The organism is Streptomyces sp. NPDC046859 (assembly GCF_040645135.1).
GTDB lineage: Bacteria > Actinomycetota > Actinomycetes > Streptomycetales > Streptomycetaceae > Streptomyces.
Map to the genome: position 1 here is coordinate 112,754 of NZ_JBEYXR010000015.1, position 86,712 is coordinate 199,465.

At 73.6% G+C, this 86,712-nt stretch carries 80 protein-coding genes and 1 pseudogene (1 of these 81 running past the window's edge); 45 read left to right on the forward strand and 36 right to left on the reverse strand.

From position 1 onward, the window contains the following. A protein-coding gene (locus ABZ899_RS22720; RefSeq protein ID WP_361349011.1) for an SRPBCC family protein crosses the window boundary here: on the reverse strand, positions 1-317 show its 5' portion. The gene continues 133 nt to the left of window position 1, outside the view; 317 of the gene's 450 nt are visible here — the first part of the coding sequence; the start codon lies at positions 315-317; its stop codon lies beyond the left edge, outside the window. 256 nt (positions 318-573) lie between these two features. Between ABZ899_RS22720 and crcB (ABZ899_RS22725) the strand changes: the two genes are divergently transcribed. From crcB (ABZ899_RS22725) to ABZ899_RS22750, 6 genes are read left to right on the forward strand one after another with little or no spacing between them, the layout of a single operon-like run. Next, positions 574-1,035 carry a fluoride efflux transporter CrcB gene (gene crcB / locus ABZ899_RS22725; protein WP_361349013.1) on the forward strand — a complete coding sequence of 154 codons (462 nt, stop codon included), beginning with the start codon at positions 574-576 and terminating at the stop codon, positions 1,033-1,035. Next, positions 1,032-1,397, forward strand: a complete 366-nt coding sequence (locus ABZ899_RS22730) for a DUF190 domain-containing protein (RefSeq protein WP_361349016.1) — start codon at positions 1,032-1,034, stop codon at positions 1,395-1,397. Before crcB (ABZ899_RS22725) ends, ABZ899_RS22730 begins: the two co-directional genes overlap by 4 nt. After that, entirely contained in the window at positions 1,394-1,768 is a 375-nt protein-coding gene (gene crcB / locus ABZ899_RS22735) for a fluoride efflux transporter CrcB (protein ID WP_361349019.1), read from the forward strand. The genes ABZ899_RS22730 and crcB (ABZ899_RS22735) overlap by 4 nt, the downstream gene beginning before the upstream one ends. 57 nt (positions 1,769-1,825) lie before the next feature. Beyond that, positions 1,826-2,581 (forward strand): FadR/GntR family transcriptional regulator, encoded by a 756-nt coding sequence (locus ABZ899_RS22740; RefSeq protein ID WP_361349021.1) that lies wholly within the window; start codon positions 1,826-1,828, stop codon positions 2,579-2,581. Positions 2,582-2,631: 50 nt separating this feature from the next. Then, positions 2,632-3,648: an asparaginase gene (locus ABZ899_RS22745; RefSeq protein ID WP_361349249.1), complete on the forward strand. Its 1,017-nt coding sequence runs from the start codon at positions 2,632-2,634 to the stop codon at positions 3,646-3,648. Positions 3,649-3,703: 55 nt separating this feature from the next. Then, positions 3,704-4,636: a glutaminase gene (locus tag ABZ899_RS22750; protein WP_361349023.1), complete on the forward strand. Its 933-nt coding sequence runs from the start codon at positions 3,704-3,706 to the stop codon at positions 4,634-4,636. 10 nt (positions 4,637-4,646) lie between these two features. Here ABZ899_RS22750 and ABZ899_RS22755 read toward each other — a convergent pair whose 3' ends face one another. The 3 genes from ABZ899_RS22755 to ABZ899_RS22765 form a co-directional block, all read right to left on the reverse strand. Next, positions 4,647-5,804, reverse strand: a complete 1,158-nt coding sequence (locus ABZ899_RS22755; RefSeq protein ID WP_361349026.1) for a serine hydrolase — start codon at positions 5,802-5,804, stop codon at positions 4,647-4,649. A gap of 93 nt (positions 5,805-5,897) precedes the next feature. Further along, positions 5,898-7,034 carry a transcription termination factor Rho gene (rho, locus tag ABZ899_RS22760; RefSeq protein ID WP_361349029.1) on the reverse strand — a complete coding sequence of 379 codons (1,137 nt, stop codon included), beginning with the start codon at positions 7,032-7,034 and terminating at the stop codon, positions 5,898-5,900. 406 nt (positions 7,035-7,440) lie between these two features. Next, on the reverse strand, positions 7,441-7,839 hold the full coding sequence (locus tag ABZ899_RS22765) for a nuclear transport factor 2 family protein (protein WP_361349032.1): 399 nt from the start codon (positions 7,837-7,839) through the stop codon (positions 7,441-7,443). Between the two features lie 71 nt (positions 7,840-7,910). Here ABZ899_RS22765 and ABZ899_RS22770 point away from each other — a divergent pair, with 71 nt between their 5' ends. The 3 genes from ABZ899_RS22770 (at position 7,911) to ABZ899_RS22780 (ending at position 10,091) form a co-directional block, all read left to right on the forward strand. Next, positions 7,911-8,468, forward strand: coding sequence for a PadR family transcriptional regulator (locus ABZ899_RS22770; protein WP_361349035.1), 558 nt, complete (start codon positions 7,911-7,913; stop codon positions 8,466-8,468). A 5-nt stretch (positions 8,469-8,473) separates the two neighbouring features. Next, positions 8,474-9,217 (forward strand): class I SAM-dependent methyltransferase, encoded by a 744-nt coding sequence (locus tag ABZ899_RS22775; RefSeq protein WP_361349038.1) that lies wholly within the window; start codon positions 8,474-8,476, stop codon positions 9,215-9,217. Positions 9,218-9,302: 85 nt separating this feature from the next. Further along, on the forward strand, positions 9,303-10,091 hold the full coding sequence (locus ABZ899_RS22780; RefSeq protein WP_361349041.1) for a thioesterase family protein: 789 nt from the start codon (positions 9,303-9,305) through the stop codon (positions 10,089-10,091). Here the strand turns inward: ABZ899_RS22780 and ABZ899_RS22785 are convergent. From ABZ899_RS22785 to ABZ899_RS22810, 6 genes are all read right to left on the reverse strand, one after another. Continuing rightward, positions 10,061-10,804: a GntR family transcriptional regulator gene (locus tag ABZ899_RS22785; protein ID WP_361349044.1), complete on the reverse strand. Its 744-nt coding sequence runs from the start codon at positions 10,802-10,804 to the stop codon at positions 10,061-10,063. The two genes, ABZ899_RS22780 and ABZ899_RS22785, sit on opposite strands and share 31 nt — an antisense overlap. Positions 10,805-10,935: 131 nt before the next feature. Further along, positions 10,936-12,096 (reverse strand): serine hydrolase domain-containing protein, encoded by a 1,161-nt coding sequence (locus tag ABZ899_RS22790; RefSeq protein ID WP_361349047.1) that lies wholly within the window; start codon positions 12,094-12,096, stop codon positions 10,936-10,938. A 127-nt stretch (positions 12,097-12,223) separates the two neighbouring features. Continuing rightward, positions 12,224-13,192, reverse strand: a complete 969-nt coding sequence (locus ABZ899_RS22795) for an acetylxylan esterase (RefSeq protein WP_361349050.1) — start codon at positions 13,190-13,192, stop codon at positions 12,224-12,226. 100 nt (positions 13,193-13,292) lie between these two features. Beyond that, a complete protein-coding gene (locus ABZ899_RS22800; RefSeq protein ID WP_361349052.1) occupies positions 13,293-13,877 on the reverse strand; it encodes a hypothetical protein in 585 nt (194 codons plus the stop codon). A gap of 96 nt (positions 13,878-13,973) precedes the next feature. Beyond that, on the reverse strand, positions 13,974-14,747 hold the full coding sequence (locus ABZ899_RS22805; protein WP_361349055.1) for a ferredoxin reductase: 774 nt from the start codon (positions 14,745-14,747) through the stop codon (positions 13,974-13,976). Continuing rightward, the gene (locus tag ABZ899_RS22810; protein WP_361349058.1) at positions 14,740-15,345 is read right to left on the reverse strand and encodes a sulfite oxidase-like oxidoreductase; all 606 of its coding nucleotides are present in this window, start codon (positions 15,343-15,345) and stop codon (positions 14,740-14,742) included. Before ABZ899_RS22810 ends, ABZ899_RS22805 begins: the two co-directional genes overlap by 8 nt. A gap of 384 nt (positions 15,346-15,729) precedes the next feature. Between ABZ899_RS22810 and ABZ899_RS22815 the strand changes: the two genes are divergently transcribed. After that, positions 15,730-16,554 carry a putative protein N(5)-glutamine methyltransferase gene (locus tag ABZ899_RS22815; RefSeq protein WP_361349061.1) on the forward strand — a complete coding sequence of 275 codons (825 nt, stop codon included), beginning with the start codon at positions 15,730-15,732 and terminating at the stop codon, positions 16,552-16,554. A 4-nt stretch (positions 16,555-16,558) separates the two neighbouring features. On the opposite strand, the gene ABZ899_RS22820 is transcribed toward ABZ899_RS22815, so the two are convergent. Beyond that, positions 16,559-18,619, reverse strand: a complete 2,061-nt coding sequence (locus tag ABZ899_RS22820) for a SpoIIE family protein phosphatase (RefSeq protein WP_361349064.1) — start codon at positions 18,617-18,619, stop codon at positions 16,559-16,561. 290 nt (positions 18,620-18,909) lie between these two features. On the opposite strand from ABZ899_RS22820, the gene ABZ899_RS22825 reads away from it, so the two are divergent. The 4 genes from ABZ899_RS22825 (at position 18,910) to ABZ899_RS22840 (ending at position 23,087) form a co-directional block, all read left to right on the forward strand. Then, the gene (locus ABZ899_RS22825; protein ID WP_361349067.1) at positions 18,910-19,782 is read left to right on the forward strand and encodes a hypothetical protein; all 873 of its coding nucleotides are present in this window, start codon (positions 18,910-18,912) and stop codon (positions 19,780-19,782) included. Positions 19,783-19,913: 131 nt separating this feature from the next. Beyond that, positions 19,914-20,294, forward strand: coding sequence for a hypothetical protein (locus ABZ899_RS22830; protein WP_361349070.1), 381 nt, complete (start codon positions 19,914-19,916; stop codon positions 20,292-20,294). Positions 20,295-20,488: 194 nt separating this feature from the next. Next, complete coding sequence (locus ABZ899_RS22835; RefSeq protein ID WP_361349073.1) at positions 20,489-22,504, forward strand: NADPH-dependent 2,4-dienoyl-CoA reductase; 2,016 nt, start codon at positions 20,489-20,491, stop codon at positions 22,502-22,504. A gap of 31 nt (positions 22,505-22,535) precedes the next feature. Beyond that, positions 22,536-23,087, forward strand: coding sequence for a PadR family transcriptional regulator (locus ABZ899_RS22840; protein ID WP_361349076.1), 552 nt, complete (start codon positions 22,536-22,538; stop codon positions 23,085-23,087). A gap of 31 nt (positions 23,088-23,118) precedes the next feature. On the opposite strand, the gene ABZ899_RS22845 is transcribed toward ABZ899_RS22840, so the two are convergent. Next, entirely contained in the window at positions 23,119-23,685 is a 567-nt protein-coding gene (locus tag ABZ899_RS22845; RefSeq protein WP_361349078.1) for a hypothetical protein, read from the reverse strand. Between the two features lie 197 nt (positions 23,686-23,882). Then, the gene (locus ABZ899_RS22850; RefSeq protein WP_361349081.1) at positions 23,883-24,857 is read right to left on the reverse strand and encodes a fibronectin type III domain-containing protein; all 975 of its coding nucleotides are present in this window, start codon (positions 24,855-24,857) and stop codon (positions 23,883-23,885) included. A gap of 458 nt (positions 24,858-25,315) precedes the next feature. On the opposite strand from ABZ899_RS22850, the gene ABZ899_RS22855 reads away from it, so the two are divergent. Continuing rightward, complete coding sequence (locus ABZ899_RS22855; RefSeq protein ID WP_361349084.1) at positions 25,316-26,011, forward strand: glycoside hydrolase family 75 protein; 696 nt, start codon at positions 25,316-25,318, stop codon at positions 26,009-26,011. Positions 26,012-26,067: 56 nt separating this feature from the next. Here the strand turns inward: ABZ899_RS22855 and ABZ899_RS22860 are convergent, their stop codons facing one another. The 6 genes from ABZ899_RS22860 to ABZ899_RS22885 form a co-directional block, all read right to left on the reverse strand. Beyond that, a complete protein-coding gene (locus tag ABZ899_RS22860) occupies positions 26,068-26,487 on the reverse strand; it encodes a PTS fructose transporter subunit IIA (protein ID WP_361349087.1) in 420 nt (139 codons plus the stop codon). Further along, positions 26,480-27,079 (reverse strand): dihydroxyacetone kinase subunit DhaL, encoded by a 600-nt coding sequence (gene dhaL / locus ABZ899_RS22865; protein WP_361349090.1) that lies wholly within the window; start codon positions 27,077-27,079, stop codon positions 26,480-26,482. Before dhaL ends, ABZ899_RS22860 begins: the two co-directional genes overlap by 8 nt. 46 nt (positions 27,080-27,125) lie before the next feature. Next, a complete protein-coding gene (gene dhaK, locus ABZ899_RS22870) occupies positions 27,126-28,118 on the reverse strand; it encodes a dihydroxyacetone kinase subunit DhaK (protein WP_361349093.1) in 993 nt (330 codons plus the stop codon). A 207-nt stretch (positions 28,119-28,325) separates the two neighbouring features. Further along, positions 28,326-28,922, reverse strand: coding sequence for an HD domain-containing protein (locus tag ABZ899_RS22875; protein ID WP_361349096.1), 597 nt, complete (start codon positions 28,920-28,922; stop codon positions 28,326-28,328). Between the two features lie 85 nt (positions 28,923-29,007). Continuing rightward, positions 29,008-29,466 carry a MarR family transcriptional regulator gene (locus tag ABZ899_RS22880; protein WP_361349099.1) on the reverse strand — a complete coding sequence of 153 codons (459 nt, stop codon included), beginning with the start codon at positions 29,464-29,466 and terminating at the stop codon, positions 29,008-29,010. A 69-nt stretch (positions 29,467-29,535) separates the two neighbouring features. Then, entirely contained in the window at positions 29,536-30,228 is a 693-nt protein-coding gene (locus ABZ899_RS22885) for a type 1 glutamine amidotransferase domain-containing protein (RefSeq protein ID WP_361349102.1), read from the reverse strand. 417 nt (positions 30,229-30,645) lie between these two features. On the opposite strand from ABZ899_RS22885, the gene ABZ899_RS22890 reads away from it, so the two are divergent. The 6 genes from ABZ899_RS22890 (at position 30,646) to ABZ899_RS22915 (ending at position 38,624) form a co-directional block, all read left to right on the forward strand. Continuing rightward, entirely contained in the window at positions 30,646-31,695 is a 1,050-nt protein-coding gene (locus ABZ899_RS22890) for an LLM class flavin-dependent oxidoreductase (RefSeq protein WP_361349105.1), read from the forward strand. 25 nt (positions 31,696-31,720) lie between these two features. Then, positions 31,721-33,331 (forward strand): SDR family oxidoreductase, encoded by a 1,611-nt coding sequence (locus ABZ899_RS22895; RefSeq protein WP_361349107.1) that lies wholly within the window; start codon positions 31,721-31,723, stop codon positions 33,329-33,331. Positions 33,332-33,521: 190 nt separating this feature from the next. Next, on the forward strand, positions 33,522-34,241 hold the full coding sequence (locus tag ABZ899_RS22900; protein WP_361349110.1) for an SDR family oxidoreductase: 720 nt from the start codon (positions 33,522-33,524) through the stop codon (positions 34,239-34,241). A gap of 244 nt (positions 34,242-34,485) precedes the next feature. Further along, entirely contained in the window at positions 34,486-35,247 is a 762-nt protein-coding gene (locus tag ABZ899_RS22905) for an HAD-IA family hydrolase (protein WP_361349113.1), read from the forward strand. Continuing rightward, positions 35,244-37,640, forward strand: a complete 2,397-nt coding sequence (locus ABZ899_RS22910; RefSeq protein WP_361349116.1) for a glycosyl hydrolase family 65 protein — start codon at positions 35,244-35,246, stop codon at positions 37,638-37,640. Before ABZ899_RS22905 ends, ABZ899_RS22910 begins: the two co-directional genes overlap by 4 nt. A gap of 90 nt (positions 37,641-37,730) precedes the next feature. Then, a complete protein-coding gene (locus ABZ899_RS22915) occupies positions 37,731-38,624 on the forward strand; it encodes a universal stress protein (RefSeq protein WP_361349119.1) in 894 nt (297 codons plus the stop codon). Between the two features lie 10 nt (positions 38,625-38,634). Here the strand turns inward: ABZ899_RS22915 and ppk2 are convergent, their stop codons facing one another. Both ppk2 and ABZ899_RS22925 read right to left on the reverse strand, forming a co-directional pair. After that, on the reverse strand, positions 38,635-39,438 hold the full coding sequence (gene ppk2, locus ABZ899_RS22920) for a polyphosphate kinase 2 (protein ID WP_361349121.1): 804 nt from the start codon (positions 39,436-39,438) through the stop codon (positions 38,635-38,637). Positions 39,439-39,605: 167 nt separating this feature from the next. Continuing rightward, positions 39,606-39,962 (reverse strand): DUF6479 family protein, encoded by a 357-nt coding sequence (locus tag ABZ899_RS22925; protein ID WP_361349124.1) that lies wholly within the window; start codon positions 39,960-39,962, stop codon positions 39,606-39,608. A 94-nt stretch (positions 39,963-40,056) separates the two neighbouring features. Here ABZ899_RS22925 and ABZ899_RS22930 point away from each other — a divergent pair, with 94 nt between their 5' ends. The 5 genes from ABZ899_RS22930 to ABZ899_RS22950 all read left to right on the forward strand — a co-directional run bounded on the left by ABZ899_RS22930 (position 40,057) and on the right by ABZ899_RS22950 (position 46,537). After that, positions 40,057-40,437 (forward strand): ferredoxin, encoded by a 381-nt coding sequence (locus ABZ899_RS22930; RefSeq protein ID WP_361349127.1) that lies wholly within the window; start codon positions 40,057-40,059, stop codon positions 40,435-40,437. 105 nt (positions 40,438-40,542) lie between these two features. Next, positions 40,543-41,718 carry an acyl-CoA dehydrogenase family protein gene (locus ABZ899_RS22935; protein WP_361349130.1) on the forward strand — a complete coding sequence of 392 codons (1,176 nt, stop codon included), beginning with the start codon at positions 40,543-40,545 and terminating at the stop codon, positions 41,716-41,718. A 71-nt stretch (positions 41,719-41,789) separates the two neighbouring features. Further along, positions 41,790-42,632, forward strand: coding sequence for an oxygenase MpaB family protein (locus ABZ899_RS22940; RefSeq protein WP_361349133.1), 843 nt, complete (start codon positions 41,790-41,792; stop codon positions 42,630-42,632). Positions 42,633-42,687: 55 nt separating this feature from the next. Next, on the forward strand, positions 42,688-44,907 hold the full coding sequence (locus ABZ899_RS22945; protein WP_361349136.1) for a serine/threonine-protein kinase: 2,220 nt from the start codon (positions 42,688-42,690) through the stop codon (positions 44,905-44,907). Positions 44,908-44,959: 52 nt separating this feature from the next. Continuing rightward, positions 44,960-46,537 (forward strand): NAD(P)/FAD-dependent oxidoreductase, encoded by a 1,578-nt coding sequence (locus ABZ899_RS22950; RefSeq protein WP_361349138.1) that lies wholly within the window; start codon positions 44,960-44,962, stop codon positions 46,535-46,537. A 10-nt stretch (positions 46,538-46,547) separates the two neighbouring features. On the opposite strand, the gene ABZ899_RS22955 is transcribed toward ABZ899_RS22950, so the two are convergent. Beyond that, the gene (locus ABZ899_RS22955) at positions 46,548-48,293 is read right to left on the reverse strand and encodes a serine hydrolase (protein WP_361349141.1); all 1,746 of its coding nucleotides are present in this window, start codon (positions 48,291-48,293) and stop codon (positions 46,548-46,550) included. Positions 48,294-48,490: 197 nt separating this feature from the next. On the opposite strand from ABZ899_RS22955, the gene ABZ899_RS22960 reads away from it, so the two are divergent. Together ABZ899_RS22960 and ABZ899_RS22965 are read left to right on the forward strand one after the other, a co-directional pair. After that, a complete protein-coding gene (locus ABZ899_RS22960) occupies positions 48,491-49,600 on the forward strand; it encodes a nitronate monooxygenase family protein (RefSeq protein ID WP_361349144.1) in 1,110 nt (369 codons plus the stop codon). Next, positions 49,597-51,174 (forward strand): acyl-CoA synthetase, encoded by a 1,578-nt coding sequence (locus ABZ899_RS22965; RefSeq protein ID WP_361349147.1) that lies wholly within the window; start codon positions 49,597-49,599, stop codon positions 51,172-51,174. The genes ABZ899_RS22960 and ABZ899_RS22965 overlap by 4 nt, the downstream gene beginning before the upstream one ends. A 55-nt stretch (positions 51,175-51,229) precedes the next feature. Here ABZ899_RS22965 and ABZ899_RS22970 read toward each other — a convergent pair whose 3' ends face one another. Further along, positions 51,230-53,644, reverse strand: a complete 2,415-nt coding sequence (locus tag ABZ899_RS22970) for a penicillin acylase family protein (protein WP_361349150.1) — start codon at positions 53,642-53,644, stop codon at positions 51,230-51,232. Between the two features lie 114 nt (positions 53,645-53,758). Between ABZ899_RS22970 and ABZ899_RS22975 the strand changes: the two genes are divergently transcribed. Further along, on the forward strand, positions 53,759-55,264 hold the full coding sequence (locus ABZ899_RS22975) for an acyl-CoA synthetase (RefSeq protein ID WP_361349153.1): 1,506 nt from the start codon (positions 53,759-53,761) through the stop codon (positions 55,262-55,264). A 5-nt stretch (positions 55,265-55,269) separates the two neighbouring features. On the opposite strand, the gene paaK is transcribed toward ABZ899_RS22975, so the two are convergent. Beyond that, positions 55,270-56,565 carry a phenylacetate--CoA ligase PaaK gene (paaK, locus tag ABZ899_RS22980; RefSeq protein ID WP_361349156.1) on the reverse strand — a complete coding sequence of 432 codons (1,296 nt, stop codon included), beginning with the start codon at positions 56,563-56,565 and terminating at the stop codon, positions 55,270-55,272. Between the two features lie 195 nt (positions 56,566-56,760). Between paaK and ABZ899_RS22985 the strand changes: the two genes are divergently transcribed. Beyond that, complete coding sequence (locus ABZ899_RS22985; protein ID WP_361349159.1) at positions 56,761-57,648, forward strand: alpha/beta hydrolase; 888 nt, start codon at positions 56,761-56,763, stop codon at positions 57,646-57,648. On the opposite strand, the gene ABZ899_RS22990 is transcribed toward ABZ899_RS22985, so the two are convergent. Beyond that, positions 57,645-59,465: a sulfatase gene (locus ABZ899_RS22990; RefSeq protein ID WP_361349162.1), complete on the reverse strand. Its 1,821-nt coding sequence runs from the start codon at positions 59,463-59,465 to the stop codon at positions 57,645-57,647. The genes ABZ899_RS22985 and ABZ899_RS22990 overlap by 4 nt on opposite strands. A 127-nt stretch (positions 59,466-59,592) precedes the next feature. Further along, complete coding sequence (locus tag ABZ899_RS22995; RefSeq protein ID WP_361349165.1) at positions 59,593-61,239, reverse strand: acyl-CoA synthetase; 1,647 nt, start codon at positions 61,237-61,239, stop codon at positions 59,593-59,595. A gap of 177 nt (positions 61,240-61,416) precedes the next feature. On the opposite strand from ABZ899_RS22995, the gene ABZ899_RS23000 reads away from it, so the two are divergent. The 7 genes from ABZ899_RS23000 (at position 61,417) to ABZ899_RS23030 (ending at position 67,396) form a co-directional block, all read left to right on the forward strand. Then, positions 61,417-62,217: a crotonase/enoyl-CoA hydratase family protein gene (locus ABZ899_RS23000; RefSeq protein ID WP_361349170.1), complete on the forward strand. Its 801-nt coding sequence runs from the start codon at positions 61,417-61,419 to the stop codon at positions 62,215-62,217. A gap of 13 nt (positions 62,218-62,230) precedes the next feature. Next, on the forward strand, positions 62,231-63,172 hold the full coding sequence (locus ABZ899_RS23005; RefSeq protein ID WP_361349173.1) for an OB-fold domain-containing protein: 942 nt from the start codon (positions 62,231-62,233) through the stop codon (positions 63,170-63,172). Further along, positions 63,169-64,218 (forward strand): thiolase domain-containing protein, encoded by a 1,050-nt coding sequence (locus ABZ899_RS23010; RefSeq protein ID WP_361349176.1) that lies wholly within the window; start codon positions 63,169-63,171, stop codon positions 64,216-64,218. Before ABZ899_RS23005 ends, ABZ899_RS23010 begins: the two co-directional genes overlap by 4 nt. Next, on the forward strand, positions 64,215-65,381 hold the full coding sequence (locus tag ABZ899_RS23015) for a thiolase domain-containing protein (RefSeq protein ID WP_361349179.1): 1,167 nt from the start codon (positions 64,215-64,217) through the stop codon (positions 65,379-65,381). The genes ABZ899_RS23010 and ABZ899_RS23015 overlap by 4 nt, the downstream gene beginning before the upstream one ends. Positions 65,382-65,500: 119 nt before the next feature. Then, positions 65,501-65,746 carry a DUF397 domain-containing protein gene (locus ABZ899_RS23020; protein ID WP_361349182.1) on the forward strand — a complete coding sequence of 82 codons (246 nt, stop codon included), beginning with the start codon at positions 65,501-65,503 and terminating at the stop codon, positions 65,744-65,746. A gap of 148 nt (positions 65,747-65,894) precedes the next feature. Beyond that, the gene (locus ABZ899_RS23025) at positions 65,895-66,800 is read left to right on the forward strand and encodes a universal stress protein (protein WP_361349185.1); all 906 of its coding nucleotides are present in this window, start codon (positions 65,895-65,897) and stop codon (positions 66,798-66,800) included. Positions 66,801-66,898: 98 nt separating this feature from the next. Continuing rightward, positions 66,899-67,396, forward strand: a complete 498-nt coding sequence (locus ABZ899_RS23030; protein WP_361349188.1) for a hypothetical protein — start codon at positions 66,899-66,901, stop codon at positions 67,394-67,396. Between the two features lie 19 nt (positions 67,397-67,415). Here the strand turns inward: ABZ899_RS23030 and ABZ899_RS23035 are convergent, their stop codons facing one another. Together ABZ899_RS23035 and ABZ899_RS23040 are read right to left on the reverse strand one after the other, a co-directional pair. Next, the gene (locus ABZ899_RS23035; protein ID WP_361349191.1) at positions 67,416-69,338 is read right to left on the reverse strand and encodes an N-acetylmuramoyl-L-alanine amidase; all 1,923 of its coding nucleotides are present in this window, start codon (positions 69,336-69,338) and stop codon (positions 67,416-67,418) included. A gap of 250 nt (positions 69,339-69,588) precedes the next feature. Beyond that, the gene (locus ABZ899_RS23040; RefSeq protein ID WP_361349193.1) at positions 69,589-70,731 is read right to left on the reverse strand and encodes an aminoglycoside phosphotransferase family protein; all 1,143 of its coding nucleotides are present in this window, start codon (positions 70,729-70,731) and stop codon (positions 69,589-69,591) included. Positions 70,732-70,964: 233 nt separating this feature from the next. Between ABZ899_RS23040 and ABZ899_RS23045 the strand changes: the two genes are divergently transcribed. Further along, positions 70,965-72,464: a hypothetical protein gene (locus ABZ899_RS23045; RefSeq protein WP_361349196.1), complete on the forward strand. Its 1,500-nt coding sequence runs from the start codon at positions 70,965-70,967 to the stop codon at positions 72,462-72,464. 40 nt (positions 72,465-72,504) lie between these two features. Here the strand turns inward: ABZ899_RS23045 and ABZ899_RS23050 are convergent, their stop codons facing one another. Beyond that, positions 72,505-73,896: a SpoIIE family protein phosphatase gene (locus ABZ899_RS23050; protein ID WP_361349198.1), complete on the reverse strand. Its 1,392-nt coding sequence runs from the start codon at positions 73,894-73,896 to the stop codon at positions 72,505-72,507. 426 nt (positions 73,897-74,322) lie between these two features. Between ABZ899_RS23050 and ABZ899_RS23055 the strand changes: the two genes are divergently transcribed. After that, positions 74,323-74,736, forward strand: a complete 414-nt coding sequence (locus tag ABZ899_RS23055; RefSeq protein ID WP_361349201.1) for an SsgA family sporulation/cell division regulator — start codon at positions 74,323-74,325, stop codon at positions 74,734-74,736. 132 nt (positions 74,737-74,868) lie between these two features. Here the strand turns inward: ABZ899_RS23055 and ABZ899_RS23060 are convergent, their stop codons facing one another. Continuing rightward, positions 74,869-76,452: an alpha/beta hydrolase gene (locus tag ABZ899_RS23060; protein ID WP_361349204.1), complete on the reverse strand. Its 1,584-nt coding sequence runs from the start codon at positions 76,450-76,452 to the stop codon at positions 74,869-74,871. Positions 76,453-76,721: 269 nt separating this feature from the next. On the opposite strand from ABZ899_RS23060, the gene ABZ899_RS23065 reads away from it, so the two are divergent. Then, positions 76,722-77,408: a chaplin gene (locus tag ABZ899_RS23065; RefSeq protein WP_361349207.1), complete on the forward strand. Its 687-nt coding sequence runs from the start codon at positions 76,722-76,724 to the stop codon at positions 77,406-77,408. Positions 77,409-77,604: 196 nt separating this feature from the next. Here ABZ899_RS23065 and ABZ899_RS23070 read toward each other — a convergent pair whose 3' ends face one another. Then, entirely contained in the window at positions 77,605-78,159 is a 555-nt protein-coding gene (locus ABZ899_RS23070) for a nucleoside deaminase (RefSeq protein ID WP_361349210.1), read from the reverse strand. Between the two features lie 141 nt (positions 78,160-78,300). Between ABZ899_RS23070 and ABZ899_RS23075 the strand changes: the two genes are divergently transcribed. Further along, on the forward strand, positions 78,301-79,080 hold the full coding sequence (locus ABZ899_RS23075; RefSeq protein ID WP_361349212.1) for a GNAT family N-acetyltransferase: 780 nt from the start codon (positions 78,301-78,303) through the stop codon (positions 79,078-79,080). Positions 79,081-79,167: 87 nt separating this feature from the next. Here the strand turns inward: ABZ899_RS23075 and ABZ899_RS23080 are convergent, their stop codons facing one another. From ABZ899_RS23080 to ABZ899_RS23095, 4 genes are all read right to left on the reverse strand, one after another. Next, positions 79,168-79,431 (reverse strand): GlsB/YeaQ/YmgE family stress response membrane protein, encoded by a 264-nt coding sequence (locus ABZ899_RS23080; protein ID WP_361349215.1) that lies wholly within the window; start codon positions 79,429-79,431, stop codon positions 79,168-79,170. 171 nt (positions 79,432-79,602) lie between these two features. After that, positions 79,603-80,043 carry an SPW repeat protein gene (locus ABZ899_RS23085; RefSeq protein WP_361349218.1) on the reverse strand — a complete coding sequence of 147 codons (441 nt, stop codon included), beginning with the start codon at positions 80,041-80,043 and terminating at the stop codon, positions 79,603-79,605. 127 nt (positions 80,044-80,170) lie between these two features. Next, positions 80,171-81,541, reverse strand: coding sequence for a deoxyribodipyrimidine photo-lyase (locus ABZ899_RS23090; RefSeq protein WP_361349220.1), 1,371 nt, complete (start codon positions 81,539-81,541; stop codon positions 80,171-80,173). 70 nt (positions 81,542-81,611) lie between these two features. Beyond that, on the reverse strand, positions 81,612-83,138 hold the full coding sequence (locus ABZ899_RS23095) for an SDR family oxidoreductase (RefSeq protein WP_361349223.1): 1,527 nt from the start codon (positions 83,136-83,138) through the stop codon (positions 81,612-81,614). A gap of 260 nt (positions 83,139-83,398) precedes the next feature. Between ABZ899_RS23095 and ABZ899_RS23100 the strand changes: the two genes are divergently transcribed. Next, positions 83,399-83,566, forward strand: coding sequence for a hypothetical protein (locus tag ABZ899_RS23100; protein ID WP_361349226.1), 168 nt, complete (start codon positions 83,399-83,401; stop codon positions 83,564-83,566). A gap of 36 nt (positions 83,567-83,602) precedes the next feature. Here ABZ899_RS23100 and ABZ899_RS23105 read toward each other — a convergent pair whose 3' ends face one another. Further along, entirely contained in the window at positions 83,603-84,643 is a 1,041-nt protein-coding gene (locus ABZ899_RS23105; RefSeq protein WP_361349228.1) for an acyl-CoA dehydrogenase family protein, read from the reverse strand. 99 nt (positions 84,644-84,742) lie between these two features. Here ABZ899_RS23105 and ABZ899_RS23110 point away from each other — a divergent pair, with 99 nt between their 5' ends. The 3 genes and pseudogenes from ABZ899_RS23110 to ABZ899_RS23120 all read left to right on the forward strand — a co-directional run. Beyond that, positions 84,743-85,099 carry a YciI family protein gene (locus tag ABZ899_RS23110; protein WP_361349231.1) on the forward strand — a complete coding sequence of 119 codons (357 nt, stop codon included), beginning with the start codon at positions 84,743-84,745 and terminating at the stop codon, positions 85,097-85,099. Further along, the gene (locus ABZ899_RS23115) at positions 85,096-86,292 is read left to right on the forward strand and encodes an RNA polymerase sigma factor (protein ID WP_361349233.1); all 1,197 of its coding nucleotides are present in this window, start codon (positions 85,096-85,098) and stop codon (positions 86,290-86,292) included. Before ABZ899_RS23110 ends, ABZ899_RS23115 begins: the two co-directional genes overlap by 4 nt. Positions 86,293-86,554: 262 nt before the next feature. Then, a pseudogene (locus tag ABZ899_RS23120) lies at positions 86,555-86,712 on the forward strand (chitinase); the annotation flags it as partial.

Sequence of the window (86,712 nt, forward strand, 5' to 3'; positions counted from 1 at the left end):
CAGTCGAGGACGAAGAGGGTGTGCTCGCCCCAGGGGATCAGGCGCATGGCGATGCGGGCAGCGCCGAAGGGTTCGGCCCGCGCCTCCAGTTCGAGCCGCCGCCCGGGATCGCAGATCCGGACCACCACGGTGTCGTCCAGCGTCACGGGACCGGCTCCGACACGTACGCGCAGCCGGGCGTCCACGTCCGGCCAGTGCGGGTCCACGGTGAGCACCCGCTGGGTCCCCGTGACCCACTCCCCGTAGCGTCGGCCGTCGGCCAGCAGGCTCCAGACCTCGGACGGTGAACTGAGGATCAGACGGCGGGTGCGGGCCATGCCGACCACGCTCCTTCCCCCGTACCGGCTCGTCGGGCCACTCGACCGTAACCGGCCGGCGCGCGGCGGGCATCCGCGGCGCAGGGCGGGCGAGACGGGCGACGGGCGGGGCCGATACCCTGGTGTCCGGCCGCGATCACGCTCGCGGCGCGGCGGTGGGGCCCGCCGTACCCGAACCGCGGCAGTGCGCCGCCAACGGTCCCTACTTGCGTCCGCGCGGCCCGCTGCCGGGCCCAGGCGAGTAGGAGACAGACGGATGACCACCCAGGACACCGATCCCCTGCGCGCCCCCGCGCGGACCACCCGGCCGCCGGCCTGGCGGGCCCAGGCGCCGGTCGTCGCGGTCGTCGCGCTCGGCGGTGCCCTCGGTGCCACCGCCCGCTACGCGGCCGTCCTGGAGTGGCCCACCGAGCCGGGCGCGTTCCCGTGGGCGACGTTCTGGGTCAACGTCACCGGCTGCGCCCTGATCGGCGTGTTCATGGTGCTCATCACCGAGAGATGGCCGGCCCACCGTCTGCTCCGCCCCTTCTTCGGCACGGGCGTGCTCGGCGGCTTCACCACCTTCTCCACCTACGCCGTGGACATCCGCACCCTCGTCGACGACGGGCACCCGCGCACCGCGCTGGCCTACCTCGCCGCGACCCTGGCCGCGGCGCTCACCGCCGTCTGGCTCGCGTCGGCGGTCACCCGCCAAGCCCTGAGGAGGAGGCCGTCATGACCGGACCGACCGGTCGCGCCGTGCGCCTGACCGTTCTCGTCGGTGAGCACGACACCTGCCACCACCGCCCGCTGTACTCGGAGATCGTGCACCGGGCCCACCGGGCAGGTCTCGCCGGCGCCAGCGTCTTCCGCGGCATCGAGGGGTTCGGCGCCTCCTCGATGATCCACACCTCACGGCTGCTGTCCCTCAGCGAGGACATGCCGGTGGCCGTCGTGATCGTCGACGCCGAGGAGCGCGTCCGCGCCTTCCTGCCGCAGCTCGACGAACTCGTCACCGAGGGGCTCGTCACCCTCGACGACTGCGAGGTCGTCCGGTACACCGGCCGCACCGCGCCCGGGGAAGGGGGAACCCCGGCGTGAACTGGCTCCTGGTGATCGCGGGCGCCGCCGTCGGCGCGCCCCTGCGGTATCTCACCGACCGCGCGGTGCAGTCCCGGCACGACTCGGTGTTCCCGTGGGGCACCTTCACCGTCAACGTCGCCGGCTGTCTCGTCCTCGGCCTGCTCACCGGCGCCGTCGCCGCCGGCGCCGCCGACTCCCACGTCCGGCTGCTCCTCGGCACGGGCCTGTGCGGCGCCCTCACCACGTACTCGACCTTCTCCTACGAGACCCTGCGGCTCACCGAGACGGGAGCGGGGCGCTACGCGATCGCGAACGTGGCCGGCAGCCTGGTCGCGGGACTCGGCGCCGTCCTCCTGGGTGTCACGATCGCCGAGGCGGTGTGGGCGTAGAACGCCCGGGCGAGGGCCGCTTGACAGGACCGGGCACTCGAACGGACCATCGGGTCCGTGAACCTGTCAGACAGTCGGACAGCCGGACAGCCGCCGCGCCGCGTCAGCGCCATGGAAGCCGTCCTGGCGCACCTGCGCGACGCCATCGAACGCGGCGACTACGCCGTGGGCGACAAGCTGCCCTCCGAGGCGGAGCTGTGCCGCACCCTGGAGATCAGCCGGCCCGTGCTGCGGGAGGCCCTGCGGGCCCTGCAGACCATGGGGCTGACCGTCTCCAAGACCGGCAAGGGCACCTTCGTCGTCGCCGGCAGCGTCGAGGAGCCCGTGTTCGGCGACTACACGGCCGGCGACCTGATGGAGGTGCGCCGGCACGTCGAGGTCCCGGTCGCCGGGTACGCGGCGCGGCGCCGCACCCCGGAGAACCTCGACCATCTCGCCCACCTGCTGGACCGGATGGAGCGGGAGACGGACACCACCGCGTGGGTCGCGATGGACACCCTCTTCCACCTCGGCGTCGCCGAGGCCGCTCAGAACCCCGTCTTCCGCCGGGTCATCGAGGAGATCCGCGACGCGCTGGCCCGCCAGTCGGCCTTCCTCAACGAGCTGGGCGGCCGCCGCGAGCAGTCCGACCGCGAGCACCGCGCGATCCTCCGCGCCCTGACCGACGGCAGCGAAGGCGACGCCACCGACGCCATGACCCACCACCTCGACCGCGTCGGGACCACCCTCACCGACATCGTGCGCCGCGGGCGCCCCGACGGCGCCACCCCTGCCGCCGGGCACCGGACCCCGAACCCCAGGCCCGGCGCGTGATCCCCACGACCGCCGGCCGCCCCTCACCGACCCACGACCCCCAGGCAGTGATGTACACCAGCACCATGGCGGACGCACCCCTTGTCCGCGCGCCCCTCCACGCCCCCGTCGCCCACCTCATACGCAGCGGCGTCATCGAAGGCACCCACCACGGCTCCGTCGTCGTCCTCGGCCCCGACGGCGCCGTACGGTTCCAGCTCGGCGACATCGAGGCCGCCTTCTACCCGCGCTCGGCGATCAAGCCGGTCCAGGCCGTCGCCATGGTGCGCGCCGGGCTCCCGCTCGACGGAGCGCTGCTGTCGCTCGCCGCGGCCAGCCACTCCGGCGAGGAACGCCACCTCGCCGGCACCCGGCGCATCCTCGAACTCGCCGGACTCACCGAGGACGACCTGCGCAACGTCCCGGACCTGCCGTACGACCCGGTCGTGCGGGACACCTGGGTGCGCGAGGGCCGTCCACCGTCGCGGCTCGCCCAGAACTGCTCCGGCAAGCACGCGGCCATGCTGTACACCTGCCGGCTCAACGGCTGGTCCCTGGACGACTACCTCGACCCCGCCCACCCCCTCCAGCAGGCGATCGCCGAGATCGTCGAGGACCTCACCGGGCAGTGCGTCGCCCGGGTGAGCGTCGACGGGTGCGGCGCGCCGCTGTTCTCCGTGTCGCTGCACGGGCTGGCGCGTGCCGCCGCCCGGATCACCACGGCCGCGCCCGGCACCCCCGAGGCGCGCGTCGCCGACGCCATGCGCACCCACGCCGAGATGGCCTCCGGCTCGGGCCGGGACGTCGCGGCGCTGATGCGGGCGGTGCCCGGACTGCTCGCCAAGGACGGTTTCGAGGGCGTGCAGGTCGCCGCCCTCCCGGACGGGCGGGCCGTCGCCGTGAAGATCGCCGACGGGGCGGACCGGGCGCGTGTCCCGGTCGCCGCGGCGGCGCTCGCGTGGGCCGGTGTCGACCCCGCGTCGCTCACCGAGTTCCGGGGTGCGGCCCTGCTGGGCGGCGGCCGCGAGGTCGGCCGGGTGCGGCCCGTCCAAGCGCTGGAGCCGGCGCCGGTCCAGGCCTCCGCCTGAGAGCCGGGCCCGGCCGCGGGACACGCGGGGCCCTTCGGAGAGGCATGATGTGATCATGGCAGCGTCGACGTCGTCCCTGACCTTCCAGCCGGTCCTGGAGCGCATCGCCGAGGAGACCGAGCGGACCCCCGGCCGGGGCCGGCCCGCCGACTACATCCCGGCGCTCGCGGCCCGCGACCCCCGCAGTTTCGGTATGGCGGTCGCCGAGCTCGACGGCACCGTGTACGGCGTGGGGGAGTGGCGCGAGCCGTTCTCCACGCAGTCCATCACGAAGGTGTTCACCCTCGCGCTGGACCTGGCCCGCGAGGGCGACGCGCTGTGGGAGCACGTGGGCCGCGAGCCCTCCGGCAACCCCTTCAACTCGCTGGTGCAGCTGGAGTACGAGCACGGCATCCCGCGCAATCCGTTCATCAACGCCGGCGCCCTCGTCGTCACCGACCGGCTGCACACCCGTACCGGCGACGCGGCGGGTGAGCTGCTGTCCCTCCTGCGCGCCGAGAGCGGCAACGCCGGCCTGGACTTCGACCACGACGTGGCCGCCTCCGAGACCGCGCACGGCGACCGCAACGCCGCCCTGGCCCACCTGATGGCGTCCTACGGCAACATCGACAACCCCGTGCCCGTCCTGCTGGACGAGTACTTCCGGCAGTGCTCCGTCATGGCGTCCTGCGCGGACCTCGCCCTGGCGACCATGTTCCTGGCGCGGCACGGACTCCGGGCCGACGGCTCCCGGCTGCTCAGCCGCAGCCAGGCCAAGCAGATCAACGCGATCATGCTGACCTGCGGCACGTACGACGCCGCGGGCGACTTCGCCTACCGGGTGGGCCTGCCCGGCAAGAGCGGGGTGGGCGGCGGCATCATCGCCGTCGTCCCCGGCCGCTGCACGCTGTGCGTGTGGAGTCCCGGACTGGACGAGCGCGGCAACTCGGTGGCCGGTGTGGCGGCCCTCGACCGGTTCACCACGCTCACCGGGGTGTCGGTCTTCTGACACCTCCCGGTCACTGGGTCCGGCCCCGTGTCGCGAGCGACACGGCACCCGCTCCCATCCCGGCCGCGCCGGCGATCGCACACGCCTGCGCCCAGCCCGCCGTCCCCTTCCCGGGCGCCGCGGCGGCCACCGCGGGCTCCGTGCTGGGCCCCGGTCCGGGCCGGGCCCGGCGGCCGTCGAGCGACCCGACCGGTTCGACGTGCCCGGACGCCCCGAATCCCCAGTCGAGCAGGGCGGCCGCCTCCTCGTACACGGGGTGCCCGCCGCTCGCCCGGGGAGCGAGCACCGTCACCACGAGGGTGCGCCCGCCGCGGCGGGCGGCGGCGACGAGGGTGTTGCCCGCCTCGGTGGTGTAGCCGTTCTTGACGCCGATCGCCCCGGGGTAGCGGGCCACGCCGTCCGCGCCGGTCAGCAGCCGGTTGGTGTTGCGGATCCCGTACGGCCGGCCGCCCTCGCCGGGGAACAGGGCTTCCGCCGTGCCGCAGTACCGCGCGAAGTCGGCATTGCGCAGCCCCGCCCGGCCGAACACCGCCAGGTCGTACGCCGACGACACCTGGCCGGGGGTGTCGTAGCCGTCCGGCGACAGCACCCGGGTGTCGAGGGCGCCCAGGGCGCGCGCCTTCTCCTGCATCCGGGCCGCCGTCTCCCGCCAGCCGCCGTTGAGCGAGGCCAGCACCCGGACGGCGTCGTTGCCCGAGCTGAGGAACACCCCGCGCCACAGGTCGGCGACGCGGTACGTGCGGCCCTCCGCGACGCCGACCAGGCTGCTGCCGGGACCGATGCCCGCGAGCTCCTGGGGGTGCACGGTGTGCGGGACGCCGGCGGGAAGCGTGGGCAGCACCGTGAGGGCGAACAGGGTCTTGAGGGTGCTGGCGGGCGGCAGCGGGCGGTGCGCGTCGTGGGCGGCGAGGACCTCGCCGGAGCCGGCGTCGGCCACCAGCCAGGAGCGCGCGGAGAGCCGGGGCAGCGAGGGCGCGTCCGCGTGCGGCCGCACCTGGGTGCCGGACCGGTACAGCAGCGCGGGCGGCGGGGTCGCGCGGGGGCCGCGCGGCGGGTCGGGGTCGTGCCCGGTGAGCGCGGACGCGGAGGCGGGCGCCAGCGCCAGCAGACCGGCGGCGCCGAGGGCGCAGGCTGACACAAGGGCCCGGGCAGTAAATCCGATCGTCATACTGCCAACGTAGGAATGCGGGGCCGTCACGGGGCGCTGGCCGGGCCGGACGGGCCGCTCCGGCACCCGGACGGGCGATGCCCGGCAGGCGTGTCAGCCGCTCGGCAGCGTCGGCTGGATCCGCCGCAGGAACGCGGCGTTGTCCGGGGTCTCCCGCATCCGCTCCAGCAGGGTCTCGGTGCCGCTGAGGCCGTCCCGGCTGCGCAGCGCCCGGCGCAGGCCGCGTACCGCGGTCAACTCGGCCGGGGACAGCAGGAGTTCCTCACGGCGGGTGCCGGACGGGTCGATCTCCACGGCGGGGAACACCCGCCGGGAGGCGAGCTCCCGGCTGAGCCGCAGCTCCATGTTGCCGGTGCTCTTGAGCTCCTCGAAGAAGTAGTCGTCGGCCCGGGACCCCGTCTCCACGAGGGCCGTGGCGAGGATGGTGAGCGAGCCGCCCTCCTCGGCGAGCCGCGCGGCGCCGAAGAACCGCTTCGGACCCTGCAGCGCCGCCGCGTCGACACCGCCGCTCAGGGTGCGCCCGCCGGACGCGGCCGCGTTGTTGTGCGCCCGGCACAGCCGGGTCAGCGAGTCGAACAGCACGACGACGTCCTCACCGGCCTCCACGAGCCGCTTGGCCCGCTCGATGACCAGCTCGGCCAGCGCGATGTGCTGCCTCGGCGCCCGGTCGAAGGTCGAGGCGTACACCTCGCCGCGCACGGAGCGCCGCATGTCGGTGACCTCCTCGGGGCGCTCGTCCAGGAGGACGACCATCAGCCGGCACTCCGGGTGGTTGCCGGCGACGGCCGCCGCGATCTGCTGGAGCAGCACGGTCTTGCCCGTCTTGGGCGGGGCCACGATCAGTCCGCGCTGCCCCTTGCCGACGGGGGCCATGAGGTCGGCGACCCGCCCGGCCGGGCCGGACGCCGGGTGCTCCAGACGGATGCGCTCGCGCGGGTGCAACGGGGTGAGGTCGGCGAAGCGGGGCCGGTCGCCACCGGGGGCGCGCCCGTTGACGCGGACGACGCCGGTGAGGGTGCGGCGCTCGCCGTGTTCGCCGTCGACGAGGTCGCCCTTGCGCAGTCCGTACCGGCGGATCAGCGCGGGGGAGACCTGCGGGTCGGCGGGCGAGGGGAGCAGGCTCGTGGCCCGCAGATGCCCCTTTCCGCTCGCGTCGACGTCGAGCACGCCGGTGACGGCGTGGACGGCGGTCCGCTGTGCGGCCGGGGCGTGTTCGAGTGTGGTGGTCATGGTGAGGGTCCTTTCGGACGGACGGCAGGAGTCATACGTGCGGGAAGGGATGCCGCGGAGACGGGGAAGGCGTGGAACGGGCCTTCGCGTGCGGCGGAGAACAGCACCTCGACGAACGGTGCGGAACCGCTGGTCACACGAGGTGGAAGGAGAAAGCCGCCGGTACGCCGACCGGCGGACTCGGGAGAGGGAAAGGCACCGGCGCCCACGACAGGGCGTACACAAGTGCTGACCCCACGATACCACGCGTGTTCGGCGCGTGGCGAGGAGTCCGTGAAGCGGGGTGATCCGCGGCTCGCGGGAGCCGCCGTCCATGCCGTCCGGGAGAGCGGTGCCGGCCGCATGGGGACTGCGCGGTCGGGCCGCCGGGGTCGGCCCCCTCCGCAAGGGGCCGACCGGTGAACCCCTACGCGGACCGTGCCTCGGCCTCCGCCAGGATCTGCCCGAACTGGGCTCCCATGGCCTCGGCCAGCGCCTGGGCCCCGGACAGCGGGCGCACCATGACCATGAAGTCGTCGATCAGCCCGTTCTCGTCCACCGACAGGAAGTCGCAGCCGGTGATCTCCTTGTCGCCGACCCGCGCGGTGAAGACCAGCGCGTGGTCGCGGCCCCCCTCGTCGTGGATCTCCCGCACGTACCGGAAGTCCTCGAAGACCCGGACGACACCGCGCAGGATCGCCGCCGTGATCGCCTTGCCGGTGTAGGGCTTGAACACCACCGGGCTGGTGAAGACGACGTCCTCCGCCAGCAGGGCCTCGATGGCGTCGCCGTCGCCCGCCTCGACCGCCGCACGGAACGCGTGCATCCGGATCACCTCATAGTCAATTAGTTGAGTAGGTGCGGATGACAATAATCACCCGCTGTTACGGTGTCCACATGTCCCTCAAGTACGCCGTGCTCGCCGCCCTGCTGGAGGGCGAGGCCTCGGGCTACGAGCTGTCCAAGATCTTCGACATCTCGTTCGCGAACTTCTGGCCCGCGACCCCGCAGCAGCTCTACCGCGAACTGGAACGCCTCGCCCAGGACGGCCTCGTCGAGGCCCGCTTCGTACGGCAGGAGCGGCGGCCGAACAAGCGGATGTTCACCCTCACCGCCGCCGGCCGCGACGAACTGCGCGTCTTCGCCGCGGAACCGCCCCGGCGGCCCACCGCCATCCGCGACGAGCTGCTGATCAAGGTGCAGGCCATGGACGACCCCGAGACCGCCCGCGCGCTGGTCGAGGAGCGGCGGAGTTGGGCACGCGGCAAGCTCGACCGCTACGAACGCGTCCGCGAACGGCTCCTGGACGGGCGGACCGAGGAGGCGTACCTGCGGGAGTCGGAGCGCATCGGGCCGTATCTGACGCTGCTGGCCGGTATCTCCTTCGAGGAGGAGAACCTGCGCTGGTGCGACCGCGTCCTCGCGGTCCTCGGACGACGCGTCGCGGCGGGGTGAGGCCGATGTTCAGCCCCGAGGGCCCCAGCCTGCGCGAACTCACCGTCCAGGCCCTGTCGTCGGTCGAGCACGGCTACGACCTGCTCGCCCCCAAGTTCGACCACACGCCCTTCAGGACACCGGACTCGGTGCTGACCGCCGTCACCGGGGCGCTCGCCCGCGGCGGCCCCTGCGACGACGGACTCGACCTGTGCTGCGGCACGGGCGCGGGACTGGCCGTCCTGAGCGAGCTGTGCCGGCGCAGCGTCACCGGCGTCGACTTCAGCGCGGGCATGCTCGAGGTGGCCCGGAAGCGGGGCGGGGCGGCCCGGAACGCGGGTGCCGGGCCACGGGTGCGCTGGGTGCGCGCGGACGCCCGGGCCCTTCCGTTCACGGCCGCCTTCGACCTGGTGGTGAGCTTCGGGGCGTTCGGGCACTTCCTGCCGGGGGAACTGCCGGGCCTCTTCCGTCAGGTCCACTCCGTCCTGCGGCCGGGCGGCCGCTTCGCCTTCCCGATCGCGGCGCCGCCGCGCCCCACGTCCCCCGCCTACTGGGCGCTGCTCGGCTTCGACGCGGTGATGCGGGTGCGCAACGCCGTCCGGCGGCCGCCGTTCGTCATGTACTACCGGACCTTCCGGCCGGCGGAGGTGCGCACGGGCCTCGAGGGCGCGGGGTTCGAGGTGACCTGGCAGCCGCTGCCCGAGTTCGGGACGCGGCGGGACGGCAGCCCTCGGGTGCGGATGGTGCTGGCGCGCCGGCCGCTCGGGTGAGCGGCCCTGACGTGGCGAGTTGGACTTCCGGACGGAATGGCGCCTTAGGGTTTGTTTTTCCAACCCACCCGGTTATCGTGACCGGGTGAGCACCACGACCGATACCGAGACCCGCGTCGACCCTGCCTGGTACTCCTGGGAGGGGGCGCACGGCGGCCATGTCGCCGCCCTCGCGCTGACCGCCGTCCGCGACCGCTTCCCCGGCGGTGCGCATCCGGTCCGCACGCTGACCACCCACTACCTCGCCCCCGTGGACGACGGTCCCCTCCACTTCTCCGGCACCGCCCCGGCCACTTCCGGCCGGCGCACGGCGACGTGTGTCTTCACCGGCCACCAGAACGGCCGCCCGGTCGTCCTCGGGTCCGCGCTCTTCGGCGCCCGGCGCCAGGGGGTGCCGCACGAGGCGCACCCGGCACCCCGCGTGCCCGGACCCGACGACTCCCCGCTGCTGCGTCTTCCGGCCGAACTGTCACCGTTCTCAAAGGAGTTGGAGATACGTCCCGCGACCGCGGACCGCCCGCTCGCCGGCGGGGAGCGGGCCGAACTCACGTCGTGGATCCGCTTCCTGGACGGCCGGCCGCTCGACGCGGCTTCGGTCGTCACCCTCACCGACGTCCTGCCGCCCGCGCTCTACGCCGTCTGGGACGCCCCGCGTCCCGTTCCCACCGCCGAACTCACCGTCCACCTCACCGACGCCCTCGACGAGGGCGCCCCCGGCGGCTGGGCGCTGGTGAGGATCCGCACCGAGCACTCGGGCGGCGGCTGGGCCGTCGACGACAGTGTTGTCTGGGCCGCCGACGGCCGGCTGCTCGCGCTGGCGCGGCAGGCGAGGGTCGTGCGCCCTCAGCCCGCCGCGGGGACCGTGAACTCGTAGACGAGGGCGTCCTGATGGGCGTCCACCACCAGATCGGTGATCTCCAGCGGGCGCCCGAACTGGTCGTGCGAGCGCCGGGTGACCCGGACCGAGGAGCCGCCCGGGAGCCGGGTGATGGCGTCCCGGTGGTGCAGCGTCAGGCCCGCCCTGCGCATCCAGTCGTAGGCGCGCCGCAGTTGGGCCGCGCCGGAACCGTCCGCGCGGTCCCGGTAGCGGGCCAGTTCCACCACGTCCGCGAGCGCCACCGCCGAGAACGTCGTCACCGCCGTACGCCGGGCCCGTCCGTCGGCGCCGGTGGACTCGTAGCGGTGCACCAGGGTCGGCCGGTGCCGATCGATCCCCAGCGCCTCGGCGTGTTCCGGCGAGGGCGGCTCCCAGACGACCGCGGACCGGTCCACGGCACCGGGACCCGCGGCCCGGGCGCCGATCGGGAACGCCACCGACGTCGGCGCCTCGACCGGCAGCCCGGGCAGGCTGGCATGGCTGCCGCGCCGGTCGGTGGCGACCAGACCGCTGCGGCGCAGCACCTCCAGTGCCTGCCGAACGGTCTCCCTGCTGACTCCGAAATGCCCGGCGAGCTGCCGTTCCCCCGGCAGCCGTTCACCGGGCGGGATGGTGCCGTCGCGCAGCTCGCCCAGCAGCTGGGTGGCGATCCGCCAGTACAGCGGCTGCGCGGTGGTGAGGGGGCGTTCGTGCGGGGTGGTGCGGACCATGCCGCGCCTCCTGATCGGTGACGTGTGGTAGCCGTGCGGGCTCCTTGCGTCACCAGATCCAAGCATTGGTCTAAACCATGAGGGAAGGGTGGGCCCCCACTTCGGCCGAAACCGCGTGCTCGCCCCCTGACTCACAGTGCGGTGCAGACGGCGTCGACCAGAGCCATCTTGCGGGGGTCGTCGGCGATATGGGGCCCCATCCGGTTCATCACGTACCCCAGGGACACCCCGGCCTCCGGGTCGGCCAGACCGCAGGAACCGCCGAAGCCGTCATGTCCGAAAGCCCGTGGGTTCGGCCCGTACGAGCCCTTCGGGCCACTGAGCCACAACCCGAGCCCGATCTCCGTCTCCTGCCCCAGTCCGGCCCCCAGCACCAGGTCGCGGCACCTGCCCTGCCCCTCCCGCACCCGCTCGGCCGCCTCGGGGGAAAGGATCCGCCGGCCGCCGTACGAGCCGCCGCCCGCGAAGATCCCGTACAGCGCGGCGACCGCCCGCGCGGTGCCGTGCCCGTTCGCGGCGGGGATCTCGGCCGCCCGCCAGGCGGGCGTGTTGGCCTGGTCCGCGCCCACCGCCGGATTGGCCAGCGCGGCCAGCGCCGCGGGCTCCAACGCTGCGGCGGACCGTCCGCTCACCGGGCCGGCCGGGGGCTGGACCAGCTCGGCCGCGCGGCCGGACTCCTTCTCCGGCAGGCCGATCGTGAAGTCCACGCCGAGCGGCCCGGTCACCTCGCGCTCCAGGAACGCCGCGGGCCGCAGCCCCGACACCCGCCGCACGACCTCCCCGACCAGGAAGCCGTAGGTGAGCGCGTGGTAGCCGGACCGCGTCCCCGGCGTCCACCAGGGTTCCGTCGCCGCGAGCCGCCGGGTCGTCTCCTCCCAGTCGTACAGCTGCCGGAGCGAGTGCGGCTCGCGCAGCCCGCACAGGCCGGCCCGGTGCGCCAGCAGGTGCCGTACCAGGACCCCTTCCTTGCCCGCGGCCGCGAACTCCGGCCAGTAGGCGGCCACCGGCGCGTCCAGGTCGAGCAGTCCCCGGTCGGCCAGGATGTGCGCGCACAGCGCCGTCGGACCCTTGGTCGTCGACCAGACGTTGACCAGCGTGTCGCGCTCCCAGGGGCGGCTGCGCGCCCCGTCCGCCCAGCCGCCCCACAGGTCCACGACCGTCTCACCGCCGACCGTCACGGCGACGGCGGCCCCCAGCTCGCCCCGCTCCCGGAAGTTCGCCTCGAACGCCGTGCGCACCGCCTCGAACCGCGGATCGCAGTGCCCGTGCACCCGCGCCGGAAGGTCCGTCATGAGCCGCCCACCCCTCGTCGTCCACCGGAGGTACGGGGCCACGCCGGTGCGGCCCCGGCCTTGAACGTACCGACTGGTCGGACTGTGCGGAAGGGGGCCCGGTACGGTGTGCCGCGGCGGGAGGCCGTCAGACGCGGGAGCGCAGCCAGTCCAGCTTGACCGCCTCGTGGTAGGGGCCGCCGCCCTCGTGGTCGTTGAAGTCGTAGACCTCGATGGCCTTCTCGTCGTGCGCCCAGGCGTTGAACGCCGCGAAGACCGTCGACGGGGGGCAGATCTGGTCCTCCAGCGCCGCCGAGAACAGGGCGGGTGCCCGGCCGCGCGCGGCGAAGTGGACGCCGTCGAAGTACGACAGGGTGCGCAGGACCTCGGCCGTGCGTCCCCGGTGCGTCTTGAGGTAGAGGCCGATCTCCCGGTAGGGGTGACGGTCCGTCAACGTCGTCGCGCGCGGGAAGTCGCACAGGAACGGCACGTCCGGCGCCACCGCCACGAGGTCGGGTACCAGCCCGCCGACCGCGATCGCGATGCCGCCGCCCTGGCTCGCGCCCGACACGGCCGTCCGGGCGGCGTCGGAGAGCGGATGGGCGCGGGCCGCCTCCACGGCACGGACCGCGTCGGTGAACACCCGGCGGTAGTAGTAGTTCTCGGGCGCGTCGACGCCCCGCGTCATATGGCCCGGGAACGCGGGCCCGGCGCCCACCGGGTCCGGGGTGTCGCCGCCCCCGCCCCAGGTGCTGCCCTGCCCTCGGGTGTCCATCGTGAAGTGCGCCCGCCCCGTGGACGCCCACAGCAGGCTCTCGTGCGGCAGCCCGCGTCCACCGCCGTACCCGACGAACTCCACCACCAGCGGCAGCGGTTCGACCGCCCCCGCGGGCAGCCGCAGCCAGCCCTTGACGGGGTGCCCGCCGAACCCGGCGAACGTCACGTCGTACACCCGCACCGTGGTCAGGCCCGTGTCGACCGGTTCGTAGCGGACGTCCAGATCGTGTTCGCGCGCCTCGTCCAGCGTCCTGGACCAGAAGGAGTCGAAGTCCTCGGGCTCGGCGGACGCGGCGCGGTACGTGCGCAGTTCGTCGAGCGGGAGGTCGAACAGGGCCATGGAGACCACCTTGTGCGAGGGGGGAGCGCGGACACCGCACGCTACGTCGGGGATCGGCGCGCCGACCAGGGCCCGTCCATGGGCGACGGCGGGACGTGGCTCAGACGTTGCGGCCCGTCCACGCCGGTTCCGTGGCGGCCCACGCCCGGTCCCACTCGGCCAGCCGGCGGCGCATCGCCGTGTGCCGGACGAGGCCGTGGCCGAGGACGACGACGGCGGCGGCGGCGCCCGTCGCGCACACACCCATCGTCACCGCGTGCTGCCGGACCGCGGAGTCGTCCGGCGGCGGCCGCACGCTCCGGTCGGCGGAGTCCAGCCACACAGGGACCGTCTCACCGGGCCGCGTGCCCGTGGGGACGCGCACGGCCGCCGTCCGGGGACCCGTCTCCGGCTCCATCCAGCGGACCGTCACCTTCGCCGACGGCTGCCGCCCGGTCTGCGGCGTGTGCAGCGCGCCCGACACCGTGCGGACGACCATCGCCCGCACCTGCCGTCGGTCGGCCCGCTGCTTCTCGGCCGCGGCCTGGGCGTCACCGTGCGCCCACCAGCCCGCGGCCACCCCCACCAGGGGTGCGACCACGAACAGCAGGAGGCCCACCCCGAGCAAGGTCCACGTCTCGACGACATCCGACCGGCGCCGCAGCTCGTTGGGCCGCAGGCGCCAGCCACGCACCCGACTTCGCATGCCGTCCAGGTACCCCGAACACCGGCCCCTGCTCCTCGGGGCGGAGTGTCTTCCGTCCCACCCCGGGGGAGTCGGCGCCCCGGACCGGTGCCCGCGTCAGCCGAAGCGCTCGATCCGGATGCGCTCGACCGGCTGGCCCGCGGCCACCAGCAGCCGCGACGCGTGCTCGGCGAAGCCGTTGGAGCCGCACACATAGGCCTCCCACCCACCGGGAGGCCGCTCGGCCAGGAGCGGCGCCACATGTGCCGCGGACATACGTCCCACGGGCACACCGGCCGGCGCGCCGCGAGTGAACACCGCCGTCGTCTCGGAACCGTACTCCGACGCGTAGATGAGCTCCTCGGGGCTGCGGGCCGAGACCAGCAGCCGCAACGGCACGTCCGAGCCCCGCGCGCGGCGGTGCCGCACCATCGCCATCAGCGGGACGACGCCGGACCCCGCGCCGAGCAGCAGCGCGGGCCGGTCGCCCGGCCACGCGAAGAACCCGCTGACCGGGCCGCGCACCTCGATCGTGTCGCCCGGTCGGGCCACCGTGTGGAACCAGCCGGACACCTCACCGCCCTCGACATGGTCCAGCGTCAGCTCGATGTGGCCGGTGTCGTCGGGCGCGGACGCGATCGAGTAGTGGCGCTGCGCCACATAGCCGTCCTGCGCCCTGAGCCGCACCATCAGGTGCTGGCCCGGCAGATGCCCCGGCCAGGCGGGCACGGCCAGCCGGAACGTGGCCACACGCGGCGTCTCGGGGCGGACCGCGGTGATCGTCGCGGTCTGCCACACGGACGCCGCCCGGTCGTCCACGGCGATACGGCCGGGCACGGCGAAACGGGTCGGGGGAGTGGAGGACGAGGGCGTCCCGAGGATCTCAGTCACCGGAGTACCGCTGCTCCTCCCAGGGGTTGCCGCGCGGGTGGTAGCCGTTGCCCTCCCAGAAACCCGGCTCGTCGTGGTCGAGCAGGCGCAGACCCGCGATCCACTTCGCGCTCTTCCAGAAGTACAGATGGGGCACGATCAGCCGCGCCGGTCCGCCGTGCTCGGGGGCGAGCGGTCGCCCGTCGTACTCCCAGGCGATCCAGGCCCGCCCGCCGGTGACGTCGGCGAGCGGGAGGTTGGCGGTGTACCCGGTGTGCGCGTAGGCGACCACATGGGTGGCGGACCCGTGGGGCCGGACCACATCCAGGAAGGCGTCGAGCGAGACACCGCCGAACCGCACGCCGAACTTGGACCAGCTCGTCACACAGTGGATGTCGCCCTCGTACACGGAGTCCGGCAGGGCGTGCGCCTGCTCCCACGTCCAGGTGCGGGGCCGCTCCACCAGGCCGTCGACGCGGAACGTCCACTCCTCGGGCGTCAGCTCGGGGGTGACCTCCGCGGACAGGACGGGCCAGTCGTCCCCGGCGTCGTACTGGCCGGGCGGCAGGGCGGCGTTCGGGACGCGCGGGCGTCCGGTGAAGCCTCGGGTGACATGCATGGGGGTGGGGCCTCCAGGCCGCCATGGGCGACGGCCCGCTGGTCGAACGGGATCGGCAGGTGCGCGTACCACCGTACGACGTCCCGGCGGCGGACCCGCGCGCGGGAGGTCGGCCGCTCACGGGCCGGGACGCCGGGCGGCGGCCACGAACGGCCGTCCCGCCGCCACCGGCCCCGGCTCGGCCCCCGCGGGAATCCCGGGGAACGGCCCGGACCGTTGCGGTAGGGTGCCGTCCAGCCGGGAGAGCCCCGGCCCTGGAGACCGGGAGGTGGGCCCCATCACCGCTGTGTCAGCTCGGGTGCTCGTCCCTCGGATCGACGCGGGCCACCGCCGGTAGGCGACCGCCAGAGCACCCTTCGGCTTCCCGAAAGGCTCTCGGCTTCCATGCCCCCTGCGTCCCCGTCGCCCTCCTCTCCCGCACCCCTCACCCACGACGCCGTCGTCAGCGCCCTGCGCGCCGCCGGCTGTGTGTTCGCCGAGGACGAGGCCCGGCTCCTGCTGTCCGCCGCCGACGGCCCCGGCGAGCTGGCCGCCCTGGTGGACCGGCGCGTGAGCGGCCTTCCCCTGGAACTCGTCCTCGGATGGGCCGAGTTCGCCGGCCTGCGGATCACCGTCGCACCCGGCGTCTTCGTCCCGCGGCGGCGGACCGAGTTCCTCGTACGGCAGGCCCTCGCCCACGTCCCCGACGCCCGGGTGGTCGTCGACCTGTGCTGCGGCTCGGGCGCGGTCGGCGCCGCCCTGGCCGCCGCGCTCGACGGGGCCGAACTCCACGCCGGCGACATCGATCCGGTCGCCGTGCGCTGCGCCCGCCGCAACGTGGCGCCCTTCGGGGGCCGCGTGCACGAGGGCGACCTGTTCGAGGCGCTGCCCGCCGGACTGCGCGGCCGGGTCGGCATCCTCGCGGCGAACGTGCCGTACGTCCCGACCGACGAGGTGGCGCTGCTGCCCGCGGAGGCGCGTGAGCACGAGCCGCTGGTCGCGCTGGACGGCGGTCCGGACGGCCTGGACGTGCTGCGCCGGGTCGCCGCCGAGGCACCGCGGTGGCTGGCGCCGGACGGCTGCCTGCTGATCGAGACCGGCGAGCGGCAGACGCCGGTGGCCCTGGAGACCTTCGCGGCCAGTGGACTGTCGGCCCGCCTGCTGGTCTCCGACGAGCTCTCCGCCCATGTCGTGGTCGGCCGGGTGCGCGGCGGACCCGCCACGACCTGAGGGGTCACGGGGTGGTGAGCACCCGGGCGATCAGCAGCGCCACGTCGTCGGAGTTCTCGGGCTGGTGGAGCTTGCGCAGGAGGAGGTCGCAGCACTCCTGCAGCGGGCGCTCCGGGTCGTCCAGCAGGGCGAGGAGCGCGTCGAGGCGTTCGTCCAGCGGGTGCTGGCGGGTCTCCACCAGGCCGTCGGTGTAGAGGACCAGTTGGTCGCCGGGCTCGAGGTCGACCGTCGTCGTGGAGAAGGCGACGCCGCCCACGCCGAGCGGCGCGCCTGTCGGCAGTTCCAGCAGCTCGGGAGGGCGCCCGGGGCGGACGCGGACGGGGGGCAGGTGCCCGGCGTTGGCGATGCGGCACTGCCGCAGCTCCGGGTCGTGGACGGCGTACACGCACGTCGCGATGGAGTGGTCGAGGCCGTCGGTGATCTTGTCGAGGTGCTCCAGGAGCCGGGTCGGTTCCAGGTCGAGGGAGGCCAGGGTGTGCGTCGCGGTGCGCAGCCGGCCCATGGTGGCGGCGGCCTCGATGCCGCTGCCCATGACGTCGCCGACGACGAGCGCGGTCTTGGCGCCGTCCAGCGGAATGACGTCGAACCAGTCGCCGCCGACCTCGGCGCCCGCGCCGGCCGGCTGGTAGCGGGAGGCGACCTCCAGGCCACCGGTGACCGGCGGGTGGCTGGGCAGCATGCTGCGCTGGAGGGTCAGGGCGGTGTCGCGGGCGTTCTGGTACCAGCGCGCGTTGTCGATCTGGATCGCCGCACGGGCGGCCAGCTCCCGGGCGAGCAGCAGGTCGTCCTCGCTGAACGGCAGCGGGTTGCGGACGCGCTTGAGGTCGAGGGCGCCGAGGACCTCGCCGCGCGCGATCAGCGGAACCGCCAGATAGGAGTGCAGCCCCGCCCGGCCGAGCTGACCGGCGGCCTCGGCGGAGCGGGCGATGCGCGGCAGGTCCTCCTCCCGGACGTGCGCCACCATCACCGGCTCGCCCGTGCGCACGCACTGGGTGACGAGGCGGTCCGGTCCGTAGCGGGCGATGCGCCCGGGGGGATCGGCGGCCTGGAGCGCGTCGGTGCCGGGTACCGAGCGGACGGCCAGGGCGCGGATCACCGCCGCCTCGGCGGGGCCGAGGGTGCTGCGCCTGCCCTGCACGACGGCGTCCAGCAGGTCCACCGCCGCCACGTCGGCGAGTTCCGGCACGGCGACGTCCGCGAGTTCGCTGGCGGTGCGGTCCAGCTCCAGGGTCGTACCGATACGGGTGGAGGCGTCGGCGATGAGCGCGAGCCGGCGCCGCGCCGTCTCCGCCGCGACCGCGGCCCGGTGCTGCTCGGTGATGTCCACCGCCATGCCGGCCACTCCGAGCACCGTCCCGGTGGTGTCCTCCAGCCGGTACAGCGAGACCGACCAGAAGTGGTCCGCATCGGGGTCGGCCTGGGTACGGCCCACGACACGCCGGTTGACGACCGGCTCACCGGTCCGCAGCACCGCGCTCAGCGCCGCCTCCGCGACCCGGGCCGCCTCGGCGTCCGGCATCAGCTCGTGCGGCATGCGGCCGAGGTGCGCCTCGGGGGGCAGGCCGTTGAGCTCGGCGAGCGCCGGGTTGACGGAGACGTAGCGCAGCTCGGTGTCGAGGACGGCCAGGCCGACCGGCGCCTGGGCGATGGTGCGGGTGGACAGCGCCACGTCCCGCTCCATCTGGCGGACGGTCGACTGGTCGGCGCACAGGCCGAGGGCGTAGACGTCGCCCTGGTCGTCCAGGAGCCGCATGTTGCGGAACTCCACCAGGCGGGTGCTGCCGTCCTTGCGGCGGACGGGGAAGGCGCCCGCCCAGCCCTCGCCGGTCTCCATCACGTCGGCGAAGAGCTTGACGACCAGGTCCAGGTGCTGTTCGTGGACCATGATCCGGGCGGCGTACTCGCCGAGTGCCTCGTGCGCCGGATAGCCGAAGAGCTCCTCGGCCTGGGGGCTCCAGAGCACGATGCGGCCCTCGGCGTCCAGGACGACGGAAGCCACCCCGAGTACGTCGAGGAGTCCGCTCGGACGCACCGGTCCCCGCACCGGTTCGGCGTCCCCGGCCATGGGACGTTCGCCTGGAGCCATCCCACGCACCGCCTTCGCCCGTCGTCGCGGCACGTCGTTCCCCCCGTGCCGACTCCCCTTGTTCTACCGCGTCCAGCCGTCTGCGGGCCCCCCTCGTTCGCCCACCTCCACCATCCCTCGACACGGCGGTGGGTGTGGCGCGAAGCCGCACGTGGGTGCCGTGTGTGGCGGACACTACAACGGACATGGCTGTCATTGGTCTGTACATGACCATGTGAGGCCGCCACACTGTCCGCCGACGCGCACCCACCCCCCAAGGAGTCGCCGCCATGGCCCACCGTGCCCGGCAACGTTGTCATGCCTTCGTGACGGGCCTCGTGGCCCTCGCCTCGGCCGCCGTCCTGTCCGCCGCCACGCCCGCGCAGGCGGCCGACACCTGGACGGAGGTCGGCTCCGACCGCGCCGACCCGCTCACCGAGAGCCAGGGCCTGGCCTCCGTCGAGGTCCCGGCGAACAGTCCCAACCGCTACACCGGCATCGGCACGATCCCCCTGTCGGTCGGAAGCCGCGGCTGGAACCATGTGGGCGACCCCGACGCGTCCTACGACGGCTACTACGTCGAGCCCTACCAGGCGGACTCGGGCTCCGCGAAGATGTTCCGGGTCCAGGCGCCGAACGGCGGCTGGTCCGAGTACGTCCACGCGCTGGGTCCGGGGGAGGCGCTGAACAACTCCTTCGTCGCGATCTCCCCGAGCGGGCAGTGGATGGTCTCCGGCGAGTGGGGGACCATGACCCGCCTGCTCGTGCACCCGACGCCCGGCGTCAACCCGTCCACGTCCCCCTCGGCGAACCTGCCCTGGACCTCCAGCATTCGGCTCGACCGCCCGGTGCGTGATGTGCAGGGCTGCGACTTCCGGGACGCGACGACGCTGCTGTGCTCGTCCGACGACCCCGACGGCGGCCTCTTCGGGATCACCAAGCCGCTGCTCCAGATCGACCTCTCCGCCGCCCCCGGCGCCTCGGACGTGACGGGCAGGGTCACCGCCCTGCGCCAGCTCCCGCTGCGCAGCTCCTGCTCGGGCTCCTTCGAGACGGAGGGCATCGACTACGACCGCCGCACCGGCACCCTGCGCGTCATCGTCGTCTCGCCGGGGTTCTGCGTGCTGACGGACAGCAAGACGTACCGGTTCACCAGGGGCTGAACCGCGGCCGGACGGTCGCCCGGGCGTCCTCGCCGGTAGTGCGCCGGCATGTGGGGTGCTTTTCTTGGGTTGGGTCCGGTTCCGCGGGCTACCCGTGGCACCGCGGTGTGGCCACGAGAGGAGCGATCACGATGGATCGTGAACGAATGCACGACGAAGCCGTGTCCGTCGAGATCAGCGGATGCGACAAGGAAGACGCACGGATCGTCTTCGAGGCACTGTCCACGTGCTTCCAGTCCGACCGGGCGCCGGACGAGGTGCCGCAGCAGCTCGACGAATCGCGTCCGATGGTGTGGCTCGGCACCTTCGAGGTGACGGACGCGCAGGAGTGCGCGCCTCCGGCCCGGCTCTCGTCGCGCGTCGAGGCGGACGCCCAGGGCGGCTACTGGGCCATCGAACGGCTCCGGGCGACCCTGGACTCCCTGTTCACCGTCCACGACCAGGCGTCGGCCTCCGGCGACCAGGAGCGCGAACTGCACGTGGTCCTGGAGAGCAGGCCCGAGGCGGCGTAGGGACGCCCGCCCGCCCCGTCGAACGAAGGAAGCCCGCGTACCGCCGGTACGCGGGCTTCCGGCGTGCCGGGCCCCGATAGCACCGCCGCCCCCGCCGTGGCCGGAGTCACGCCCCTCCGATTGTGCAACTAGTTGCATAACTCTGGCGCGGTCCTCTACAACTACGTCAGACCACACCGCGACGGAGGGCCCCCATGAGCCGTTACCCGCATCTGCTGAGCCCGCTGGACCTGGGCTTCACCACGCTGCCCAACCGTGTCCTCATGGGCTCCATGCACGTGGGCCTGGAGGAGGCCGAGCGTGGATTCGAGCGCATGGCGGCCTTCTACGCGGAGCGGGCACGCGGCGGCGTCGGCCTCATCGTCACCGGCGGCATCGCGCCCAACGACGAGGGCCGCCCCTACGAGGGCGGCGCCAAGCTCACCACCGACGCGGAGGCCGACCAGCACCGGACCGTCACCGACGCCGTGCACCGCGAGGGCGGCCGTATCGCCCTGCAGATCCTGCACTTCGGCCGGTACGCCTACCACCAGGACCTGGTCGCCCCGAGCCCCCTCCAGGCGCCGATCAGCCCGTTCCCGCCCCGCGAGCTCACCGATGCCGACATCGAGCGGACCATCGACGACTACGCCCGCACCGCCCGCCTCGCCCGGCAGGCCGGCTACGACGGCGTGGAGATCATGGGCTCCGAGGGCTACCTGATCAACGAGTTCATCGCCACGCAGACCAACCACCGCACCGACCGCTGGGGCGGCGCGTACGAGAACCGGATGCGCTTCCCGGTCGAGATCGTGCGCCGGGTGCGCGAGGCCGTCGGCGAGGACTTCATCATCGTCTACCGGCTGTCCATGCTCGACCTCGTCCCCGGCGGCTCCACGCTGGACGAGGTGATCACCCTCGCCAAGGCCGTCGAAGCCGCCGGCGCGACCATCATCAACACCGGTATCGGCTGGCACGAGGCCCGCATCCCCACCATCGCCACGTCCGTGCCGCGCGGCGCGTACACCTGGGTCACCAAGCGCCTGATGGGCGAGGTGTCGGTCCCGCTGGTCACCACCAACCGCATCAACACACCCGAACTGGCCGAGGAGTTGCTGGCCGACGGCTGCGCCGACATGGTGTCCATGGCACGCCCGATGCTCGCCGACCCCGACTTCGTTGCCAAGGCCGCCGCCGGCCGCCCCGAGGCCATCAACACCTGCATCGGCTGCAACCAGGCCTGCCTCGACCACACCTTCAGCGGCAAGATCACCTCCTGCCTGGTCAACCCGCGCGCCTGCCACGAGACCGAGCTGACGCTCTCCCCGACCCGGCTGCGCAGGCGCGTCGCGGTCGTCGGCGCCGGGCCCGCCGGTCTGGCCTGCGCGGTGAGCGCGGCCGAACGCGGCCACGACGTCACGCTGTTCGACGGCGCGGACGAGATCGGCGGCCAGCTGAACGTCGCCCGCAAGGTCCCCGGCAAGCAGGAGTTCGACGAGACGCTGCGCTACTACCGCCACCAGCTCGACCGGCAGGGCGTCGACGTACGCCTGGGCACCTGGGTCTCTGCCGACGACCTCGCCGGCTACGACGAGGTCGTCGTCGCCACCGGCGTCACCCCGCGCGTCCCGGACATCGCGGGCGTCGACCACCCCAGCGTCGTCGGCTACCTCGACGTCCTGCGCGACGGGGCCCCGGTCGGCGACCGGGTCGCCGTCCTCGGGGCGGGCGGCATCGGCTTCGACGTCGCCGAGTTCCTCACGGACGGCGGTGACAAGGCCGCCGAGGACCCGGAGACGTACTTCCGGCTCTGGGGCGTCGACATGGACTACACGGCCCCCGGCGGCCTCGCCGCACCCGAGCGCCCCGAACCGCCGCGCACCGTGCACCTGCTCCAGCGCAAGACCGGCAAGGTCGGCGCGGGCCTCGGCAAGACGACCGGCTGGATCCACCGCACCGAGCTGAAGCACCGGGGCGTCACCATGGTCCCGGGCGTGCGCTACGACCGGATCGACGACGCCGGACTGCACATCACCGTCGGCGGCGAGAGCACCGTCCTGGAGGTCGACACCGTCGTGCTGTGCACCGGCCAGGAGCCGCGCCGCGACCTGTACGAGGCACTGGTCGCCGCGGGTCGCAGCGCCCACCTGATCGGCGGCGCGGACGTCGCCGCCGAACTCGACGCCAAGCGGGCCATCAAGCAGGGCACGGAGCTGGCGGCGAGCCTGTAGAACCCCCGGACCGCGTCCCTAGGATGACCCCATGTCACTCCCGCACGCGATCCTCACCGCCCTGCTCGAGAAGCCGTCCTCGGGGCTGGAGCTGACCCGTCGCTTCGACAAGTCGATCGGCTACTTCTGGTCGGCGACGCATCAGCAGATCTACCGCGAGCTGGGGCGGCTGGAGAGCGGCGGGCTGATCCGGACCCTGCCGTCCGAACAGCCCGCCCGCGGGCAGAGGAAGAGCTACGAGGTCCTGCCCGCGGGCCGCGAGGAACTGGCCCGCTGGACCGCCGCCTCCCAGGACCCGCGGCCCATGCGGGACACGCTGCTGCTGCGGATGCGGGCCGCGGCGGTCGTGGGGACCGCGGGCGTCGAGGCGGATCTGCGGCGCCACCTCGACCTGCACCGGCGTCAGCTCGCCGAGTACGAGGAGATCGAGAAGCGCGACTTCCCGCCCGGCAGGGACAGCTCCCCGGACCGGCTGCGGCACCTGGTGCTGCGGGCCGGCATCGATCTGGAGACCTTCTGGACGCAGTGGCTCACCCACGCGCTGGAGGAGCTCCCGGACCTGCCCGGACCCGGGACCGCGTGAGTCCCGGGGCCGTGCGGGCGGTGGACGGTCGTCAGAGGTGGCGCGGGCGCGACGACCGGCGGCGCAGGTACCAGGCGGCCCCCGCGACACCCGCGCCCACCAGGACACCGCCGCCCACCACGGTCAGCGTGCCGTAGTCGCGGTTGCTGCCGCCCACTCCGCCCATCACCCCGCGCGAGGGGGAGGACGAGGGGGAGGGCGAGGGGGAGCGTGAGGTCGTGGCCGAGATCGTGGGCCGGGCGGTCGGAGAGACGACGACCGCCTGGGTGCCCGCCCTCGTCCCGTCCGAGCAGATGACGATGACGGTCGAGGTCCCGGCGCTCACGTCCGACCACGCCGCCGACTGCAGGGCCTCCGTGCCGGTCAGGGAGACCCGGCGGCCCTGCGAGAAGTTCGACTGCCGGCTGTTGAGCAGCGAGGCGGTGCCCCAGCTGCCGTTCGACCGGGTGCACGCGCTGGTCGTGACGGAGACCGTGGAGCCGGTGGTGCTCACGGAGATCCCCGATTGTGCGGTGGCCGGGACGGCGGCCGCGAACAGGGGGAGTGCGGAGGCGGCTGCCACGGTCAGGCCCGAGCGGAAGAGCGAAGAGTTGCGCATGAGATGCCCTCCGGCGGCACGGTCGGCGGTACGTCCGTTGCGCCGCCGTAGTCGGGAACGCCCGTGCTGCCTCAGGTGCAGCCAACGCGTACCGGGACGTGCGCGCATGCGGGCGTCGGCCGCTCAGGTGACGCGGTGCCGCGTTCGGGGGACCGGCGGCCGGAACCGTTTGGCCCCCGGCCGGCGCCGGCCGGGTGTCACGGCCCGGTCGTCACGGTCCGCTCCGCCGAGAACCCGCCCCATGTGCCGTCCGGCAGCATGGCCCGGATCCGCACCCGGTGCCGCACCCCGGTCTCCGGGCCCAGGTAGAAGCTGTACGTGGCCTTCCCGCGCGGCGGGTTCCCGCCGAACACGAGCGAGGTGGCCGCCCGCCCGTCGAGCTGGACCTGGTACTCGGTGACGGTGCCGTCGGTGCGCGGCGGTGTCCAGCTCAGATCGACGTGGTACGCCCCGTCCGCGCGCCGCGTCGTGGCCCGGAAGCCCGTCGGCGCGGTGCCCCGGCCGTCGTCGGTGCCCGGCGTCGCAAGGCGCACGGCGGCCGACGCCGGGGACAGGTTGTCGGCCGCGTCCCGGGCCCGCACCGTGAAGGAGTACCGGGTGCCGGGCCGCAACCCCGTGACCACGGTGGCCGTCTGGTTCCCGCCCACACTGTGGATCTTCGTTCCGCCCTGGTAGACGTCGTACGACACCACGTCCCGGTCGTCGGTCGCCCGCGTCCAGGACAGCTGCACGGCCCGGCTGCCGACCGCCCGTCCGGCGGCCCGTCCGGGACGGCTGGGCGCCGCCCGGTCCGCGGCCACGGCCGCCGGGGTGGTCGCCCGGACCGTCCGGCTCGGCGGCCCGAGCCGCCCTTCCATGTCCCGGGCCCGCACGGTGAACGCGTAGCCGTGGGAGGGCTCCAGCCGGGTGATGTCGGCCATGTGCGCGGAGGCCGGCACCTCCGCGGCCTTAGTGCCGCCCCGGTACACCTCGTAGCCGCGGATCCCGCCGGCGTCCCCCGCCGCCACGGCGTTCCACATCACGTGGACGCTGGTCGCGCTGCCGGCCCGCGCCGTGACCCCGGTCGGCGCCCCCGGCGGGCGGGCGCCCCCGTCGCCGGACCCTCCCCAGCCGCAGGACGCGAGCAGGAGCCCGGCGCAGACGGCGGGAACGAGAGCGGACAGGCGTCGCACGGCTCTGCCTCCCGAAGGAAACCGACGGCAATGGTCCGGACCAATATGACGCGGATGACGCGCTCACATCAAGGGTGCGGTCCAGGTGGGTGGTCGCTGGAGACCGGTGCGGGGCGTTCCGTATGCTGAAGGTCCTCATGGCTGAACCTCCCTCGAGGGCTCGGGAGTTCATGCCCTCGGCGTGGGCCGCTGTCGTCGCTGATCCCGCGCCGGACGCCGGTGGCCCGGGGCCTGGGTCCGTCAGGGAGTGAGGCCCCCGGCCGCCGGCGGGCGCGCCCGACGCGTCGCCCGCCGGTGTGCACCGTACGGACCCCTCTGGTGGCAGCCTGATCGGACGGCCAGCACATTGGGCTCAGTGTTCGCCGGTGCCCACGCGGGTGCACAGCGCGTGACCGCCGGGTCCCATCCCCCGGTCGCCGGTGGACGCGTGTCCTTGTCCCCGACGTGAGGCACCCATCGTGCGATTGCATGCGCTGACGCTGGCCGCGGCAGGAGCCGCCCTGCTCGCCCCGACGAGTCCGCCGACCCCGCCGCCACCCGCCCCCGAGGAGCCGGGCGTCAGCCAGGACGCCGACGTCAGCGCCGCCGAGCTGCTGGCCAAGGTGGCCGCGTGCACCCCGGTGTCCCGGGGCCGCTACCGCACCGACAGCGGCCGGCCCGCGACGGTCCCGGTCTGCGGGACCAAGGAGGCGGTGTTCTGGAAGGCCGACATGGACATCGACTGCGACGGACGCCCCACCGCCCGGTGCAGCAGCCGAACGGACCCGCACTACTCCGCCGCCACCGCGTTCACGCAGTCCGACGGCCGCTATCCGAGCGCCGAGCACCTGCCCTACATCGTGGTGCCCACCCCGAGCGCCCTGTGGGACTACCGGGCCCACGGCGTCCGCGGCGGCTCCCTCGCCGCCGTCGTGTACCAGGGCCGGGTGCGCTACGCGGTCGTCGGCGACGTCGGCCCGGGCGACATCATCGGCGAGGCGTCGTACGCCGCCGCCGAGGCACTCGGCATCCCCGCCGACCCCCGCGCCGGGGGCGTCCCCTCCGGGGTCACCTACATCGTCTTCAAGGACGAGGTGGTCGAGCCCCTCGAGGACACGGCAGAGGCCGTACGGACCGGGGAGCGGGTCGCCAGGAAGTTCGCCCGGGGACAGTGACGGACCGCGGGGCGGCCCCGCCCGGACCGTCACCGGCCCCGCCGCCCCAGCTGTGCTCACACCTTCCGGTACGTGTACGCGTCCGCGGCCGCCGCCTCCACCGCCGCGAGGTCGGCGCCCGTCGCCGCCGTCACCACCGCGGCCACCGCGCCCTCCAGGAAGGGCGCGTCCACCAGCCTGGTGTCCGCCGGCAGTTCGTCGCCCTCGGCCAGCAGCGCCTTGACGGTGAGGACCGCGCTGCCCAGATCGGTGAGGACGGCGACCCCGGCACCCCGGTCCACCGACGCCGCCGCCGCGGCGATCAGCTCGGAGCTCGTCCCCAGCTCACCGCCCTCTGTGCCGCCCGCCGGGGCCACGGGCACCGCGGTCCCGCCGCCCGCCAGCCCGCGCGCCAGCTCGGCCACCGACGCGGCCACCTGCGCGCTGTGCGAGACCAGCACGACACCGACCAGCCGTTCTTCCCCGGTGTCACTCATCGGACGCCTCCACGAGGGCCGCGACCAGCAGGGCCGAGGAGGTGGCACCGGGGTCCTGGTGCCCGATGCTGCGCTCGCCGAGATAGCTGGCCCGTCCCTTGCGGGCCTGCAACGGCGTCGTCGCGACGGCGCCCTCCTGCGCGGCCGTCGCCGCGGCGGCGAAACCGTCACCCAGCGACTCCACCGCGGGGAGCAGGGCGTCGACCATCGTGGCGTCGCCCGGCGCGGCGCCCCCGAGCGCCATGACCGCGTCCACCCCCGTCCGCAGGCCCTGGGCGAACTGCTCGGTGTCGACCTCGGCAGCGTCGCCCAGGGCCTTGCCGGTGCGGCGCAGCAGCGTGCCGTACAGCGGCCCCGACGCCCCGCCCACCGTGGAGATGAGCTGCCGCCCGGCCAGGATCAGGACCGCCCCCGGCGTCTGGGGCTCCTCCTTCTCCAGCGCGGCGGTGACGGCGGCGAACCCGCGCTGCAGATTGCTGCCGTGGTCCGCGTCGCCGATGGGGGAGTCGAGGGCGGTGAGATGGTCCGCCTCGCGGTTCACGGAGGCGGCGGTCGCCGTCATCCAACGGCGGAAGAAGTCGGCGTCGAGCACTTGATCTCCTTGCGTGGCAGGTGGCTCGTCTTCGTGCGGCCCCGGATCACATACCCCAGCGCAGGCCCGGTGTACTGACCGGCGCGTCCCACAGCCGCAGCATCTCCTCGTCGACCTGGCACAGGGTGACCGAGGCGCCGGCCATGTCCAGCGAGGTGACGTAGTTGCCCACCAGCGTGCGCGCGACCGCGACCCCGCGCTCGGCGAGCACCCGATGCACCTCCGCGTTGAAGCCGTACAGCTCCAGCAGCGGTGTCGCGCCCATGCCGTTGACCAGGACGAGGACCGGGTTGCGCGGCGTCATGTCGTCCAGGATGGCGCCGACCGCGAAGTCCGCGATCTCACCCGAGGTCATCATCGCCCGCCGCTCCCGGCCGGGCTCGCCGTGGATGCCGATGCCCAGCTCCAGCTCGCCCGTGGGCAGGTCGAAGGTGGGGCTGCCCTTGGCCGGTGTGGTGACCGCGCCCAGGGCGACACCGAAGCTGCGCGCGTTCTCGTTGACCTGCCGCCCGATCGCCTCCACCCGTTCCAGCGGCCGGCCCTCGTCGGCGGCGGCCCCGGCGATCTTCTCCACGAACAGGGTCGCGCCCGTGCCGCGCCGCCCGGCCGTGTACGTGCTGTCGGTCACCGCGACGTCATCGTCGACCAGGACCTTCGCGACCTGGATGCCCTCGTCCTCGGCGAGTTCCGCGGCCATGTCGAAGTTGAGGACGTCGCCCGTGTAGTTCTTCACGATGAAGAGCACGCCGGCTCCGCTGTCCACGGCGGCAGCGGCCCGCACCATCTGGTCCGGCACGGGCGAGGTGAAGACCTCACCGGGACAGGCCGCCGACAACATCCCTGGTCCGACGAATCCGCCGTGCAGCGGCTCGTGTCCGGACCCGCCACCGGACACCAGCCCGACCTTGCCCGCGACGGGGGCGTCCCGCCGTACGATCACCCGGTTGTCAACGTCGACGACCAGTTCGGGATGAGCGGCGGCCATTCCGCGCAGCGCGTCCGCGACCACGGTCTCCGCGACGTTGATCAGCATCTTCATGGGTACCTCCCGGGAAGCTCTCACAGATGGCCTGGCGACCTGTGTCGGTGCTGTTCAGAGCGGGTGGGTGTCAACGATCGCACGCGGGGCGCGGAGAAGTCCTCCTGTCGGAAGTATCGGTCCTGCGGGGGCCCGGGTCACCTCCGCGGACGTGCCGGTGTCCCGGGGGACGCGAGCCGCGTACCGCTACGGGCCCGCATCCGGGCGTCAGAAGGCCGAGTTCGCGCCGGGGCCGGCCCGGTGCGCGGCGAGCAGCCCGCCCGGCCAGCTCGACGGCGGGGCCTTCTCCGGCCGCCGGAGCGCCTGCGCCACCACCGCGCCGCTCAGCACGGCTTCGATGTCCAGACGCGGGAAGGCGGCGAGGGCGGTGGTCAGGGCCTTCTCGTCGCCGGGCGGGATGAGGTCGGTCCGGCCGAAGTCGGCGAGGACGCCCTCCCGGACGAGGCGGGGCAGGCGTCCCATCCGCTCCGCGATCCCCGGCGACGTGTGCAGTGCGATCGCCTCCCACACGCTCCGCACGAGCGGCTGCGGCCAGGCGTGCCCCGCGAGGAACACGCGCGCCGCGTCGGCGCCCTCCACCTCGAACCGCTGCGGCCCGTCGTAGACGTCGGCCGTGCCCGCGTCGTGGAACAGGCAGGCCACGGCGAGGGCTTCGCGTTCGGAGCCGTCGACGCCCTGCCGCCGGCCGATGTGGTCGGCGAGCAGCCACACCCGGACGCTGTGCTGGAGGACGGCAGGGGCGAGCACCCCGCTCACGTGCGTGTACGCGGCGTCCGCCACCGCTCCGGGGAAGGTGATCCGCATGACGCGGCCTCCTGTTCGTGACGGTGCGCCGGCCGGGGCGCCCTGCCCGCGCGGCGGCACCCACGGGGTGAACACCGGGCGCCGGTCAGTCGTCCGCGGCGATGCGCTCCAGGACCCGGGCGGCGGCGGCGACGTCACAGCCCTCGAGACGGGAGAAGACATGCCGCCGCACGCTCGCCAGGTTGGTCGGCCAGGCCAGCTTCAGGCGCTCCCAGCCCGCGTCGGTGAGGACCGCGAGCCAGGCCCGGCCGTCGTCCGGGCACTTCTCGCGGAGCACGAGCGACTGCGCCTCCAGACGCTTGACCACGCGGGTCAACCCGCTCAGGGAGAGCCCGCACAGACGGGCCAGGTCGCTCATCCGCAGATGGTTCTCCGGGGCTTCGGACAGATGCACCAGCACGGTGTACTCGCTGCTGGTGATCTGCTGTTCCCTGGCCATGTCGGCGTCGACGACGCGCGGCAGATACGCCATGACCCGTCCGAGGGCCCGGAGGAACGCTTCCTCGTCCTGGTCGAGGGGCTTGATCGCCGTCGTATCCGACATGGCCACAGTGTAGTTGGGCACATTGGACGGCCTGTCCCGGCCGCGGGGCCGGGCCGCTCACCGGCTCCCCTACAGGGCCTTCAGCAGCTCGGCCGCGAGCGCCCCCGCCGACGCCGGGTTCTGCCCCGTGTAGAGGTTGCGGTCCACCACCGTGTACGGCTTCCACATCTCGCCGCGTACGAAGTCCACGCCGAGCGACTTGAGTTCGTCCTCCAGGAGCCACCGTGCCCGGGAGGCCAGCCCGACGGCGTCCTCCTCGTCGTTGGTGAACGCGGTGACCCGGTAGCCGGCGAAGGGGGAGACGCCGTGGATCCTGGTGGACAGCATGGAGGCCGGTGCGTGGCAGACGATGGCCAGCGGTTTGCCGGAGGCGAGGGCCGCGGTCAGCAGCCGTCCCGCGTCGGGGTCCTCCCAGAGGTCCTCCATCGGGCCGTGTCCGCCCGGGAAGTAGACGGCGTCGTAGTCCTCCAGCCGCGCGTCGGACAGCTGGATCGGCCGCCGCATCTCCTCCGCCGAGCGGATGATCCCCTCCAGTTCGAGGGCGGTCTCCGCCCCGCCGGCCATGTCGGGGCGCAGGCTCATCATGTCGACGGTCGGGACCACGCCGCCGGGGGTGGCCACCGTGACCCGGTGGCCGGCGTCCGTGAACGCCTTGTAGGGGGCCGCGAACTCCTCGGCCCAGTAGCCGGTCGCGTGCCTGGTCCCGTCCTTGAGCGTCCAGTACGAGGCCCCGGTCATCACGAAAAGCAGCTTCGCGCTCATGGTCACTCCCGCTGTCGCCGCGCGTTGTGAAGGGGGCGCGCCACACCCGCGTACGGAGCCATGGCCGCGATCCCCACTGCCCCATGCTGCTCTCGTTCCCCCTGGGGCGCACCCGGGGGGCCGCGTGCGGACACTCGGCGCTCCTGCCGGGGAACCCCCAACTGCCCGGCGCCAGGGGGGTGTCCTGTCGATCAGCCGGGGCTCCCGGGGCGTGCGCCCGGCCCGCCGCGGAGCGCCTGCGCGGTCTCGACGAAGTCCCGCCGGTCCGCGGCTCCTCGGTCGTCGGATGGGCCCGGCGTCGCCCGCCCGTCCCGCCCTCATTCGTTTGACGTGTCAAGTATGCGGAGTAATACTTGACACGTCAAGCAAAGCGGCCTCTGTGCCCGTCTTGCGCCCACCGCCCCCGAGGGAGTCCGCATGTCCGACCCGTACGACCCGTCCGCGCTCGTTCTCGGCCTCGACACGTTCGGTGACGTGCCCGTGGACGACTCCGGTGCCCTGCTCACCGACGCCGCGGCGATCCGGCAGGTCGTCGAGGAAGCCGTCCTGGCCGACGGCGTCGGCGTCGACGTGCTCGCCGTGGGGGAGCACCACCGCCCCGAGTGGGCCGTGTCGACTCCGGAGACCGTGCTCGCCGGCATCGCCACGCGCACCGCCCGCATCCGCCTCTCCTCGGGGGTGACCGTCCTGAGCTCCGACGACCCGGTCCGGGTCTTCCAGCGGTTCGCCACCGTCGACGCGCTGTCCGGCGGGCGCGCCGAGGTCATCCTCGGCCGCGGCTCGTCCACCGAGTCCTTCCCGCTCTTCGGCTACGACCTCGCCGACTACGAGGTGCTGTTCGAGGAGAAGCTCGACCTGTTCGTGCGCCTCCTCGAGGAGCGGCCCGTGACCTGGGAGGGCACGGTGCGGGCCCCGCTCAGGGACACCCAGGTCCTGCCCCGGACCGAGTCGGGGCGCCTCACCACCTGGGTCGGTGTGGGCGGCTCGCCCCAGTCCGTCCTGCGCACCGCGCGGCACGGCCTCGCGATGATGCTCGCGATCATCGGCGGCCCCCCGGGTCGCTTCGTCCCCTACGTGGACCTCTACCGGCGCGCGACGGACCAGCTCGGCACCGCCGCCCACCCGGTCGGCATGCACTCGCCCGGTTTCGTCGCCGATACCGACGAGGAGGCCCGGGACGCGCACTGGCAGCCGTACCGGGAGATCCGCGACCGCATCGGGGCCCAGCGCGGCTGGCCCCCGCTGCGGCGCGCCGAGTACGAGGCCGAGATCGAGCACGGCTCCCTCTACATCGGCTCGCCCGAGACGGTCGCCCGCAAGATCGCCGCGAGCGTCCGCTCGCTCGGCGTCGGCCGGTTCGACCTCCTCTACACCGCGGGGGCGCTGCCCGTCAGCGCCCGGCTCCGCGCGGTCGAGCTGTACGGCACCAAGGTGATCCCGATGGTCCGCGATCTGCTGGCCGGCTGACCCGGACGGAACGGAAGGAGACCCGATGGACACGGATGTGCGCACGATCGGCATCCTCGGCGCGGGCAAGCTCGGCACCGTACTGGCCCGGCTCGCCCTGGCGGCGGGCTTCCGCGTGCTGATCTCGGGGTCGGGCGAGCCCGGCGCCATCGCCCTCACCGTGGACGTCCTCGCCCCCGGCGCCGTTCCGGTCACCGCCGCGGAGGCCGCCTCGGCCGCCGACGTGGTGATCCTGGCCCTGCCCCTGGGCAGGTACCGGAGCGTCCCGGTGGAGGCGCTGCGGGGCGGGCTGGTGATCGACGCCATGAACTACTGGTGGGAGGTCGACGGCGTACGCGAGGAGTTCGGCGACCCGCGCCGCTCCACCAGCGAACTGGTCCAGGCGTTCCTGCCGGACTCGCGCGTCGTCAAGGCGTTCAACCACATGGGCTACCACGACCTGGAGGGCGGGGCCCGGCCCGCCGGTGCCGCCGACCGCTCGGCGATCGCCGTCGCCGGTGACCGGCCGGCGGACCGTGCCGTGGTGGCCCGGCTGGTCCGGAGCCTCGGCTTCGACCCCGTCGTGGCCGGGACCCTCGCCGACGGGGTGCGGCTCCAGCCCGGCACCGAACCCTTCGGCGCGTACGTCGGGGCCGGTGAACTGCGCGCCATGCTCGACCGGTTCCCGCGGACCGAACTCGGCCGTGCCGTGGGCCGGGCCCGCGTCGACGGCGTCCGGCGAGGCGGCCTGACTCCCCGGGGAATGGATCCGTGCCGGGCGCGGTTGAGGTATTTGCTTGACGCATCAAGCAAAGCGCGGGCTTCGAGCCACCGCCCACCCCCACCGCGTGGCGCACCCCGCGCCGCGCGCCTCACACTCAGGAGCAGTGCCATGGGAACTCTCGACGGCAAGGTGGCGCTCATCACCGGCACCGCGGGCGGCATGGGCCGGGTCGCGGCCCTCGTCTTCGCCCGCGAGGGCGCCCGCATCGTCGGCGCCGACATCCAGGTCGCGGCCAACGAGGACACGGCCGGACTCGTCCGCCGCGCGGGCGGCGAGATGACGAGCATCGCCCCGGTCGACCTCACCGACGCGGACGCGGTGCGGCGGCTCGCCGACGAGGCCGCCGCGGCGTACGGCGGACTCGACGTGATCTACAACAACGCGGCCATGCAGCGCTTCGGCCCGATGCCCGACTTCTCGGTGGAGGACTGGCACGCGACCATCGCGGGCGAACTCGACATCCCCTTCCTGGTGTCGAAGTTCACCTGGCCGCACCTGGTCCGGCGCGGCGGCGGCGTCATCATCAACGTCGCCTCGGAGGCCGGTCTCATCGCCGGTGCCACTCCTCCGATGGTCGCCCACACCGCCGCCAACGCCGGTGTCATCGGCATGACCCGGCAGCTCGCGCTGGAGGGGGCCCCGCACGGTATCCGCGCGGTGGCGATCAGCCCCGGCCCGGTGCTCACCCCGGCCAGCGACCGGGACCTCGGCGACGACCAGGCCGCCCGGGACGCGATCACCGGCAAGACGCTCCTCAAGCGGTTCGCCCGCCCCGAGGAGGTCGTCGAACTCGCCGCGTTCCTCGCCTCGGACCGGGCGGGCTACATCACCGGCGCCGACTACGCCGTGGACGGCGGCGCGAGTGCCTGGTGACCCCATGCGGTGCCCCGTGCCCGGGACGGTCACGTCCCGTTCCGGGCGCGGGAGCGCGGAGCACGGCCGGCGTCAAGTGGTGACGGCCGGTCGGGCGATATAGCTTCGGAGAGACCGCCACGGGCCGGCGAACCGCAGCGTGACCGACTGGTCGTCAGCCCGCGGGACCACATGCCGGGAAGGTGCACGCATGAAGGTGGAAGGGTCTGTCGCGTTCGTCACCGGAGCCAACCGCGGGCTCGGGGAGCAGTTCGTCCGGGCGCTGCTCGCCGCCGGGGCCGCCAAGGTCTACGCCGGGGCCCGCGATCCCGCGAAGGTCGCCGTGCCGGAGGCCGAACCCGTCGCCGTGGACATCACCGACCACGAGTCGGTCCTCGCCGCGGCCGACCTCGCCGAGGACGTCACCCTCCTCATCAACAACGCCGGCTCCACGACCCGGGCGCACATCCTCACCGGGGAACTGGACTCGTTCCGCACGGAGTTCGAGACCCATGTGCTCGGCACGCTCGCCATGAGCCGGGCCTTCGCGCCCATCCTCGGCCGCAACGGCGGCGGCGCCCTCGTCAACGTCCTCTCCGTGCTGTCCTGGGTGTCGATCGTCCCCAGCGCCGGGTACGCCGCCGCGAAGTCCGCCGAGTGGTCGGTGACCAACGCCCTGCGGCTGGCCCTCGCGGACCAGGGGACCCAGGTCACCGCCCTGCACGTCAGCTACCTCGCCACCGACATGGCGGCGGCGGTGCCCGGTCCGAAGGCCGACCCCGCCGAGGTGGCCCGCGCCACCCTGGAGGGCGTCGACGCAGGGCTGCACGAGGTGGTCGCCGACGGCGTGAGCCAGCGGGTGCGGGACGCGCTGTGCCAGGGGACCGAGGCGCTGTACCCGCAGCTGAGCGGCGGCCCGTCCCTGCTCTGACCCGCCCAGCCGCCGCACGGGACGTTCGGCCCATGGGCGGCCTGGTGGGGACAGGGCCAGGATCGGCGGGTACCCGTGAGCGGATCCCACCGGACGCGGGACCGCCGTGACAGGGAGGTGAGGAGGCCGTGGGCCTCACGACCAGTGACAGCGGCCCGGCAGGACACCCCTCCGACGGCCCACCGGCACCGCGTTCCCGAGCGGCCCGCCCGGACCCGCCGCTCGCCCGTCCGGGGCACCGGCCGTGACCGCCCCCGCCCCCGAGGGGTCCCTCGCTCCCGCCCTGAGTGACGTGGGGGCCGTCGTCTTCGACACCGACGGGGTGATCACCGACTCCGCGAAGCTGCACGCGGCGGCGTGGAAGGTGGCCTTCGACGACTACCTGCGCGCGCATGCGCCCGCCGACCCTGCCGCCCGCTGCCCGTTCGACGTACGGGAGGACTATCTGCGCCACGTGGACGGCAGGTCCCGGCTCGACGGGGCCGCCGCCTTCCTCGCCGCGCGCGGCGTCGACGCCACGCCCGGGACGGTGCAGGCCATCGCCGCGGCCAAGGAGCGCCTGTTCACCGACCGGCTCCGCGAGCAGGGCGTCGACGTCTACCCGGGGACCGTACGGCTGGTGCGGGAACTGCGGGCGGCCGGGGTGCCCCGGGCCGCCGCCTCCGCGTCCCGGCACGCCGGGGAACTGCTGAGCCGGGCCGGTGTGCTCGACCTGTTCGACGTGCTCGTGGACGGGGGCGAGGCGGCCCGGCTGGGTCTCGCGGGCAAGCCGGAACCCGACCTGTTCCTGGAGGCGGCCGGCCGGCTCGGCGTGCCCCCCGGGCGGGCCGCCGTCGTCGAGGACGCTCTGGCGGGCGTGGAGGCGGGGCGCAGCGGTGGCTTCGCCCTGGTCGTCGGTGTGGACCGGGCGGCCGGCGCGGACACCGCCGCGCGCCTGCTGCGGCACGGCGCCGACATCGTCGTACGCGACCTCGGGGAACTGTGCACGGGAGGAGAGCCGAAGTGACGGACGTGGGAAGGGACGCCGAGGAGGACGGCTGGAGCTGGGAGTACGAGGGGTACAAGGCCGCCGACGAGCGGCTGCGGGAGTCCCTGTGCACGCTCGGCAACGGCTACTTCGCCACGCGGGGCGCGCTCCCCGAGTGCGACGCCGACGACGTCCACTACCCGGGGACCTATGTGGCGGGCATCTACAACCGTCTCACCTCGGAGGTCTCGGGCCGCAGGGTCGAGAACGAGGACATGGTCAACGTCCCCAACTGGCTCCCGCTGCGCTTCCGCCTGCCCGAGGGGGACTGGATCGACCCCGACTCCTCCGATGTGCTGGAGCACCGGCAGGGCCTCGACCTGGCCGCGGGCGTGCTGGAGCGCCTGACCCGGTTCAGCCTGGGCGGCGGACGAATTCTGACGGTGCGTCAGTGGCGTCTGGTACACATGGCCGACCCTCATGTCGCCGCGCTGCGCACCGAGTTCACGGCCGACGGCCCGGCCGGTCCGCTGGAGGTCGAGGCGGCCCTCGACGGGGGAGTGACGAACTCCGGCGTGGCGCGCTACCGGGACCTCGACGGCCGCCACCTCACCCACGTGCACACCGGCAGCTGCGCCCCGGACACGGTCTGGCTGCGCTGCCGCACCCGTACGTCCGACGTCCGGATCGGCCTCGCCGCCCGGCTCAGCGCCGACGCCCCCGTCACGGTCCGCCGCGAGACCTCCCGCATCGTCCAGCACGTCACGCTCGACCTGGCGCCCGGACGCCCCGTCACCGTGGACAAGACCGTCGCCCTGCACACCTCCCACGACCCCGCCATCAGCGACCCCCTGCACGCCGCCGCCGACCGCGTCGCCCGCCTGCCCGGGTTCGACGCGCTGACCGCCACGCACCGGATCGCCTGGGGCCAGCTGTGGCGTCGCGCCGAACTCGACGTGCCCGGCGAACCCGGCCGCATCCTGCGGCTGCACCTCTTCCACGTCCTGCAGACCCTCTCCCCGCACACCGCCGACCTCGACGTCGGCGTCCCCGCGCGCGGCCTGCACGGCGAGGCCTACCGCGGCCACGTCTTCTGGGACGAACTGTTCGTCCTGCCCTACCTCAACCTGCACTTCCCGGAGGTCTCCCGCGCCCTGCTGCACTACCGCCACCGGCGCCTCGAACAGGCCCGCACCACCGCCGCGCGGGCCGGCCGGCGCGGCGCGATGTACCCGTGGCAGAGCGGCAGCGACGGACGCGAGGAGACCCAGCAGCTCCACCTCAACCCTCGCTCGGGACGCTGGCTGCCCGACCACTCCTGGATCCAGCACCACGTCGGCTCGGCCATCGCGTACAACGTGTGGCAGTACTGCGAGGCGAGCGGCGACACGGACTTCCTGCACACCAAGGGCGCCGAGATGCTGCTCCAGATCGCCCGCTTCTGGGCGGACATGGCGGAGTACGACGACGCCCTGGGCCGGCACCGCGTCAAGCGCGTCGTCGGGCCCGACGAGTACCACGAGGCCTACCCGGGCGCCGACACCCCCGGACTCGACGACAACGCGTACACGAACGTCACCGCGGCATGGGTGCTCGCCCGCACGCTCGACCTCATGGACACCCTGCCCGAGCCGCGCCGCCGTGAACTCGCCGAGCGGACCGCCCTGGACGGCGGGGAGCTCGAACGCTGGCAGGAGGTCTCCCGCACCCTGCACGTCCCCTTCCACGACGGGGTCGTCAGCCAGTTCGAGGGCTACGGCGACCTGTCCGAACTGGACTGGCACGGCTACCGGCAGCGGTACGGCGACATCCGGCGGCTCGACCGCATCCTGGAGGCGGAGGGCGACACCGTCAACCGCTACAAGGCGTCCAAGCAGGCCGACGTCCTGATGCTCGGCTACCTCTTCTCGCCGTCCGAACTGGGCGCGCTGTTCCGCCGGCTCGGGCACCGGATGGACGAGGACGTGTGGCGGCGCACCGTCGAGTACTACCTGCACCGCACCAGCCACGGCTCCACCCTCAGCGGCCTCGTCCACGGCTGGGTGCTCGCCCGGTGCCGGCGCAGCGAGGCGTGGACGTTCGTGCAGGAGGCCCTCCAGGGCGACATCGCCGACGTCCAGGGCGGCACCACCGGCGAGGGCATCCACCTGGGCGCCATGGCCGGCACCCTCGACCTCGTCCAGCGCGGGCTGACCGGCCTGGAGACCCGCGACGGCGCCCTGCGCCTGGACCCGGTACCGCTGCCCGAGCTGTCGTCGTACGGCTTCTCGCTGCGCTACCAGGGCAACTGGGGTGTGCGGCTGCGGCTGGAACGCGGCCTGCTGGAGGTCGCGGTGCCGTCCTCCGACATCTCGCCGATCACCATCCGCCTGCCGGACCGCGAGGTGTCCGTCGAGCCCGGTGACACGGCCCGGCTGGTCCTCCCCGGCTGACGCGCCGGTCCCCGGCGGCCGGGCCGTGCGGGACACCGGCCGCGGGGCGACCCTGGAAGGGCGGGGGAGCGGCCCGGGAAGGGGATGACCATGGACGGTGCCGACCCTGTCGTGGTGGGCGTGGACGGGTCGCCGTCGAGCCTCATGGCGGTGGAGGCCGCCGCCCGCGAGGCCCGCGCGCACGGTGTGGCCCTGCGCGTGGTGCACGCCTTCGGCAGGCCGCCCGCGCGCATCCCGGCCGGGGGCCGCCCCTGGCAGCCCGCTTCGACGGCCGGTGTGCCGCAGCTCATCGACGGCACGCTCGGCGAGGCCGAACAGCGCGCCCACGCGGCGGCCCCCGGCGTCCGGACCATCCACGAGGTCGTCGTCGGCCTCCCCGTCGAGGTGCTGGAGATCGAGTCGCGCACCGCGTCCATGGTCGTCGTCGGCAGCCGGGGCCTGAGTCGGTTCGGCGCCCTGACGGTCGGGTCCACCGCCGGGCACCTCGCCGCCCACGCCTCCTGCCCGGTCCTCGTGGTGCGCGGCGACCCCCGACCGGCCGGGCCGCCGGTCCTGCTCGCCGTCGACGGCTCGCCCGCCGCCCGCGGCGCCGTCGAGTTCGCCTTCTCCCAGGCGTCCCGGCACGGCACGGACCTGGTGGCGCTGCACGTGTGGAACAACCGGACCGAGCGCGCCTACGCCTCACCGGCCGACCCGCCCTTCGTCACGTACGACGAGGGCCGGCTGCATGACGAGGAGGAACGCGTGCTCGCCGAGGCGCTCGGCGGACTCGGCGACCGGTACCCGGACGTGAGGGTCGAGCGCAGGCTGGTGCGCGGCCGGGTCCGGCACACCCTGATCGAGGCGGGCGCGGACGCCGGGCTCCTCGTGGTCGGCGCCCGCGGCCGGGGCGGCTTCACCGGTCTGCTCCTGGGCTCGGTCAGCCAGGCCGTCCTCCACCACGCGCCGTGCCCGGTCGCCGTCGTCCGGGCCCGCCCCGCCTGACCGCCGGCCCCTACAGACCGGCGGCGTGGTCCGGGACGTAGGTGCGCAGTTCGCGCGGCGGGCGCCGGTAGCCGGTCGACTCCGGCCGCTCGGGCAGCTCGATGACCGGCGGGGGGACGTCGTCGTAGGGCACGGAGCCCAGCAGGTGGGCGATCATGTTCACCCGGGCCCGGCGCTTGTCGTCGCTCTCCACGACGTACCAGGGCGCCTCGGTGATGTCGGTGTGGACCATCATCTCGTCCTTGGCCCGCGAGTAGTCCTCCCAGCGGGTGATCGACTCCAGGTCCATGGGGGACAGCTTCCAACGGCGCAGCGGGTCCTCCAGACGCCGCCGGAACCGCTCTTGCTGCTCCTCGTCGCTCACCGAGAACCAGTACTTGCGCAGCAGGATGCCGTCCTCCACCAGCATCCGCTCGAACAGCGGACACTGCCGCAGGAAGAGCTCGTGCTCCTCCTTGGTGCAGAACCCCATGACGTGCTCGACGCCCGCGCGGTTGTACCAGCTGCGGTCGAACAGGACGATCTCACCGGCGGCCGGCAGATGCTCGATGTACCGCTGGAAGTACCACTGGGTGCGCTGCCGCTCGGTCGGCCTGGGCAGCGCCGCGATCCGGGCCGCCCGGGGGTTGAGATGCTCCGTGACGCGCTTGATGGTGCCGCCCTTGCCCGCCGCGTCCCGGCCCTCGAAGATCACGACCAGCCGGGCCCCCTCGGCCCGCACCCACTCCTGGAGCTTCACCAGCTCCGTCTGCAGCCGCAGCAGCTCCTTCTCGTACGTCTTGCGCGCGAGCTTCCCCGTCTTGCCGCCGGACATGGCGCCTCCCCACTACCCGATCCCGGTCACCGGAACTGCACCGTACTGAGCGGTGTCGCCGAGTGCACGCCGGGACGGCCGGTGCGGCGCACGACGACGGCGCGGACCCCGGGCACTCCTGGGGTCCGCGCCGTTCCCTGGGACGGCCGCGCCGGACGGGACGGGTGTCAGCCCGAGCCGCCGCTGCCGAACGAGCCGCTGCGGCCCTCGTCCCAGCGGCGCCGTCCCTTGAAGGAGCTGTCCCGGGAGGAGACGTTGCCGCTGCCGGGCATCTCGTGCGGGGTCGTGCGCTGGTCGCTCCGCGGCACCTCGTCGGGCTCGCGGTTCTCCCGGATCTCGTGGACCGGGCCGTCCGCGGGCAGCCGCGGCTGTTCCTCGGGGCGGGGGCGAGGCGGTTCCCGGCGCTTGGAGCGCACACCCAGGGCGAAGGCGCCGATGAGCAGCGCCACGAGGACCAGGCCGACCACGGCCAGTCCGATACCCAGGGCACCCTCTGCGGCGATGTCCGTCGATGCGATGTTCATGGCCGGCGGGTACCCGCGGAACCCCGGGTGAACCAGGCGGGTGCCGACGCCCGGCGCGGGTTTGACGCCGGGCGGGCGGGGCTACCCGGCTTCCGTGACCACGGCATCGCAGCAAGAACTCGTCCGGTTCCTGGAGGACCGCTTCACCTGCGCGCAGGCCTGCACGGAGTGCGCCCGGGCCTGCGCCCTGCGCGCCAGCCTCGTCGACCCGGACGGGGTCGAGGACCACGAACTGCTGCGCCGCAAGGGCATCCTGTGCGCCGAGGTATGCGACGCGACCTGCCGGATGCTGTCCGACCAGGGCCACTTCGACAAGGACGCCGAGGACACGCTGCGCATGCAGCTCGAGTGGACCCGCACGGTCTGCCTGGAGAGCGCGCACGTCTTCGAGCGGCACCCGGAGGCGGAGGAGACCGCCCTGGCCTGCCGTGCGTGCGCCCGGGCCTGCACCGACTTCATGGCGCTGCTCGTCTGAGACCCGCCCCCGCGCGGATCGCGGACCCTCCTCGCCATTCCCTATTTCTGGAACACGTTCTACGGTGTGCGCCGACAGGACCAGTCCTGGGACCCTGGAGGCGCCGTGCACTTCGCATACACGCCCGAGCAGCAGCGGCTGCGCAGCGAACTGCGCGCCTACTTCGCCGGCTTGGCGCCGGACACCGACACCCCGCCCGGCGACCCGGCCGCCCGGAAACGGCACTACCGCGCCACGATCCAGCGCCTCGGGGCGGACGGCTGGCTCGGCGTGGGCTGGCCCGAGGAGTACGGCGGACGCGGACTGACCGCCGTCGAGCAGTTCATCTTCTTCGACGAGGCCGCGCAGGCCGGCGTCCCCCTGCCGCTCATGGCGCTCAACACCGTCGGGCCGACGATCATGCAGTACGGCACGGACGAACAGAAGGCGTACTTCCTGCCGAGGATCCTCTCCGGCGACATCGACTTCGCCATCGGATACAGCGAGCCCGAGGCCGGCACCGACCTGGCCGCCCTGCGCACCCGCGCGGTCCGCGACGGCGACCACTACGTCGTGGACGGACAGAAGATCTGGACGACCAACGGGGACACCGCCGACTGGGTGTGGCTCGCGGTGCGCACCGACCCGGACGCCCCGCCGCACAAGGGCATCACCATGCTCCTGGTGCCGACCACCGACCCCGGCTACTCCTGCACCCTCATCCACACCCTCGCCTCCCACGACACCACGGCCGGCTACTACGAGAACATCCGCGTGCCCGTCTCCCGCCGCGTCGGCGAGGAGAACCAGGGCTGGCGCCTGATCACCAACCAGCTCAACCACGAACGCGTCACCCTCGCCGCCCACGGCACCATGGCCGTCCGCGCCCTGCACGACGTCCAGCGCTGGGCCATGGAGACCAAGCTCGCCGACGGGCGCCGGGTGATCGACCTGCCCTGGGTGCGCCGCCGCCTCGCGCAGACCCACACCCGGCTCGACGCCCTCAGGCTCCTGAACTGGAAGATGGTCAGCGCCGTCGGGGACGGCAGCCTCGCCCCGCAGGACGCCTCCGCCGTCAAGGTCTACGGCTCCGAGGCCCGCCGCGACGCCTACGCCTGGCTGATGGAGGTCACCGCCGTACCCGGGGCCCTGAAGGAGGGCTCGGCGGGCGCCGTCCTGCGCGGCGAACTGGAACGCGGCTACCGCTCGGCGGTCATCTTCACCTTCGGCGGCGGCAACAACGAGATCCAGCGCGAGATCATCGCCTGGATCGGGCTGGGGATGCCGCGGGTACGCCGCTAGGGATGTCACGCCGATCATGCCGGACGCCGGGAGCCCGGCAGGGACGGCGGGACATCCCCTACCCTGCCGGTATGGGCGATCCCGGGCTGTTCACCCCGAACTCGGTCACCTGGCAGCTGCACGGCGACCCCATGATGTGGGTCGCCGGCATCCGCGCCCTCTACCTCCAGGCGCTGCACCCGCGCGCGGTGCGCGGTGTCCTGCAGAACTCCGACTTCCGCCGGGACGCCTGGGGCCGGCTGCTGCGGACCGCCGACTTCGTCGGCACCACGACCTACGGCACCACCGAGGCCGCCGAGAAGGCCGGTGCCCGGGTCCGGAAGATCCACCGCATGCTGGGCGCCACCGACCCGGACACCGGCGAGCGGTACGGCGTCGACGAGCCCGCGCTGCTGCTGTGGGTGCACTGCGCCGAGATCGACTCCTACCTCCAGGTCGCGCGCCGCTCCGGCTTCCCGCTCACCGACGCCCAAGCCAACCGGTACATCGCCGAACACCGGGTCGGCGCCCGCCTGGTGGGCCTGGACCCCGACGCGGTGCCGGGCGACCAGGAGGAGATGGCGGAGTACTTCGAGACCGTGCGGCCCGAGCTGTCCTGCGGGCCCGAGGCACGCGTCGTGGACGACTTCCTGCTCCGTCCGCCGACGCACCCCCTCCTCGTCCCGGCGCGCGAGGCGCTGTGGCGGCGCGTGGCCGGGCTGGCGTACGCCGCTCTGCCGCCGTACGCCCACGACCTGTACGGACGGCCGGCCCCGGAACCCGCCGTCGTCACCCGCCGGTTGCGTGCCACCGGCACCGTGCTGCGCTGTGTTCCCGCACGTCTGCGCTGGCAACTGCCGCCCAAACACATCCTGCGCGCCATGGACCGGCTGGGCCCCGGCGCCCGCCCGGCACCGTACAAACTCGGACGATAGCTCGCCATACTGGACGAGCCGGGAGGGTGGACCACACGGGGGGCGAGCGCGGCAGATGGGGGAAAGCAGGCTGATCCAGGGCCGGTACCGGCTGCTCGAACCGATCGGGCGGGGCGGTATGGGCGAGGTCTGGATGGCACGGGACGAGTCACTGGGCCGGCGCGTCGCCGTCAAGTGCCTCAATCCGCTGGGGCCGCACCACGACCCGTCCTTCATGCGGGTCCTGCGGGAGCGGTTCCGCCGCGAGGCCCGGGTCGCGGCCGCGCTCCAGCACCGCGGGGTCACGGTCGTCCACGACTTCGGCGAGTCCGACGGGGTGCTGTTCCTGGTGATGGAGCTCCTGGAGGGCCGCAACCTGAGCCAGCTCCTGGAGGACAACAAACACCATCCGCTGCCCGTCGCGGACGTCGTCGATATCGCCGAGCAGGTCGCCGCCGCCCTCGCCTACACCCACCAGCAGGGCATCGTGCACCGAGACCTGAAACCGGCGAACATCATGCGCGTCGCCGACGGCACCGTGAAGATCTGCGACTTCGGCATAGCGCGCCTCGCCCACGACATCGGGTTCACCTCCCGGCTCACCGGCACGGGCGTGGCGATGGGCACCCCCCACTACATGTCGCCGGAGCAGATCGGCGGCGAGGAGGTCGACCAGCGCAGTGACCTGTACTCCCTGGGCTGCGTGCTGTACGAGATCGCCACCGGCGTCCCGCCGTTCGACCTCGACGACCCGTGGGCGGTCCTCGTCGGCCATCGCGACACCCCGCCCCGGCCCCCGCGCGGCCACCGCGCCGACCTCCCCGAGTACCTGGAGAAGGTCATCCTGGAGCTGCTCGCCAAACGCCCCGAGGAACGCCCGCGCGACGGAGGCGAACTGGGCCGCCGCATCAGCCTCGGCCGCACCACACCGGCGTACGTGCCCACCGTGGTGACCGCGCGGCCGGGGACCGGGCCCGAGCCGCCCGCCGGCCGCGCGTCGCGCCTGCCGTCCTGGACCCGGGGCATGACCACCGGCCACAAGGCCACCGGCACCGGACCGCGCAGCACACCCCCCGACGCCGCCGCCGGTCTCACCGGCGAATGGATCCCGCGGGCCTCCGGCGCCACGGGTGCGCCGCCCGTCGCCTCGGCGCCGGCGCTGACCGCGCTGGCCGGACGGCACGGCGCCGGACTGAGCCTGGGCCGCCTCGGCCGCTGGACGGAGGCCCGCGAGGTGCACCGGGCGGTGGCCGCCGAACGCGAGCGCCTCCTCGGCCCCGAACACCCCGACACCCTCGCCAGCCGCTACGAACTCGCCTTCACCCTCAGCCGGACCGGCAGCGCCGCCGACGCGCTGCGCGAGTACAAGCACGTCGCCCGCTCCCGCAGCCTCGCGCTCGGCCCGGACCACCCCGACACGCTCGCCGCACGCCAGGAGATGGCCTACGTACTGGGCCAGTTGGGCCGGCACGTGGACGCGCACCAGGTCTACACGTCGGTGCTGGCCGACCGGGAGCGCGCGATGGGCGCCGACCACCCCGACACCCTGCGCTGCCGCCACAACCTCGCGTTCAACCTCAGCAGACTCGGCCGCCTGGAGGACTCCCACCGCATGGCCGAGGAGGTGGCCGCCGCCCGCGCCCGCGTCCTCGGCCCGCACCACCCCGACACCCTGGTCACCCGCTACGAGGTCGCGTACGCGCTGGGCCAGTTGGGACGCTGGACACAGGCGCTGGAGACCTACCGCGAGGTCGCCGACGCCCGCGCCCACGCCCTCGGCCCGGACCACCCGGACACCCTCGCCGCCCGCTACGAGGTCGGCATCAGCCTCGGCCGTCTGGGCCGCAGCGCGGAGGCGCTCCAGCTCTACCGTGCCCTCGTCGACGACCGCGCCCGGGTCCACGGCCCCGCCCACCCGGAGACCCTGCGGGCCCGCCACGGCCTCGGCGTCAACCTGGGCCGGCTGGGCCGCTGGGAGGAGGCGCTCGCCGAGGCCCGCGACGTCTGCGCGATCCGCGAGCGGGTCCTCGGCGTCGACCACCCGGACACCCTGGTCAGCCGTCGCGAGGTGGCCGTCGGCCTGGGCTGGCTGGGCCGGTGGCCGGACGCGCTGTCCGAGTACCGGCGGGTGGCCGCCGCCCGGGAACGGGTCCTGGGCGCCGACCACCCCGACACCCTCGCCAGCCGCAACGACGAGGCCCACTGCCTGGAGCAGCTCGGCCGCGCCGCGGAGGCGGCCCAGCTGTACCGCCGGGTGGCGGTGCTGCGGCAGCGGCGGGTGTCCGAGGGCCGGTGACCCGGGCACCCGGGCTCTGGCCGCAATGGATCACCCCGTGTTACCAAGGACCATGCCTGCACTCGACGCACGCCCAGGACACCGCACGTACGACGCCGTGATCGTCGGCGGAGGCCACAACGGCCTGGTCGCCGCCGCCTATCTGGCCCGGGCCAGACGGTCCGTGCTGGTGCTGGAGCGGCTGGGGACCACGGGCGGGGCCGCCGTGTCCACGCGCCCGTTCGCCGGGGTCGACGCCCGGCTGTCGCGCTACTCGTACCTGGTCAGCCTGCTGCCCGACAAGATCGTCCGGGATCTGGGGCTGAGCTTCCGGGTCCGCAAGCGGGACGTCTCCTCGTACACGCCGGTGGAGCGGGGCGGGCGTCCGACGGGGCTGCTGGTCGGCGGCGGGGCGGAGCGGACCCGGGAGGCGTTCGCCCGGCTGACCGGCGGCGACCGCGAGTACGAGGCCTGGCAGCGCTTCTACGGCACGACCGGCGAGGTCGCGCGGCGCGTGTTCCCCACCCTCACCGAACCCCTGCCGAGCCGGGACGAGCTGCGCCGGCGGGTGGCGGACGACGACGCCTGGCGGATGCTCTTCGAGGAGCCGGTCGGGGTGGCGATCGAGGAGCGGTTCACGGACGACCTGGTGCGGGGCGTCGTCCTCACGGACGCCCTCATCGGCACGTTCGCCGACGCCCACGACCCCTCGCTGAAGCAGAACCGCTGCTTCCTCTACCACGTGATCGGCGGCGGCACCGGCGACTGGGACGTCCCCGTCGGCGGCATGGGCGCGCTCACCGACGCCCTCGCCGCCGCGGCCCGCGCCGCCGGCGCCGTCCTGGTCACCGGCCACGAGGCCGTGCGCATCGACACCGACGGGCGTACGGCCGAGGTCACCTACCGCACCGCGGAGGGCGAGGGCGTCGCCGCCGCCCGCCACGTCCTGGTGAACGCCTCCCCGCAGGAGCTGGCCGCCCTCACCGGGGACCCGGCCCCGGCGCCCGCCGAGGGCGCCCAGCTGAAGGTCAACATGCTGCTGAAGCGGCTGCCCCGGCTGCGCGACACCTCCGTCGACCCCCGTGAGGCGTTCTCCGGCACCTTCCACATCGCCGAGGGATACGGCCAGCTCGCCGCAGCCCACGCCCAGGCCGCCGCCGGGGAGCTCCCCACCGCGCCGCCGTCCGAGATCTACTGCCACTCGCTGACGGACCCGACGATCCTCGGGCCGGACCTCGTCGAGCAGGGCTACCAGACGCTCACCCTGTTCGGCCTGCACACCCCCGCGCGGCTGTTCGAGCGGGACAACGACGCGGTCCGCGAGGACCTGCTGAAGTCGACGCTGGCCCAGCTGGACGCCCACCTCGCCGAACCGCTCGCCGACTGCCTGGCGACCGACGCGGACGGACGCCCCTGCATCGAGGCGAAGACGCCCCTCGACCTGGAACGCGACCTGCGTCTGCCCGGCGGGAACATCTTCCACCGGGACCTGTCCTGGCCGTACGCCGACGAGGCGACCGGCCGCTGGGGCGTGGAGACCCGCCACCCGAACGTCCTGCTGTGCGGGGCGGGGGCCGTGCGCGGGGGAGGGGTGAGCGGGGTGCCGGGGCACAACGCGGCGATGGCGGTGCTGGAGGCCGGCGACGCGTGATGAGGGAGGGTCAGTCGGCCGAGGCCGTCCAGCCGGTGGCCGTCAGCCGTGCGGCGTCCGCCGCCCGTGCCTCGTCGAACAGGACCCGGTGGGCTCCCTCGACCCGCAGCCCGTCCACGTACGCGCCCCGGCCCACGTAGAGCCGGTCGGTGGTGTAGCGCCAGCGCACCCGCAGGGCGGGGTCGGCGGGCAGCGGCGCGGTCAGCCGGTGCCAGGCCCGGCCCGACCAGCCGGTGGCCGTGCCCGCGGGATGCTCCTCGGTCCCGTCGCCCTTGCGCGTGGTCGTGAAGGGCAGCGGCTGCCAGGTGGCGCCCTCGTCCGTGGACGCCTCCAGCGCGAGGACGTCCGCCGCCGGCTCGGTGTCCCACCACACCGCGCAGGTCAGCCGCGCGCCGCCGCGCGAGGTGTCGAGGGCGGGGAGCGCGAGGGTGGCGGTCGTGGCGCCGGCCATCCCCGAGAACCACGCGGTACGGCCGTGGGCCGCGCGCACCGGCACCGCGCGCGCCAGGTTGTTCCCGGCGGCCACCCGGGGCGCCGACCCGGACCGCCAGCCGCGCACCGGGTGCACGGAGTTGCCGAGGACGACGAGGAAGGAGTCGGTGGTCGGGTCGAGGACCAGCGAGGTGCCGGTGAAGCCGGTGTGGCCGGCTGTGCGCGGGGTGGCCATGGCGCCCATGTACCAGTGCTGGTAGAGCTCGAAGCCCAGGCCGTGCTCGTCCCCGGGGAACGCGGTGTTGAAGTCCGTGAACATCAGCTCCACGGAGTCCGGCGCCAGGATGCGCGCCCGGCCGTAGGAGCCGCCGTTGAGCAGGGTCCGGCCGAGGACCGCGAGGTCCCAGGCGGTGGAGAACACCCCGGCGTGGCCCGCGACGCCGCCGAGGCTGAAGGCGTTCTCGTCGTGCACCTCGCCCCACACGAGCCCGCGGTCCAGACCGGACCACGGCGTGCGGGCGTCCTCGGTCGCCGCGATCCGCGGCTTCCAGGAGGCGGGCGGGTTGTAGCGGGTGTGGCGCATCCCGAGCGGGCCGGTGATCTCGTCGTGGAGCAGGGTGTCGAGGGTGCGGCCGGTGATCTTCTCCAGGACGAGCTGGAGGGAGATCAGGTTCAGGTCCGAGTAGAGATAGGTGCCGCCCGGCGGGTTGAGCGGCGCCTCGTCCCAGATGAGCTGGAGCTTTCCCTCGTGGGTGGGCGCGCTGTAGAGCGGGATCCAGGCCCGGAACCCCGAGGTGTGGGTGAGGAGCTGACGGATCGTGATGTCCTGCTTGCCGGCCCGCCCGAAGTCCGGGAGGTAGGAGGCGACCGTTGCCTCCAGGCCGAGCGCGCCGCGTTCGATCTGCTGGACGGCGAGGATCGAGGTGAACAGCTTGGAGACCGACGCCAGGTCGAAGACGGTGTCCTCGGCCATCGGTATCCGCTGGTCGGCGGGGAACTCCACGCCGGTGTCGGTCTTCTCGTCGTACGCCTGGTAGCGCACCGCCATGCCGATCGGCTCGTGCAGGGCGACCGTGCCGCCGCGCCCCGCCAGCAAGACCGCCCCCGCGTACCAGGGGTGCTTCGGGGAGGGGCCGAGGAACGCCTCGGCGTCCGTGACGAGCCGGCGCAGCGCGGCGGGCAGAAGGCCGGCGCGCTCCGGTGAGCCGTGCCGCAGGGTGCCGGCGCGGCCCGTCGCCGCGGCCGCGGGTGCGGCCGGGAGAGGGGCGAGCGCGAGAGCGCCGCCCAGGGCCAAGACGCCCCTGCCGAGTTGACGTCGCGTCATCCTCGCGTTGTCGTCCGTCACCGAGGTCCTCCCACCGTCCGGCTGAAAGTATCTTTCGCGATCGCCGTGCCGGATGAAACTTTCCTGTCAGGGCGGGGTCATGTCAACGGTGCGTCCCCATCCGGTGGCGTCAAATAATCTGACGATGCATCAGAAAAGGTCTTCCGTCGTCCGGGCGGCTGCGGCATCCTGCGCCCATGCAGACGGAGTTGAGCACCACCTTGGGAGTCGAGCACGCCGTCTTCGGCTTCACGCCGTTCCCCGCCGTCGCCGCGGCCATCAGCCGGGCCGGCGGCTTCGGAGTGCTCGGCGCGGTCCGCTACACCGCCCCGGACGACCTCGCCCGCGACCTCGACTGGATCGACGCCCACGTCGGCGGGCTGCCCTACGGCCTCGACGTCGTCATGCCCGCCACCAAGGTCGAGGGTGTCGCCGAGGCCGACGTCGAGGCGATGATCCCGGACGGACACCGCCGGTTCGTCCAGGACACCCTCGCCAAGTACGGCGTGCCCGAACTGCCCGCGGGGGAGGCCGCCGGCTGGCGTATCACCGGCTGGATGGAACAGGTCGCCCGCGGCCAGCTCGACGTCGCCTTCGACCACCCCATCGGGCTGCTCGCCAACGCCCTCGGTTCCCCGCCCGCGGACGTCGTCGCCCGCGCCCACGACCAGGGCGTGCTCGTGGCCGCCCTCGCGGGAAGTGCCCGCCACGCCCGCAAGCACAAGGACGCCGGCATCGACGTCGTCGTCGCCCAGGGCTACGAGGCGGGGGGCCACACCGGTGAGATCGCGTCCATGGTGCTGACCCCGGAGGTGGTGGAGGAGGTCCACCCGCTGCCGGTCCTCGCGGCCGGCGGCATCGGCAGTGGACAGCAGGTGGCCGCCGCGCTCGCGCTCGGCGCGCAGGGTGTGTGGCTGGGCTCCCTGTGGCTCACCACCACCGAGGCGGACCTCCACTCGCCCGCCCTCCTGCGCAAACTCCTCGCGGCCACCTCCTCCGACACGGTCCGCTCCCGCGCCCTCACCGGCAAACCCGCCCGCCAGCTGCGCACCGAGTGGACCGACGCCTGGGACGGTCCGGACAGCCCCGGCACCCTGCCCATGCCCCTCCAAGGGCTTCTCGTCGCCGAGGCCGTCTCCCGCATCCAGCGCCACGAGGTGGAACCCCTCCTGGGCACCCCCGTCGGGCAGATCGTCGGCCGGATGACCTCCGAACGCACCGTCCGGGAGGTGTTCGACGACCTCACCCGGGGCTTCGAACGAGCCGTCGACCGCCTGAACCGCGTCGCCGGCCGGAGCGGACGATGACCGGGACTTCCGCGGCGCCCGCGGAGAACAGGGCACCCGTCGGCTTCTGGGCCCAGGCCGCCGCCGAACCCGGCCGCACCGTCCTCGTCGCCCCCGACGGCGAGCGGTGGACCGCCGGACGGCTGCACGCCGACGCCAACCGCCTCGTGCACGGCTTGCGCGCCGCCGGCCTGGAACGCGGCGACGCCTTCGCCGTCGTCCTCCCCAACGGCGCCGAGTTCCTCACCGCCTACCTGGCGGCCGGACAGGCCGGCTTCTACCTCGTCCCCGTCAACCACCACCTCGTCGGCCCCGAGATCGCCTGGATCGTCGCCGACTCCGGCGCCAAGGTGCTCATCGCGCACGAGCGTTACGCGGCCGCCGCACGCCAGGCCGCCGACGAGGCCGGTCTCCCACCGGCCCACCGCTACGCCGTGGGCACCGCCGAGGGCTTCCGGCCGTATCCCGAACTCCTCGACGGGCAACCGCAGTCACCGCCCGCCGACCGCACCCTCGGCTGGGTCATGAACTACACCTCGGGCACCACCGGCCGACCCCGCGGCATCCGCCGCCCCCTGTCCGGCCGGGCTCCCGAGGAGGCCTACCTGGGGGGCTTCCTCGGCATCTTCGGCATCCGGCCGTTCGACGACAACGTCCACCTCGTGTGCTCGCCGCTCTACCACACCGCGGTGCTCCAGTTCGCGGGCGCGTCCCTGCACATCGGGCACCGGCTGGTGCTGATGGACAAGTGGACCCCGCAGGACATGCTCCGCGCCATCGACACCCACCGCTGCACCCACACCCATATGGTCCCGACCCAGTTCCACCGGCTGCTCGCCCTGCCCGAGGACGTACGGGCGCGCTACGACGTCTCCTCCATGCGGCACGCCCTCCACGGCGCCGCGCCCTGCCCCGAGCACGTCAAACGGGCGATGCTCGACTGGTGGGGGCCGTGCGTCGAGGAGTACTACGCAGCCAGCGAGGGCGGCGGGACCTTCGCGACCGCCGAGGACTGGCTGAAGAAGCCCGGCACGGTCGGCCGGGCCTGGCCGATCAGCGAGATCGCCGTCCTCGACGACGACGGCCAGCGGCTCCCGCCCGGCGAACTCGGCACCGTCTACCTGCGGATGGACACCGGAGGCTTCACCTACCACAAGGACGAGGCCAAAACCCGTGAGAACCGCGTCGGCGACTTCTTCACCGTCGGAGACCTCGGCCACCTGGACGAGGAGGGCTATCTCTTCCTCCGCGACCGGAAGATCGACATGATCATCTCGGGCGGGGTCAACGTCTACCCCGCGGAGATCGAGTCCGTACTGCTCTCCCATCCCGCGGTCGCCGACGCCGCCGCCTTCGGCGTCCCGCACGACGACTGGGGCGAGGAGGTCAAGGCCGTCGTCGAACCGGCCCCCGGCCATGAACCCGGTCCGGCCCTCGCGGACGCCGTCCTCGCCCACTGCGCCGAACGCCTCGCCGGCTACAAGCGGCCCCGCAGCGTCGACTTCGTCGCCGAGATGCCGAGGGACCCCAACGGCAAGCTGTACAAACGGCGGCTGCGCGACCCGTACTGGCAGGGCCGCGCCCGGCCCATGTGACACGGCACGGCCCCGCCCCGCGCCCGGCCGGGACACGCGGCGGGGCCGTGGCCGCTCAGCGCTCGCGCACCCGCACGACCCGCAGCGCGGGCGAGGCGAGGACGTCCTTCTCGCAGAACCGCGCCGTCACCCACTTCTCACCCGAGAACAGCCGGGTCTGGTCGCTGAAGTGCGGCGACTTCGAGTTGGAGGACTGCGCGTACGTCAGCAGCGTCCGCGCCACCGGGCAGCGGCTGCCGTCCCAGCCGACCGCCTGGACATGGCTGGAACCGGTCGTCACCTCCGTGTAGCCGCCCCGCGCCAGCGCCCACACCGGTTCGACCTTGTTCCACACCCCGAGCTGCTCGGTGCCGCCCGGAACGGCGATGCGCTGCCCGTTCCGTACGACGAACTGGTGCTCGCCCAGCCGGGAGTCCAGGGCGATGCCCGCCCCCCTCAGCTCGGCCACCGCGTCCGCGAGCGCCCTCGCGAACCCGGGCGCGCCGGTGTTCAGGGTGTTCGGGGTGCGCACCGGGTCCGCCGCCGAGAAGGGCACCTTCCACCGTTCGGCCGCCGGCACCGAGGCGTTGAACTTCCGCCAGAACCGGTCGAACAACAGGGCGCCGCGGCTGCCGGTGTCCATGGTGCGGTCCCACGCCGCGAGCACCCGGCAGGCCGCCGACACGTCGACCGCCTCGCCGGAGCTGCCCGTCGCCGTGCCGCCCGGCAGCGCGGCGCACGCCTTCGCCGTGGCGGCCGCCGCCAGATCGGCGGCGGGCACCCGGTTCGCGAACTGCTGCCGCTCCAGGTCCCGTACGGTCAGCGCGCCCTTGCGCGCCATCGCCGCCACGTCCTCGACGGCACCGCGCGTGCGCAGCGAACGCTGGGTGCCCACCGTGCCGAAGATCCGCTCGTACCCGGTCAGCGGCCGGTCCGCGTTGGCGAGCCAGGCGCTGTCGTTGGAGTTCTCCACGTACGGCGCGTCCTTCAGCGTCGGCATGCGCGCCGGCCCGAACGTCCCCGGCTGCACGGCGTCGGCGTCCCGGCCGAGCGCGCACTCACCGCGCGAACCGTCGAGGACGGCGAGGCCCGCCGCCGGATACGTGGCCTTGCCCAGCGGGGTGGAGCAGCGCGCCGCCAACTCGTCGGTGATCCGGGGCAGCACCTGCGACTGGCTGAACAACGAATGCCCCGAGGAGTCGGCGGCGATGGTGTTCACCCACGGCAGACCCTGGTGCCGGGCCAGGGACTTCAGCACGTCGGCCGTGCCGCGGGCCTTGCCGAAGCCCAACGAGGTATCGGCGAACCGCATGTTCGCGGCGTTCGGGTCGTGCAGCGCGAACGCCGTGGTGGCCGTCCAGGGCAGCGGTGGATTCCCGGTGGGGTCGGCGACGACGGGCCCGTACCGGGTCCACCACTGGGTGCGGGTCACCGGGGCGGCGCCCTTGACCGAGACCGTCACGGTCCGTTTCGTCATCCGCTCACGCCGGCCGTCCACGAGGTAGACGGTGGGGTCGGCCGGATCCAGCGTGAGCTGGTGCAGGTTGAACGGCACCCCGGTCGACACGGTGTGGCTCCACGCCACATGCGCGTTGTAGCCGATGGAGATCGTCGGCGAACCCAGCAACGACCCGCCCGCGACGTCGAGTTCACCGGGGATGGTCTGCTGCGCCTGCCAGAACCGGCGTCCGCCCTGCCACGGGTAGTGCGGGTTGCCCAGCAGCAGACCGCGGCCGTTCGCCGTGGTCTCGCCCCGGAAGGCCACCGCGTTCGACCCCATGGCGGCGTCCGCGGTCCGCTGCCGCACGGCACGGATCACGGCGTCGGCGTCCGGTGCGGCACCCTCGGCACCGGCGGCGGCACCGGTCGGCGGCCGCGCCGAGGTGATGTCGTCGACGGAGCCACCCTGGCCGCCGAGCACCGCGAAGGCGTAGAAGCGGGCCGCCACGTCCAGCGTGGTCACGGGCCGCACCCAGGCGGCCCCCTCGCAGGCCGGGTCGGTGACGTGGTTCTGCCTCAGCCAGGCGTTGTACCCGGAGGCGAAACCGCGCAGCAGATCGGAGACCTGGCGGCTCGGACCGAGCGGCGCGGGACGGGCGAGCAGCTTCTCGACCGTCCGCGTCTGACGCACCCCGCGGAAGTACAGGTCGCTGGAGAGGTTCGTGCCCGCCGACGACAGTGAGAAGTCGGTCGCCGCGTCCGGCCCGAGGAACCGGGAGCGCTCGCCGCGCACCGTCAGGAACCCGTCGGCGAGGGTGCACACCTGGTCGGCGGCCTGCGCCCAACCAGTGCCGAATCCCAAGGACTTGTAGTCCTCGGCGACGATATGGGGGATGCCGTACTCGGTGTAGCGGATCACGGCCGACAGACCGCCGTGCGAGGGGTGGTCGTGACGAGCCGGCCGTTCGGCCGCGGCGGCCGGCAGGGCCGCGGTGGCGGTGAGCAGGACGGTGGCCGCGGCGGCCAGTCGTCTCGGACGGGTGGTGCGCATCTGTGCCTCCCGACGTCGTTGAGGGAAGGAGCGGTTGAGCGTACCTACTGGTCGGTGCAATCGACCCCCCGGATGCTTGACCTGTCCCCGGCGGCGCACCGAGGATCATGAGTCATGACGCAGGGACAGGGCAGCACGGTTGACGGGGTGCTGCGGCGCAGCGCCCACCGCACCCCGGCACGCACCGCCGTGGAGTACGGCGACCGCTCGTGGACGTACGCCGAACTCGACGACGCCGTCTCGCGCGCGGCGACCGTCCTGCTCGGCCAGGGACTGGCCCCCGGCGACCGGGTCGGCGCCTACGGACACAACTCGGACGCCTATCTGATCGGCTTCCTCGCCTGCGCCCGCGCGGGCCTCGTCCACGTCCCCGTCAACCAGAACCTGACCGGCGACGACCTCGCCTATCTCGTGCACCAGTCCGGCAGCGCGCTCGTCCTCGCCGACCCCGGCCTCGCCGCCCGGCTGCCCGAGGGCACCCGGACCCTGGCGCTGCGCGACACCGACGACTCCCTCCTCGCCCGGCTCGCCGACGCGGAGCCCTACGACGGCCCCGAGCCGCGCACCGAGGACCTGGTCCAGCTCCTCTACACCTCCGGGACGACGGCCCTCCCCAAGGGCGCGATGATGACCCACCGCGCGCTCGTCCACGAGTACCTGAGCGCCATCACCGCGCTCGACCTCAGCGCGGGCGACCGGCCCGTGCACTCCCTGCCGCTGTACCACTCGGCGCAGATGCACGTCTTCCTGGTGCCCTACCTCGCGGTCGGCGCCACCAACATCATCCTCGACGCCCCCGACGGCGACCGGCTGCTGGACCTGATCGAGGCCGGCCGGGTGGACAGCCTGTTCGCCCCGCCCACGGTGTGGATCGCGCTGGCGGGCCGCCCCGACTTCGCCGACCGCGACCTGAGCGGGCTGCGCAAGGCGTACTACGGCGCCTCGATCATGCCGATTCCCGTCCTGGAGCGGCTGCGTGAACGGCTCCCGAAGCTCGGCTTCTACAACTGCTTCGGGCAGAGCGAGATCGGCCCCCTCGCCACCGTCCTCGCGCCGGACGAGCACAAGGGCCGGATGGACTCCTGCGGCAGGCCCGTGCTGTTCGTGGACGCGCGGGTGGTCGACGAGGACGGCAAGGACGTCCCCGACGGCACGCCCGGCGAGATCGTGTACCGCTCCCCGCAGCTGTGCGAGGGCTACTGGGACAAGCCCGAGGAGACCGCCGCGGCCTTCCGGGACGGCTGGTTCCGCTCCGGCGACCTCGCGGTGCGCGACGCGCACGGCTACCTCACGATCGTCGACCGGGTGAAGGACGTCATCAACTCCGGTGGCGTCCTGGTCGCCTCACGGCAGGTCGAGGACGCCCTCTACACCCACGAGGGCGTCGCCGAGGTCGCCGTGATCGGGCTGCCGGACGACCGGTGGATCGAGGCGGTCACCGCGGTCGTCGTGCCGCGCGGCGAGGCCACCGAGGCGGAGCTGATCGAGCACGCGCGCGAGAAGCTCGCCCACTTCAAGGCCCCGAAGCGGGTCGTGTTCGTGGACGAGCTGCCCCGCAACGCCAGCGGCAAGATCCTCAAGCGCGCACTGCGCGACCGGTTCTCGGGGGAGACCGCGTAGCGGTCCTACCGCGGACGCAGGTCCACGATCCGACGGATCTTGCCCACCGAGCGCTCCAGCGACTCCGGCTCGACGATCTCCACGGTGACCGACACCCCGATGCCGTCCTTCACGGCCGCCGCGATCGACCGCGCGGCGGCGTCCCGGACCTCGGGAGAGGCGCCGGGACGGGCCTCGGCCCGTACGGTCAGCGCGTCCAGCCGGCCCTCCCGGCTCAGCCGCAGCTGGAAGTGGGGCGCCACGCCCGGCGTACGCAGCACGATCTCCTCGACCTGGGTGGGGAAGAGGTTGACGCCCCGCAGGATCACCATGTCGTCGCTGCGCCCGGTGATCTTCTCCATCCGCCGGAACACCCGGGCCGTGCCGGGCAGCAGCCGGGTCAGGTCCCGGGTGCGGTACCGGACGATCGGCATGGCCTCCTTGGTGAGCGAGGTGAAGACCAGCTCGCCCTGCTCGCCGTCGGGCAGCGGCTCACCGGTGACCGGGTCGACGATCTCCGGGAAGAAGTGGTCCTCCCACACATGGAGCCCGTCCTTGGTCTCCACGCACTCCTGGGCCACGCCCGGGCCGATGACCTCGGACAGCCCGTATATGTCGACCGCGTCGATCGCGAAGCGCTCCTCGATCTCGCGCCGCATCCGCTCGGTCCACGGCTCGGCCCCGAAGATGCCCACGCGCAGCGACGTCCCGCGTGGGTCGACGCCCTGCCGCTCGAACTCGTCGAGCAGGGTCAGCATGTACGACGGCGTCACCATGATGATCTCGGGCCTCAGGTCCTGGATCAGCTGCACCTGGCGGGCGGTCATGCCGCCGGACGCGGGAATGACCGTGCAGCCGAGCCGCTCGGCCCCGTAGTGCGCGCCGAGCCCGCCGGTGAACAGCCCGTAGCCGTACGCCACATGCACCTTGTCGCCGGGTCGCCCGCCCGCCACCCGGATCGACCGGGCCACCATGTCCGCCCACAGGGAGAGATCGCCGTCGGTGTAGCCGACGACCGTGGGTCGCCCCGTGGTGCCGCTGGAGGCGTGGAGGCGGCGGATGCGGTCGTGGGGCACCGCGAACATCCCGTACGGGTAGTTCTCGCGCAGGTCGGCCTTGGTGGTGAACGGGAACCGGGCCAGGTCGGCGAGCGCACGGCAGTCCTCGGGCCGTATCCCGGCCTCGTCGAAGGATTCCCGGTAGAAGGACACATGGTCGTACGCGTGCCGCAGCGAGGCCCGCAGCCGCTCCAACTGGAGCGCCCGCAGCCCCTCCAGGTCGAGGCGTTCCCCCGAGTCCCGCAGGTCCGTCGCATCCTTCATAGGGAGATCTCCCACCAACCGCGCTGATCCGGACGACCGATCATTCGGTCTGGTCTTCCGGGATCAGTAATTCAGGCGGTGCGTGATCAGGCAAGGGGGTCGTGCGGAAATTCCGGCTGCCGGGGACGGCCAGTGACACGCGTCCGCCCGGAATGGCCTTGCGGGCGGGCGCGTGACACGGCCATGCTCGGGCCCATGCCCACCCTGCGCTCCGCCGACGGCACCGAGATCGCCTACCACCTGCGAGGGGACGGCGCACCGCTGCTCGTCCTGCCGGGCGGGCCGATGCGGGCCTCCGCCTACCTCGGCGACCTGGGTGGGCTCTCCGCTCACCGGCGCCTCGTGCTGCTCGACCTGCGCGGCACCGGAGCCTCCGGGACACCCGCCGACCCCGCCACCTACCGCTGCGACCGCCTCGTGGACGACGTCGACCGGGTGCGGGAGCACCTGGGACTGTCCCGCATGGACGTGCTCGGCCACTCCGCGGGCGGCAGCCTCGCCCTGCTGTACGCCGCCCGGCACCCCGAGCGGGTGGCGCGGCTGGCGCTGGTCACCACGACCCCGTGGGTCCTGGGCATGCCGGCCACGGCCGAGGAGCGCCGGGCGGCGGCGCGGCAGCGGGAGGGCGAGCCCTGGTTCGCCGAGGCCTACCCCCTGTTCGAGAGGTGGCTGTCCGGGGAGGGCGACTTCGACCCCGCCATCGCCCCCTTCTTCTACGGCCGCTGGGACGACGCCGCCCGGGAGCACGACGCCCGCGCCGAGGACGAGTCGAACGACGAGGCCGCCGCGCTCTACTTCTCCGAGGGCGCCTACGACCCGGCGGCCACCCGTGCCGCCCTGGCCCGCCTGACGGCCCCGGTCCTCGTCCTCGCCGGCGGAGCCGACGGCGGCCCCTGCCCCGACCTGGCCCGCCGCACCGCCGCCGCCCTCCCGCACGCCGAACCGGCCGTGCAGCCCGGCGCCGGGCACTATCCGTGGCTGGACGACCCGGTGTGGTTCGTCCGGCGGATCAGGGCCTTCCTGGACGCCGCCGAGGCCCCGGCGGGACCGGCCGCGCCGAGCCGGCCCGTCACCGGCCCTTAACGCCCGTACGCCGTCAGGAAACGGTCCCTGAACCGGTCCATGCCCCAGGTCGGGGCGTCGTCGGCGGGCTTGAGACCCGGCGTCCAGTTCCATCCCTCGATCCGGTCCAGGACCTTCGGGTCCCGGGCGACGATCGTGATCGGCACGTCCCTGCTCGTGCTCCCTCCCGTGACCGTCGGGACGGGCTGGTGGTCGCCGAGGAAGACCAGCACCGTGTCGTCGGTGCCGTAGCGCTCGACCCACTCGGTGAGGCTCTGGATCGAGTACTCGATGGCACGGCGGTACTCGGTGCGCACGCGCTCGGGCTTCTTCCAGACCTGCGTCGGGTCGGTGCCCTCCTTCTCGATCCCGTCGAACACCGAGCCGTCACCGAGGTCGTCCCAGTCGATCACGCGGGGGATCGGCGACCACGGGTTGTGGCTGGAGGCGAGGATGATCTCCGCCATGATCGGGTCGCGGTTCTTCCTGCCGTGCTCCAGCCGCTGGAACGCCTCCAGGCTGAACTGGTCCGGCACCGGCGACCAGCTGAAGTAGGGGCCGTGGTACCCCAGGTGCTCGGAGTCGTAGATGTGGTCGAGGCCGAAGTACTTGCCCTCCGGCCAGGCCTTGCGGACGCCGGGGACGATACCGACGGTCCGCCAGGCGCCGGTCTTCTGGAAGTAGCTGGTGAGGGTGGCGCGGTCGCTGGTGGTCAGGGTCCGGTAGCGCTGCTGGTTCTTCACCCACAGGCCCGACAGGAACGTGGAGTGGGCGAGCCAGCTGCCGGCGCCCGTCACCGGAGACCTGAGCCAGCCGCTGCGCGCGGAGAAGCCCGCGGCCTTCAGCCGGGCGTCGCCCGCCTCGAGCGTCGCCCTGACCTCCGGTCCCATCTTCGGATCGTCGATGGCCACCCGGCCGTAGCTCTCGACGAAGGTGAGCATGACGTCCTTGCCCCGCAGCCCGGTCAGCAGCTGGTCGGACGGGGTCTTGGCGTAGGCGTCGACGGGGAGCTGCTTCTTGAACACCTCGGCGTCACCGAGGCCGTCGCGGACGTACTGCACACGGTTCGACAGGTACTGCGCGTAGCCCTTGGTGGCCACCGTGACGCCGCCGGACTGCACCCCGACGGTGAAGCAGATGACCCACACGACGCCGAGGACCAGCGTGGTACGCGCGGCCACCCGGCGGTGGCGGGCCAGCACGTTCCCCAGCCGCACCACCGCGAGCGCGCTCAGCACCAGCACGGCCACGGCCAGGGCGACGACCCCGATCACCGCGAGCACTTCGCCCGTGCGGCCGAGCGAGTCCTTCAGGAAGTCCGCGGCGTCGCCGAGCAGCACCCAGTCGAAGACCAGGTCGAACGGCCGGGCGAGGGTCTGCCGGAAGCCCATGTCGAGGCACTTCAGGATGGCCGACAGCCCGAGGAGCACGCCCAGGACGGCGGCCGTGATCCGCCGCGCCCGCGACGGCAGGGCGAGCAGGACCGCCGCGAGGAAGAGGCCTTCGACGGGGAGGCGGAGGAACGACTGGACGGTGATCTGGTCGAGCCGGTTGGGCACGAGCAGCACGACGAACACCAGCACGGCGGCCAGCACGGTCGTACCGAGCCACACCCCCCGCGCGGTGCGCGGAAAACGCCGGCGCCAGCCGAACCAGCAGCCGCGAGCGGGAGTGGGGGACTGTGCGTCGGGCTCGTCCGCGGTGTGGGCGCCCGGCTCCCGCGCGCCGGGCTCGGGGTCCTTCTCGGGTTCGTCCGTCGCCGTCACGTCGGGGTCCGGGCTCCCGTCGGCGTCCGCGTCCGTGTCCGGCAGCTGGCGAGGGGGCGTGAGGTGCGACACCCGTAGGTCCTTCCGTGCGGTTTCCCTGCTGGTACGGCGGACCGGGCCCGCAGGTCGGGGCCGCCTACTTCGCGTACGGCCCGCCCCCACCCTCCGTTCAGGCACACAGGTCAACCGCGGGCAAAGACTACGCCCGCCCCCGCCCCCTCCGGTCGGCGTCCTTCGCCACGTCCCGTGCCCAGCGGTAGTCCGCCTTGCCGCTCGGCGAGCGCCGTACCGCGTCCGTGATCACCAATTGCCGGGGGATCTTGTAACCGGCGAGATGGCTGCGGCAGTACGTCTGGACGTCCTCCAGGGACGGCCGCGGCGCTCCCTCGCGCAACTGCACCACCGCCGCGACGTGGTTGCCCCACTTAGCGTCCGGCACCCCGGCCACCAGGGCGTCGTAGACGTCGGGGTGGGACTTGAGCGCCTGCTCGACCTCCTCCGGGTACACCTTCTCGCCCCCGGTGTTGATGCACTGCGAGCCGCGGCCCAGCACGGTGACGACGCCCTCCTCGTCGACCGTGGCCATGTCGCCGAGCAGCACCCAGCGTTCGCCGTCCTTCTCGAAGAACGTCTCCGCGGTCTTCGCCGGGTCGTTGTAGTAGCCGAGCGGCACATGGCCGCACTGCGCGACCCGGCCCACCTCGCCCGCGCCGACCGGTTCACGGGTCACGGGGTCGACCACCCGGGTACGGGAGTTGACGCGGACGCGGAAACCGCGCCCGGGTCCGGAGTCCGCCGTCGCCGTGCCGTTGAAACCGGACTCGGAGGACCCGAAGTTGTTCAGCAGCAGCGCATGGGGGACCCGTTCCTGGAACTGGCGGCGCACGGTGTCGGACAGGATCGCGCCGGAGGACGACACGCTGAACAGGGACGAGCAGTCCGTGCCCTTCAGCGGCCCGTCGAGCGCGTCCACCAGGGGCCGCAGCATCGCGTCGCCGACCAGCGACACGCTCGTCACCCGCTCCCGCTCGATCGTGCGCAGCACCTCCTCCGGCACGAACCCGCGGTGGATCACCACGCGCTGGCCGAGGCCGAAGCCGATGAAGGCCGTGAGGGTGGAGGTCCCGTGCATCAGCGGGGCCGTCGGGAAGAACGTGATGCCGTCACCGCCCGCGGTGACCCGCTCGGCGAGCTCCTGCGGCCTGCGCACCGGCTCACCCGTCGGCGCGCCGCCGCCGAGACCGGCGAAGAACAGGTCCTCCTGCCGCCACATCACGCCTTTCGGCATCCCCGTGGTGCCGCCCGTGTAGATGATGAACTGGTCGTCGCCCGAGCGTGCCGGGAACCCTCGCTCCGGCGACCCGGCGGCCTCCGCGTCGGCGAAGGGCACCGCCGGCACGACCGGCGCCGCGGCGGCGCCCGGATCCGCCCGGCCCACCCGCACCAGATGCCGCAGCCGCTCGACGCCGGGCAGCGCTGCCGCCACCCGGCCGGTGAACTCGGCGTCGAAGACCAGGGCCACCAGGTCGGCGTCCCGGTACAGGTAGACCAGTTCCTCCTCGACATAGCGGTAGTTGACGTTGACCGGGACGATCCGGGCCTTCAGGCAGCCCAGCACCGTCTGCAGGTACTCGACGCCGTTGTACAGGTGCAGCCCGAGGTGCTCGCCGGGGCGGATGCCGCTGTCGATCAGATGGTGCCCGATCCGGTTGGCGGCCGCGTCCAACCGGGCGTAGGTCAGCCGTCGTTCGGCGCCCGAGCCGGGGTGGTCGAGGTACACGAGCGCCTCACGGTCCGGGACCGCGTCGACGACCGACTCGAACAGGTCGGCAAGGTTGTACTCCACCGCTCCTCCTGACCTCGGCGGGGCCTGGCTCCGTGACGGTTCGCCGGTCATCAGAGCAAAGGGCGGCACGAGTGGGAAGCCTCCGCGCAAAAGAATCTGACTGACTGTCAGAAAACCCTTGAAGTGCTCCGTCGCCTCCTGCAACCTGTTCTCGTTCCGGCAGAGGGGAGAGGGCTCATGAGCGGGACCGAACACCTCACCGTGCGGCGCGAGGGCGCCACCCTGGTGCTGACGCTCGACCGGCCCGCCGCGAGGAACGCGCTCTCGCTGCCCATGCTGGTCGGCCTCCACGACGGCTGGGCCGAGGCCGACGCCGACGACTCGATCCGCTCGGTCGTGCTGACCGGCGCGGGCGGCGCCTTCTGCGCCGGCATGGACCTCAAGGCCCTCGCCGGCGACGGCATGGCGGGGGAGGAGTACCGCGACCGGCTCAAGGCCGACCCCGACCTGCACTGGAAGGCCATGCTCCGCCACCACCGGCCGCGCAAACCCGTGATCGCCGCCGTCGAGGGCCACTGCGTCGCGGGCGGCACCGAGATCCTCCAGGGCACCGACATCCGGGTCGCCGGCGAGTCGGCCGTCTTCGGGCTCTTCGAGGTGCGGCGCGGCCTGTTCCCGATCGGCGGCTCCACCGTGCGCCTGCCCCGCCAGATCCCCCGCACCCACGCCCTGGAGATGCTGCTCACCGGACGGCCCTACAGCGCCCGCGAGGCCGCGGCCATCGGCCTGATCGGGCACGTCGTACCCGACGGCACCGCACTCGGCAGGGCCCTGGAGATCGCCGACCGCGTCAACGCCTGCGCACCGCTCGCCGTGGAGGCCGTGAAGGCGTCCGTGTACGAGACGGCCGAGATGACCGAGACCGACGGCCTCGCCGCCGAACTCACCCACGGCTGGCCGGTGTTCGACACCGCCGACGCCAAGGAGGGCGCCCGCGCCTTCGCGGAGAAGCGGCCACCCGTCTACAAACGCGCCTGATGAGGGAGCCACCGTGCCGGACGTCCTGAAAGCCCCCCTGGTCGTCGAGTTCCCCTTCACCCGTTCCCTCGGCCCCGTGCAGAGAGCCTTCCTCACCGGCCTGCGCGAACGCGTCGTCCTCGGCGTGCGCACGACGGACGGCCGCACCCTCGTACCGCCCGTCGAGTACGACCCCGTCACCGCCGAGGAGATCCGCGACCTCGTCGAGGTCGCCCCCACCGGCACGGTCACCACCTGGGCGTGGAACCACGCCCCGCGCCGCGGCCAGCCCCTGCGCACCCCCTTCGCCTGGGTGCTCGTCCGCCTCGACGGCGCCGACACCGCGCTCCTGCACGCCCTCGACGCCCCCGGCCCCGACGCCGTGCGCACCGGCATGCGGGTCCGCGTCCGCTGGGCCGGGGAACGCTCCGGCGCCATCACCGACATCGCCTGCTTCGAACCGTACGACGGCGAGGCCGGCGAACCGGGCGCCCACCACGGCGACTTCGCGGACCCGGTGACCGGCATCGTCGCCCCCGCCCGCCTCGACTACACCTACACGCCCGGCCGCGCCCAGACCGCCCACCTCGACGCCCTCGCCGAGCGGCGCACCGTCGGCGAACGCTGCCCTTCCTGCCGCAAGGTGTACGTCCCGCCCAGAGGCGCCTGCCCCACCTGCGGCGTCGCCACGTCCGAACAGGTCGAGGTCGGCCCCCGCGGCACCGTCACCACGTTCTGCGTCGTCAACATCAAGGCGCGCAACCTCGACATCGAGGTGCCGTACGTCTACGCGCACATCGCCCTGGACGGCGCCGATCTCGCGCTGCACGGCCGGATCGGCGGCATCCCCTACGACCAGGTGCGCATGGGGCTGCGCGTCGAACCCGTGTGGCCCGAGGGTGCGCGCCACCCCGACCACTACCGGCCCACGGGCGAGCCCGACGCGGACTACGACACCTACCGGGAGCTGCTGTGAACCGCGAGATCGCCGTCGTCGCCTTCGCCCAGACCGACCACCGGCGCACCAGCGAGGAGCTCTCCGAGGTCGAGATGCTGATGCCCGTCCTGCACGAGGTGCTCGCGCGGACCGGACTGCGCAGCGCCGACCTCAACTTCGTCTGCTCCGGCTCCAGCGACTACCTGGCCGGCCGCGCCTTCTCCTTCACCCTCGCCCTCGACGGCGTCGGCGCCTGGCCCCCGATCTCCGAGTCGCACGTCGAGATGGACGGCGCCTGGGCCCTGTACGAAGCCTGGACCAAGCTGCTCACGGGCGACGCCGACACCGCCCTCGTCTACGCCTACGGCACGTCCTCCGCGGGCTCCCTCCGCGACGTTCTTACCCGCCAGCTCGACCCCTACTACGTGGCCCCGCTCTGGCCGGACTCCGTCGCCCTGGCCGCCCTCCAGGCGCAGGCGCTGATCGACGCGGGCGAGGCGGACGAACCCGCTCTCGTCGCCGTCGCCGCCCGCGACCGGGAGAACGCCGCAGGCAACCCGCACGCCCAACTGCGCGGCCCCGTCCCGCACGGCGAGCACGTCGTACGGCCCCTGCGCAGGGGCGACTGCCCGCCCGTCGGCGACGGCGCCGCCGCCGTGATCCTCGCGGCGGGGGAGCGGGCCCGCGCCCTGACCGCACGCCCCGCCTGGATCCGCGGCATCGACCACCGCGTCGAGGCCCACGGCCTCGGCGTGCGGGACCTGACCGACTCGCCCTCCACCCGGCTCGCCGCCGAACGCGCGGGAGCCTTCGAACGGCCCGTCGACACGGCCGAACTGCACGCGCCGTTCACCTCGCAGGAGATCGTCCTGCGCAAGGCGCTGCGGCTCGGCGACGGCGTCCGCGTCAACCCCTCCGGGGGCGCCCTCGCCGCCAACCCCGTCATGGCCGCTGGGCTCATCCGCATCGGCGAGGCCGCCGCCCGCATCCACCGCGGCGCGTCCGACCGCGCGCTCGCGCACGCCACGTCCGGCCCGTGCCTGCAGCAGAACCTGGTCGCCGTACTCGAAGGGGATCCGCGATGAGCAAGGAACCCGTGGCCGTGGTCGGTGTCGGACAGACCAAGCACGTGGCCGCCCGCCGGGACGTCTCGATCGCCGGCCTCGTCCGGGAGGCCGCCCGGCGCGCCCTCGACGACGCCGAGTTGACCTGGGCCGACGTCGACGCCGTGGTCATCGGCAAGGCCCCCGACTTCTTCGAGGGCGTGATGATGCCCGAGCTGTACCTCGCCGACGCGCTCGGCGCGGTCGGCAAGCCCCTGCTCCGGGTGCACACCGCCGGGTCCGTCGGCGGGTCCACGGCCCTCGTCGCCGCCACCCAGGTGGCCGCCCGCGTCCACCGCACCGTGCTCACCCTCGCCTTCGAGAAGCAGTCCGAGTCCAACGCCATGTGGGGACTGTCCCTGCCGATCCCCTTCCAGCAGCCCCTGCTGGCCGGCGCCGGCGGCTTCTTCGCGCCCCATGTGCGGGCGTACATGCGGCGCAGCGGCGCACCCGACGTGATCGGCTCGCTCGTCGCCTACAAGGACCGGCGCAACGCGCTGAGGAACCCCTACGCCCACCTCCACGAGCACGACATCACCCTGGAGAAGGTCCGGGCGTCGCCGATGCTGTGGGACCCGATCCGCTACTCGGAGACCTGCCCCTCCTCCGACGGCGCCTGCGCGATGGTCCTCACCGACCGGGCCGGCGCGGCCCGCTCGCCCCGGCCGGCCGCCTGGCTGCACGGCGGCGCGATGCGCAGCGAGCCCACCCTGTTCGCCGGGAAGGACTTCGTCTCGCCCCGGGCCGGCCGCGACTGCGCGGCCGACGTGTACCGGCAGGCCGGTGTCACCGACCCCCGCCGCGACATCGACGCCGTCGAGATGTACGTGCCGTTCTCCTGGTACGAGCCGATGTGGCTGGAGAACCTCGGCTTCGCCGCCGAGGGCGAGGGCTGGAAGCTCACCGAGGCCGGGGTCACCGAACTCGACGGCGATCTGCCCGTCAACATGTCGGGCGGTGTCCTGTCCACCAATCCGATCGGCGCGTCCGGCATGATCCGCTTCGCCGAGGCGGCCCTCCAGGTCCGCGGCCAGGCCGGGGAACACCAGGTGGACGGCGCCCGCCGGGTGGTCGGGCACGCCTACGGCGGAGGCTCGCAGTTCTTCGCGATGTGGCTCGTGGGCTCCACCCCGCCGCACGCGTGAGCGGCACCCCCGCGCGCCGACGGCAACCGCTGGCACAAAGGTCCCCCTCACGTGCCCTGTTGGCGTCAGGAGCCGGTCGCTAGGCTGGCCGCGGACGACGAACCGGGAGGAGCACGGACGTGGCCGAGAGCACCATCCAGCAGCAGTCGCCGCTCGCGGGCTGGGACAAGCCGGAGCTGGACCTCAGCAAGGCCGACTGGCACTCCAGCAGCCGTGGCCTCGGCGATGTCCAGATCGCCTTCGTCGAGGGCTTCATCGCGATGCGCAACGGCGACCGGCCGGAGAGCCCCTCCCTGATCTTCACCCCGGCCGAATGGGGCGCGTTCGTGTCGGGCGCCAGGGAAGGCGAGTTCGACCTGACCTGAGCGGGGGCGGTCCGGCGGCCCTGCGGAGCCGTTCCGGGGGTGTCGCACCCCGTTTTCCCGGACACGCGACCTGGGCGACGCGCCCCGGCCGATGCCTGCGCCAGGCTGGACCCGGGGCGTGAAGGTCGTACCCCGGAGGTGAGGACCCATGAACACCCTGCCGGTCATCGCGGCGGTCGACGGTTCGGACGACAGCCTGGTCGCCCTGGACTGGGCGCTGGAGGCCGCGCTCACGCGCGAGGCGCTGCTGAGCGTGGTCCACGTCCAGCAGTACCCCGCCTGGGCCAGGCCCGACGCCCTGCCCGTCGGCCGTCCCGAACCGGAGGACGACGCGGTCCTGGACCTGGTGCGCCGCTACCTGGAGGCCCGGGAGGAGAGGCCGCAGATCGCGTTCCACGCCCTCGAGGGCGCCGTCGGGACGCTGTCCGCGCTCGGCTCGGCCGCCCAGCTCCTGGTGCTCGGCTCCCGGGGCCGCGGCGGGTTCGCCAGCCTCCTGCTCGGCTCCACCGGCCTGGCCGCCGCCCGCGACGCCGAGTGCCCGGTCGTCATCGTGCCCAAGCCGGGACGCCGGGTCCACGAGGGCGGTGTGCCCGTCGAGCCGGGGCCGCGCGTCGTCGTCGGCCTCCAGGTCGACAGTCCCGACGAGGCCACGCTGTCCTTCGCCTTCGCCGAGGCAGCCCGGCGCGGCGCCCGGCTCCAGGCCGTCGCCGCCTACACCTGGCCGCTGCACCTGTGGACGACGGCCACCGCGCAGATCCTGCCCCCGGACGAGGACCAGGAGGCCGTCGAGGCGGAGACCCGCAGCCTCGCCGAGGGCTTCCTCGCCCTGCACCGGGCCCGCCACCCGGAGGTGCGCGCCGAGGCGGTCGCGGCCCCCGGCGACGCGGCCGGTCTGCTCGTCGCCGCCAGCCGGGACGCGACCCTCGTCGTCGTCGGCCGGCACCGCCGCCGGCTGCTGGCCCCGGCCCGCATGATGGGCTCGGTCACCCAGGCCGTCATGCTGCACGCCGCCAGCCCGGTGGCGGTGGTGCCGCCCGCCCCCGCGGAGGAGTGAGCCACCCCGTCCCCGGACGGGTCGCGGACCGGGGGAGCGGTGTCCCGCACGCCCTGCCCGCACGACGTGGAACAGGCCCGGCCACGTACCATGGCGGCATGTCGTTCCTCCGCCGCCGCAGCGCCACGCCCGCCGGGCCCGACTTCGACGTACTGGCCATGGACCCGGGCGACTGGCCCGGGAACCTCGGCGCCGGGCTGCTGCCCGCCCCCGACGGCAGCTGCCAGGGCGTCTTCCTGCGGTACGACCTCTTCGGCGGCCGCGGCCCCGCCATGATCATCGGCAATCTGCCGGAGGGCTCCCCGGCCCGTGAGACCGATGAGGACGAGATCCCGTTCGAGGTGGCGCAGCTCCTGCTGGCCCTGGAGAACGAGGAGGAGGTCACCGTCGTCGGCAGCGAGGACGTGCCCGTCATGCAGGGCGACAACCTGCTGATCGTGCGCCGGCTCAAGCTCTCCGAGAGCCGTATCTCCTGCGTGCAGTTCGACCGCAGCGACAACGTCCTGGTGACCATCGCCGCCTGGGACCGCCCCATCACCGACGACCTGTACGCGCTGCTGAAGCCGCTGCCCGCCGAGCTCTTCCAGCAGGGCTGAGCCCGGCGGGGGCGGCCCGTCAGCTGTCCGACCGCACCACCTTCACGTCGGCCGCCCGGACGAACGCCACCCGGTGCCCGTACTGGATCTCGTAGTACAGGTCCCTGCCCCGCACCACCCGGTGCGAGCCCTCGTCGAAGGTCACCGCGTAGTAGTACTCGCCCGGCACCTCGCCGCCCACCACGTACCGCTGGCCGGCCGGCAGGGTGTACGGCAGCGGCGACACCGCCTGCGCGGGCACGTCCGCCGGGTACGCGGACGCCTCGGGGTAGGCGCGGCCGTACACCGGCACGCTCTGCGCACCGTCCTTCGGAGTGACCACGTCACCGACCGCGTGCACGGCCGCCGGGGCCTTCGCCGGGTTCCTGAACCACGCCTTCTGCCCCAGGTACCAGATCGCCGTCCAGTCGCCGTCCCGGCCGGCCACCGCGAACTGCTGCCCGGTCGACACCCGCGAGGACAGGTCGTTGACGCCCTTGGTCGGAGTGGTCCCCAGACCGATGTCCTTGATGAGCGGGTACGACTCGCCGGGCCCGGAGTACAGCCGCACCGCGCTGGAACCGTGATCGGCGCAGCGCTCGCCCGCCGCCGCGCAGCCCGTGAACTCGGGCCGGTTCGTGGCGTAGTCGGGGCGGATCGTCACCAGCCCGCCCTTCGCGCCGGCGGTCGGCGCCAGGGGCCGGCCGAGCAGCTCGAAGTAGTGGCGCCAGTCCCAGTACGGGCCGGGGTCGGTGTGCATCCCGCCGATCGTCGACGTCGTCGGCCCCGGCACGGTGTCGTGCCCGAGGATGTGCTGCCGGTCCAGCGGGATGCCGTACCGCTTGGCGAGATAGGCCACCAGCCGGGCCGAGGAGCGGTACATCGCCTCCGTGTACCAGGAGTCCGGGCGGGTCAGGAAGCCCTCGTGCTCCAGGCCGATGGACTTGGCGTTGACGTACCAGTTCCCCGCGTGCCAGGCCACGTCCTCGGCCTTCACATGCTGGGCGATGTGCCCGTCGGTGGACCGCAGGGTGTACTGCCAGGAGACGTAGGTCGGGTCCTGCACCATGTCCAGGACGCCCTCCCAGGCGCCCTCGGTGTCATGGACGACGATGTACTCGATCTTCTGGTCCGCCGGGCGGTTCCCCAGGTCGTGGTTGCCGTAGTCACCGTCCCCGAACTGCTCGTACGGTGCCGGGATCCACTCGCAGGACACCGTGGCCGGGCACTCCGTGTCCGCGGCCCGGGCCCTGCGCAGCCCGGCGTGCCGCAGCTGGGAGGGGTCGGGAGCGAGGCCGGGTCGCGCGGCCAGCGACACCCGCTGCCCGTCGTCGGTGCGCCGCTCCTGACCGGTGCGCAGCACCTCGAAGACGTCGTTCGCGTACGTCGTGGCCGTCGCCGTGTCGTCGGCGCCGGAGAACCGGGCCACCGCCCCATACCAGTCGGCCGGGTCGGAGCTCAGCGGCTCGCCCAGCTCCCGCTGCGCGGCCGCGAGCAGCGCGGCGCCGCCCGCCACATTGGCGGCCGGGTCGCGGCGCAGCCGCTCGGGGCTCAGCCCGGTCAGCTCCGCCGCCCTCGGCAGCGTCCTGAGGCGGGCCGGGATCTCGGAGGTCTTCAGAGCCTTCGCCACGGGCGGTGGCGCGGGGCGGGCGCTGTCGCCGCGCGGGTCCTCGGTGCCCTCGCTGTGGTGCGCCTGCGTGCCGGCCAGCGCCGCGCGGGCGTCGGTCAGGTGCATCGGGCCGTAGCCACCGGACACGCTGGGCGCGCCGCTGTGCGCGTCCCAGCGGGACTGGAGGTAGGAGACGCCGAGCAGGACGCTCGACGGCACGTGGTACTCGGCGGCGGCCGCGGTGAACGCCGACTGGAGCCGGTCGCCGGAGTCGGCCCGGACCCCGGACGGGGCGGCGCCGAGCAGGGGCACCAACAGGGCCGCGGCGGCGACGGCGGTGACGGATCCTCGCAATGCAGCCTCCTGGGACGGTCGTGCGCGGTGAGCCGTGCGGGCCGGGCGTGGTCAGTGGTACCCGCTGTCCGACGATCCGTCAATCATGCCAAGGGCTGGGCGAACACCCATGTCAACCGCGCGTTCCCGGGAGTTTCGCGGGGGAGGTGGCCGGGCCTGCGCGGCGTCAGTGGCCTACCCCAATGACCGGACGTACGAAAGCCCGCGGAACGCCTCTGTCTCCAGGGCGCGCCGCGGGCCGTCGTCTCCGTCAGCGAGTGCCGACCGCCGCACGCACGGCCCGGCGGGCCAGTTGGCAGTCGTCGTGCAGCCGCCGTAGCAGCAGCCGCTGTTCCTCGCCGGACGGCGCGGCACCTTGGTGGGCCGTTCCCGGTGCCGTCGGGGCCGGGTCGTGCATCGAGCGCTGCACAGCCATCTCGTAGGTGCGGATCTCACGGGTCAGGACGAGCATCAGGTTCACCAGGAAGGCGTCCCGGGAGGCCGGGCCCGCCGACTGGGCGATCTGGCTGATCTGCCGCCGGGCCACCGGCGCGTCCCCGAGCACCGACCACAGCGTCGCCAGGTCGTAGCCCGGCAGGTACCAGCCCGCGTGCTCCCAGTCCACCAGCACTGGACCGGCCGGTGAGAGCAGGATGTTCGAGAGCAGTGCGTCGCCGTGGCAGAACTGGCCCATGCCGTGCCGGCCCGCGGAGGCCGCGATGCCGTGCAGGAGCTTCTGCAGGTCCCCCATGTCCCGGTCGGTGAGCAGGCCCAGGTCGTGGTACCGGGAGATGCGGGTCGCGTAGTCGAGCGGCGCGTCGAACGTTCCCGCGGGCGGCCGCCACGCGTTGAGCCGGCAGATCGCGCCGAGCGCCGCTCTGATGTCGGCCCGCGGCGGCGCCTCCACCGGGTGTCGCTGGAGTGCCGCCACCCGGCCCGGCATCCGCTCGATCACCAGGGTGCCGTTGTCCGGATCCGCCGCGATCAGTCTCGGCACCCGCACCGGGGGCCGGTGCCGGACGAACGAGCGGTAGGCCGCTATTTCGTGCCGGATCCGCTCCGCCCACGCGGGGGACTGGTCGAGTAAGCACTTGGCGACCGCCGTGCTGCGACCGGTCGTGCCGACCAGGAGCACGGACCGTCCGCTGCGGCGCAGCACCTGCACCGGCGCGAACTCCGGACAGATCCGGTGCACCGACGCGATCGCCGCGCGCAGCTGGGCGCCCTGGGGACCGGACAAGTCGAGTCTCCCGCTGAGCGGTTGGGTGCCGAGCCCCGCGGGGCGGCGCGGCCGGCCGGCGCCCAGCACGGGGGCGGGCGCCGGACGCGCGGGGTCGAGGTAGGGACCGCCGCCAGCCGGGCGGGCACGCAGCGGCCGGGGCGGAGCGGACACGGAGGACGATGCTGCGTACATGGGAGAGACAGATCCCTTCGTGTGCCTGCGACGTCAGTGCGCCACCCGACCCGGCGGCCCGGATACACCCTGGGGAATGTCCCCCGGCGACCGGGTCGGGGTGGCGCGTTCCTACCTGACACCCGGCGGCCACTGGCACACCATCTGGCGCACCCTGGCGAACCCTGGCGAATAGTCCCGGGGCACCTCCCACCGGGCTACTGTCAACTCAGCCGAGAACCTGGGGGCTTGACGTGAGCGGAGAACCCAACACCCGTCTGTCGGATCTGTTCGGCCTGGCCGGCTGGTCCAAGGGCGAACTCGCGAGGCTGGTCAACCGGCAGGCGGCGGCCATGGGCCACCCCCAGCTGGCGACCGACACCTCACGGGTGCGGCGGTGGATCGACATGGGAGAGATCCCGCGCGATCCGGTGCCGCGGGTGCTGGCGGCCCTGTTCACCGAGCGTCTCGGCCGTGTCGTGACCATCGAGGACCTCGGTCTGGTCCGGCACGGGCGTGCGGGGAGACGGCAGCAGGACGCCGGGAGCGTGGAGCATCCCGACGGTATGCCGTGGGCGCCCGAGCGAACCGCCGCGGTCCTCACCGAATTCACGGGAATGGACCTCATGCTCAACCGACGCGGCTTGGTGGGCGCGGGTGCCGCGCTCGCCGCGGGATCCGCACTCAGCAGCGCCATGCACGACTGGCTGCGCACCGACCCGGCCCTCAGGGCCGACGCCCCCCAGTTCGACGACCCCTTGCACGCCGACCCCGCCGGGTTCGACCGCTACGAGGCCGCCCCCATCGGAGCTCAGGAGATCGAGGAGCTGGAACGCTCGGTCGAGGTGTTCCGGGCCTGGGACGCCGCCCGTGGCGGGGGACTCCAGCGCAAGGCTGTGGTGGGCCAGTTGAACGAGGTGGGCGGCATGCTCGCCTACCGTCACCCCGACCATCTCCAGCGGCGCCTGTGGGGCGTCGCCGCCAACCTCGCCGTGCTCGCGGGCTGGATGTCCCACGACGTCGGCCTGGAGCCCACGGCCCAGAAGTACTTCGTCATCGCCGCCCACGCGGCCCGCGAGGGCGGCGACCGGCCCCGTGCCGGGGAGGCCCTCTCCCGGGCCGCGCGCCAGATGGTGCACCTCGGCCGGCCCGACGACGCGCTCGACCTCATGAAGCTCGCCCAGTCCGGCTCGGGCGACGAGGTCCTGCCGCGCACCAGGGCCATGTTCCACACCATCGAGGCCTGGGCCCAGGCGTCCATGGGCAAGGGCCAGGCCATGCGCCGCACCCTGGGACAGGCCGAGGACCTCTTCGTCTCCGACAAGAGCGACGTACCGCCGCCGAGCTGGATGCAGACCTTCAAGGACGAGGATCTGTACGGCATGCAGGCCCTGGCCTACCGCACCCTGGCCGAGTTCGAGCCGGGCGCGGCCGTCCACGCCCAGCACTTCGCGGAGAAGGCCCTGGCCCTGCGCGTCGACGGCCGGGAGCGGTCGAAGATCTTCGACCATCTGTCCATGGCGTCCGCCTGCTTCATCGCGGACGACCCCGAACAGGCCGACCGCTACGCCCGGTTGGCGCTCATGGCGATGGGCTCCAACTCCTCCGGCCGGACCTGGGACCGGCTTCGGCAGATGTACCGGCTCACCGCCGAGTACTCCAGCTACCCGAAGATCCATGAGCTGCGGGAGGAGATCCGGGTGGCGCTGCCCAAGGCGAGGAAGCCGCAGGGCGGCACCAGCGCCCAGGCATAGCGGGGGCCTGCGCCCGGTCCGCGATCCGTCTCCGTGACGGCTAGCCCGTCACCCTGGCCACGAGCACACAGGCGTCGCCCTTGTGCTCCCCTTCACCGAATTCACCGAACTCCTCGGCGACCAGCCGTACGCAGTCCTGTGCGGTGCCCGCCTCGACGAAGCGGGGGGCGAGGTCGAGGAGCCGGCGCGAGGAGTCCATGTCCCCGTGCCCGGACAGCAGTCCGTCGGAGTGCAGCAGGATCAGGTCGCCCGCCTGGAGGGTCTCCTCGACGTCGCCGTAGCCGGCGCCCGGGATCGCCCCCAGCAGGGGGCCGCAGGGGGAGTCCAGCCTGCGCCCTGTCCCGCCGCGGAACAGCAGCGGGGCGGGGTGTCCGGCCCTCGCCCAGGTGAGCGTGCGGGTGTCGGGCCGGTAGCGGCAGCACACGGCGCTGCCGAGGGCCGGCTGGGCGGTGGCGTCGAGCAGGTGGCCCAGCCAGGACAGCAGTTGTCCAGGCTGGGTCCCGGCCATCGCCATGCCGCGTACGGCGCCCAGCAGGGCCGCCGTGCCGGAGGTCGCGGCAACATCGTGACCGGTGAGGTCGCCGACGCTCAACACCGCCGCCCCGTCCGGCAGTTCGAGGGAGTCGTACCAGTCGATCCCGATCGGTGTGCTCGCCGGTGACGACAGCCGGAGCGCCGCGATGTCCAGCGTGCCGGGGTCCTGCCGGCCCGGGCGCAGGGAGGCCCGCCACGGCGGCAGCACCGCCTCGCGTACCTCGGCCGTGAGCCGGTGCTCTCCCGGCGGGGGACGCCGCGTCCCGGGGAGCGCGTCACGGATCTCGCCGACCGTGTGCCGGCGGCGGCGGACCTCGCTGACGTCCCGCAGCACGGCCCACATGGAGGCCGCGGCGCCGTCGGCGTCGAGCACGGGCTCGCCCATCATGTGCACGGTCCGCGCCTGCCCGTCGGGCCGGACGATCCGGAACTCCCCGTCGATCGGCTGGGCGTCGATGAGGCAGGCGGTGACCATCGTGGTGAGCCGGCGCCGGTCCTCGTCGTGCACCAGGGACGGCAGTTCGTCGAGCGTCAGCGGTGGCGCGGCCGGGTCCCGGCCGAGGATCTGGTACAGCTCGCCGGACCAGCTCGCCTCGTCCGTCAGCAGATTCCACTCGGCGCTGCCGACCCGACTGAGCACCGCGTCGGACCGGGGCGCCGGGGCGGGGCCGTCCCGCAGCTGGGCCAGATGCGCGTCCAGGTCGTCGAGTTGGTGCAGGGCGAGGTCGCACAGGGCGCGCTGCCAGCGCTCGCGGGGGCCGGAGGCGTCGCTCGGCGTGTCCCGCCGCACGGCGTCCACTTCGCCCTTGAGCCGTCGCGTCTGGGAGATCAGCGCGTCGACCGGACCGGGTCCGGGTGGCTGTGCGGCGGGGTGGTCCGCGGAGACATGGGGCGGCATGACGCTCTCCGATGAGGGGACGGTACGACCAGGAACGACGGAGGGACCGTTACGACTGTCGCACAGCCCGCGACGCCCCGTAAGGGATTTGGCAACACCCGATCCGGTGGTGCGTCTGGCATATGCCAGAGTCTTCGGGAACAGGTCATGGGGTACGCATGGTGTACGTGCCCACGCCGGCAAGGCGTACGCGCCGTACGCGATGTGCGGGTTCGTCGGAGTGGTCGCGCGGTGTTCATGCGCATGTTCGACGGCCAGGTGTTCCAGCAGCGCGGGGTGGTGGCCGTATGCCGGAGGGCTGCGCGACGGCCGAAGTGACGCAGCTCACAAAAAGAATCCGTGCGTAGGTGTCATGCGAAAGGTGATTGCGGGGTCCTAGAAGCAAGCCGCAAAAATCACCGCCGCCGACACACGGGGAGAGTGTCCATGGAGATCGCCCTGGAGCAGCCCGCCCACGCCCGCCTGATCACCGGCGAGGAGCGCGAACTCCCCGTCCCCGCCACGCTGCGGTACCGGTCCACGGACCCGCTGGCGGTGCACCTCGACTTCCCGGGCGAGGTCTCCCTCGACGGCCGGGGCGCCGTCTGGACGTTCGCCCGCGGACTGCTGGACGCCGGCCTGCGCGGGCCGGCCGGGGACGGTGACGTGCGGGTGTGGCCCTCCGGCCCCGAACGCACGGTCGTCGAACTGCACTCCCCGCACGGCATGGCGCTGCTCCAGTTCGACACGCCCGCCCTCGAACGTTTCCTGCTGCGGACGTGCGCCGTGGTCGCGCCGGGCGAGGAGGACCTGGACGAGGCCGTGGAACGGGGCCTGAGCGCGCTCTTCGACGGCGTGTGACCGCAGGGCGGCACGACGAGGGGGCCGACCGCCGCCGTACCTTCTCGTCGCCCCGCGTCAGTAGCGCAGGACGCCCGCGAGGGCTGATGCGCCCTTCGGGCATTCGGGGGCATCCTTCATCCGGTCGGGGGACTACTGCCGGTCCTCGTCAGGCGCGCACGAACTGCCGTCGGGCGGCAGCGTGCCGTACAGCAGGAACGCGTCGACCTTGCCGTGCACGCACTTGGAGGAGGCGTAACCGGTGTGCCCGCTGCCCTTGTTGTCCAGCACCACGGCGGAGGAGCCGAGCCGCCGCGCCGTCTCCGTGGTCCAGCGGTACGGCGTCGCGGGGTCGCCGCGGGTGCCGACCAGCAGCATCTTCGGTGTGTCCAGGTCCTTGACGTCCTCGCGGACGAAGTCCGTGCCGGCGGGGCGGCCGTAGCACATCAGCACCTCGGTCAGCCGGTGCCGGCCGAAGACCGGTGAGGCCTCCTCGTACCGGGCGCGCAGCCGGTCCAGACCGTCGATGATCTGCCGGTCGGTGGGGCGGTCGGGGTCGTCGGCGCAGTTGATCGCCATCATGGCGGCGGCGGGGTTGTCCAGCGGGACGTCCTCCGCGTCGACCAGGCCGCCGTCGCGGTCGCCGGCCTTCGGCCGCCGCGCGGGGAAGCCCCCGCCGCCGGTGAACGCCTCGACGGCGTGGGTGCTGCCGTCCTCGACCAGCGTGGCCAGGGCGCGCTCCAGGGAGGGCCACAGCTCCTTGCTGTACAGGGCGCCGCTGATCGCGGCGACCAGGTCCTGCCCGGTGAACGGCTCATCGAAGGCCGAGAGCACCGGGTCCTTGTCCAGCGAGTCGATGAGCATGACGACGTACCTGCGGGCCTGGCGCGCGTCCTGCCCGAGCGGGCATGCGACATCCTCGGCGCACCAGTCGGTGAACTCGTCGAGCGCCTTCTGCTGCCCCTCGGCGCCCGCCACTCCCTGCTCGGTCAGCGGCTCCGTGAGGGTGTCCACGCCGTCGAGCACCAGCCGGCCGACCTTGTCCGGGAACTGGGCGGCGTACACCGCGCCGAGCCGGGTCCCGTAGGAGAAGCCGAGGTAGTTGAGCTTCTTGTCGCCGAGCGCCGCGCGCATCACGTCCAGGTCGCGCGAGGCGTCGACGGTGCCTATGTGCGGCAGGACCGGGCCCGAGTGCCGGGCGCAGGCGGCGGCCGCCTTGCGAAGCCCGTGGAGGACGGCCCCCGGATCGCGCCGGACCTCCGCCGGGTCGTCCGGGAGGTCGATCTGCTCCTTGCCGTCCCCGCAGCTGACCGGTGAGGAGCGGCCGACCCCGCGTGGATCGAACGTCACGATGTCGTAGTCGTCCGTGAGGCTCATGAACTCTTTGCCCGCGCGCGCGAACTCGGGCACACCCGCGCCGCCCGGCCCGCCGAAGTTGACCAGCACCGAGCCCTTGCGCTCGCCCGTCGCCCGATAACGGGCGAGCGCCAGTTCGAGTGTCCCGGCGCGGGGGCGTCCGTAGTCGAGCGGCACGGTGACCTTGCCGCACTGCATGTCCTTGGGCATGCCCTCGCCCGGGCACTTGCCCCAGGCCACCTTCTGGTCGTAGAAGCGGGACATGCCGGGGTCGGACGGTCTGCCCGCCGGCAGGCCGGTGCCGATCACGGCCAGCCCGACCGCGCAGGTGACGGCGGCGCTGCGCCACAGCGTGGGGCGCATCGACAGCTTTGCCGACATCGAAGCCTCCAGGGACGCCCGTCGCGGGCCGGGAAGCGGCGTCCTCGGCTCACGATAAGCGGCACCCGGAAGGGGCGCCTCCGCACGAACGGCGGACAGGGACCGCGGCCGACCGGGCGACATATGCAGTGATCGGACTTTTTACCCCTAGTTCGACAACCCGGCACTCGATGGGGTGAACGGCTGATAAGCCATAACCCGGATGGATCGCTCGCGTTTTATCCGATGCGGGCGAGTGCTCGTGACCATGTCTGGAAGGCAGGGACCCTATGAGACGGGTTACCCGAAACGGTGTGATCGCCATCGCTGCCGCCTCGGGCGCGATGGCCGTGACGTTCCCGGCTTACGCCGACTCCGCGGCGGACGGTGCCGCGGCCGACTCGCCCGGGGTGCTCTCCGGGAACACCGTCCAGGTGCCGGTGCACGTGCCGGTGAACGTGTGCGGGAACACCGTGAACGTGGTGGGACTGCTGAACCCCACCGTGGGCAACACCTGCGTCAACGAGGACGCGGGTGCGAAGAGCAAGAAGAACAAGAAGGAGGACACCAAGTCCGCCGCCTCCTCCGTGAGCGGGGCGAAGGCGGAGGGCGTGGCCGCGGAGTCCGGTGGTATCGGGTCCGGCAACGTCATCGAACTGCCGGTGCACGCGCCGGTCAACGTCACGGGCAACAGCGTGAACGTGATCGGTGTCGGCAACGCCGCGATCGAGAACGAGTCGGCGAACGTCTCCGGCGAGGAGACGCCCACCACCACGCTTCCGGCCCCCGAGCCGTCGGTGAAGCCGAGGGCGCCCGAGCCGCGGTCGATGCCGCCCGCGCACGTTCCGCACGAGGGCGGAGCCGTCCTCGCCCACACGGGCGCGGACGCGACCGCCCCGCTCGCCGCGGGCGCCGCGGCGCTCGTCCTGGGCGGTGCCGTCCTCTACCGGCGGGCCCGTACCCAGGCGGTGCGCTGACCTCGTCGTCAGGCATCGCGTGAAGGCCCCACCCGCTGGACACGAGAGGTGGGGCCTTCGGTGCGTCACCGCATACGAACATGTGTACGCCTGGCGTGCCGCCGCCGCGTGCTCTCGGGTGAGGGGCGCGAAGACCGCCGTGACGACGTCCGGGCCCGTGTGCGGCGCCGTGAGCCGAACACGGAAGTCCGCCCGGTCACGGGGGACCGGCGGGGCGGCCACCGTCGGATGGATCCGCTCCTGCCACAGGAACCGCGTGATCTGCTCCGCCGGGGCGTCCGTGGAACCGCAGGTGGAGGGCGCGGATGTCCTCCGTCAGGCCGGGGACCGGCCCCTCGACGGTCACCCCCGGTGCCACCTCCCGCACGGGGAGCGGCCGCACCGGCGCCGGGGGCACCCCCAACTCGGCCAGCCAGCCGGTCAGTTGCTCCGACGAGGCGACGTACACGATCCGTCCCAGGCCCACCCAGGCGTGCGCGGCGGCGCACATCGGGCAGTGCTCGCCGGAGGTGTACACGGTGGCCGCCGCCCGTTCCTCCGGGGACAGGTGGGCGGCGGACCAGCGCGCCAGCTCGAACTCCGGGTGGCGGGTGCGGTCCCCGGATGCCACCCGGTTGTGGTCCTCGGCCAGTACGGTGCCGTCCGCTCCCACCAGGACCGAGCCGAAGGGCTCGTCCCCCGCGTCCAGCGCCTCGGCGGCCAGCTCGACACAGCGGCGCAGATACGGCAGTTCGGTGTCCTCGACGACCATGGTGCGGTCCTCCTCCAGGCACGGTTGCGTCCGGTCCCCCCATGGTCGCCGACGGACCGCACCGGTGGCGCGGCGAGGGCGTGGGCCCGGTCACGCGGTAAAGCGCTTGCTCCCGCTCCGGGTTGGTGCTGAGGTGACCGCATGGATCCCGCCGCCGTACTCGCCCTCTTCGACCGCGATCTGCGCGAGGGCGCGCGACCGGACGGCCCGGACGCCCTGGTGGAGCGGGTCGGCCCGGTCGTCCGCCAGGTGTCGTCCGGACAGGGCTGGAACGGCGTCGTGTGGTCGGCGCTGGACGCGACGACGGCCGACACGGCGATCGCCGCACAGATCGCCCACTTCGACGGGCTCGGGCTCGAGTTCGAGTGGAAGCTGTACGGCCATGACCGCCCCGTCGACCTGGGCCGGCGGCTCCGGGACGCCGGCTTCACGGCGCAGCCGGAGGAGACGGTGATGATCGCGGAGGCCGCCGCGCTGGACCTGGACGCCGAACCGCCGGCCGGTGTCCGCCTCGTCCCCGTGACCGACGCGGCCGGCGTCGATCTCGTCGCCGAGGTGCACAGCAGGGCGTTCGGCGGCGACGGCGCCCGCATCCGGCACCGACTGCTCGCACATCTCGAGACCGGCGCGGACACGGTGCTGGCCGTGGTGGCCCTGGCGGACGACGGGGTGCCGGTGAGCGCCGCACGGATGGAGCTCGTGCCCGGGACGCGGTTCGCCGGGCTCTGGGGCGGCGGGACCGTCGAGGGCTGGCGGGGCCGCGGGATCTACCGCGCCCTCGTCGCGCACCGCGCCCGCGCCGCGGTGGACCGGGGCTACCGGTACCTCCAGGTCGACGCCATGACCACCAGCCGGCCCATCCTGGAGCGGCTCGGCTTCGAGCCGCTGACCACGACGACGCCGTACGTGCACACGCCCTGAAGGAGGGGTCCGCGCACGCGAAGGCCCGCGACCGGCGGGCCGGTCGCGGGCCTGTGCCCCGTGCGCGGCGGGTTCCCGCGCGGGGTGTCAGCGATGGGCCTTCGCACGGTCCAGCGCGGCGACGCCCAGCGCGGCGAGACCGATCTGGATCAGCCACTCGACCCAGTCGACGCCGTCCGTGTCACCCACGTCCAGACCGGCGGCGATCGCCGAACCGATCAGTGCGGCCACGATGCCGACGAGGATCGTCCAGAGCACGCCGATGCGCTGCCGGCCCGGCACGACGAGCCGTCCGAGCACACCGATGACGATGCCGATCACGATGGCACTGATGATCCCCGAGATCTCCATGTCGCTCCTCTTCTCCGGTCCCCGCATCACCGCGGACTGTGCCCGCGTCACAGCGTGTTCCCCGAGGAGCGACGGACAGTCCGCATCCCGCCGAACGGCCTCGCGCCGGTGGGCACGAGGGGGCCGGTCCGTCGGGCGGACCGGCCCACACGATGTCCCGTCCGTCGTGCGCTACGGCCTGGTGGTGCTCCTCGCCGCCGTGCCGGCGCACAGCAGGCCGAGGACCGCGGCCAGCACACCGATGACGATGTTGTTCACGACCACGCCGGCGTCCGGGCTGTCCCCGACGATCCACGGCGCGATGATCATCCAGACGCCCATCGCGCAGAAGGCCCAGCTCAGACCGTACATACGCTCGGGCGCGCGGGTGAATCCGAGGGCCAGCAGGCCGATGGCGACACCCATGACCAGGTTGTGGGTCACCAGCGCGGGCTGGCTCGTCGTGTAGTGGAGTATCCAGGGGGACACGGCGCAGTAGAGACCGAGCAGGAACACCGGTCCGTCCAGGAGCGTCACGTCGCGGCCCCCGAGCACGCGGTCGTACCGCTCCCGCATCTCGGATACGTCCGGATGGCTGGCTATGTCACCTCTGGTGTGCGAGACGTCGGCCATGACTCGTCTCCTTCGACTTGCAGGTCCGACCGCTCCATGAGCGGGGTGCGATGAAGCCACCTTCAGCCATTCTGCGCTTATTTGTTCCTTATGTGTAGAGGCGGGTGAAGTTCCGGGACCGGGTCGCTCACCGTCCGCGGGCCTGCCGGAAGCGCTCCAGGCCCTCGGTGAGCCCGACGACCGGGGCCGGGTAGGCGAGCGCGGCACGGTCGTCGTCGCCGAGCAGCCACGGCTCGTGCACCCTGGTCCCCTCGACCTCCGCCAGCTCGGGCACCCAGCGGCGGACGTAGCGGCCCTCGGGGTCGTACCGCTTCGCCTGCAGGACGGGGTTCAGCACCCGGTGGGGCCGGGTGTCGGTGCCCGTCCCGGCCACCCACTGCCAGTTCAGCTGGTTGTTGGCCAGGTCACCGTCGACCAGCAGGTCAAGGAAGTGCCGGGCGCCGACCCGCCAGTCCACGTACAGGGTCTTGGTCAGGAAGCTGGCCGTCAGCAGCCGCCCCCGGTTGTGCATCCAGCCCTCGTGGCGGAGCTGGCGCATCGCCGCGTCCACGATCGGATAGCCGGTACGGCCCTCCCGCCAGGCGGCGATGTCCCGCGCCGCCTCCCGCTCCGGCCGCCAGTGGTCGCCCCGGGTGCGGTAGTCGGCCGTGGCGGCGTCCGGCCGTGCCGCGAGGACCTGCCGGTGGAAGTCACGCCAGGCGAGCTGCCGTACGAACGCGTCCGCGCCGGCGCCGCCCGCCCCGCGGGCGCGGTGGACCAGCTCCACGGGGGAGAGGGTGCCGAAGTGCAGATGCGGGGAGAGCCGGGAGGTCGCGTCACCGGCGAGGTCGTCGTGCCGGTCCTCGTAGGCCGCGAGTCCGGCGCCCAGCCAGGCCGTGAGCCGGCGGCGGCCCTCCTTCTCGCCGCCCGCCGCGAGCCCTTCGGACAGCCCGGACAGGCCGCTGCGCCCGGGCAGCGCCTCGGACCCCACGCCGTCCGGCACCCGCACCGCCCGCGGCGCACCGAGCGGGTCCCGCAGCCGGTGGTCCGACCAGCGCCGGAAGTAGGGCGTGAAGACGGCGAAGTGGTCGGAGGAGGCCGGGGTCACCGCGCCGGGGGCGACGGCCGTCGTCACCGTGTCGTGCACGTGCAGCCGCACCCCCTGCGCCTCCAGGGCCCGGCGCAGCCGTTCCTCGCGGCGCCGGGCGTGGACGCTGACGTCGGACGCCATGTGCACCTCGTCGGCGTCCGCCTCCGCCACCACCCGGCACACCTGCTCGACGAGGTCGCCCCGGCGCACCACCAGCCGGCCGCCCCGCTCGCGCAGCCCGGCGTCCAGATCACGCAGGCAGTCCGCGAGGAACGCCAGCCGGTTGGGCACCGCGAACCCGGCGGCGTCGACGGCGGGGTCCCGCACGAACAGCGGGACGGTCCCCGCGGTGCCGTCGAGGGCCGCGCGCAGCGGCGGATGGTCGTGCAGGCGCAGATCGCTGGTGAACAGGACGACCGAGATGCTCATGGTGCGTACTCCGGGGACGGGCGTGGTCGTACGGGGGGCGGGGACGGGCGGCGGGGAGCGCGGGGGCGAGTCAGGGACGGGCGGCGCGTTCCGCCGCGGGCTCCGGGGAACCGGCCGCCGCCCGCGCGATGTTGCGGGCCATGCCGCCGAACACGATCGAGTGGAAGGGCGAGACGCCCCACCAGTACGCGTGACCGAGCAGCCCGCGCGGGTGGAACAGGGCGCGCTGGCGGTAGCGGGTGCGGCCGTCCGGACCGGTGAGCGCGCGCATCTCCAGCCAGGCCAGGCCCGGCACCCGCATCTCGGCGCGCAGCCGCAGCAGCCGGCCCGGCTCGATCTCCTCGACCCGCCAGAAGTCCAGCGAGTCGCCGACCCTCAGCCGCGACGCGTCCCGCCGCCCCCGGCGCAGGCCCACCCCGCCCACCAGCCGGTCCAGCCACCCGCGCACCGCCCAGGCGAGCGGGAACGAGTACCAGCCGTTCTCCCCGCCGATGCCCTCGATGACCCGCCACAGCGCGTCGGGGGAGGCGTCCACGACGAGTTCGCGGTGATCGCTGTAGAGGCTGCCGCCCGCCCAGTCGGGGTCGGTGGGCAGCGGGTCGCTGGGCGCGCCGGGCACCGACGCCGACGACCACCGGGTCGTCACCCTCGCGTCGCGTACCCGCCGCAGCGCCAGCCGCACCGCCTCGTCGAAGCCGATCGGGTGACCGGGCGGATCGGGCACGTACCGGGCGATGTCGTGTTCGCGGCACACCACCTCGTGGCGCAGCGACTCGGTCAGCGGCCGGGCGATGGAGGACGGCACCGGTGTCACCAGGCCCACCCAGTGGCTGGACAGCGTCGGGGTGAGGACCGGCACCGGCAGGATGACCCGGCGGGGCAGTCCGGCCATCTGCGCGTACCGGACCATCATGTCCCGGTACGTCAGCACGTCCGGACCCCCGAGGTCGAAGGTCCGGTCGACCTCCGGGGGCATCAGGGCGCTGCCGACGAGGGCGCGCAGGACGTCCCGGACGGCCACGGGCTGGATGCGGGTGCGCACCCAGCTCGGCGTGACCATCACGGGCAGCCGCTCGGTGAGGTAGCGCAGCATCTCGAAGGAGGCGGAGCCGGAGCCGATGATGACGGCCGCCCGCAGCACGGTGGCCGGCACCGGGGAGTCGAGCAGGATGCGCCCGACCTCCGCCCGCGAGCGCAGATGCGGGGAGAGCGCGTGCTCGGGCACGCCGGCCGGGGTGAGGCCGCCCAGGTACACGATGCGCCGGACGCCGGCGGCGCGGGCCTGCTCGGCGAAGGTCCGCGCCGCCCTGCGGTCGGTCTCCTCGAAGTCCTTGCCGGTGCCGAGCGAGTGCACCAGGTAGTAGGCGACGTCGACGCCCTCCATGGCGCGGGCCACGGACGCGGCGTCCGTGACGTCGCCGCGCACCACCTCCGCGTCCTGGGCCCACGGATGGTCGCGCAGCCGTTCCGGTGAGCGGGCCACACAGCGCACCTGGTGTCCGGCGGCGAGCAGTTCCGGCACCAGGCGCCCGCCGATGTATCCCGTGGCGCCCGTCACCAGGCACCGCATTCCCTCACGCACCGCGTCGCGTTCCATGCCGTCGGTCGTCCTCACCTGTCGGGGCCTTCGTGAGGACTTCCCCGCCGGGGGCCGTCCGGGATGCGGGCGGGGCACGACGTACCCCCGTGCGTGCCCGGTTCGCCCGTTCGGGGAGTTCTGGACGGCGCCCGCGCGGAATCGGGCGAAGTCGTGTACATGCTCGGGGCGGCCGGGGGCAGACGGTGTGTACCGGGCAGGAGAGGACGATCCGGCCCGCGTACGACGATGTGGGAAACGGTGTGGAGGTGGCTGCCGCCATGAGTGCGAAGGTGTTGGAGCGGTTTCCGGCGGGAGCTCCGCGCGGATCGTGGCCGGCGGAGGAGTACGCGGCCGAGCGCCGCGCCGAGGGCGAACCCGCGACGGTCGTGATGGACCTGAAGTCGGACGCGTTCCTCGTCGTGGTCCCCGCGGCCGACGACGACTGAGTCCTCGCGGTCCCCGCACGGGACGGCGGGGACCGCTCAGGGCGCCTTCGCGGTCAGCACGTCGAGATGGGCGCCGCGCGACTCCGCCGTCTGGCCCTGCACCAGCAGGAACAGGCCCTCCCGGGCGAGGCGTTGGGCCGGACTGGTCAGCGCGAGGGAGCGTCCGCCGCCGGCGACCACCGCCGCGGTCGTGGCGGTGCGCATCAGCTCGGCCGCGCCGATCCGCAGCGTCAGGCGCTCCGCCAGGGTCGCGTCGGTGCCGGGCGCGTCGGCCAGCTCGTAGGCCCGGGCGCGGATCGTCCCCAGCCGCGTGCGCAGCGGCCCGGCGACCTCGTCGTCCAGGAGCGCGAGCGCCGTCTCCGTGATCCCGAACACCGCCGGGGAGGCGCTGACCGCCTTCGCCCGGTCCTTCACCGCCCACTCCTCGTGCGGCACGCGCAACGCGACCGACTCGGGCGGGAGCCACAACCCGTCCAGCTCCAGTGAGACCGTGCTCGACGCGGTGAGGGCCGCGAGCCGCATCGGCGCCGACGGCCGAAGCCCCGGCTGCTCCCTCGCCTCCGTGAAGGCGAACACCGCCTCGCCGTCCTCCGCGATCCCGGCGAGCAGCATCACGTCGTTGAGCCCCCAGCCGGTGTACCAGGGCACCCTCCCGTCGAACCGCAGCCCGCCGCGCTCCCCGGTGACCCGCACCGGCGTCCGCGGGTACGCCCGCAGATGCGCGTACGCGACCCCCGACAGCAGCTCCCCTCGGGCCAGCGGGCCCAGCAGGCGCTCGCGCACCGGCCCGTCGCTCGCGGCCAGCGTCGCCACCGGCGTGTGGTGCTGGGTCTGCACGAACCACGTGGAGCAGCAGGCTCCCGCGAGGATCTCCGCGGTGCGCCGGGCCACCGCCGCGGGCGCCGCCCACCCGCCGTACTCCCGCGGGGCGCTCACCCCGAGCAGTCCCGAACGCCGGATCGCCTCGATGTGGGACGCGGGCACGCCCTCCTGGTCGACCCGTTCGGCCTGCGGGGCGAGCAGATCGGTGGCGAGCTCCCGGGCGCGGCGGACGAGGGGATGGTCCAGGTCGGTCATGACGAGAATTGTCACCGCCGGATCCCGCGGGGTGTCGATCCGGGGGCGTGCCGTTCGTGTAGAGGGTGAGAATCCGCTACCACGCCCCAGGAGGCCGCCGTGAAGTACTACCTGCTCAATGTGATGCAACCGGTCGGGGAGCCGCCCGCCCCGGACGTCCTGGCCGAGATCGGGAAGAACCTCGACGCCCTCAACGACGACCTGCGCGAGGCGGGGGCCTGGGTGTTCGCCGGGGGACTGCACGGCCCGGAGTCCTCCACGGTGCTGCGACCCCGCGACGGCGACGTCCTCGTCACCGACGGCCCGTACGCCGAGGGCAAGGAGATGCTCGGCGGCATCAGCCTCATCAAGGCGCCCGACCTGGACGCCGCCCTCGAATGGGGCCGCAGGCTCGCCCTGGCCACCACCCTGCCCATCGAGGTCCGGCCGTTCGTGGGCGAAGCCGGGGACCGATGACCGGACCGGACGCCGAGACCGTCTTCCGCGCGGAGTACGGCCGCGCGGTCGCCGTCCTCGTCCGCCTCCTCGGCGACATCGACCTCGCCGAGGAGGCCGTCCAGGACGCCTTCACCACCGCCCTGGAGCGGTGGCCGCGCACCGGTGTGCCGCCGAGCCCGGCGGGCTGGATCATCACCACCGCCCGCAACCGCGCGATCGACCGGCTGCGCCGCGAGGCGACCCGGGGCGGGCGGCACGCGCAGGCGGCCCTGCTGCACGCCCCCGACGCACCGCCCGAGGAGGGCCCCGTGCGCGACGAACGGCTCCGCCTGATCTTCACCTGCTGCCATCCCGCCCTCGGCGTACCGGCCCGCGTCGCCCTCACCCTGCGGCTGCTCGGCGGGCTCACCACCGCCCAGATCGCCCGCGCCTTCCTGGTGCCCGAGCCGACGATGGCCCAGCGGCTGGTGCGGGCCAAGGCGAAGATCCGCGACGCCCGCATCCCCTACCGGGTGCCGCGCGACGCCGACCTGTCCGACCGTCTCGCCGCCGTGCTCGCGGTCGTCTACCTGATCTTCAACCAGGGCTTCGAGGGGGAGTCGGGGCTGTGCGAGGAGGCCGTGCGGCTCGGCCGGCTGCTGGCGGAACTCATGCCGGACGAGCCCGAGGTGACCGGACTGCTGGCCCTGATGCTCCTCGTCGAGTCCCGCCGGGCCGCCCGTCGGGACGAGCACGGCACGCTCGTGCCGCTCCCCGCACAGGACCGCCGCCTCTGGGACCGCACCCTGGTCGCCGAGGGCCAGACGCTGGTGCGACGGTGTCTGCGGCGCGGCCGGCCCGGCCCCTACCAGATCCAGGCCGCCATCCAGGCCGTGCACAGTGACGCACCGAGCCCCGCGCACACGGACTGGGGGCAGATCCTGCGGCTCTACGACCAGCTCATGGCCGTCGCGCCGGGCCCCGTCGTGGCCCTCAACCGCGCCGTCGCGGTCGCCGAGACCGACGGGCCCGCGCCGGCCCTCGCCCTGGTGGACTCCCTGGACCTCGACGGCTACCGCGTCCTGCACGCCGTCCGCGCCGATCTCCTGCGCCGCCTGGGCCGGACCGATGAGGCCGTACGCGCCTACGAGCGAGCCGTCGAGCTGTCCGAGAGTCCGGCCGAGCGCGCCTACCTCACCCGCAGGCGCCGGGAGATCAGCCCGGCACCCTGACCTCGGTGTCGCCGCACGAACCCGACTTCTCCTGTCCGGGGCCGAGTTGACTGGTCTACACCCTTGACTGGTACAGACCAAAGCGGTTGAGTGTGTCCCCACACCCCCCACCACGGCCGCCCCCACGCCGTGGCCGACCTTGTCGGCGCGTGCGCACAGGGCCCCTGCTTTGTCATGCCCTTGTCCGGGTGCGGCCGTGCTCCGCAAAGGAGTTGATCACGTGCTGAAGCGCCGTCTGGCCGCACTCGTCTCCTCGCTCGCCCTGGGCAGCACCGCCCTGCTGCTCCAGCCGGCACCGAGTGCCTCCGCCGCCGGATTCGTCGTCAGCGAGGCCCAGTTCAACCAGATGTTCCCGGGCCGGAACTCGTTCTACACCTACAGCGGCCTGGTCGCGGCGCTCAGCGCCTACCCCGGCTTCGC

Bases quoted from the DNA above. Each gene is read 5' to 3' on its own strand.
- ABZ899_RS22985 (WP_361349159.1), top strand. From the start codon at position 56,761: ATGCCCACCCTGCGCTCCGCCGACGGCACCGAGATCGCCTACCACCTG.
- ABZ899_RS23000 (WP_361349170.1), top strand. From the start codon at position 61,417: ATGAGCGGGACCGAACACCTCACCGTGCGGCGCGAGGGCGCCACCCTG.
- ABZ899_RS23105 (WP_361349228.1), bottom strand. From the start codon at position 84,643: ATGACCGACCTGGACCATCCCCTCGTCCGCCGCGCCCGGGAGCTCGCC.
- ABZ899_RS22950 (WP_361349138.1), top strand. From the start codon at position 44,960: ATGCCTGCACTCGACGCACGCCCAGGACACCGCACGTACGACGCCGTG.
- ABZ899_RS22835 (WP_361349073.1), top strand. From the start codon at position 20,489: ATGAGCCGTTACCCGCATCTGCTGAGCCCGCTGGACCTGGGCTTCACC.
- ABZ899_RS22975 (WP_361349153.1), top strand. From the start codon at position 53,759: ATGACGCAGGGACAGGGCAGCACGGTTGACGGGGTGCTGCGGCGCAGC.
- ABZ899_RS22820 (WP_361349064.1), bottom strand. From the start codon at position 18,619: ATGGCCGGGGACGCCGAACCGGTGCGGGGACCGGTGCGTCCGAGCGGA.
- ABZ899_RS22965 (WP_361349147.1), top strand. From the start codon at position 49,597: ATGACCGGGACTTCCGCGGCGCCCGCGGAGAACAGGGCACCCGTCGGC.
- ABZ899_RS22860 (WP_361349087.1), bottom strand. From the start codon at position 26,487: ATGAGTGACACCGGGGAAGAACGGCTGGTCGGTGTCGTGCTGGTCTCG.
- ABZ899_RS22790 (WP_361349047.1), bottom strand. From the start codon at position 12,096: ATGACGGACCTTCCGGCGCGGGTGCACGGGCACTGCGATCCGCGGTTC.
- ABZ899_RS22815 (WP_361349061.1), top strand. From the start codon at position 15,730: ATGCCCCCTGCGTCCCCGTCGCCCTCCTCTCCCGCACCCCTCACCCAC.
- ABZ899_RS22885 (WP_361349102.1), bottom strand. From the start codon at position 30,228: ATGAGCGCGAAGCTGCTTTTCGTGATGACCGGGGCCTCGTACTGGACG.
- ABZ899_RS23060 (WP_361349204.1), bottom strand. From the start codon at position 76,452: ATGTCGGCAAAGCTGTCGATGCGCCCCACGCTGTGGCGCAGCGCCGCC.
- ABZ899_RS23090 (WP_361349220.1), bottom strand. From the start codon at position 81,541: ATGAGCATCTCGGTCGTCCTGTTCACCAGCGATCTGCGCCTGCACGAC.
- ABZ899_RS22825 (WP_361349067.1), top strand. From the start codon at position 18,910: ATGGCCCACCGTGCCCGGCAACGTTGTCATGCCTTCGTGACGGGCCTC.
- ABZ899_RS23040 (WP_361349193.1), bottom strand. From the start codon at position 70,731: ATGTACGCAGCATCGTCCTCCGTGTCCGCTCCGCCCCGGCCGCTGCGT.
- ABZ899_RS22915 (WP_361349119.1), top strand. From the start codon at position 37,731: ATGGACGGTGCCGACCCTGTCGTGGTGGGCGTGGACGGGTCGCCGTCG.
- ABZ899_RS22765 (WP_361349032.1), bottom strand. From the start codon at position 7,839: ATGCACGCGTTCCGTGCGGCGGTCGAGGCGGGCGACGGCGACGCCATC.
- ABZ899_RS22745 (WP_361349249.1), top strand. From the start codon at position 2,632: ATGTACACCAGCACCATGGCGGACGCACCCCTTGTCCGCGCGCCCCTC.
- ABZ899_RS22955 (WP_361349141.1), bottom strand. From the start codon at position 48,293: ATGACGCGACGTCAACTCGGCAGGGGCGTCTTGGCCCTGGGCGGCGCT.
- ABZ899_RS22840 (WP_361349076.1), top strand. From the start codon at position 22,536: ATGTCACTCCCGCACGCGATCCTCACCGCCCTGCTCGAGAAGCCGTCC.
- ABZ899_RS22785 (WP_361349044.1), bottom strand. From the start codon at position 10,804: ATGGTCCGCACCACCCCGCACGAACGCCCCCTCACCACCGCGCAGCCG.
- crcB (WP_361349013.1), top strand. From the start codon at position 574: ATGACCACCCAGGACACCGATCCCCTGCGCGCCCCCGCGCGGACCACC.
- rho (WP_361349029.1), bottom strand. From the start codon at position 7,034: ATGACCACCACACTCGAACACGCCCCGGCCGCACAGCGGACCGCCGTC.
- ABZ899_RS23025 (WP_361349185.1), top strand. From the start codon at position 65,895: ATGAACACCCTGCCGGTCATCGCGGCGGTCGACGGTTCGGACGACAGC.
- ABZ899_RS23055 (WP_361349201.1), top strand. From the start codon at position 74,323: ATGGAGATCGCCCTGGAGCAGCCCGCCCACGCCCGCCTGATCACCGGC.
- ABZ899_RS23080 (WP_361349215.1), bottom strand. From the start codon at position 79,431: ATGGAGATCTCGGGGATCATCAGTGCCATCGTGATCGGCATCGTCATC.
- ABZ899_RS22755 (WP_361349026.1), bottom strand. From the start codon at position 5,804: ATGACGATCGGATTTACTGCCCGGGCCCTTGTGTCAGCCTGCGCCCTC.
- ABZ899_RS22945 (WP_361349136.1), top strand. From the start codon at position 42,688: ATGGGGGAAAGCAGGCTGATCCAGGGCCGGTACCGGCTGCTCGAACCG.
- ABZ899_RS22960 (WP_361349144.1), top strand. From the start codon at position 48,491: ATGCAGACGGAGTTGAGCACCACCTTGGGAGTCGAGCACGCCGTCTTC.
- ABZ899_RS22775 (WP_361349038.1), top strand. From the start codon at position 8,474: ATGTTCAGCCCCGAGGGCCCCAGCCTGCGCGAACTCACCGTCCAGGCC.
- ABZ899_RS23030 (WP_361349188.1), top strand. From the start codon at position 66,899: ATGTCGTTCCTCCGCCGCCGCAGCGCCACGCCCGCCGGGCCCGACTTC.
- ABZ899_RS22890 (WP_361349105.1), top strand. From the start codon at position 30,646: ATGTCCGACCCGTACGACCCGTCCGCGCTCGTTCTCGGCCTCGACACG.
- ABZ899_RS23085 (WP_361349218.1), bottom strand. From the start codon at position 80,043: ATGGCCGACGTCTCGCACACCAGAGGTGACATAGCCAGCCATCCGGAC.
- ppk2 (WP_361349121.1), bottom strand. From the start codon at position 39,438: ATGTCCGGCGGCAAGACGGGGAAGCTCGCGCGCAAGACGTACGAGAAG.
- paaK (WP_361349156.1), bottom strand. From the start codon at position 56,565: ATGAAGGATGCGACGGACCTGCGGGACTCGGGGGAACGCCTCGACCTG.
- ABZ899_RS23065 (WP_361349207.1), top strand. From the start codon at position 76,722: ATGAGACGGGTTACCCGAAACGGTGTGATCGCCATCGCTGCCGCCTCG.
- ABZ899_RS22940 (WP_361349133.1), top strand. From the start codon at position 41,790: ATGGGCGATCCCGGGCTGTTCACCCCGAACTCGGTCACCTGGCAGCTG.
- ABZ899_RS22845 (WP_361349078.1), bottom strand. From the start codon at position 23,685: ATGCGCAACTCTTCGCTCTTCCGCTCGGGCCTGACCGTGGCAGCCGCC.
- ABZ899_RS22875 (WP_361349096.1), bottom strand. From the start codon at position 28,922: ATGCGGATCACCTTCCCCGGAGCGGTGGCGGACGCCGCGTACACGCAC.
- ABZ899_RS22750 (WP_361349023.1), top strand. From the start codon at position 3,704: ATGGCAGCGTCGACGTCGTCCCTGACCTTCCAGCCGGTCCTGGAGCGC.
- ABZ899_RS23075 (WP_361349212.1), top strand. From the start codon at position 78,301: ATGGATCCCGCCGCCGTACTCGCCCTCTTCGACCGCGATCTGCGCGAG.
- ABZ899_RS22800 (WP_361349052.1), bottom strand. From the start codon at position 13,877: ATGCGAAGTCGGGTGCGTGGCTGGCGCCTGCGGCCCAACGAGCTGCGG.
- dhaK (WP_361349093.1), bottom strand. From the start codon at position 28,118: ATGAAGATGCTGATCAACGTCGCGGAGACCGTGGTCGCGGACGCGCTG.
- ABZ899_RS22895 (WP_361349107.1), top strand. From the start codon at position 31,721: ATGGACACGGATGTGCGCACGATCGGCATCCTCGGCGCGGGCAAGCTC.
- ABZ899_RS22880 (WP_361349099.1), bottom strand. From the start codon at position 29,466: ATGTCGGATACGACGGCGATCAAGCCCCTCGACCAGGACGAGGAAGCG.
- ABZ899_RS22970 (WP_361349150.1), bottom strand. From the start codon at position 53,644: ATGCGCACCACCCGTCCGAGACGACTGGCCGCCGCGGCCACCGTCCTG.
- ABZ899_RS23115 (WP_361349233.1), top strand. From the start codon at position 85,096: ATGACCGGACCGGACGCCGAGACCGTCTTCCGCGCGGAGTACGGCCGC.
- ABZ899_RS22925 (WP_361349124.1), bottom strand. From the start codon at position 39,962: ATGAACATCGCATCGACGGACATCGCCGCAGAGGGTGCCCTGGGTATC.
- ABZ899_RS22770 (WP_361349035.1), top strand. From the start codon at position 7,911: ATGTCCCTCAAGTACGCCGTGCTCGCCGCCCTGCTGGAGGGCGAGGCC.
- ABZ899_RS22795 (WP_361349050.1), bottom strand. From the start codon at position 13,192: ATGGCCCTGTTCGACCTCCCGCTCGACGAACTGCGCACGTACCGCGCC.
- ABZ899_RS23100 (WP_361349226.1), top strand. From the start codon at position 83,399: ATGAGTGCGAAGGTGTTGGAGCGGTTTCCGGCGGGAGCTCCGCGCGGA.
- ABZ899_RS22810 (WP_361349058.1), bottom strand. From the start codon at position 15,345: ATGCATGTCACCCGAGGCTTCACCGGACGCCCGCGCGTCCCGAACGCC.
- ABZ899_RS22830 (WP_361349070.1), top strand. From the start codon at position 19,914: ATGGATCGTGAACGAATGCACGACGAAGCCGTGTCCGTCGAGATCAGC.
- ABZ899_RS22730 (WP_361349016.1), top strand. From the start codon at position 1,032: ATGACCGGACCGACCGGTCGCGCCGTGCGCCTGACCGTTCTCGTCGGT.
- ABZ899_RS23095 (WP_361349223.1), bottom strand. From the start codon at position 83,138: ATGGAACGCGACGCGGTGCGTGAGGGAATGCGGTGCCTGGTGACGGGC.
- ABZ899_RS22900 (WP_361349110.1), top strand. From the start codon at position 33,522: ATGAAGGTGGAAGGGTCTGTCGCGTTCGTCACCGGAGCCAACCGCGGG.
- ABZ899_RS23050 (WP_361349198.1), bottom strand. From the start codon at position 73,896: ATGCCGCCCCATGTCTCCGCGGACCACCCCGCCGCACAGCCACCCGGA.
- ABZ899_RS23015 (WP_361349179.1), top strand. From the start codon at position 64,215: ATGAGCAAGGAACCCGTGGCCGTGGTCGGTGTCGGACAGACCAAGCAC.
- ABZ899_RS23070 (WP_361349210.1), bottom strand. From the start codon at position 78,159: ATGGTCGTCGAGGACACCGAACTGCCGTATCTGCGCCGCTGTGTCGAG.